This is a genomic window from Cytobacillus sp. FSL R7-0696 (assembly GCF_038006865.1).
In the GTDB taxonomy this organism is placed as follows: Bacteria; Bacillota; Bacilli; order Bacillales; family Cytobacillaceae; genus Cytobacillus; species Cytobacillus kochii.
In genome coordinates, this window is record NZ_JBBOWA010000001.1 from 230,687 (window position 1) to 346,029 (window position 115,343).

At 36.5% G+C, this 115,343-nt stretch carries 125 protein-coding genes, 18 tRNA genes, 3 rRNA genes and 1 pseudogene (2 of these 147 running past the window's edge); 24 read left to right on the plus strand and 123 right to left on the minus strand.

The features are described 5' to 3' along the window. Both MKX29_RS01120 and MKX29_RS01125 read right to left on the minus strand, forming a co-directional pair. Positions 1-335, minus strand: partial view of an MBL fold metallo-hydrolase gene (locus MKX29_RS01120; protein ID WP_341054949.1) — the 5' end (the start) only. Its footprint begins 616 nt before the window's first position; the window shows 335 of its 951 coding nt (coding positions 1-335); it begins with the start codon at positions 333-335; its stop codon lies off the left edge, out of view. A gap of 266 nt (positions 336-601) precedes the next feature. Continuing rightward, positions 602-760, minus strand: a pseudogene (locus MKX29_RS01125) (sporulation protein YhbH); the annotation flags it as partial. Positions 761-950: 190 nt separating this feature from the next. On the opposite strand from MKX29_RS01125, the gene MKX29_RS01130 reads away from it, so the two are divergent. Then, entirely contained in the window at positions 951-1,757 is an 807-nt protein-coding gene (locus MKX29_RS01130) for a helix-turn-helix domain-containing protein (protein ID WP_341103489.1), read from the plus strand. On the opposite strand, the gene MKX29_RS01135 is transcribed toward MKX29_RS01130, so the two are convergent. The 3 genes from MKX29_RS01135 to MKX29_RS01145 all read right to left on the minus strand — a co-directional run bounded on the left by MKX29_RS01135 (position 1,744) and on the right by MKX29_RS01145 (position 3,556). Beyond that, the gene (locus MKX29_RS01135) at positions 1,744-2,373 is read right to left on the minus strand and encodes a replication-relaxation family protein (protein WP_341065821.1); all 630 of its coding nucleotides are present in this window, start codon (positions 2,371-2,373) and stop codon (positions 1,744-1,746) included. The genes MKX29_RS01130 and MKX29_RS01135 overlap by 14 nt on opposite strands. Continuing rightward, entirely contained in the window at positions 2,333-3,199 is an 867-nt protein-coding gene (locus MKX29_RS01140; RefSeq protein WP_341103491.1) for an FtsK/SpoIIIE domain-containing protein, read from the minus strand. The genes MKX29_RS01135 and MKX29_RS01140 overlap by 41 nt, the downstream gene beginning before the upstream one ends. Positions 3,200-3,373: 174 nt before the next feature. Beyond that, positions 3,374-3,556, minus strand: a complete 183-nt coding sequence (locus MKX29_RS01145) for a hypothetical protein (RefSeq protein WP_341065815.1) — start codon at positions 3,554-3,556, stop codon at positions 3,374-3,376. 151 nt (positions 3,557-3,707) lie between these two features. Between MKX29_RS01145 and MKX29_RS01150 the strand changes: the two genes are divergently transcribed. Further along, the gene (locus MKX29_RS01150; protein WP_341103493.1) at positions 3,708-3,914 is read left to right on the plus strand and encodes a helix-turn-helix transcriptional regulator; all 207 of its coding nucleotides are present in this window, start codon (positions 3,708-3,710) and stop codon (positions 3,912-3,914) included. Continuing rightward, positions 3,911-4,309 (plus strand): hypothetical protein, encoded by a 399-nt coding sequence (locus MKX29_RS01155; RefSeq protein WP_341103495.1) that lies wholly within the window; start codon positions 3,911-3,913, stop codon positions 4,307-4,309. Before MKX29_RS01150 ends, MKX29_RS01155 begins: the two co-directional genes overlap by 4 nt. A 33-nt stretch (positions 4,310-4,342) precedes the next feature. Here the strand turns inward: MKX29_RS01155 and MKX29_RS01160 are convergent, their stop codons facing one another. Together MKX29_RS01160 and MKX29_RS01165 are read right to left on the minus strand one after the other, a co-directional pair. Next, positions 4,343-4,564, minus strand: a complete 222-nt coding sequence (locus MKX29_RS01160; RefSeq protein WP_341103497.1) for a LexA family protein — start codon at positions 4,562-4,564, stop codon at positions 4,343-4,345. Beyond that, complete coding sequence (locus MKX29_RS01165) at positions 4,557-4,781, minus strand: hypothetical protein (RefSeq protein ID WP_341103499.1); 225 nt, start codon at positions 4,779-4,781, stop codon at positions 4,557-4,559. Before MKX29_RS01165 ends, MKX29_RS01160 begins: the two co-directional genes overlap by 8 nt. A gap of 143 nt (positions 4,782-4,924) precedes the next feature. Between MKX29_RS01165 and MKX29_RS01170 the strand changes: the two genes are divergently transcribed. Further along, positions 4,925-5,206, plus strand: coding sequence for a DUF1827 family protein (locus MKX29_RS01170; RefSeq protein WP_341103501.1), 282 nt, complete (start codon positions 4,925-4,927; stop codon positions 5,204-5,206). A gap of 17 nt (positions 5,207-5,223) precedes the next feature. On the opposite strand, the gene MKX29_RS01175 is transcribed toward MKX29_RS01170, so the two are convergent. The 6 genes from MKX29_RS01175 to MKX29_RS01200 are packed head-to-tail and all read right to left on the minus strand — an operon-like array spanning position 5,224 to position 11,902. Continuing rightward, entirely contained in the window at positions 5,224-6,105 is an 882-nt protein-coding gene (locus tag MKX29_RS01175; protein WP_341103503.1) for a M15 family metallopeptidase, read from the minus strand. Positions 6,106-6,158: 53 nt separating this feature from the next. Continuing rightward, positions 6,159-6,398 (minus strand): phage holin, encoded by a 240-nt coding sequence (locus MKX29_RS01180; RefSeq protein ID WP_341103505.1) that lies wholly within the window; start codon positions 6,396-6,398, stop codon positions 6,159-6,161. Beyond that, a complete protein-coding gene (locus MKX29_RS01185; RefSeq protein ID WP_289434102.1) occupies positions 6,391-6,663 on the minus strand; it encodes a hypothetical protein in 273 nt (90 codons plus the stop codon). The genes MKX29_RS01180 and MKX29_RS01185 overlap by 8 nt, the downstream gene beginning before the upstream one ends. Positions 6,664-6,694: 31 nt before the next feature. Beyond that, a complete protein-coding gene (locus MKX29_RS01190) occupies positions 6,695-6,916 on the minus strand; it encodes a hypothetical protein (protein ID WP_095371142.1) in 222 nt (73 codons plus the stop codon). Continuing rightward, entirely contained in the window at positions 6,916-7,347 is a 432-nt protein-coding gene (locus tag MKX29_RS01195; protein WP_341103507.1) for a hypothetical protein, read from the minus strand. The genes MKX29_RS01190 and MKX29_RS01195 overlap by 1 nt, the downstream gene beginning before the upstream one ends. A gap of 13 nt (positions 7,348-7,360) precedes the next feature. Next, a complete protein-coding gene (locus tag MKX29_RS01200; protein ID WP_341103509.1) occupies positions 7,361-11,902 on the minus strand; it encodes a phage tail spike protein in 4,542 nt (1,513 codons plus the stop codon). A 70-nt stretch (positions 11,903-11,972) separates the two neighbouring features. Here MKX29_RS01200 and MKX29_RS01205 point away from each other — a divergent pair, with 70 nt between their 5' ends. Then, on the plus strand, positions 11,973-12,224 hold the full coding sequence (locus MKX29_RS01205; protein ID WP_341052001.1) for a hypothetical protein: 252 nt from the start codon (positions 11,973-11,975) through the stop codon (positions 12,222-12,224). On the opposite strand, the gene MKX29_RS01210 is transcribed toward MKX29_RS01205, so the two are convergent. From MKX29_RS01210 to MKX29_RS01325, 24 genes are all read right to left on the minus strand, one after another. After that, positions 12,205-12,447, minus strand: a complete 243-nt coding sequence (locus MKX29_RS01210) for a hypothetical protein (RefSeq protein WP_341052004.1) — start codon at positions 12,445-12,447, stop codon at positions 12,205-12,207. The two genes, MKX29_RS01205 and MKX29_RS01210, sit on opposite strands and share 20 nt — an antisense overlap. A gap of 11 nt (positions 12,448-12,458) precedes the next feature. Then, the gene (locus MKX29_RS01215; protein ID WP_341103511.1) at positions 12,459-13,175 is read right to left on the minus strand and encodes a distal tail protein Dit; all 717 of its coding nucleotides are present in this window, start codon (positions 13,173-13,175) and stop codon (positions 12,459-12,461) included. Further along, the gene (locus tag MKX29_RS01220) at positions 13,168-16,581 is read right to left on the minus strand and encodes a phage tail tape measure protein (protein ID WP_341103513.1); all 3,414 of its coding nucleotides are present in this window, start codon (positions 16,579-16,581) and stop codon (positions 13,168-13,170) included. The genes MKX29_RS01215 and MKX29_RS01220 overlap by 8 nt, the downstream gene beginning before the upstream one ends. Before the next feature lie 11 nt (positions 16,582-16,592). Further along, positions 16,593-16,739, minus strand: a complete 147-nt coding sequence (locus MKX29_RS01225) for a hypothetical protein (protein WP_341065777.1) — start codon at positions 16,737-16,739, stop codon at positions 16,593-16,595. 47 nt (positions 16,740-16,786) lie between these two features. Then, a complete protein-coding gene (gene gpG, locus MKX29_RS01230; RefSeq protein ID WP_341103515.1) occupies positions 16,787-17,122 on the minus strand; it encodes a phage tail assembly chaperone G in 336 nt (111 codons plus the stop codon). A gap of 3 nt (positions 17,123-17,125) precedes the next feature. Then, entirely contained in the window at positions 17,126-17,695 is a 570-nt protein-coding gene (locus tag MKX29_RS01235; RefSeq protein ID WP_341065773.1) for a major tail protein, read from the minus strand. After that, complete coding sequence (locus MKX29_RS01240; protein ID WP_341065770.1) at positions 17,696-18,034, minus strand: hypothetical protein; 339 nt, start codon at positions 18,032-18,034, stop codon at positions 17,696-17,698. It abuts the gene before it with no gap. A gap of 6 nt (positions 18,035-18,040) precedes the next feature. Next, positions 18,041-18,397, minus strand: coding sequence for an HK97-gp10 family putative phage morphogenesis protein (locus MKX29_RS01245; RefSeq protein WP_341065767.1), 357 nt, complete (start codon positions 18,395-18,397; stop codon positions 18,041-18,043). After that, complete coding sequence (locus MKX29_RS01250; protein WP_341065765.1) at positions 18,397-18,726, minus strand: phage head closure protein; 330 nt, start codon at positions 18,724-18,726, stop codon at positions 18,397-18,399. Before MKX29_RS01250 ends, MKX29_RS01245 begins: the two co-directional genes overlap by 1 nt. After that, on the minus strand, positions 18,723-19,025 hold the full coding sequence (locus MKX29_RS01255) for a head-tail connector protein (protein WP_341065763.1): 303 nt from the start codon (positions 19,023-19,025) through the stop codon (positions 18,723-18,725). The genes MKX29_RS01250 and MKX29_RS01255 overlap by 4 nt, the downstream gene beginning before the upstream one ends. A gap of 26 nt (positions 19,026-19,051) precedes the next feature. After that, positions 19,052-19,399 carry a hypothetical protein gene (locus tag MKX29_RS01260; protein ID WP_341065761.1) on the minus strand — a complete coding sequence of 116 codons (348 nt, stop codon included), beginning with the start codon at positions 19,397-19,399 and terminating at the stop codon, positions 19,052-19,054. A gap of 10 nt (positions 19,400-19,409) precedes the next feature. Then, a complete protein-coding gene (locus MKX29_RS01265; RefSeq protein ID WP_341108166.1) occupies positions 19,410-20,603 on the minus strand; it encodes a phage major capsid protein in 1,194 nt (397 codons plus the stop codon). Between the two features lie 109 nt (positions 20,604-20,712). Continuing rightward, positions 20,713-21,426, minus strand: a complete 714-nt coding sequence (locus MKX29_RS01270) for a head maturation protease, ClpP-related (RefSeq protein ID WP_341103517.1) — start codon at positions 21,424-21,426, stop codon at positions 20,713-20,715. After that, positions 21,416-22,663 carry a phage portal protein gene (locus tag MKX29_RS01275; RefSeq protein ID WP_341065756.1) on the minus strand — a complete coding sequence of 416 codons (1,248 nt, stop codon included), beginning with the start codon at positions 22,661-22,663 and terminating at the stop codon, positions 21,416-21,418. The genes MKX29_RS01270 and MKX29_RS01275 overlap by 11 nt, the downstream gene beginning before the upstream one ends. A gap of 15 nt (positions 22,664-22,678) precedes the next feature. Then, positions 22,679-22,885, minus strand: a complete 207-nt coding sequence (locus tag MKX29_RS01280; protein ID WP_341065754.1) for a hypothetical protein — start codon at positions 22,883-22,885, stop codon at positions 22,679-22,681. Beyond that, on the minus strand, positions 22,886-24,580 hold the full coding sequence (locus MKX29_RS01285) for a terminase large subunit (RefSeq protein WP_341103520.1): 1,695 nt from the start codon (positions 24,578-24,580) through the stop codon (positions 22,886-22,888). Next, entirely contained in the window at positions 24,577-25,083 is a 507-nt protein-coding gene (locus MKX29_RS01290) for a phage terminase small subunit P27 family (RefSeq protein ID WP_341065748.1), read from the minus strand. The genes MKX29_RS01285 and MKX29_RS01290 overlap by 4 nt, the downstream gene beginning before the upstream one ends. 91 nt (positions 25,084-25,174) lie before the next feature. After that, a complete protein-coding gene (locus MKX29_RS01295; protein ID WP_341065744.1) occupies positions 25,175-25,555 on the minus strand; it encodes an HNH endonuclease signature motif containing protein in 381 nt (126 codons plus the stop codon). Then, the gene (locus MKX29_RS01300) at positions 25,548-25,856 is read right to left on the minus strand and encodes a hypothetical protein (RefSeq protein WP_341103523.1); all 309 of its coding nucleotides are present in this window, start codon (positions 25,854-25,856) and stop codon (positions 25,548-25,550) included. Before MKX29_RS01300 ends, MKX29_RS01295 begins: the two co-directional genes overlap by 8 nt. 249 nt (positions 25,857-26,105) lie before the next feature. Continuing rightward, positions 26,106-26,633, minus strand: a complete 528-nt coding sequence (locus MKX29_RS01305; protein ID WP_341065742.1) for a hypothetical protein — start codon at positions 26,631-26,633, stop codon at positions 26,106-26,108. A 13-nt stretch (positions 26,634-26,646) separates the two neighbouring features. Then, positions 26,647-26,874, minus strand: a complete 228-nt coding sequence (locus MKX29_RS01310) for a hypothetical protein (RefSeq protein WP_341065740.1) — start codon at positions 26,872-26,874, stop codon at positions 26,647-26,649. Continuing rightward, entirely contained in the window at positions 26,874-27,272 is a 399-nt protein-coding gene (locus tag MKX29_RS01315; RefSeq protein WP_341065738.1) for a RusA family crossover junction endodeoxyribonuclease, read from the minus strand. Before MKX29_RS01315 ends, MKX29_RS01310 begins: the two co-directional genes overlap by 1 nt. After that, entirely contained in the window at positions 27,260-27,541 is a 282-nt protein-coding gene (locus MKX29_RS01320) for a hypothetical protein (protein WP_341065736.1), read from the minus strand. Before MKX29_RS01320 ends, MKX29_RS01315 begins: the two co-directional genes overlap by 13 nt. A gap of 1,195 nt (positions 27,542-28,736) precedes the next feature. Next, on the minus strand, positions 28,737-28,994 hold the full coding sequence (locus tag MKX29_RS01325; RefSeq protein ID WP_341065733.1) for a hypothetical protein: 258 nt from the start codon (positions 28,992-28,994) through the stop codon (positions 28,737-28,739). Positions 28,995-29,221: 227 nt separating this feature from the next. On the opposite strand from MKX29_RS01325, the gene MKX29_RS01330 reads away from it, so the two are divergent. Next, positions 29,222-29,371 (plus strand): hypothetical protein, encoded by a 150-nt coding sequence (locus tag MKX29_RS01330; RefSeq protein ID WP_322910556.1) that lies wholly within the window; start codon positions 29,222-29,224, stop codon positions 29,369-29,371. A 435-nt stretch (positions 29,372-29,806) separates the two neighbouring features. On the opposite strand, the gene MKX29_RS01335 is transcribed toward MKX29_RS01330, so the two are convergent. The 15 genes from MKX29_RS01335 to MKX29_RS01405 form a co-directional block, all read right to left on the minus strand. Further along, positions 29,807-29,992 (minus strand): hypothetical protein, encoded by a 186-nt coding sequence (locus tag MKX29_RS01335; protein WP_341103525.1) that lies wholly within the window; start codon positions 29,990-29,992, stop codon positions 29,807-29,809. A 1,046-nt stretch (positions 29,993-31,038) separates the two neighbouring features. Further along, on the minus strand, positions 31,039-33,261 hold the full coding sequence (locus tag MKX29_RS01340; protein WP_341103526.1) for an AAA family ATPase: 2,223 nt from the start codon (positions 33,259-33,261) through the stop codon (positions 31,039-31,041). A 12-nt stretch (positions 33,262-33,273) separates the two neighbouring features. After that, complete coding sequence (locus MKX29_RS01345) at positions 33,274-33,462, minus strand: hypothetical protein (RefSeq protein WP_341069695.1); 189 nt, start codon at positions 33,460-33,462, stop codon at positions 33,274-33,276. A gap of 34 nt (positions 33,463-33,496) precedes the next feature. Then, positions 33,497-35,080 carry a DEAD/DEAH box helicase gene (locus MKX29_RS01350; RefSeq protein WP_341065716.1) on the minus strand — a complete coding sequence of 528 codons (1,584 nt, stop codon included), beginning with the start codon at positions 35,078-35,080 and terminating at the stop codon, positions 33,497-33,499. Positions 35,081-35,090: 10 nt separating this feature from the next. Then, positions 35,091-35,681, minus strand: a complete 591-nt coding sequence (locus tag MKX29_RS01355; protein WP_341065713.1) for a hypothetical protein — start codon at positions 35,679-35,681, stop codon at positions 35,091-35,093. A gap of 20 nt (positions 35,682-35,701) precedes the next feature. Then, positions 35,702-36,790 (minus strand): ATP-binding protein, encoded by a 1,089-nt coding sequence (locus MKX29_RS01360; RefSeq protein WP_341065711.1) that lies wholly within the window; start codon positions 36,788-36,790, stop codon positions 35,702-35,704. Continuing rightward, complete coding sequence (locus MKX29_RS01365) at positions 36,790-38,088, minus strand: AAA family ATPase (RefSeq protein ID WP_341103529.1); 1,299 nt, start codon at positions 38,086-38,088, stop codon at positions 36,790-36,792. The genes MKX29_RS01360 and MKX29_RS01365 overlap by 1 nt, the downstream gene beginning before the upstream one ends. Before the next feature lie 14 nt (positions 38,089-38,102). After that, entirely contained in the window at positions 38,103-38,855 is a 753-nt protein-coding gene (locus MKX29_RS01370; RefSeq protein WP_341065707.1) for a hypothetical protein, read from the minus strand. 7 nt (positions 38,856-38,862) lie between these two features. Further along, complete coding sequence (locus MKX29_RS01375) at positions 38,863-39,285, minus strand: replication terminator protein (protein WP_341065706.1); 423 nt, start codon at positions 39,283-39,285, stop codon at positions 38,863-38,865. 42 nt (positions 39,286-39,327) lie between these two features. Beyond that, a complete protein-coding gene (locus MKX29_RS01380) occupies positions 39,328-39,618 on the minus strand; it encodes a hypothetical protein (protein ID WP_341065704.1) in 291 nt (96 codons plus the stop codon). A 9-nt stretch (positions 39,619-39,627) separates the two neighbouring features. Next, positions 39,628-39,798, minus strand: a complete 171-nt coding sequence (locus tag MKX29_RS01385) for a YqaI family protein (protein ID WP_341065702.1) — start codon at positions 39,796-39,798, stop codon at positions 39,628-39,630. Then, positions 39,773-40,390, minus strand: coding sequence for a sigma-70 family RNA polymerase sigma factor (locus MKX29_RS01390; RefSeq protein WP_341103531.1), 618 nt, complete (start codon positions 40,388-40,390; stop codon positions 39,773-39,775). Before MKX29_RS01390 ends, MKX29_RS01385 begins: the two co-directional genes overlap by 26 nt. A gap of 2 nt (positions 40,391-40,392) precedes the next feature. Then, positions 40,393-40,533 carry a hypothetical protein gene (locus MKX29_RS01395; RefSeq protein ID WP_341065700.1) on the minus strand — a complete coding sequence of 47 codons (141 nt, stop codon included), beginning with the start codon at positions 40,531-40,533 and terminating at the stop codon, positions 40,393-40,395. Positions 40,534-40,704: 171 nt separating this feature from the next. Then, positions 40,705-40,875, minus strand: coding sequence for a hypothetical protein (locus tag MKX29_RS01400; RefSeq protein ID WP_341065698.1), 171 nt, complete (start codon positions 40,873-40,875; stop codon positions 40,705-40,707). 71 nt (positions 40,876-40,946) lie between these two features. Continuing rightward, a complete protein-coding gene (locus MKX29_RS01405) occupies positions 40,947-41,174 on the minus strand; it encodes a helix-turn-helix transcriptional regulator (protein WP_341065697.1) in 228 nt (75 codons plus the stop codon). A gap of 167 nt (positions 41,175-41,341) precedes the next feature. Between MKX29_RS01405 and MKX29_RS01410 the strand changes: the two genes are divergently transcribed. The 3 genes from MKX29_RS01410 to MKX29_RS01420 are packed head-to-tail and all read left to right on the plus strand — an operon-like array spanning position 41,342 to position 43,749. Next, positions 41,342-41,722, plus strand: a complete 381-nt coding sequence (locus MKX29_RS01410) for a helix-turn-helix domain-containing protein (RefSeq protein ID WP_341065695.1) — start codon at positions 41,342-41,344, stop codon at positions 41,720-41,722. A gap of 22 nt (positions 41,723-41,744) precedes the next feature. Next, positions 41,745-42,212 (plus strand): ImmA/IrrE family metallo-endopeptidase, encoded by a 468-nt coding sequence (locus tag MKX29_RS01415; protein ID WP_341103532.1) that lies wholly within the window; start codon positions 41,745-41,747, stop codon positions 42,210-42,212. Then, positions 42,205-43,749 carry a recombinase family protein gene (locus tag MKX29_RS01420; protein ID WP_341065690.1) on the plus strand — a complete coding sequence of 515 codons (1,545 nt, stop codon included), beginning with the start codon at positions 42,205-42,207 and terminating at the stop codon, positions 43,747-43,749. The genes MKX29_RS01415 and MKX29_RS01420 overlap by 8 nt, the downstream gene beginning before the upstream one ends. A 6-nt stretch (positions 43,750-43,755) precedes the next feature. Here MKX29_RS01420 and yhbH read toward each other — a convergent pair whose 3' ends face one another. The 7 genes from yhbH to queG form a co-directional block, all read right to left on the minus strand. Beyond that, positions 43,756-44,934 (minus strand): sporulation protein YhbH, encoded by a 1,179-nt coding sequence (gene yhbH / locus MKX29_RS01425; RefSeq protein WP_341103534.1) that lies wholly within the window; start codon positions 44,932-44,934, stop codon positions 43,756-43,758. 306 nt (positions 44,935-45,240) lie between these two features. Continuing rightward, entirely contained in the window at positions 45,241-45,405 is a 165-nt protein-coding gene (locus MKX29_RS01430) for a hypothetical protein (RefSeq protein ID WP_341103535.1), read from the minus strand. A 63-nt stretch (positions 45,406-45,468) separates the two neighbouring features. Continuing rightward, positions 45,469-47,364 carry a PrkA family serine protein kinase gene (locus tag MKX29_RS01435; RefSeq protein ID WP_251161254.1) on the minus strand — a complete coding sequence of 632 codons (1,896 nt, stop codon included), beginning with the start codon at positions 47,362-47,364 and terminating at the stop codon, positions 45,469-45,471. Between the two features lie 457 nt (positions 47,365-47,821). Further along, entirely contained in the window at positions 47,822-48,571 is a 750-nt protein-coding gene (nfsA, locus tag MKX29_RS01440; protein ID WP_224939052.1) for an oxygen-insensitive NADPH nitroreductase, read from the minus strand. Positions 48,572-48,652: 81 nt separating this feature from the next. After that, positions 48,653-49,126: a tRNA (uridine(34)/cytosine(34)/5-carboxymethylaminomethyluridine(34)-2'-O)-methyltransferase TrmL gene (gene trmL / locus MKX29_RS01445; protein ID WP_095369981.1), complete on the minus strand. Its 474-nt coding sequence runs from the start codon at positions 49,124-49,126 to the stop codon at positions 48,653-48,655. A gap of 71 nt (positions 49,127-49,197) precedes the next feature. Beyond that, positions 49,198-50,073: an amidase domain-containing protein gene (locus MKX29_RS01450; protein ID WP_341103539.1), complete on the minus strand. Its 876-nt coding sequence runs from the start codon at positions 50,071-50,073 to the stop codon at positions 49,198-49,200. An 89-nt stretch (positions 50,074-50,162) separates the two neighbouring features. Beyond that, entirely contained in the window at positions 50,163-51,302 is a 1,140-nt protein-coding gene (gene queG, locus MKX29_RS01455; RefSeq protein WP_341103542.1) for a tRNA epoxyqueuosine(34) reductase QueG, read from the minus strand. A gap of 87 nt (positions 51,303-51,389) precedes the next feature. On the opposite strand from queG, the gene MKX29_RS01460 reads away from it, so the two are divergent. Continuing rightward, on the plus strand, positions 51,390-52,055 hold the full coding sequence (locus MKX29_RS01460; protein ID WP_341103544.1) for a B3/B4 domain-containing protein: 666 nt from the start codon (positions 51,390-51,392) through the stop codon (positions 52,053-52,055). A gap of 127 nt (positions 52,056-52,182) precedes the next feature. On the opposite strand, the gene MKX29_RS01465 is transcribed toward MKX29_RS01460, so the two are convergent. The 6 genes from MKX29_RS01465 to MKX29_RS01490 all read right to left on the minus strand — a co-directional run bounded on the left by MKX29_RS01465 (position 52,183) and on the right by MKX29_RS01490 (position 57,025). Then, on the minus strand, positions 52,183-53,190 hold the full coding sequence (locus MKX29_RS01465; protein ID WP_341103546.1) for a FecCD family ABC transporter permease: 1,008 nt from the start codon (positions 53,188-53,190) through the stop codon (positions 52,183-52,185). Beyond that, entirely contained in the window at positions 53,187-54,227 is a 1,041-nt protein-coding gene (locus tag MKX29_RS01470) for a FecCD family ABC transporter permease (RefSeq protein ID WP_224939047.1), read from the minus strand. The genes MKX29_RS01465 and MKX29_RS01470 overlap by 4 nt, the downstream gene beginning before the upstream one ends. A gap of 4 nt (positions 54,228-54,231) precedes the next feature. Next, positions 54,232-55,152: an iron-hydroxamate ABC transporter substrate-binding protein gene (locus MKX29_RS01475; protein WP_224939046.1), complete on the minus strand. Its 921-nt coding sequence runs from the start codon at positions 55,150-55,152 to the stop codon at positions 54,232-54,234. Between the two features lie 63 nt (positions 55,153-55,215). Next, positions 55,216-56,031 carry an ABC transporter ATP-binding protein gene (locus tag MKX29_RS01480; RefSeq protein ID WP_095369988.1) on the minus strand — a complete coding sequence of 272 codons (816 nt, stop codon included), beginning with the start codon at positions 56,029-56,031 and terminating at the stop codon, positions 55,216-55,218. Positions 56,032-56,375: 344 nt separating this feature from the next. Next, positions 56,376-56,446, minus strand: a tRNA-Gly gene (locus tag MKX29_RS01485). 312 nt (positions 56,447-56,758) lie between these two features. Continuing rightward, on the minus strand, positions 56,759-57,025 hold the full coding sequence (locus MKX29_RS01490) for a hypothetical protein (protein WP_341103550.1): 267 nt from the start codon (positions 57,023-57,025) through the stop codon (positions 56,759-56,761). 77 nt (positions 57,026-57,102) lie between these two features. On the opposite strand from MKX29_RS01490, the gene MKX29_RS01495 reads away from it, so the two are divergent. Continuing rightward, positions 57,103-57,324 (plus strand): hypothetical protein, encoded by a 222-nt coding sequence (locus MKX29_RS01495; RefSeq protein ID WP_341103552.1) that lies wholly within the window; start codon positions 57,103-57,105, stop codon positions 57,322-57,324. Positions 57,325-57,389: 65 nt separating this feature from the next. On the opposite strand, the gene MKX29_RS01500 is transcribed toward MKX29_RS01495, so the two are convergent. From MKX29_RS01500 to MKX29_RS01530, 7 genes are all read right to left on the minus strand, one after another. Further along, entirely contained in the window at positions 57,390-58,796 is a 1,407-nt protein-coding gene (locus MKX29_RS01500) for a metal-binding protein (protein ID WP_341103554.1), read from the minus strand. 171 nt (positions 58,797-58,967) lie between these two features. Further along, a complete protein-coding gene (locus MKX29_RS01505) occupies positions 58,968-60,923 on the minus strand; it encodes a hypothetical protein (protein ID WP_341103556.1) in 1,956 nt (651 codons plus the stop codon). Beyond that, positions 60,920-61,411: a hypothetical protein gene (locus tag MKX29_RS01510; protein WP_341103558.1), complete on the minus strand. Its 492-nt coding sequence runs from the start codon at positions 61,409-61,411 to the stop codon at positions 60,920-60,922. Before MKX29_RS01510 ends, MKX29_RS01505 begins: the two co-directional genes overlap by 4 nt. After that, complete coding sequence (locus MKX29_RS01515) at positions 61,408-62,700, minus strand: SIR2 family NAD-dependent protein deacylase (RefSeq protein WP_341103561.1); 1,293 nt, start codon at positions 62,698-62,700, stop codon at positions 61,408-61,410. Before MKX29_RS01515 ends, MKX29_RS01510 begins: the two co-directional genes overlap by 4 nt. Positions 62,701-62,943: 243 nt before the next feature. Next, positions 62,944-63,303, minus strand: coding sequence for a P27 family phage terminase small subunit (locus MKX29_RS01520; RefSeq protein WP_315636121.1), 360 nt, complete (start codon positions 63,301-63,303; stop codon positions 62,944-62,946). Positions 63,304-63,482: 179 nt separating this feature from the next. Further along, complete coding sequence (locus MKX29_RS01525; RefSeq protein ID WP_341103567.1) at positions 63,483-63,689, minus strand: hypothetical protein; 207 nt, start codon at positions 63,687-63,689, stop codon at positions 63,483-63,485. Between the two features lie 256 nt (positions 63,690-63,945). Continuing rightward, a complete protein-coding gene (locus MKX29_RS01530; RefSeq protein ID WP_341103569.1) occupies positions 63,946-64,086 on the minus strand; it encodes a hypothetical protein in 141 nt (46 codons plus the stop codon). Between the two features lie 28 nt (positions 64,087-64,114). Here MKX29_RS01530 and MKX29_RS01535 point away from each other — a divergent pair, with 28 nt between their 5' ends. After that, positions 64,115-64,426 (plus strand): hypothetical protein, encoded by a 312-nt coding sequence (locus MKX29_RS01535; protein WP_341103572.1) that lies wholly within the window; start codon positions 64,115-64,117, stop codon positions 64,424-64,426. Positions 64,427-64,459: 33 nt separating this feature from the next. Here the strand turns inward: MKX29_RS01535 and MKX29_RS01540 are convergent, their stop codons facing one another. The 22 genes from MKX29_RS01540 to MKX29_RS01645 form a co-directional block, all read right to left on the minus strand. Then, positions 64,460-65,269, minus strand: a complete 810-nt coding sequence (locus MKX29_RS01540) for a tyrosine-type recombinase/integrase (RefSeq protein ID WP_341103573.1) — start codon at positions 65,267-65,269, stop codon at positions 64,460-64,462. Positions 65,270-65,385: 116 nt separating this feature from the next. Continuing rightward, positions 65,386-65,459, minus strand: a tRNA-Gly gene (locus MKX29_RS01545). A gap of 3 nt (positions 65,460-65,462) precedes the next feature. Then, positions 65,463-65,545, minus strand: a tRNA-Leu gene (locus tag MKX29_RS01550). 21 nt (positions 65,546-65,566) lie between these two features. Then, a tRNA-Leu gene (locus MKX29_RS01555) sits at positions 65,567-65,655 on the minus strand. Positions 65,656-65,686: 31 nt separating this feature from the next. After that, positions 65,687-65,760: transfer RNA gene (locus tag MKX29_RS01560), tRNA-Cys, on the minus strand. Positions 65,761-65,779: 19 nt separating this feature from the next. After that, positions 65,780-65,854, minus strand: a tRNA-Gly gene (locus tag MKX29_RS01565). Positions 65,855-65,859: 5 nt separating this feature from the next. After that, a tRNA-Gln gene (locus MKX29_RS01570) sits at positions 65,860-65,934 on the minus strand. A gap of 46 nt (positions 65,935-65,980) precedes the next feature. Further along, positions 65,981-66,056 (minus strand) — tRNA-His (locus MKX29_RS01575). 6 nt (positions 66,057-66,062) lie between these two features. After that, positions 66,063-66,136, minus strand: a tRNA-Trp gene (locus MKX29_RS01580). Between the two features lie 3 nt (positions 66,137-66,139). Further along, a tRNA-Tyr gene (locus MKX29_RS01585) sits at positions 66,140-66,223 on the minus strand. Between the two features lie 11 nt (positions 66,224-66,234). Then, positions 66,235-66,307: transfer RNA gene (locus MKX29_RS01590), tRNA-Thr, on the minus strand. A 3-nt stretch (positions 66,308-66,310) separates the two neighbouring features. Then, a tRNA-Phe gene (locus MKX29_RS01595) sits at positions 66,311-66,386 on the minus strand. Positions 66,387-66,439: 53 nt separating this feature from the next. After that, a tRNA-Asp gene (locus MKX29_RS01600) sits at positions 66,440-66,516 on the minus strand. A 3-nt stretch (positions 66,517-66,519) separates the two neighbouring features. Continuing rightward, a tRNA-Met gene (locus tag MKX29_RS01605) sits at positions 66,520-66,593 on the minus strand. A 10-nt stretch (positions 66,594-66,603) separates the two neighbouring features. Next, positions 66,604-66,679: transfer RNA gene (locus MKX29_RS01610), tRNA-Val, on the minus strand. A gap of 4 nt (positions 66,680-66,683) precedes the next feature. Then, positions 66,684-66,758: transfer RNA gene (locus tag MKX29_RS01615), tRNA-Glu, on the minus strand. Between the two features lie 15 nt (positions 66,759-66,773). Then, a tRNA-Ser gene (locus MKX29_RS01620) sits at positions 66,774-66,867 on the minus strand. Positions 66,868-66,869: 2 nt separating this feature from the next. After that, positions 66,870-66,944 (minus strand) — tRNA-Asn (locus tag MKX29_RS01625). A gap of 19 nt (positions 66,945-66,963) precedes the next feature. After that, positions 66,964-67,081, minus strand: a 5S ribosomal RNA gene (rrf, locus tag MKX29_RS01630). 313 nt (positions 67,082-67,394) lie between these two features. Further along, a 23S ribosomal RNA gene (locus MKX29_RS01635) occupies positions 67,395-70,327 on the minus strand. Positions 70,328-70,719: 392 nt separating this feature from the next. After that, positions 70,720-72,268 (minus strand): 16S ribosomal RNA (locus tag MKX29_RS01640). The 16S, 23S and 5S rRNA genes sit together here with 17 tRNA genes alongside, the layout of an rRNA operon. 285 nt (positions 72,269-72,553) lie before the next feature. Then, entirely contained in the window at positions 72,554-73,414 is an 861-nt protein-coding gene (locus MKX29_RS01645) for a nucleotidyltransferase-like protein (RefSeq protein ID WP_251163047.1), read from the minus strand. Positions 73,415-73,556: 142 nt separating this feature from the next. Here MKX29_RS01645 and MKX29_RS01650 point away from each other — a divergent pair, with 142 nt between their 5' ends. Beyond that, complete coding sequence (locus tag MKX29_RS01650; RefSeq protein WP_224935706.1) at positions 73,557-73,919, plus strand: YgzB family protein; 363 nt, start codon at positions 73,557-73,559, stop codon at positions 73,917-73,919. Positions 73,920-74,042: 123 nt separating this feature from the next. Here the strand turns inward: MKX29_RS01650 and perR are convergent, their stop codons facing one another. The 3 genes from perR to MKX29_RS01665 form a co-directional block, all read right to left on the minus strand. Then, on the minus strand, positions 74,043-74,483 hold the full coding sequence (perR, locus tag MKX29_RS01655) for a peroxide-responsive transcriptional repressor PerR (RefSeq protein WP_180317040.1): 441 nt from the start codon (positions 74,481-74,483) through the stop codon (positions 74,043-74,045). 369 nt (positions 74,484-74,852) lie between these two features. Beyond that, positions 74,853-75,323 carry a thioredoxin-dependent thiol peroxidase gene (gene bcp / locus MKX29_RS01660; protein WP_341103578.1) on the minus strand — a complete coding sequence of 157 codons (471 nt, stop codon included), beginning with the start codon at positions 75,321-75,323 and terminating at the stop codon, positions 74,853-74,855. 76 nt (positions 75,324-75,399) lie between these two features. After that, positions 75,400-75,816, minus strand: coding sequence for an ion channel (locus tag MKX29_RS01665; protein ID WP_341103580.1), 417 nt, complete (start codon positions 75,814-75,816; stop codon positions 75,400-75,402). A gap of 169 nt (positions 75,817-75,985) precedes the next feature. Between MKX29_RS01665 and MKX29_RS01670 the strand changes: the two genes are divergently transcribed. From MKX29_RS01670 to MKX29_RS01680, 3 genes are all read left to right on the plus strand, one after another. After that, positions 75,986-77,281, plus strand: a complete 1,296-nt coding sequence (locus tag MKX29_RS01670; protein WP_263624108.1) for a glutamate-1-semialdehyde 2,1-aminomutase — start codon at positions 75,986-75,988, stop codon at positions 77,279-77,281. Between the two features lie 351 nt (positions 77,282-77,632). Then, the gene (locus MKX29_RS01675; RefSeq protein WP_341103584.1) at positions 77,633-82,105 is read left to right on the plus strand and encodes a glutamate synthase-related protein; all 4,473 of its coding nucleotides are present in this window, start codon (positions 77,633-77,635) and stop codon (positions 82,103-82,105) included. A gap of 506 nt (positions 82,106-82,611) precedes the next feature. Further along, positions 82,612-83,697 (plus strand): FUSC family protein, encoded by a 1,086-nt coding sequence (locus MKX29_RS01680; RefSeq protein ID WP_224935702.1) that lies wholly within the window; start codon positions 82,612-82,614, stop codon positions 83,695-83,697. A 57-nt stretch (positions 83,698-83,754) separates the two neighbouring features. Here the strand turns inward: MKX29_RS01680 and nikC are convergent, their stop codons facing one another. The 11 genes from nikC to mutY all read right to left on the minus strand — a co-directional run bounded on the left by nikC (position 83,755) and on the right by mutY (position 95,028). Continuing rightward, positions 83,755-84,624 carry a nickel transporter permease gene (gene nikC / locus MKX29_RS01685; protein ID WP_224935733.1) on the minus strand — a complete coding sequence of 290 codons (870 nt, stop codon included), beginning with the start codon at positions 84,622-84,624 and terminating at the stop codon, positions 83,755-83,757. Positions 84,625-84,667: 43 nt separating this feature from the next. Further along, positions 84,668-85,672 (minus strand): ABC transporter permease, encoded by a 1,005-nt coding sequence (locus MKX29_RS01690; protein ID WP_224935701.1) that lies wholly within the window; start codon positions 85,670-85,672, stop codon positions 84,668-84,670. A gap of 79 nt (positions 85,673-85,751) precedes the next feature. Continuing rightward, positions 85,752-87,350, minus strand: coding sequence for an ABC transporter substrate-binding protein (locus tag MKX29_RS01695; protein WP_251163050.1), 1,599 nt, complete (start codon positions 87,348-87,350; stop codon positions 85,752-85,754). A 17-nt stretch (positions 87,351-87,367) separates the two neighbouring features. Beyond that, entirely contained in the window at positions 87,368-88,351 is a 984-nt protein-coding gene (locus tag MKX29_RS01700) for an ABC transporter ATP-binding protein (RefSeq protein ID WP_224935699.1), read from the minus strand. Further along, entirely contained in the window at positions 88,348-89,340 is a 993-nt protein-coding gene (locus MKX29_RS01705; RefSeq protein WP_224935698.1) for an ABC transporter ATP-binding protein, read from the minus strand. The genes MKX29_RS01700 and MKX29_RS01705 overlap by 4 nt, the downstream gene beginning before the upstream one ends. 371 nt (positions 89,341-89,711) lie before the next feature. After that, positions 89,712-91,460: an ABC transporter ATP-binding protein gene (locus MKX29_RS01710; protein WP_341103589.1), complete on the minus strand. Its 1,749-nt coding sequence runs from the start codon at positions 91,458-91,460 to the stop codon at positions 89,712-89,714. Positions 91,461-91,631: 171 nt separating this feature from the next. After that, complete coding sequence (gene ntdP, locus MKX29_RS01715; protein ID WP_095370002.1) at positions 91,632-92,162, minus strand: nucleoside tri-diphosphate phosphatase; 531 nt, start codon at positions 92,160-92,162, stop codon at positions 91,632-91,634. Between the two features lie 261 nt (positions 92,163-92,423). Beyond that, complete coding sequence (locus MKX29_RS01720; RefSeq protein WP_224935697.1) at positions 92,424-92,690, minus strand: YgaB family protein; 267 nt, start codon at positions 92,688-92,690, stop codon at positions 92,424-92,426. 162 nt (positions 92,691-92,852) lie between these two features. Beyond that, on the minus strand, positions 92,853-93,008 hold the full coding sequence (locus MKX29_RS01725) for a gamma-type small acid-soluble spore protein (protein ID WP_224935696.1): 156 nt from the start codon (positions 93,006-93,008) through the stop codon (positions 92,853-92,855). A gap of 85 nt (positions 93,009-93,093) precedes the next feature. Then, entirely contained in the window at positions 93,094-93,846 is a 753-nt protein-coding gene (fabL, locus tag MKX29_RS01730) for an enoyl-[acyl-carrier-protein] reductase FabL (protein WP_224935695.1), read from the minus strand. A gap of 75 nt (positions 93,847-93,921) precedes the next feature. Beyond that, a complete protein-coding gene (gene mutY / locus MKX29_RS01735) occupies positions 93,922-95,028 on the minus strand; it encodes an A/G-specific adenine glycosylase (RefSeq protein WP_341103591.1) in 1,107 nt (368 codons plus the stop codon). An 87-nt stretch (positions 95,029-95,115) separates the two neighbouring features. On the opposite strand from mutY, the gene MKX29_RS01740 reads away from it, so the two are divergent. After that, positions 95,116-96,096 (plus strand): metal-dependent hydrolase, encoded by a 981-nt coding sequence (locus MKX29_RS01740; RefSeq protein WP_224935693.1) that lies wholly within the window; start codon positions 95,116-95,118, stop codon positions 96,094-96,096. Positions 96,097-96,173: 77 nt separating this feature from the next. Here the strand turns inward: MKX29_RS01740 and MKX29_RS01745 are convergent, their stop codons facing one another. Beyond that, on the minus strand, positions 96,174-96,443 hold the full coding sequence (locus tag MKX29_RS01745; protein ID WP_095370007.1) for a YfhJ family protein: 270 nt from the start codon (positions 96,441-96,443) through the stop codon (positions 96,174-96,176). A gap of 119 nt (positions 96,444-96,562) precedes the next feature. On the opposite strand from MKX29_RS01745, the gene MKX29_RS01750 reads away from it, so the two are divergent. Beyond that, a complete protein-coding gene (locus tag MKX29_RS01750; protein WP_224935692.1) occupies positions 96,563-96,733 on the plus strand; it encodes a small, acid-soluble spore protein K in 171 nt (56 codons plus the stop codon). A gap of 19 nt (positions 96,734-96,752) precedes the next feature. Next, positions 96,753-96,911 (plus strand): YpzG family protein, encoded by a 159-nt coding sequence (locus tag MKX29_RS01755; protein ID WP_095370009.1) that lies wholly within the window; start codon positions 96,753-96,755, stop codon positions 96,909-96,911. Between the two features lie 33 nt (positions 96,912-96,944). Here MKX29_RS01755 and MKX29_RS01760 read toward each other — a convergent pair whose 3' ends face one another. Continuing rightward, on the minus strand, positions 96,945-97,271 hold the full coding sequence (locus MKX29_RS01760) for a YfhH family protein (protein ID WP_224935691.1): 327 nt from the start codon (positions 97,269-97,271) through the stop codon (positions 96,945-96,947). Between the two features lie 15 nt (positions 97,272-97,286). Then, positions 97,287-98,096, minus strand: a complete 810-nt coding sequence (gene recX, locus MKX29_RS01765) for a recombination regulator RecX (protein WP_341103594.1) — start codon at positions 98,094-98,096, stop codon at positions 97,287-97,289. 102 nt (positions 98,097-98,198) lie between these two features. On the opposite strand from recX, the gene MKX29_RS01770 reads away from it, so the two are divergent. Then, positions 98,199-99,110 (plus strand): TIGR01777 family oxidoreductase, encoded by a 912-nt coding sequence (locus MKX29_RS01770; protein WP_341103596.1) that lies wholly within the window; start codon positions 98,199-98,201, stop codon positions 99,108-99,110. A gap of 565 nt (positions 99,111-99,675) precedes the next feature. On the opposite strand, the gene MKX29_RS01775 is transcribed toward MKX29_RS01770, so the two are convergent. Continuing rightward, positions 99,676-100,314, minus strand: coding sequence for a hypothetical protein (locus tag MKX29_RS01775; protein WP_341103598.1), 639 nt, complete (start codon positions 100,312-100,314; stop codon positions 99,676-99,678). A 280-nt stretch (positions 100,315-100,594) separates the two neighbouring features. On the opposite strand from MKX29_RS01775, the gene MKX29_RS01780 reads away from it, so the two are divergent. Continuing rightward, entirely contained in the window at positions 100,595-100,723 is a 129-nt protein-coding gene (locus MKX29_RS01780; protein WP_095370014.1) for a YfhE family protein, read from the plus strand. Between the two features lie 66 nt (positions 100,724-100,789). On the opposite strand, the gene MKX29_RS01785 is transcribed toward MKX29_RS01780, so the two are convergent. Together MKX29_RS01785 and MKX29_RS01790 are read right to left on the minus strand one after the other, a co-directional pair. After that, entirely contained in the window at positions 100,790-102,607 is a 1,818-nt protein-coding gene (locus MKX29_RS01785; protein ID WP_445662686.1) for an ABC transporter ATP-binding protein, read from the minus strand. Further along, positions 102,597-104,327: an ABC transporter ATP-binding protein gene (locus tag MKX29_RS01790; RefSeq protein WP_251163056.1), complete on the minus strand. Its 1,731-nt coding sequence runs from the start codon at positions 104,325-104,327 to the stop codon at positions 102,597-102,599. Before MKX29_RS01790 ends, MKX29_RS01785 begins: the two co-directional genes overlap by 11 nt. A gap of 375 nt (positions 104,328-104,702) precedes the next feature. Here MKX29_RS01790 and MKX29_RS01795 point away from each other — a divergent pair, with 375 nt between their 5' ends. Beyond that, the gene (locus tag MKX29_RS01795; protein ID WP_341103601.1) at positions 104,703-105,539 is read left to right on the plus strand and encodes a phytoene/squalene synthase family protein; all 837 of its coding nucleotides are present in this window, start codon (positions 104,703-104,705) and stop codon (positions 105,537-105,539) included. 44 nt (positions 105,540-105,583) lie between these two features. Here MKX29_RS01795 and MKX29_RS01800 read toward each other — a convergent pair whose 3' ends face one another. The 8 genes from MKX29_RS01800 to MKX29_RS01835 form a co-directional block, all read right to left on the minus strand. Continuing rightward, on the minus strand, positions 105,584-105,895 hold the full coding sequence (locus MKX29_RS01800; RefSeq protein ID WP_251163058.1) for a DMT family transporter: 312 nt from the start codon (positions 105,893-105,895) through the stop codon (positions 105,584-105,586). Next, on the minus strand, positions 105,895-106,239 hold the full coding sequence (locus MKX29_RS01805; protein ID WP_224935682.1) for a DMT family transporter: 345 nt from the start codon (positions 106,237-106,239) through the stop codon (positions 105,895-105,897). The genes MKX29_RS01800 and MKX29_RS01805 overlap by 1 nt, the downstream gene beginning before the upstream one ends. A 23-nt stretch (positions 106,240-106,262) precedes the next feature. Then, entirely contained in the window at positions 106,263-106,835 is a 573-nt protein-coding gene (locus MKX29_RS01810; RefSeq protein WP_281202772.1) for a TetR/AcrR family transcriptional regulator, read from the minus strand. Positions 106,836-107,196: 361 nt separating this feature from the next. Beyond that, positions 107,197-107,907 carry an ABC transporter ATP-binding protein gene (locus MKX29_RS01815; protein WP_341103605.1) on the minus strand — a complete coding sequence of 237 codons (711 nt, stop codon included), beginning with the start codon at positions 107,905-107,907 and terminating at the stop codon, positions 107,197-107,199. Then, entirely contained in the window at positions 107,900-108,673 is a 774-nt protein-coding gene (locus MKX29_RS01820; RefSeq protein WP_251163060.1) for an ABC transporter ATP-binding protein, read from the minus strand. Before MKX29_RS01820 ends, MKX29_RS01815 begins: the two co-directional genes overlap by 8 nt. After that, complete coding sequence (locus MKX29_RS01825; protein WP_224935679.1) at positions 108,645-109,622, minus strand: branched-chain amino acid ABC transporter permease; 978 nt, start codon at positions 109,620-109,622, stop codon at positions 108,645-108,647. The genes MKX29_RS01820 and MKX29_RS01825 overlap by 29 nt, the downstream gene beginning before the upstream one ends. Before the next feature lie 15 nt (positions 109,623-109,637). After that, positions 109,638-110,513, minus strand: a complete 876-nt coding sequence (locus MKX29_RS01830) for a branched-chain amino acid ABC transporter permease (RefSeq protein ID WP_095370023.1) — start codon at positions 110,511-110,513, stop codon at positions 109,638-109,640. Positions 110,514-110,543: 30 nt separating this feature from the next. Continuing rightward, positions 110,544-111,692 carry an ABC transporter substrate-binding protein gene (locus MKX29_RS01835; protein ID WP_341103608.1) on the minus strand — a complete coding sequence of 383 codons (1,149 nt, stop codon included), beginning with the start codon at positions 111,690-111,692 and terminating at the stop codon, positions 110,544-110,546. Between the two features lie 393 nt (positions 111,693-112,085). Between MKX29_RS01835 and putP the strand changes: the two genes are divergently transcribed. Beyond that, positions 112,086-113,552: a sodium/proline symporter PutP gene (gene putP, locus MKX29_RS01840; protein ID WP_251163062.1), complete on the plus strand. Its 1,467-nt coding sequence runs from the start codon at positions 112,086-112,088 to the stop codon at positions 113,550-113,552. Positions 113,553-113,690: 138 nt separating this feature from the next. Beyond that, positions 113,691-114,971, plus strand: a complete 1,281-nt coding sequence (locus tag MKX29_RS01845; RefSeq protein WP_224935675.1) for a PucR family transcriptional regulator — start codon at positions 113,691-113,693, stop codon at positions 114,969-114,971. Positions 114,972-115,054: 83 nt separating this feature from the next. Here the strand turns inward: MKX29_RS01845 and MKX29_RS01850 are convergent, their stop codons facing one another. Next, positions 115,055-115,343: the 3' end of an amidohydrolase gene (locus MKX29_RS01850; protein WP_341103611.1), read on the minus strand. The gene runs 887 nt beyond the window's last position; the window shows 289 of its 1,176 coding nt (coding positions 888-1,176); the start codon falls outside the window, past its right edge; it ends in the stop codon at positions 115,055-115,057.

Consider the following 115,343-nt stretch of genomic DNA (forward strand, 5'->3'; position numbering starts at 1 on the left):
CTAGCACCAGCAATTAATTTACTAGGGTCAGCTAAATGCCGTTTACCTCTTGGATGAACATATACTTTTGCTTCTGGACATTGTTCTAAGAACAAACCAGTTCCACCAGCATGGTCTAAATGTACATGGGTGACAATAATATGCTTGATATCTTCTAGGTTAATGTTCAATTCTTGCAACCCTTCTATAAGGTGAGGAATCGAAGGACTAGCGCTTGTTTCAATCACTGTTAATTCTTCAGCACCTAATATATACGCCCCCGTACGCTCAGGTGTTTGTAAATCCATTAAATCAATCAGTTGAATATCATTACCTAAATCTTGAATTTTGTGCAAAGGAAACCCCTCCATATTACTCTTTATGAAAATTATGACATAAGTAGATGAAGAGAGCTACTTAAAAGAATTACAGATAAAAGTGCTCAAATCTACCTAGTGCTTAGTCAGTTGAGCAAAAAAAAACACAGCATCAATCGCTGTGATATAACTAAAAAGCTCGATTGCTTTGTTCTCATCATTTTTCAAAACCTGCCTCCGAAACGCTCGTAAGTAAGCTATTACACTTCAGAACTTAGTTGCGAACCTTTCAAAACAGGCTCTCATTACGCTAACTTTTCCTTCTGTTCTTGTTCTTTAAAAAAGCCTTTCATCGCATGGAATACATCAGCCTTCTGCTTTAAAATATAATAACGGAACAAATCATTTTTTATATTTTTGTATGCTGACATTAAAGTAGAATGGCGGTTATATTGGTTTAACTGTATACCCTATATCCAAAATAAAAAGCACAGCGTATGTAAGTAGTGTCCCCACACTCTTACATCGTCCGCCTACTCACGATAGGCAAACATTTGCTGTACCTTTAGATGTATTTTATTACATTCCAGGTCCCATAGCAACGGTTTGTCTGATGATGGCCGTTGCTTTTTTGTATTCAAAGGAGCCAGGGAAATGAAAAACCGTATTGATGTAATTGCACAAGAAGAATCATATAGTAACCTTGCGTCATTTAATGATATAGAACTAATGAACAAGGCAGTACGTAAATATAGAGACGTCATAACTGTGTCTGTTAAGCGAGCTGACGTACAGAAGAGACTAATTGCTTTATTAGAGATTTTAAAACGTCATAGCTGCAAGCAAATTGGCGTGAGCTATATGTCTAAAAATACGATTGCCAAAAAGTTAGAATTATCCTATAAGACTGTACAAAGATTAATGAAAAAGTTAGTTGACTTGGGCATGATCCGCCAGGTAGAAATGAAGCGTAAAAAGAACATGTTACAAACTGCTAATGCAGTTATTATTTTGCCTATAAAAGAAGAAGTGACCAACAAGCAACCTGCTAAAAAGTCCAAGAAGTGTCCTACCATTAAAACAACTTCTAGTTCTTTAAAACAACTTATTAATAATACTAAACGTAATAACAGCGTTAAGTTGTCATCTGCAAATTTTATTGCTCATTGGGTACCAAAAAGCTTCGCTGAGTTAACAAGGTACTTTTATTCTGAAGCTAAAGCTATTGAAGAATTTTGGAAAGTAGTTAAACAATGTAATAGAGTAGTAGACCATATGAACGGTTTAAGAGCCTTTACTGAAGATCAAGAGCTTGAAATTGGTGTACAAGCATTTAAGGAATTTGTAATGAAAATAAAGTCTGGTGCAAAAATGATTAAAGGGGAATTTGCTTATTTTAACGGCATTGTTAATAATCTTATGGATAAGCTTTATTTTGATGACGCATTTATGTCTCGTTAAAGGTTAGTATCTCTACTGGCATCTTAGTACATAATTTCTCAAACTCGTGTTTCCGTTGATCACTTAAAGTAAAAATGCTTAATTTAGGCATCAGCCCAAAATGCTTGCCGATTTCTTGCCACATCTCTCGATACTTATTTATCTTTTTACGGTTGTCTTGCATAGACCTGGTGTTATCTATCTCGATTAAATAAACATACCCATTACGGCTAAATACAGCGTCAGGGATAAGTGTTTGCTTGTTAACCACAGTTAATCCTTTTATCTGAATTCCAAAACTATATTCTGGCTCTTGTGATGTCTCAATAATATATTCCCTTTTCCAATCCAGAGGGCAATTAAAATGGACATAAGCCTGGTTGCACAAAAGCATGTGGTCAAACAAGACAGACTTTTTAACTTCCTTATCAGAGCCAATTAAATTACGGCCATCTTTATTGAGATACACTATTTTTTGATTAGAGCGTACAACATGAAGATACTCTTCTAACTGATTAATTAACCTACAGGTATGACGATATGATCCAGGTTGTAATATATCATGAAGTTGCTTAACTGTTACTGCACCTAATTTATCAATTGTCATCAGAATCTTTTCTTGCTTGTTGAAGTTCATGCAGAAAACCTCCTATTTGTATGTCATTGATATAAGGGCATTGAATCTCATGTGATTGGGCTAATTTATAAATGGCCCTGCCTGGTATCGGTTCTAATTCTTCAGCGCCTTTTTCATCAAGGATTACACGACTACCTACCATATCTGGCATCCGAAACGCAACACGTGCCATCATGTTCATTTTTATGCTCATGCTGACTGATTCCTTTGAAGGGTATTGAGTGGCCAAGATTAATCGAAAGCCTAATCCCCCACCAATACGTGCAATTTCACTGAGATATATTTGTGCGAGTTCGGCATGCTTTTTAAATTCTTTAGGTACTAATTTGGGTGAAAGTTCTGCTGATTCATCCACAATAATAAATGTACGTTCTTTAATTGGTGTCTCAGCGACATTAGTCCAGTTATTCTTTAAATAGCGTTCTTCCTCTAATTTGATAAGTTTATAAACATGATTCAGCACCTTACATGAGTCAATTAAACTAGTTGCCACAGTCTTAACTTGTGGAAGGTTGCGGTATTTGTAAAACTCTAATCCTCCTTTTAAATCCAATATAATTATTTTCACTCTGTCAGGATTCCCAAGTATTAATGACGAAAAAATGCTTTTCAAAAATATTGTTTTTCCCATCCTAGTTGCCCCACCTACTAGCAAATGCGGATAATGGTCAAAATGGTGATAGATCACTTTTCGTTTTTTTCCTATTGGCACGAGCCATGAGTTTTCATATAAATCCTTTTTATCATATGTCCAGTTGGATAGAGTTTTGTATGGGATTAGTGCTGCTGCAGTCACAAGGACTGGCGGAATAAACCACTCTAACATTAGGTCACTCTCCTATTCAGTGTCATTGTCACTCACTTTGTCATCGGGTCTCCTGGTCAGTGACATGTCATTTTTTTATTTATCAATGTTTCATAGTTAATTTTTCTTGTCATTTGTAGAGCAACTAAGAATACTTATCGTATTCTTCCTCTTCCTCGTTTCTCTCGTTGAGGCTCAAATAAAAATTGCCCACAAGTGCTTCAATAGATAGAGCATTCCCCCGTATTTAGTCACCTCTAATGCCAAGTTAATTGCTGTTTGATTAATCTTAATACCGTAACCCTCCATAATTGTTACCCCTACCAAGCTACCTCCAGCTACTCCAATCGCTACTAACCCAAATGTCACCGGGTCCATTTGTCATCACCCTTTCGTCAGTGTCTAGTACAGTGTATGGGCGAATGACACAAATAGTACCTCTTTTTCACAAAAATATTTGGATTTTCACAATATAATTGTGAAAGGATTAATGTTTTAAATACCGAATGAATATAATGGGTGATATAATATGGTTATTTGTCTAATAGGAGCTTATATAAAGCAATCTACTTACACACGAAAACAGATTTGTGAAATGTTTGGGATTTCTCAAAATACCTTATCTAATTGGTCTACAGGGAAAACTTATCCATCAATCCCTCAGGTTATGAAACTTGCTGTATTATTAAACGTAAAGGTAGATGACCTATATAAATTTAAGGAGGAAGAGGATTGAATAAATACATTAAAATCTCAATTGCTATTGGGGTTATTCTTTTTATTGCAATTGCAACTTTTATGGATTATTATTTTGGATACGATTCAACTGTTCATGAAAAATCTTTGAATGCATTCAATATTGTGGATGAAGCATATAAAGAGGACAGAGAATTAACAGATTACGAAATAATGGAGTTAAAAGAATTCGAGGAATATGCAAATAAGTGGGTTGAGAATGCTGATAAAAAGGAAAAATTATCAGAGAGAGATTCTAATAGTGCTGGTCTTATTTTGACAGTTAACAGTTTAGTAATGATGTATCCAATGATATCTGACAAAGAATTTGCAGATGAAGATTCTCTTGATCTTTTCCATGAAAACTACAAAAATGCACAGTTATTGTTAGACTAAGTTTGTTTTAGCACAAATTAAACCGTCTCAAAATCATGAGGCGGTTTTTGTTATTCTTAGCGTTCTTGGTTGACCCTCATTCCAACTAACATATTCGTAATCCCTTAAACTGTGCAATATCCTGCTTATTGTGGAAGAAGAAGGTATTCCTGTTAATTCGCTTAATTCCCTATATGAAGGTGGATAATTTTTTTCATCTACATATTTCTCTAATGTATCTAACACTTCTCTCTGTCTAGTTGTTAGTTTACGCATAATTGACCCCTCTTTGTCTTTTTGGTTTTGCTACTGATAAGATACCATCAATGCTAAATGTCCTCATCTGTTGCTTATGCAAGTCATAAACCATCACATTATCTAATTTAATTCTCCGTATAATGACCAACCTATAAGAGATTTCTCCAGAAGTATTTAAATAAATCAGTTCAATTGGTTTACGCTCGTTTAATGAGTATTTAAACAAGTGGTTCATTCTTACCAGCTCCTTTAAACATAATTTTACAGGAACATTCGTTCTATTTCAACTTGTTTTCGAACAAACGTTTGTGTAAAATTAGTTCATAAGGAGTTAAGAATTACTTGATCATTATTTTTAATAAATGGAGTAATAAGATTATGAGGTTTAAAGATGTTAGTTTAGAAAATTCCCATTTGACAACTATGCTAGAGAGAGATTTCAATAATAAATTTGTAAAAATTTATGAACGAGGGGATACAAGTATTATATTTAGTGAACATGATAATATTTCACATGCCAGTTTATCTAATCCAAAAAGAGATATAAAAGATAGTGAGATTAGATATGCAATAATTAGAGTTATGAAAACTAAAATTAATGATGTTGAAGTATTTAAACTCCCAAACGGAAACATCCATATTAAGAAGCCCCTCGATTAAGAAGGGCTTTTGCTTTTTTACTTCTTAAAAATCTTTGCACTTGTATCTGGACCAACATAAATCTTCCGTTTACCTCTTGATGTTTTAATCGTCACGACATTTGCTTGAGGTTTATCAAGAATCTCGTACGTTAATCCTCCAAATTCGGCAGGAGTAAGTGACCAGTCAGAGTTCTTTTTAACAGGTGCTACATTAAGTTTGTATGTTCTCCATGTCTTTGCTGATGCTGGTAATGTTACATATTCTTTTTTCGGTTTTGGCTTATTTTCCTTTGGTTTACTTGGTTCTACAGGCTTAGCGCCACTTTGTAATTTTTCTAATAAAAGTATATTTTGTTCTGGTGTTCCTTCATAATCATTGATTCCATATTGTTTAGCCAACTTCTTTCGATTAGAGAATGAAGAATCAATCTTCTTTGATTTAAGGTAATCCACAATACTTGTAGCAATATTAGATGGTTTAGTACCTTCATTTTTAGATGGGGCGCTACCCTTTGAACCGTTAAACGTATCTGTTCCATAACCTTTATAATTATATTGGAGGTGTGGCTTATCAATAAAACTTTTCCAATCTCCACCCCATTCAAAACCAAGGCGCTTGGCTTCTTTAATAGCTTTTTTTACATCGGCTGCACTATATCCGTTCCAAAGAGTCTCACCTTTTGAGTTAACCGGAACAAAATCCAAAGCCTGTCCTACCAAATGATAAGAACGCATAGTTTGAGAAGCTCCACTATTTACATATTCACGCTGTTTTGCTTCGGTACGTATAGTTTCGTAAATAAGAATATTATTATCATTTTTCACTAAATACTCATGCCACTTTAGAGCTAGAGCCTTTGTATTGTCCGCAAGCTTTGCAATGTTATTTAAGTTTCTTTCTTGATAATATAATGTCACTTAAAACACTCCCTTATTTATTGTATTAGAAAAGACTGCCCGATTGGACAGCCTTATAATTTATCTTCTTTCTCTAGCCAAGCCTTTTGTTGTTTAGCTTTTTTGGTAAACCCAAAATGATTCTTATAAATTGTGTATAAAGTGATTCCTAGAGCAATACCAGCCGTCAGAACAATACCAAATGCGTCAATACTCGCAGCTGTAAGCCACTCAAACTTAACATTAAGAGTGCCTAGAAACATCATGATGGCTGATAAAAAACCAACTACTTGAGCAACAACATCTTTATTCATGCCTATCACCTCCCTTCAATTGAATTTCAAGACCATGCACCCTTTTATCTAATCTGTTAATTCTCATGTGGATGGCTTTGCGATCATCATCACTTTCTTTCATTTGCTCACGAAACTCATCTATAGATTTTTGTAGGTTGGCAATGGCATCACTTAACGGCTTAATAATAATCGTCTTAAAAATAAAAGAGATACCCCCAAAGAGAGTACCTACGACAGCTAATGTTGCTGCCCATTCTTGTATGGTCAATCCGATAAAAGTCAAAATCTCTCCCCCTTATGCAAAATAAAAAGCCTTACTCGGCTTCTGGTGTTAGTCGTTCAATCAATTTAGTTCTTACTACATTTTTCAATGCTGGAATGGATTCATTACCTTGATAATCCTCTGCGGATATTGGAATATATCCATTTAATGTGACCGTTGACTCTGAATCATTAGCTCTGAATTGAACATGTACTACCGAAATACCACCATCTGCATAACGAATATTTGTACCTGTAATTTGAATATCAAACATTATTCTTCATCTCCTTTTTCTTCTTCATTTTCAAATGCTTCACATAAAATAAAATGAGCCTCCGCAGATTTCCCCGAAAGCTCTTTATCATATTCATTTACTAATTTTTCTACTGTCTTTAATGCAGATTCAAGATTCTTATCATCCACAACAAAAAACTCATCATATAAAGCTTCTTGCTGTTTTTTGAACTCTTTGGCATCCTCCATTTGAATCCCACCTTGTTCGTTTAAAACTAGTTCATTATCATCATCGGTTTTGCCGTATTCTTTCAGAAGGGCTAATTCTTCTTCACCTACTAATTTATTTTTTGTTGCAAGTGCGTTAACAATACGCATGCGATGAATATTTTTCTTTCCTTTGGCACCGATTTGATTTTGTAAAAAGTCAGCTACGTTACTTAAGTGTTTGTGTTGAATTTTGAGCTTCATTTTTGTTTGCCTCCTAAGCTACATTTAGTAATCCTTCTAAATGTGCGATTCTTTTTTCTTGATTTACAACTGTTTGTTTTAAATATTGATTTTCTATTTTAAGCCAATTTATTTCATCTGCATGTAAATCAGTTATTGAAATTACATCTTTTATTCCTTTGAGAGAATACCCAATCATAGAATAAAAATCCACCGTATCACCTGTACCAGCTACTATATCGCTAGTTACCTCATCCAACATTACGCCAATATGCCTTTTATGCTCTTCTTCTTCAAATTTGTAGTTGAATTTATAGATAGATAGTTCTCTGATTTCATCCAGAACATTTCTTTCTAGTTTCTCAATATTTTTCTTTGTATCTCGCTTGGATGATGGTGGTCTAAACTCTGACGCTCTGATAGGTTGATAAGTCTCAGTGGAATTGGACCTAGTGACGCGTGCCTCACCAGTAGAACCCATTCTCAAATATAGATGTGTAGCATCAGTCAATTCATTAATTTGAACGAAGTTAGCTAATAGACCATTACCACGGAAATTTCTCCATATGATGTTATCGTTACCGTTTGAGTTGAATCCCACACTAGTTGCTCTTGCTTCACCATCTGCACCAAGATATAAATGATACCCACCATACAAAGTATTTGAGGCGATGCCATTAAAATAAGCTCTACTGCCACGTATAGAAGTATATCCATCAGTAGTACCTAGATCAGTAAACCGAACTTCTGCATATCTTGTTGGTCTGATATAGAGGTTGACTCCAGCTGTTGCAGTATTTGAATCAAACCAGTCACCATACACACCATTCACTCTTAAAGGTCTATAACTATCAATCGTACCATTCCTTGTAACCCTAACCTCACCTTCCGAGAATGGTCTTAGGTAAAGGTGGATGCCATTTATACCGCCATTAACATTAACGAAATTTGCATAGACACCACTAGCTCTTAATGCTAGATATCGATAGCTATCAACCGCACCATCGCTTGGAACATCACGATAATCAACTACCCTTGCTTCTCCATCTTGCATAGCTGCAAGGTATACATTTTGGTTTGAAGTACCAAACGCAGATGATGTTACTAAGGTTTTATCTGCTTGGAAACGGATATCACCGCCAGCGTTATATCCAAATAACCCATCAGGACTTATAAGAACATAGCGACCATTATTTTGCCTTAAACGGACATTACCGCCAGTAATATCTAATTGTGTAAGACCATCGTTAGAACGAAATTGTGCTCCATATATATCAATACCACGGATTGCACCAGAATTAATTTTATCAGCATTGATACTTGAAATTTTTGCTGCTGTAACAGCTAAATCATCTATTTGAGCAGTACCGATAATAGCATCTTGTAATTTTGCACGCGTAATAGACGCATTTGCTAATGCGCCGTTTTGTGCGGTAATACTATTTGCTGCCATTAAGTTTGCTGTGATTGAGCCATCTACAATCAATGCTGCGTTATTTTTTCTTCTAACGACAAGGTTATCAACATATAGGCGGTTAGAAGTTTCTCCATTGTTTTCAAATGTAACGCGAATTCTAATATATCCAACTCCAGCTGGCACTTTATATGAACCATTCATTTTAGTCCAATTTACAGTCTTGGTTGTTGTAGTGAAAGCTGTTCCCCAACTATGATGTTCTTTAGAAGGAGAGTAATTACGTACACCAAAAGTTTGTCTTCCAGTCCCTGCAGTATTGTGATTTCGATATTCCCATTCAAAGTAAAGCTCATCGCCCTCACTTACTTGGATATATCTTTCTTGCATGACATCAACATTGCGAACAGAATTTGCCCATAAAACCATGGTCTTTGTTGAGCCGTTTTGTAAGCCCCATGTTGTTTGATCATATACCATAAAAACTGAGTTACTTGGGTTTTCGTTTATCCATCCATTTACTTTGTTTGTAACGTTGGTGGCATCATCCTCGAATGTTCCATTATCTACGAGATTTGTAAAATCACCTACATCAAGTAATCTGGTGTGGATTTTCACATCCCCAGGCTGTACATTAATCGCACCAATAATCCCATCTCGGTCTACTTTCAATTCAATATCATCAGATAATAACTTAATGGATGATTCTGCAGATGTCATTCTACCGGTTAAGGAATTGACTTCTTGAGTGGATGCTTTAAATGTTAAATCGTAAGCTGTTTGGTCAATGCGTGTTTCGGCTGATGAAACACGGCTTTCTATATCCTCAGGTGCTGGTGTCCAATCAGTTGCTTTATTACCTTTTTCGAGTTTGTACTTGGATACTGTTATGCTATTTCCTGTAGTCATACCCGACCGGCCATTATAGACCAATAAATTGTAATCATACCTATCGTCAGTCGTGAAGGTAGCAACTATCTTACCGTCAACGACTGGTGCATGTATCACGGTCATATTCTGACCACTAGCTAAATACGGATAGACCGACACTTCGGTTACATTGCCCTCATGAACTTCTATCTCTGCGCTAAATGTATAAGTCGTATTGCGTTCCAAACCCCTATAGAATATCCTGTTTACGAAAGTAGTAGTTGCTATGGGGAATGTATATGGTACATCACTTCCTTTTATTAAGTTCCTTCCACCAATCTCCAAATTATTAAAATCAGACCTAAGCTCATTTACACTAGTAGAAATCTTATTAGCCTTAATATCAACTGCAGCAATTTGACTAATAGCATTACCAACTTCACCGGTTAATTCATTAACATTAGCTTCCACATTTTGCGCTCGTAAAGACAACCCATCTAGGCTGTTATCAATTTGAAGAATTTTATTCTGGTAAACTCCATTATCAACCTTATTAATCAATTCCTCATTAACCAGATATATCTTTCCATCCACATAGTCAAAGCCTGCTTTATTTGCAAGTTCAGACATCAAGCTAACCTCTGTTGCTGTTATCTCAGCATCAGTATATTGCTTTGAATCAGCTTGGATTTGATCATATACATCTTGGCGAATCATATCCTTTCTAATTACGCTATCTCCAAGAGTATCATGCATTTCTGATAGTTCTCTTAACTTCTCTGCCCCATCTGGTCCAAAAAGAGTTTCATCATCTATAATTCTTCGGGTTGGAGCATTAACTTGTACTGACCAATCACTCGGAGTTCCATGTTGATTAACAGCTCTTACTCTGAAATACCATATTTGATTTGTTTCTGCTTTATGAAGGTAGCCACTAGTATTACCCCTCCACAATAAATGTTGGGTATCAGGAATAAAATCTTTAATTTGAGAACCATACACTTCATAATGCTTAACATAAATTGAACTATCATAATCCCAATACAATTGAATAGATTCATATCCACTTATTGCTTCAACATTTAGTGGAGTAGTGGGTTTGATGTCTGGGAAACTACCCTCTGTGACTTGTTGTGGACGATCACGGATTTTTTCAACTTCTTCTTTTAACTCTTCAAGCCGATCATCTTCTAAATCAAGAAATTGCCCCATCTCAACAACCATGGTGCCGTCGATGTCTAAAAGGTCATATTCCATGGCGATGATGCGAGATTGTATTTCTATTGGTCTTGCAAACTTGCGATCTATTGCTATGGCTGTATCACCCAAACTTACTTTATCGTCAAATAAATCAACGAATAAGCGATAATTAACTACCGGCTTATTATTATTTTGGAGATTATCCCATGTTGCCCACAATAGTTCCTCAGGGTCCTCATAGTCTTGGTTGCTAAACTGACCAAAACGATGTAAAGCTACACCATCACGAATGCGTCGATAACTTGCAAACGCCTCTGGATCACCAACCCATTTTTGTCCCTTTGGTTTATCAACTGGATCACCCTTGGCAACAGACCACTCAACATCGCCAAAATCAATGTAACGTGTGTTGCCACCGCCTTCTGTCTCGAGCGACGCACCCCAACCATACATGGCTGTTACAGGGTAACTTAAGACTTGTCTACCAATCTCGGTTGTATTGTGGTCTATTTCAAAGCGTTGACCTGTATCCTTGCCCAGCCGTTGGATGATTTTAATCTTACGCGCGATAATGTTATTTTTCTCGTCAAACTCAACAACATCTTTAAATTCGCCGCCCCACACTTTGATAATCTCCCAAATAGCATCAACCGACCGCATACGATAAAAGTTTGTGGAGGCAAGTCCTAAGTCAACTTCAACTTCTCCTATCCAACCAGTACCTTCAACAGCTGCATCCAAAGCAACTTGTTCGGTCTTTTCGGTAAATCGTTTATCTAAGATAATATGTTCTGCAAGTTCTAAAAACTCTGGTTCACAGGTAGCTGTAGTTAATGGTCCATCCATTCCGTCAGAGTCATCAAGCTCTTTAATAACAAATATCCTTAAATCACCTTCATGATCTCGAAAAACAACTTTATTTTCTTCAAGTACATACTTAGCGTTTTTGCTGTCAGCTTCTACAGTAAAAGAAAAAGGTGTTTCTGGTATCTTATTAATTTCAATACGGTAAGGAGCACTAATAAGACCACTATCTTCAGAGATAATGGTCAATGGTTGATTGTCTTGGTTAAAAATGAATAACTCTGTCAAAATTTCACATCCTTTCTACAGGGGAACTGTCACCTCCTGTCGAAATAGGTCTATCGAAGGGGGTGAAACTATGGCGAAAAAAATATCAAAACAGCGATTTGAACAAATAATTAAAGAAGTACAAGAAGTGACTAGGAAAGAATTCGCTAAAGGTCTTGAAGAAGCTTATGGGCAAGAAAGAATTGTCCCATTACAAGAGTTTACAGATGAGATACTTCCAAAATTACTTAGTAAAACTTTTGTTAATGCAAACACTCATGCAGAGTATATGATTCATGATATTTTATCTGAATTAGATTTACTTACAGATGACGACGATTAAGTTTATTTTTCTCAAAGTCGGATTTGATTATTTCAGCGATTGCTTTACCATTAACCTTTACAGGAGTGGGCAGCTCCTGACCTTCTAAAAGTTCAAGGATTCTGTCCATTTTCTTTTCAATTCTCTCTAGTTGAGATACAGTAGTCATTCTTGCTTCACCATTAGGTTTTTCTACACCTAAAAACCCTTTTGCCCTAACTGGCTCATACTTCGCTCCACTCATCATTATCCCTCCTAATAATATCTCTCGTCATAAACCAAATCACAATTATGACTTGCTTTTAATGTAATTTCACCTGGTTGTAGCAACACATAGTTCGATGACATGCTGACCCCTGACCTTAAATCGTTACCGTTTAAAAACACCTTGCGACCAACATAATCAATCTGCAATCTATCTCCTGCGACAAATGTATAGTTGAGTAGGAGGTGAAGACCGTTGCTTCCTACTAACTCGAATTTATTGGTTGCAATAGTAAAAGTGACATTCACTGTCCAAGGTGTAAAAGTTTGTCCGGTAATAATAAAGGACCTTTCAGGAACTTTAACATCTAATTTTTTTGTATCTCCATGTGCATATGGATCAGGACATATAAATTGGAGAGTGCCTTGTCTTAGATATGCAAAGCAACTAAAATCATCAATACTATTTTCAATCAACGCATAATAGGTACGACCAGGTTCATCATCAAATTGTAAAGGTGCTGGTTCATCAGTTATTAACCAATTTGTTAATTCATCTCTTAGTTCAAGCGCGTTATAATCATCATCTACAACAAAGCCTATAGGTTGGGAAATAGGTAAAGGTTCGGTAGTTGTTTTTATTAGTCGATATCCATAATCTTGTTTTCTAAACTCATGTTTACGTTGAGCGAAGGGAGGTTTACTTCTACCTTCTAATAAGATAATTTTTGAAATTCTTATACCGTTGAAAGTTAAACCTTTAGCCATATCTCTTTTTCCTCCCTTGCTTCAGTAATTGTCTTTGAGTGACATGAGGTTCTACAATAGTACCAAGAGCTTTCCCATCCACAACTAGTGTTTTCCCTTCTTTTACAGCTACTATTAATTGACCTAATAAGTCCTCCACAACTCTTGAAGAAAATGATGTATCTTGATTGTTCATTCTTTGGATTGTTCTTTCAGCAGTACCTAAAGAAGTTGCACCGTTAGCGTATGCGGGTAATTTACTCATAGATGAAAGTATTCTTTTTGATTCATTGTGGGTAAAAACTTCATATCCTGCTGGACGAGAGTGCAACCCATAATCAAGAACCTCCCATCTGTTACCTAACCTTCCTAACTCGAATCCTTCTTCCCCTGCAATGAAAGGACCACCCTTGTGGTAGTCAGTACCTTTTGCGAATCCAGGAATTAGAGTTCTTAAAGCAACGCTTAAACCTGATTGCACACCAGACCAGACAGCATTCAAAGTAACACGTTTAGAGACGGATTTTTTAGCATCTCTATCAATTCGGGCTACTGTTCCACCATCGGTAGCTTTAACAGACTTATTAACTTTTTTCTTGGCTTCATTTGTTACTTTTTTAGCAGTCCCATGATCATCGACATCAACGTCTTTATTTACGTCTTTACCAAGCTCACGGTTCAAATCTTTGGCTTTACCGGTACCTTCATTGATTTTATTATTTACTCCTTGTTGCTTTACTTGTAAATTCTCTATTTCTCCTTTTGTTTCTCTGTAAAGCCCAAGTGCTTCAAGTAAGTTATCTAATTCTTCTTGTTGTTTTTGATTTAGACCCCCCTGCTCATTCTTTAATTTATTTAGTTCAGATATTCTTTTTTGTGTCTTTTCGATAGATTCATTTAATTTTTTTAGCCCTTTATCTCCCTCTTCATTTATCCCTACTTGAGCAAGGCGAAGGTTAATCATTTTATTGTATAGCTCTTGGGACTTCTGTATTTCCTCATCAGCTAATTGTATTGCCTCTTGTTTCTTTTGATGTTGTTCAGAGAGCTTTTCAATCTTAGAGTTTTGTTGCATTAATTCAAATTCTGTTTTTCCGATTTCATCAATTGTTAATTGATACGCAAGTTCTTTTCCTTCATTTAATTCTTTTTGTGCCCTAATCCTTAATTCATTTGCCTTCTTCTCTAGTTCATCCCTTGTTCTAACTGCTTCATCTCTTTCTGCTTCCACTTTATTCAAATCTTCAATTGCTTGTATATAATTTCGAATATGTGTATCTAATTTAGCTTCATTTTTTATCCTTTGATTTTCTAATTCCAAATTGATATTTTCACTTAATTTTGCATTTGCATCAGATAACGCCCCAGTGTTGTCTATGATTGCTTTTCCATGGTTAGATAAGGCTAGATCAACATCAGGAACTTTCTTAATCAAATCATCATTAAGAGAAAGATACTTATCCATTTCTTCATTAGTTAAACCGGATTTTTTTAGAAGTTTTTCCTGTTCATCAGTTAAAGCCTTCATTTGCTCTGCCGATTCAGCAAATTTCATCTCAGATTGAATATCACGATATCTCAACATTTCATCAGTTGTGAGCTTATTCTTTTCTCTTAACTTTTCAAACTCATTAGTTAGGTTCTGTAAATCCGTCTGCTGTTTTACCAACGATTCTGCATGATCTAAATTAACTTCTTTAGATTCTTTCATTTTTTTGCTAACAACAGCAACACCAATCGCTAGAGCTGCAACACCAGCAACCGCTAAACCAACTGGACCGCCAGCTACTCCCATCATTCCTATTCTTCCTAATAATCCAGTACCACCTGCTCTACCAAGTAATCCTGTTAATGTCCCACCAACTTTGACTAATCCTCCAATTGCGGTAGTAAGATTACCAGCAACAAGAGCAGCAGGACCAATAGCAGCAGCAAATAAACCCATTTTGATGATATTTTTTTGGGTACTCTCATCCAACTCACCAAATTTGCGTACCATTTCAGTACCCTTATTGATAAGATCTGTTGTGACTGGAAGGAGGTGTTCAGATAAGGCGATTCCTACACCTTCAAGAGCAGACTTAAATTCCACAATTGCGCCTTTGGTATTATCATTCATTGTTTCAGCCATTTTATTGGCTGCACCTTCAGATTCCTCAAGCATTTTTGTATTAGAACCAAGAGTCTTTGATCCAGCTTCTAAAACTACAGCCCAGTTTTTATATGCCTCTGCTCCAAAGAGTGTGGATAAAGCAGCCGCTTTTTGTTCTGATGTCATCCCATTAGTTGCTTTTTCTAATTCACCTATTAATGTTGGCATAGGTTTAATGGTACCTTCTGCATCAAAAAACTTGATGTTGAGATCATCCATAACCCTAGACATTTCGGCTGTAGGATTCGCCAAACGTTGGAGTGATGTAGCAAATGCTGCACCTGCTTTTTCACCCTGTATTCCTGCATCTGACATCGCCATAATTGCCGCAGCTGTTTCTTCAATATTCCACCCGAGTGTATTTGCAACTGGAGCTACATAAGTCATGGCTTGCCCTAACTGTTCAACATTGGTATTAGAGTTTGTTGCGGCCATTGCAAGAACATCTGCTACATGTCCAGCTTTTGAGGCTTCAATACTAAAAGCAGACATAATATTTGATGTGATATCTGCCGCTCTACCTAACTCCATATTTTCCGCTGCTGCTAAACTTAACAAACCAGGCATACCAGCTAAAATTTCATTTGTCTTCCATCCTGCCATACCGAGAAAGGCCATACCTTCAGCTGCCTGAGTAGCACTAAACTTAGTTGTTGCACCTAATTCTTTCGCTTGATCTTCTAACAATTTCATATCGGATTTACTAGCTTGTGTTAGTGCTTCAACCTTGGACATACCAGCTTCGAAATCCATGCCTGCCTTAAGTGCCGCACCTCCAACACCAAGGATTGGGAGTGTGACTGACATAGTCATAGTACGACCAGTACTAGCCATAGTGCGACCAACTTCTTGCATTCGAGATACGACAGTATTCATATTGCGACTTAATACATTCCAAGGATTTGTTTGTCTCTCAATCTCTTGTGTCACACCTCGCAGTGCATTTTCAGTGCTTCGCATTTCTGCAACTGCTCGTTGGTATGCTATTTGAGCGTTTTGAGTTTCCCTAGAATTTTCTGATGTAGATCGCCTAGCTTCTTCATACCGCCTAGCGAGTTCTCTTACTTTCGCCTGTTGCACATCAAAGGTTCTCTGTAATATCTCCGATTTAGCGCGTAATTCAGTAATACCACGAGCAAAGCCAGTTCCAGATGAGGTGGCAGCTCTTTGTTCGTATTGTAGTGATCGCAATTGACGATTTATCCCTGCCATTCCTTGCTCGAACTGAGCAGAATCCAGGGATATTCTCGTTCTTAAAGTACCGACATCAGCCATGCTACCACCTCCTAGAATAATTTGATTTCATCGATAAACGTTTCTTCTTGATTAGTACCTTCTAAAGAAAAGTAAAAATGGATGTCCATCTCATCAATTTGATTGAGTGTCCATCCATTTTTTAATAAATTTCTATACATTTGCTTGATCATATTCATCTGTTTTCTTGCGTGTCTAACCTGAGAAAGATAGGCTTCCTCAGGAGTTATATCTTTCCCTCGTTATTCTCCAATGATTTGATTTCTTCTGGAGTTTTACCAGTACGAACAAAGGAAAATACGTCTACAATTGTTTCTATGAGTTTGTGGGAAGGTACCCCTTCATAGAAATCATCAACAGTAAACTGATTTCGGAATACATCACAAACAAAACCAACAACTTTGTCGTATTCCTCCACACTCATTTCTGAGTAATTGATAACCTCGTCAAATTTGACTAATTGCCTGTAATGTTGGGCAGTTGCGTGAGGAATAGTATAAACATTCTCAGAAACTCTAAGACTTCCATTTTCTTCAGTATTTCTTTGCAAAACTAGCTCCATGTTTTATCCCTCCGGTGTTTCTTCATACACTGACTTAAACCAATTATCGATAATAGCTGCAGATACACCTTCTCCATCTTCATCTACCTGTCCACCAATTTGATTATCAGATTGTCTGCGTAAGAAACGACCATTAACAGTTGGTGTTTGGAATGTCGGTGTTTCTTGTTTTGTTTCATAATTTGTTTCTGGAGGTGTGAATTTCCCTTTATATAAAACTGTATATCGATACGCTCCATTTGCTTTTTCCGACCTAAACATTAATGCTCCATAAGGTGGTCTATCATCCTCACTATCCATTAAAACTCCATCACTATTAATTTTTTTCCCAAGCAATTTTGATTGGACAGTAGGTGATAAATCGTCAGTATTTAGAGCAACATTTGTTACCCCTCTAGATTCAGCTGTCTCAGCAACCCCATCATCAGCTCTCAATTCTCCAGTGTTATATTGAGGTTGAACATTTGCAGTAATTGCTTTCCCTACTCTAAATGGTATATCATATGTTGTCGTTGCTTCTGTATCTTCAATAATAGGTGCAAAATACACATCTCTTAAACCAATAGTTGCCATTTAATCTTCCTCCGTTTCGGATATAAAATAAAAACGAAGCACCTTGTGATAGAGCTTCGTGTCATCTTCATATAATTCTGTCTCAAAATTCTTTCTAAAACCTACACTTTTTAGATTCCTTTTAACTCCTTCCACAATCTCTAGATAGTTTGAAGGGGAAAAAATATCTACTTGAATATAATGCCCTATATATAATTCTTCGTTATCAGCAGACAATTCAGCACCCTGATCATACTCAAAAAAACGAATATAGATTTTCTTGTCTCCTGTGTAATTTAAAAATGCGACAGGTACATTTAAATCACTTAGGGATTCAATTATTAATGAGTTTAAATTCATTATTTATCACCTTAAATGCTGCCTTATTTTCTCAGCCATTGCATTGTTAATACTCATTTTACTTCTGTTGAAAGCAGGACCCATGAATGGTTGAGCAGACATTTTAGATGTACCAAACTCTAACATATGGCCATAATATGCTTTTCCCTGATTATCTACATGAACAAATATTTCATCGTTGTTTATGTCTGAGACTAAGATATTTCTAGAAAGATTGCCAGTTCGTTTGACAACTGTCCTCTCAGTCTCTTCCTTAAGAGCCTTTGCACCTTCTTTTAATGCTTCATTCTTTATTTCGTCCATATTTTCTAGTGATGCTAATCGATTCATCATTTCCGATAAACCATCCATCTGAAAATCCATTATGACACCCCCTTTACTACAACAGTCATAGTCGCATTTTGTCCATCATCATTTTCAATAGAGACTATGTCATGCTGGATACCTCTCCAAACCACGATTAGATCGTGTGGGCGGAATCCATCCATTAATCTTTTTTGATATCTAATAGTAAACATACGATTATGGGCCATATTTGATTGAGCAGCAGAATAAAAAGTTTTTCCTCTTAATGTCTTCAACTCTGCCCATGCTGTTGTAATTGTGGAGGGCGAATCAGTTGGAAAGCCATCATCGTCAATCCCTGCTGATGTTTGGAACAATAATTTTTGGTCAAACTTACCTGGATTCATTCTTTAACACCGCCATAACAATACTTTAATTGTCTAACAATACTATCCAAGGAGTAGGGAATTTCATATGATTGATTACCGATACGAAATGATTCACGATTATCAAACCAGTGTTGAGTGAGCATAGCACATGACTGATTATATTGTTCAACCATATCCGCATTCTCCACATCTAGATAGACGCCTTGATTTTTAATGTATATCTTAGCACGCGAATAGAATTTCATGAGATCCTGTTCTTCTTCAGGCTCCATAGGATAATCCATCCTCAAATACCTTTTTAATTCGGCAATTTCCATTTCATCACCTCAAAAAAGGAGGACGATTACTCGCCCTCTTCAGCTGGTGTTTCTGCTAAGCCTGCAAGCTTAGATTGTTCTTCTAGGAACTTAACCAGGCTTCTACGATTCTTACCTTCTTTTTCTAATGAGATTAATTTATCAAATTCTGATGTGTTTAACGCATCTACAGAAGCTTTTACCTCCTCCACAGTACCGTTTAACTTTTGTATATATTTATCAACTTCTGATGGACTCTCTTCCACCTCTCCAAGCCATTTTTTCGCTTGGAGTTCTTCTATACGTTCTTTTGAACCTTCATAAATATTACCTGATATATAGACCTTTTTCGTATGCTTATCACGGAAACGGTTAATAATTACTTTAGCTTTCATTTATATCACCTTACCCTTCTGGGATTACTTCCGGTTGCACTGTGATATTAATTTGACCATAGACAACTGCTTCTTCATCCCACTTCGTAACGTCCTCACGCTCGATAACACGGAATTCAGTCGTGTTAGTTCTCCAAGCATTTCCACCTTCTTTTGTCATATCAAGAAGCATTTGCTGACGATCCCAATACACAATTGCTTCCTTCAAATCACCAATGATAAACGGCGCTTTTCCACTTGATGTAGCAATTGTTTTATTTGATAACACGACAATTCTACGACCGAATAAAAGCTTTTTCGTTGCATCTTGTGGATCCGGCTGAAGAAGTGGCCGTCCGTTTTTGTCATAAAGCTGGTCAAGATAATTAAAACCATCTTGATTTGTGATGATAATCGCGCCCTCCGCAAATGCAGGATCAAGTGTTACATTAAGGGTAGTTTTAATACCTTTGTAATCTACTAAATCCACTTTATTAAACCCATCTAATACTTGAAGAATTAAATGGTTACTTGTAGCGCGTGACTTTTTCGCAATCCATTTCACAAGATAAGATGAAAGAGCTTGGTCTGTATCAGCTAATACAGTATTTGCTACCGGTAAAAACCCTGCATAATCTTCAATTTCATAAGGTAGACGATCGAACTTAGGAGATGCAATTTCTTGCATTGCGTTTGGATTTCCATATTCAGATAAAGGAGCAAGTGGAGTGTGATCTGCACGGCGTTCAAGTGTACGTGCTCCTTTGTTTGTTGACACAGGCTCAACAGTTACATATTGACGAAGATCATCCGACGTTTGAACTAACTCATTGATTTGTGTGGAAATGTCTTCAGGAATAATATAACCGCCATCTTCTCCGCTATCTTTAGAAAGTCGAGCATAATATTCACCAATTACTTCCGATTCTTCAGAAGTTAAGCTTTGCCCCTTTAAGGCTTTGAAGAATAATGCTTTGTATTCTGGTTTTTCTTCATCTTTTGGCGAAGGTGGCTGTAATTTTGCCCCACTATTTTGTGGAGAAGGTACGTTCAACCCTTCGAAGTCTTTCTGTAATGCCAAGAAATTATCAAGATTTGTTTTAGCAGCCTTAGCTTCTTTCAATTTCGTTTGTGCTTCTTCATTTTTCCCTTCATCCATTAAAGCCTTTGCTTCATCCTTCAAATCAGCTACAGATTGACGCAACTCCTGCTCTCGCTTCGTCATGCCACCATTCATTTGCACAGAATAAATGTTTTTGTTAAGCATTAATGCTAATAACGCGTTTGTAAATAATGTTTTCATAGTTTCCTCCTATTGAGCATAAAAAAAGACTCTACAATTCTAGTAGGGTCAGCTCATTTTGAAATTTTATTTTGTCGAGAGTTTCATTTTCTTCTTGCTCTTCTTGTTTAACCAGTGATTTAGGTGTCTTTTCATACCTGTTTAAGAAATCTACCGCAGAAGCAGCATAGTTTTTGGCTTCTGTAACGGTCACATTAAAATACTTTGCTACCTCATTCCCATTAAGCCAAGTTTCATTTTGGAGCATATCACGAATAGTTTCCGCTTCTATGCCTTCCACAAGATTCTCTGTGTAGACATTCATCAATCCTTCTTCTAATACATCAAGATCATCAGCTGCCTTCCTCAATTCAGTAGCATTTCCATACGTGACAACTAGTGGCTTATGAATCATCATAAAGGCATTTGATGGAATATGAATTTCATCACCAGCTAATGCAATAATTGAAGCGATTGAAGCAGCTACGCCATCCACATGTACAATTTTCCTTGCCTTGTTACGGATTAGCATGTTGTAAATAGCTAAACCTGCAAAGACTGATCCACCCGGACTATTAACGTAAATATTCAATTCACTTAGATTATTTACTTGATTAAGCGTATTAAGCACGTCATCCGGCATTACCTCGGATTCATCCCATTTCCAATCTGTGTTATTTACAATTTCTCCATAAATGTATAGATCAGCAGATGTAGGGGTGAGGTTCTTCACCGTAAGAAATGACTGTTTCTTCTTATTCTTCATTCTCCTCACCTCCTTTCAAACCAGCTTTTGCAAGCTGATATTCATCAGCGATATCTAGGGAAACATGATTAAGGTCCACACGATGTTTTTCCCCGCCCTCGATTGCATCCATATCTTCTAGCTCCAATACCTTATTTATATTAAACACACCTTTATCCAGCATAATTCCATAAAACTCAGCTTGAGTCTTCTTATCAGCTCGAAGTAGTGCTTCTAGATTTACCTTAATGTAAAGTTTAGCTTGTTCTTTAAATGAAAAAGACTTATAAGTAAACTCTTCTTGATACTGAGTGTAGATGGGACTCAAAGTGTTTCGAATATAGTCAATTGCTTGTTGTTCTATATTTGAATGTGTGGACCTATCTAACTCATTTACCATGTGCATTGGAATATTATAAAACGTAGCAATTTCAGTCTTATCAAACTTCATACTTTCTACAAATTGCGCGTCTTTTAAGGGCATTGATATACTTTGATACTCAAGACCAGCATCTAATATAGCTATTCTTTGAGCATTATCAATACCAGTGTTAGCTTTTTCCCATTCACTTCTAACAACTTCTTTTGCATCAGCGTTAAGCATACCAGGAATCTTTAAAAATCCATTTGTAGAAACACCATTCTTAAAGAATTTACCTTTAAACTTTTGAGATGCCTGAGAACTACCTATGGTCTCACGAATTACTTGAATAGGTGATTTACCTTTAATACCGTCAGTAGATAAAGAAGTTAAATGAATAATATCTTCATGCCATATCCTAACGTTAGCGCCATTAGGCAAAACTGTATGATACCAAAGTTCATTTGTTGTATTATCAATTATTGGCTCTGTTTTTGATGGGTCTAACAACCAATAACCTTTTGGCCTTCCATCTAACCCCCACTCAATGTTGATGTAAGCATTCCCCCACAAATTACGATGCGTTTCAATTAAATGCTTAAATTTAAAAGGGCTTTGATAGGGGTTTGGTCTCTTCTCTAAAAGCATAGCAACAATATGATTTTTTTCTTTTGATCTCCCAGTCGAAGTTTTTCTAAATACTTGAAAAGGTAAGGTTGCAATACTATTAGCCAAAATGTTAATACAAGCATAAACTGCTGGCACGCCTAATGCTGAATTAACAGTAACAGTCTCACCGCTTGATGCTTGGTGCCCAAAAGCTTTCAAGAACCATGGGGCGGGGTTTTTCAAATCAGTTGTTTCAGCCCTAGGAGATAGTGCATTTTTGAAGATCACTTTATCACCTCCTTTCTATTGCTTGGCCAACACTACACCTAGAATGATTAAAATTAAACCCAATAAGTAATTACCAGCAATTATGTTTACTTCCACAGTTGTTATCAAATAAGTATTTATTACAATCACCGCAACACCAACAAAAATAAAAAAATCCTCCAACCATTTGGTGAAGAATGCTGTAAAAAACGATATGATGAAATTTTTGATTGTTTTAGCCATTTACATCCTCCAATTATTCAAAAAGTGACTGCTTAAATCTTGTGATTGACCAACTATCGCCCTAGCAAATCCATTAATAGTTGCTGCAGCTGGATCAATTCGTTCAGTGGATTTCTCTTTATCCAACATAATATTCTCGTTTGCATCCAATCGAGTAACAGCATTACTCATAGCCCAGTAAAGTAATGGATCTCCAAAATGTTCTACTGTTTTTCTATATATTCCGCTTCGTAACTCTTTTGTAGGAAAAGATAAATGCCTTAATAATTGAGGCATTTCGACCATTTTAAAACCATGATTCTCTAAGATTTGGACCAAATGGGTAGCATTCCACTTATCATAAGCTATTTCAACTATGTTATATCCTGCATCTCTCAAATCAAGAATGTAACGTTCGACATAACTATAATCAACTACACTTCCAGGTGTTGTTGTCACATAACCCTGTCTTTCCCATAAATCAAAAGGGACATTATCTGTATTCATCCTCTCCTGGAGCTTATCTTCAGGCATAAACGAATGTTGTCTCAGTGCGTATTTCTCTGATAGTTTAAACACTTCACCCACACTTGTTAAATCCGTTGTACTAGATAAATCTAAACCTAAATATAAAGGATATTGTATTAACTCATATGGTTTTACAATGCTTGCTTTCCACTTATCCATTTTCATGTAACCTTGTGGTTTAGAGTCTAACCATACATCCATGTTTTTGGTCATAAAGCTTCGCATTTTTTCCGGTTGCTCCAAGGCTACTTTTAAATCCGAACGAATTGCTTCTATACCCTCATCATAAGTTGCTAAGATAGGATTAGCTTTTACCCAATTTGATTCATCTTTGATATCATCGATAAGATTTCCTTCGTCGTCCTTTTCTAGCTCACATATAATCGCGAAGTACTCATCGTTTTCTTGAGGCATGTCTGGGTTTAAAATCTTGCTGACATATTCGTACTCTTTAAAACAAGGGGAAGAGAGGTTAAAGCCTGCTGTTGTAATTACAAACATCAAAGGCTCTTTTCGAGCAACCATTCCAGATGCGATAACATCGTAAATTTCACTTGTATCATGTCTATGATATTCATCAACTATTCCTACAGATGGGTTTTTTCCATCTCCACTTTTACGTGCTTCTTTTGATAAAGGTATAATTACTGATCGATTTCGTTTAATTTCAATTTTGTGATAAGCTTCTTTCCACTTCCCTTCTAACAACTCGCTTGATTCGATTCCAGTACGAACTGCTTCATAAACCTCTTCTGATTGTTCTTTTAACCACCCAGCTATAAAAACACGTTGCTTTTCATCTCCGAAGAATGTAATGAATCCTGAAATAATAGCGAGGAATTGAGACTTTGCATTTTTACGAGCAAGTTGAATGTAAATTTTTCTAATTTTACGTGCACCGTTACGTTTCTTTTTGAAGCACAAAATGTTTACTGCTAAATAAAGTTGAAAATCGGTTAATTCAATTGGTTCTCCTGCTAAAATACCCTCAACGTGCCTAAACTCTTTCGCAAACCAATAAAAATCTTCAAGAACATCTTCTTCAAAATAATAAGGACTGTCTTCTTTATGACATTCTTCATAATCGCTTAAGAATCGTTGAACTGACCATTTATGTTTCTGACACGCTTTTATTTCACCTTCAATAATATCTTCACAATACTTAAAGACTCTTTCTAATAAACTCATAGCCTACCACCGAACCGTTTTTCAGCTTCAGTTTTTGGTTTTCTGTCATCTTCTGCTTTTGGTATCACAAGTTTAAGGCGTGATGTAATGGACAAGCCAAGCTCGCTTGCTGCTGCTTTACATTCGTTAAAAAGTAAATTCTTTGTTTTTTGAAGTTTTGTATATCCTTCATCCAACAATTTCATACCATCTACGATTACAATTGGTTTCATGGACCTCAATAACTTTACTATTTTGATGTACTCATCCCTACTGTCGATGTAGCGAGCAAGTCCATCCACATCAAGGTTGCTAAATATTTTCAATTTAACTAATTCGCTTGATATTTTATAAAACTCATCTTTTTGTTTTTTAGTTAAATAAGATGGCGCTTCAATATTATCTGTACTTCCTCGAATAGCATTTTCTTGTTCTTCACGAGTCTTCATTTCAGCCTTTGTAAGGTGATTAGAACGCCCTTTACCTTTTATAACCTCTAATGGTTGTCTTGGTCTCCCTGCCATGTCCATTCACCTCCTTTAAAAAATATGAATAAACGGATTTTTGTGCACGCGAGAGGGCGGGTCGCTTCTGGGTAGAAAGAAAAATAAATTATCAGCCCCGGGGGGTACCCTTGTGCTCTCGGTTGTGGCAGACGTGGCAGACAGACTCGAGATTGTCTATGTCTAATCGCCTGTTCCAGTCCTCCTTTACCTCCACAATATGATGGACAATGTGAGCTTGTTGGATAACTTCTTGCTTTAAGCAACGTTGACATAAGCCATTGTCTCGGTTATAAGCCAATGATCTGAGTTGCTTCCATGCTGATGATTGATAGAATCTATTGATCTCAGGATCGCGACCATATCGATTGTACTTGCGTGTGAAATCTCTACGGTTTTCCTCACCTATTTTCTCATGCGTTTTACAGTAGGCTTTCTCTGTGAGATTACCACAGGATATTTCAGCACATGGTCTGAGTGGTTTCTTAGGCATTGTCTTGGAGGATATCCTTATAGGTATTCATGTACTCTATGTTCATGGATGAGATTGATTGAGTAAGTCGCATGAGTTTGTTCTTTTGTTTAGTTGTTAATTGTTGCTTGTTTTTTATACGCCTGATTTCCTCCTGGATTTCTCTCATTGAATCATCAAGGAAATAGGATGTGTATTGCTCACCACATGATGGGCAAGTGATATAGTGGCGCGTTACGTTATTGGATAATAGTTGTTTGTCCTCAGTATCGATAGAGGATATTGGGAACTCTTTATTGCATTTGTCACATTGGATATTCATATGGTTCTCCTTTCTAACACATATACTTCCAATCTCTTGTTCTTATTGGGTCATTCTCTATTCCTGGTTGTGTGTTGAATAAAGCTATGATGAACGACAGGAATATAATGTTAATGTATTTCATTTAGCATCACCCTTTATACATAATAAAAAGCACCCAACTGATTTGGATGCTTTGCACGTTCACAATTATTTTATGCTATCATAATACCACATTTAAAGTGCACGTGAACTGCCCGATTTATGCCTTCACTTAAACTCAACCCCATCAACGCCAAACATCAATACTGCCAAGGTTTTGCATGCACTATCAATGTCTTTATAAATCGTTCGATGATGTACAGAGTGCCTTGCGGCTATGTCTTTTGCTAATATCTTTTCTTTTGAAATGTATAAATCGTATACTACCTTATATCTCCTTATGTCCTCTGGATCATCTGATTCATCACACATAGTCTTATAAACCTTTAACGATTTATTGATGTATTCAACCATTGTGAGTGTGCGTTTCTTGCTTCTCAATACAGATTGTATTTTAAATCCATCCGTATCAAGGTAATCTATTTCAAATTTTTCTTTAAGCTCTGTTATATCCGTTTTTACGTCTTCACAATGCTTAACAAATTTACGGTAATTTCTTAGAAGTAGCTTTATATTTCGTAATCGTCTATCATGTTTTTCTTGCACTTGTTTTTCCGAATACTCAAGATAGGCTTTAATAGCATTCTGAGAAGCTACATCGGTAATTATTTTCAACTGTTGCTCTGTAAGCTGCATCTGTTAGCCCCCTTTAATTACTTCTCTTTACACTCTCTGCATAAAATCCCTCAAGCCAATGAAATAACATAACCATCTGATTTAACACCAATTGATTATTACCGTACTTTTCACAAATAGCAGCAGTAGAATCCATAACCCACTTCCAGAATGGCTCACTCTCCATTCCAAAATTAAGAGCCATATGATTTGCTTGTATAATCCAATCAGCTACTTCTGCAAAGAAAGCTTTATAATCCATCAGATCTCCTCAATTCTAATATAGATGCCTGGATTACTTGCCCAAAACTTCTCAACAATCTCTGAAGCTACTAAAGCGTCATCTTTCCAATACCCACAGTCGGTCATGCAATCTTTAAGTAACTTTTGAAGATTGTCAGTATCAGGCTTTGTATACTTATATTCACCATGTTGATGCTTACCTGTAATGGGGAAACACCATTTAGTCATTAATCGGATAGTCTTTTTATATTTAACTTCTGGTATGTGCCTGCTCAGATGTGCAGTAAGTTTAGATCGTGCAGCCTTTAATTCCTCTGGTTCATAAAAGACAGGTTTGCCGTTTCGTACAGTTACTTGTTTTTGTTGGTGTGTTGTAGTGGGTGGAATCATTGGCATATAAAATTCTAATGTCTGCATACTGGACAACCCTCCCATTCATTCTCGTGAGGGCATATATCTTCTTCTTCAAAGTTAGCACCCTGCCATTTACCTGTTACAGGGTTATAAATAATATCTTTAGTTCCTGAAACATCTGCAAAAATCTGTTCAAGCAATGCAGGTCGTTCAGCTAACCATTTCAAAACTTCGCTTTTTTTATAGTGATAAGATTCTCCTGGTAACGTGTGGTAAAGAGGTGGCATATTTGCAGCAACCCTTAATTTTGGTTTATTTTTCTTTTTTGGCATTTACTACACCTTCCATAATTTTACTTTTTAATTCTTGAAATTTTGCATTGTCATAGTAAGAGAAAGGTGTGTGGCGGGCGTAGCAGAGCCCACCACTTTTTTCTCTATGACCGACAGGGAGGGAAACGGAAATGTTATATTTATATATGAGTTTTCCTTCCCTCGGAAATTCTCGAAAATCCTCGAGTTTTTCCCTCTGAGGGAAACTAGGGAAATTGTTCGAGATTTTCCCTAGTGAAGGAAGGGAAAGTTTTCGAGTTTTTCCCTCTGAGGGAAAGTTTTTCCCTTCGAGAATTTCCCTTTATAATTTTTAAAGTGTTTTATTGTTTTTGTCATTTAAATTACATTTCATCATCATACTGTATTTGTAGATGTGTAAGAGATTTTTCATTTACCAACAATTTGCATATATTTTATTAATTATGGATAAATTACTATTAGGTAAGGAATTACATATTCTTCCGTATCACCTACTTAGATGTATTTCCTTACCAAAACCCATAATATTGCAACTCGATTAGATTAGAGCCTGAATGGGCTCTTTTCTAATTTCAATAAATGTTTTCTTATCAGACGAATGACTCTCAAGGAATTTTAACTTCCTAGCTTTTTTATGAATAGGCCAAAGAGCTATAGGTTAGATTATTATTATCCTTTATAGGAGGTATAGTCTATATGCTAACTCATATTCTTTTATGGTCCATGTTAATTTTACCTTGGTTTATTCTCCTTTTGTTAGATACTAAAAGAGTGAAGTCCTTCATTCCAGGTGGATTAGTGAGTGCCTTGCTTCTGACAATATTATTTCAGTTATATCAAAGATATAATCTGGTTGAAGTTGTTGAAACAATTTTCCCTTTAACTAATACAACTCCTTTCGTCTATGGAATATACATAGTCTTACCTACAATATTTTTATACTTTACATTCGGGAACTTTTGGCTTTATTTCACCTTTAACACTATAAGCGATGCAATCTTTTCTTTTGGAATAATGAACCTTTATGAATATTTCGGGATTTATAAAATGAATGATCACTTTCATATTGTAATTTTTATTAATTGTATTATCTGCGCTTCGTTAATTTACTTATTTCAAAAGTGGCAGTATATCGATCCGTATAAATGAGAAGGTGTATAGAATTCTTCAGAGCCAACCGGCTCTTTTTTATTTAATCTATCTTGTGTTTCGTAAGTCACTTTTCCATCAATTCATCATAGCGCCCTATCTTATAGCCATGATGATATGAGCTGGTATTTTCTCTCTTCAACTCTTCAATTTCCTGCTGCTGTTGCACAACTAGCTTCCCATTGATAATTGCTGTTTCAGAAATTGCCTCAAAATATTCGTTAGCACTTTCTAAAACCTCTAAAATTTCTACTACATCCCCATCATACATTCGAGTGGACATTTCTCCTCTAAGCCTTAAAATTAAGTTATCTATTTCCTCCAAATTAACTCCTCCTACCTTTTGTTTCTTAATCATCATCTTCAACTAGAATTTTTGCTGCTTCCCATTCTGCGCCACATGATGAACAAACCCTATCGCCTTCCACTGTAGTTGGAAAATAACAATATCGACATTCCCAATGCATCCTCTTTCCCTCCTAATCAACTAATTATCCTTCGTATAAATTCTTCTTATTTAGAAAAGATAAATTTAGAAGGAGGTGTAATTTTATGTTAAAAAATGATTCTGTATTAGGACTTGGTGTATTAGCTGTCCTTCTAACAACAATATATACTGCAATATTAGCTTCCCAATTAACGGCTACAAAAAACAAAGTTGATTACCTGTACTATAAAGGCAAATTAAATAATACCGAATAAACACTTATTAGTTGTTCTAAAAGCCTTCTTTATACAAAAGTAGGCTTTCTATATTGTCCTACTCCTTTCAATTGCTAAACTGATCTATCATTTTGTTTAACAATTATTGATTTATTCAACTGGCTTCATTTTGTCTATTCATTGTGTTGTTTGTTAAAACCGAATATTAGTGCTATTGTTAACATGCACAGTGTTTCACCTGTGCTAGAGGAGCTTTCGATGGTAAGTGATCTTACACAACACTTTATTAGGGAACTAGGTCATTTGCTGAATGAATTAGAATCCTGTACAGACTTTCATGTTAAGACCGTCATCTGCGAACATATCCTCTTGATTTGTGCAGCATTAGTCAGCATTTCTGATTAATGCTTTTTTAGATGATGTTTATATGTCGCAATATATGTCTGGGCGAAACAGTTTGCTTAAAACATTGCGTTACATTGGTCGCCAATCTGCATTGTCTAGATTGACAGTTTCCTTGCCATACACTTTTCGGCTTCGTCCTTCTGGAGCCTTTGTAATTTCATACCATTTGCCTGTATCATCATCTTTTACAACGCCTTTGCTCGGTTTATAAGAGAAAGAAAAAACTCTTTTTCCCTTCACATAAAACGGATACATAATTCCACCTTCCTTTGCACGGCAACATTTTTACTCTTATGTTTACTGATGTATAATTACAAAAAAATTACGTAACCTAAAAGAAAAATCGAGGTGAATATCTTGCCCGCCAATTTTTTTAGAATATTTAATGCAATTGTTTTATGGGCAATTGTTTTTATCTTTCTGCCTAAACAATCTTTAAAAATGTTTTTACCAGTGACATTTTTTTGCTCATTTCTTCTACTAATTATTGAAATGTTAAGTCCAATTTTTAATTGGTGGAAAGTAAAGGGTGGTTACAAATTTATGTTATTTGACGCATTAGCTTTTATCTTAGGACCATTTTTTACAATAAATTTATTTGTATTTCATTTTACATATGGAAAATTTTACCTATATGTGATTTCTAATCTAATATGGATTTTATCTTCGCATATCTTCTAAGTCCGCTTTTTCAAAAGATAGGACACTTTAAATTTAAGAATTTCACATCAACTAAAATGTTTATCCTTTACTATTCACTAGCTATATTGAATTATGGATTCCAAAAATACATTGAAACCCCCGCAGAAAACATACAAGATAATTGATTATATCTGCAGCCCTAGAGGTAGAGCCTTAAAGGGCTTTTTTTACAAAATAATTTTTTTGTTGCATAACCTCTATTTATTTAGAAATACTATAAACACTGATTTTTTTGAAGGAGATGATTATCCTACTTTACTTAAATGAATCTATTATATTATTGTTGGTTTTTGCATTATTTTTTGCTCCGATTTCATTGGCCTTTTTTAAAAAATTCATTATGGCGTAGTTATAGCAACCATGTACGTAAATATTATTTTTATAATGTTTATTTTTGGATTTCTTATAAACCTCTAACTGTTTTTTCTTAATTAATTCAAAAGGTGATTAAAACACCCAATCATTAAACCGAAATTCACATAGTATATAATGGATACGATGGATTTCTCTTTTTTTATCATTTCTTCGAAGAGCCACTGCCTGGGCTCTTCATTTTTTGTTGTTTTCCTTGATTAATTAATCCAAAATTCAACTAACTCTTATTTCCTCCCTATTTCACCATCAGCAACCCAATAACCGCCATGCTCTTTCACACGATTTCGTACTGTTTTTTCTGATATGCCCATGTATTCAGCAATCGCTGCTACTGTAACTTTTTCATCAATGCCGCATGCATCAAAAGCGGTATCTAATGCTTCTGCTCTCTTTTTCTTCGATTCTTCAGGAGACTTTTTCTTATCAAAATTCTTTTTCCACGCTGGACCATCACCTTCAGGTTGAATATCCTTTAATACGCCAACATCATCTATTTTGTGTACTGGATATTGGAACCACATATTAACCGGTTTGAACTTTGGATATTCTCGAAGTGTTCCTTCTACTCGCCATGCTGATCTAATGCGAATGCCTTTGATTACCCTACTAATCTCTCTTTCTATTTGAGCTTGATGTTCTGGGCTTAATACACGCTTCGCATGATTACTCATCTGAGCAATACTCTGTTGATCATCAAGCCCTATATGTTCATCGAAAAAGTCGAAATTTACTTGTTTGATAGCATCACAATAAATTTTTGATGCCGCAGCGGCTTCCTGTTGTTTAATCAAGGTATCCGTGATATCTAATTCAACTAAATCAATAAGTGCATCAGGATCCCTAGCAAATACCCCTGAACCACTCGCGCGGTCCATTGACTTCTTACCGCCCTGTGTTCCCTTTGAATGGTGATGGCAGTAGATAACGCTAGAACCCAATTCAGTTGCAATTTTGTCAAATTGATTTGTAAAGTGAGCCATCTGATCTGCGCTATTTTCATCACCAGTAAGTACTTTATAAATAGGGTCAATGATAACTGCAATATAACCTTTCTTTTGAGCACGTCTAATTAATTTAGGTGCTAGTTTGTCCATTGGTACAGACTTACCACGCAAGTTCCAAATATCTATGTTATTAATGTTCTTTGGCTCTATTCCAAGAGCCTGATAAACATCTTTGAATCTGTGTAAAGCACTAGGTCTATCTAACTCTAAATTGACATATAAAACCTGTCCTCTTGCACACTGCCAACCTAGCCACTTTGTACCTTCAGCTAATGCTATAGTTAATTCTATTAAGGCAAACGATTTACCAGCTTTTGAGGGTCCAGCCATCAACATTTTATGCCCTTGTCTCAGTACACCCTCAATTAATGGTGGTGCAAGAGTCGGCATGTTATCCCAATAGTCGGTTAAGCTTTCAGGATCCGGCAAATCATCATTTACATCTTCAATCCAGTTTTCCCATTCTTCCCAGCTGCTTTTTCCAATGTTTACGTCAATTAGAAACTGTTTTTTTCCGTTCCGTTCTACTCCCGGCAACCTCGATAATCTGGATGGATTCCTATTTTGATTATCTACAGTTAGACCATTCTTTTTACAAACGGTATATAGGTAATCTACACGTTTTCGGTATTCTTCATAATTGGCGGCATCTACTTTAACGATTGCATGAATAGATTTTTTACCACTGTATACAAGAGCAGCGATAGGTAAATCAAGCTCACGCATGATGGCATTTTGTTTTTCTAAATCCATTGTGTCAGATTCAACTAAGGCATATTTATATTCTGTGACATTCTCATTCTTTACACCCTTACCATCAAGAGGGTTAAAACGTATCCAAGCGCCAGCTTCAGGATTATAATCACCAAGGATTGAACCAATATCACCATTCGATTCATTCAACAACTGGATTAGTTCTCCGGCTGTTCTATCCCAATTCCCCTTAGTTGGCAAATGTTTCCCTTCATCATTTTGCCAAGTGGAAACAACATAGCCGACATTTTCAGATGCTTCAAATAAAGTTTCTAAATAAGTGGTTATTTCTCTCACAGGATTCCAATTAGATGGTTCTTTTATCTCCATTCCTTCAATCCAGTTTTTATCAATAACAACGTAATCATCATTACCAGAAATCTCATCTTCCCATCCTAGCTCGTGATGATCTGTATTGCCTCCTTTTGGCATCCATCCGTTTTCTTTTGCCATTTGTGTGATAGTAGCACCAGTAATACCACTACCTTCAAATGTGGTCCATTTCTTAAAACATTCACCTGGATGATATCGTTGACCATCACCTTTACTCCAATCATCCCAATCACTTGCCGTATATCCTTCTTGTCTTAATGCCATTCCTACATTTAACCACTCTTGATAATCTAGTGATGACGGATCAATATAATCTAGTAAGAAAATTAAATCTATTTTTCTCTCCAAATATCTCACCTACTTTGAACTTCAATCCTTCTCCAATAACCAACCATTCATTCTTGCGTATTTTAATTTCCTTGAATATCGACGTTTCCATTCATCCCAATCCTTTCGAGTCTGACCACTACATAAGGAACCACTATACTGGTTTTGTCGTCTTAACTTATCTAACTCTAGTATTTCTGCAACCCATTTAGGAACAATAGGCTTGTAAATATCATTGTAATCAGCCAATTATGTTTCCTCCTTTTTATGAATCTGGCTTATATTCTTTAGGGTTAACACCTGTTGGGATTTTCCATCCATTTGCAGCAATTCGATCAATCATTTTTTTACCAACTTCAAAAGACCAAGTTCCAACATGCTTGAATCCTTTACTTTCAAGGAAACGGATTTGTTTTGGAGTCGTTAGCCCCTGTTCTCGTCTTCTGTCTAATCGTTCTAAAAGTTTGGTAGCTTTACCAGCATTGTCTATTTCATCAGGAAGAATCCCAAGTTTCTCAAGATGATTTATCTGTTTTTCACTTAGCGGTCCCATTTCCCAACCAAACGAAGGAACATAACTTGATAAATCCTCAGCCTGTATGCTCATTTCAAACTGAAGTGGATCTACTAGCTTTCTTTTGCGCTTTTTCATTTCAGCTAGTTGTTTAGCTAAGGCTTCTTCTCTTTCAGCAATGACATCTTCAGCTGCTTGCTTTTCCACTACTTCTAAATCCATAGCGATTCCTGATTCTTCAATTTGTTTGGTCATCGCTTTGGCAACTTCTTCATTTTCAGCAATTAAATGAGCAGGATGACACAACTCATGCCTTTCTGTATGCCAGAGGAAATCAAGTAATAATAATTCAGTTTTTCCGGGATGCAGTCGGGTACCACGCCCAACCATCTGACTATATAAACTTCTTACCTTTGTAGGTCTTAAAACGACTACACAATCTACACTAGGGCAATCCCAACCTTCAGTTAATAACATGGAATTACACAAAACATTGTATTTGTCCTTATCGAAATCTTCCAACACTTCTGCACGGTCGTTTGACTCTCCGTTTACTTCTGCTGCTTTAAAACCTTTTTTATTAAGTATCTCAGTAAACTTCTGACTGGTTTTTACTAATGGAAGGAATACAACTATTTTTCTATCCTTCGCGTTCTTCCACATTTCCTCAGCTATTGACTCAAGATAGGGGTCCAATGCAGAACCTAAATCACTTGCCTTAAAATCCCCTGCCTGTTGACTAACAGTCGATAAGTCTAATTCTAATGGGATTGTTAAAGCTTTAATTGGACTTAAATAACCAGATTTAATTGCTTTAGGTAGAGTATATTCAAATGATAAACTTTCAAAATATGAACCTAAATTTTTCATATCTCCGCGATCTGGGGTAGCTGTAACACCAAGGACATTTGCTGATTCAAAATAATTAAGTACCTTTTGATAACTGTCTGAAATACAATGGTGGGCTTCGTCAATAATGATGGTGTCAAAGAAATCCTTATCAAATTTCTCTAGCCGTTTTTCTCGCATCATCGTTTGAACGCTTCCAACTACAACACGGTACCAGCTACCTATTGAAGTTTGTTCAGCTTTTTCCGTAGCGCATTTAAGTCCTGTAGACTTTTCTAACTTATCAGCTGCTTGTTCCAACAGTTCACCCCTGTGGGCAAGGACGAGAACTCTCTCGCCCTTTTTTACACGATCTTCAATTACTTTTGAAAATACGATGGTTTTACCACAGCCTGTAGGAAGTACTAACAAAGTCTTTTTTACACCACTTTTCCACTCACCTTGGATTGCATCTCTTGCTTCCTGTTGGTAATCCCTTAATTTCATAAGCTACCTCCTAAAACTGTCCGGGTGTAAAATTACCCTGTTGTTGATTATTCATAGGAAATGGTGTCTGTTGCTGTTGTGTACTCTGTTGTTGATAATTTTGTTGTTGCTGATATCCTTGGTTTTGCTGCTGTTGCTGGTATCCTTGTTGTTGCAGATTATTTTGCTGCGGTTGCCCCGTCACTTCTTCATATGGATAGAACTTTTTCACTTGGTTATTTATTCTTTCCTCACCTTTGACCATATATTTGTTATGTTCAATAAAGCACTGCCCCTTTGCACCAATAACAGCGTTCCAGTTCATACGCAATCTTTCACCTTTTTTCTTTTGACCAATGCCGGCAAAGAAATTTGAAAGTAAACCTTCTGTCTTGGTATGAAGAAATAAATTATGAAATATAGTTACGTCTCCATGCTCTGGCGAGTGTATTGTTAATTCTAACTTTGCTTGATTACATGCAGGCATTTTTTCACTACCTTGGAACCTAGCACGTTCAAATTTCTTAACTGTAAAATCGTAATCACCTTCAGGTAGTAAAATAAAATCACTACCATCCTTTTCTATTTCATCATCCCAACCTAATTCTCTCTCGTTATTCATGTTTGTAACCTCCTAGTAAATTACGAAAATGGAATACTATTTCTAAAATTTTGCACCATGCCATGCACTTGCTCCCACGCACCTACAAGAACACCATTAACAAAGCCCGGGTCATAATTAGCGATAGGGGTACCCATCGGATAATATCCTTTTTGGCTAACTACAATCTGAATTTCTTCTTCAGATACTCCATGCATTGTCATTAAATCTCTTAAACTTTGCGGTATAGCTTGATCTATAGTAGTTCCAGAAGTATCAACAACAGGCGGCATTGCTGCGCTTAATGGATCTGGAATTTGTGACGCCTGTTCCTGTTGCGGTTGCGACTGTTGCTGAGATTGGCTTGTAGGTGCAGTTTGTTGTTGAACTTGCGGCTGTTGCATAGAGTTAAAAATATGAGCAATATTGGCATAATCCAACGACATTTCTTCAGGTAGATCATGTCTGTTTTTTGCATCCCATGCAGGATGATGAGTGGTAAATATTGTTCTAACTCCACCCTGCGCCTTATGTTTTTTGCCTTTATCGTCAGTCGCAACACTATAAGTTTTGTAGTTAATGAATAAAACCATATCAGCCCATTCCTTTACTAATGGAGCTGTTTGCGAGCTTGTCTTTTTACCAAGTTTCAACTGATACCGATCATACGAACCCATTTCATCAGGCTGCTCAAATTTCACAATCTGTGAATGAGCTGTTAAAACAACGTTAATACCCATATCAATTACATCACTCAATTTATTTAGGAATCTACCAAATTCTTCTTTTACATAAACATAACCGTTACCATAACCAAAATCCTCAATCCCCTTTTTGTTATGGGTAGAGCATACGGATTCAATACACAGCATTTCTGCCCAATCGACTGTATCGATGATTAACGTTTCAAATCGCCCTACTTGTTGCTTCACCCAATCTACTTGCTGATTGAGCATTGTCCAACTATTTGGCTTAGGCAACCGGTCAACAGTGAGTTCAGTTGTTGAACCTTCTGTATCTATAAAGATTGGTTTAGGGAATTGGGAAGCCAATGACGACTTACCTATTCCTTCTGGTCCATATAGAACAACCTTTTTCTTTTTCTCAATCTTTCCACTAATGACTTCCATTAAAATTCACCTGCTTTCCAAGTTTTCGGTGTTTCAACTGGAGGTGAAGCGATCCTCTCTTGACCTGCTACATAGCCATCTTCAATGATGATACTGCATTCTTCACCCGTTGAAACTCTTGTAGCAATAGCGTGTAATCCTTCTTGCTCAAGCCATTGACCAAACTCATTCAACGTCACCATATCCATTTGTTCTAACTTATCTAAAAGGATGAATCCACACGAAGGCTTTAACTTACGAACAATTGCAGTAGATACACGCAACTGATCAGCACCACTCATGTTGTCCCATTTCTGACCATTGTAGATAAGCTCACCTTCTGCAACTGATAAGCCTTCTAATGGTAAATTAGATTTTTGCAGTAAATCAGATTTTTGCTTCCTTACCTCATTAATCTCATTAGTTAACTTTTCATACTGCATACGGTAATCACTTGCATCTGATTCAGCTTTATCTTTATCAAGATTCGCTCTTACCTTGCGATTGATTTCATCAATATGTTGAATATTTGCTTCAAGTTCTTCAGTAGATTCATCATGTAAATCTAAAGCAGATTTTTTAGCAATCTCTAGATCATTTGCTGTTTTAGAAAGTTCCATTTCAGCATTTGCCAGTTGCTTCTTCATACGCTCGATTTCAGCTGCTTGTTGAGTGTATCTATATTCGAGGCTTGTTAGCTGTTCACGTTTACGTTGATTTTCACCATTCCTTGCCAGTATTTCCTGTTGTTGGCGAATCATATCTGAAGCAGATATAAGTTCTTTTGGTGCATCAGGAAAGTAAGGTTGTTCTTTGGCATATTTCTTTTTTTGATCTGCAATCTGCCCAATAGTATGACGACGGTTGTAAATTTCCTGTTCGTTCTTTTCTAACTCATGTAATTTGTCACCCACACCAATAATTTGAAGCAATATTTTTGCTTTTTCAGTGCTTGTAGAGTTCATAAATTTAGGTAAATCAATAGCAAGCTCTTCGACAAAACTATTCAATAATTGCTGCCCGCCCTTTTCACCATTCGGATCAATGACCTTTAAATCGCTATTCTTTCCCTTCCTTTCAACAACTAGTCCATTGGATAAAACAATGTGTAGATATGGAGGAACAGCACTTCCTTCCCGTTCTGCTTGGCTAGGGCGGTGTTTATTACCACCCAATGCCCAAGCAATCGAATCTAGTACACTTGTTTTTCCCTGTCCATTATTACCGCCTATAACAGTAAGTCCGTTGGCAGTCGGCTCAATCTTTACTGCCTTGACACGCTTTACATTTTCTATTTCGAGTTTATTAATTTTTATCATCATCATATCCCCAATCACGCAATTATTGTGATTCTTCCACTGTCGATTTCGGTTGCTAATTCCTCTGCTAAAAACTCGCAAATATTATGGATGGCAGCATTTCTCCACGCTCCTCCATCAGCTTCAAAGATTGCACCTCTTGGTCCATCTTTCATGCGGAATATAAAACTACTTGTTGGTTGTTCTACTTCTAAGAACGTTCGATATGGAGCTAACCCAACAGGGTTTGGCACGATTACATCATTTGCAGAAGCAACACCGGTTTTAATAGTGACTGCTTGTGCAATACCAGTGTCACCAGTAGTACGAACATTTTCTTCTTTTACATTACCTATTACTTTCAGTAAAATATCTCTGTCATCTGTTTGTGTAAATTTAGACTGAAATGCAATAATGAGTTCTTCAGCGTCATGGAATGAACCATAAGAAAATTTTGGAACAATTGCACTTACATGTACTAATGTCTCTCTCTCACCTTCGCTATCCAGTACTCCTTTTAGAAAGACATTTTTCTCATCAAAAACTTGTAAATAAAATTTAGAAGTGCTTCTTTCAAGATTCGCTTTGATATAACCAATTAAACCCGTCAGTGTATTAATCTCCAATGCTTCATCTGTACGGGAAATTACTGGCTTAACTTCCCTAGATATACCCTCACTATCAATAACAAACTTACGATCATTACCGTTGGAATCAACAATGTTTACCACACGAGAACTTGGTTTAATGGACAAATTCACTAAAAATTGAAGTGCTTCTTTAATCATGATTTACTTACCCCCTGTTATTTTGTAGGTTAATGATTTTTCTATTTTCTTCGCGCTCAATAACATCAACGGGAACGCCCACATCTGTTTTCTGAGTTAAATCATCATCAAAGTACATTTGACCAGGTGTACCTGATTTAAGCTCTCTGGCTTCTATTTTTCCATTCGAGATGTCTACACCAGTAAGAACAGTAGTCGAAACATCTTTAACATTTGCAAGCTTCAAAGAAATATTTGAACTTACTTTCACTGTTTGACGGTTTTCATCAGGAACAAACTCTATTTTTATCGTGATAGTGCGCTTGTCCTCTGCTTTCGTATTCAGGTCATGAATATTTTTAAATACTTTTTCTAATTCATGATCTAACTTTTCTTGAATAGCACCGTTAGCTAATTCAGATAATGGAAAATCAATGTTTTTGTTTGGCATTCCCTTAACCCCCAAAACATGTTATAGTAAAATGTGAATCTATTATTTTTTCTTCTCACTGTTGGTAGCAGTGAGTTTTTTTATGACTTCTACTTTTATACCTTTTCTCTTCAGGTCCTCAGATAAAATTTTCATTTTGTTATAGTGCTTTCTTTTGTCTATTAATTTATCCAAGTCCCTTTTACAGCGATGATATTCAGTTACCCAGCGTTCAGCATCAACGATGTTATCTCTAGATAGTTCTAAGCGTGCTCTGCTTAAACAACTCAAGCAGCATTCATTTAGAGCTGAAGCTTGTTCAAAATCCTTGGGCATAACTAATTCTCGATTCATAAAAACCTCCTATTCCATTGCACGGAAGCACTCCATATTGTGTTCTTCAATTAAGTAAGTTTTAAGATTCAAATCACTGACGATTGTCTTTCCAAAGAGCCAATATACATCACCTTCTTGAATTTCCAACCCATAAGCATCTTCAAGTGGATAATCAGTAACTTTTTTCACAGTAGGCATTTTTATGTCTCCTTTCTTTTAATTTTGCTATGGAAGCACGCTTCTTCTTATTGACCCAAGTCGTACTTCTCCCAATCTTTTCGCCAATTTCACGTTCCGAATATCCTTCTGCTATGTGGATAAAAATGAACTTTTCTAAATCGCTTAGATATATTAGTAAATCTTTTATGGCAAGTCTGTTCATCACTTCATATTCAACGTCAGTAGCATAATCATTAGCGAAGTAATCGTTTATTACTTTTGATTCCTTTTTCACGTAGAGATCAATAGAATGAAACTGTAGCTTATTTCTATCTTCTACTGAAACTCTTAGATTAGTTTTAATAGGAAGTCCTCTAATACGAAGTTCATTGAAGATCATCCAACGAATGGATTTATAGGCATAACCTTTAAATTTTTCCTTCATCGTTTCATCTTCTTTTAGGCACAACTTCCATAAGGTCTCTTGTCCGACTTGAATAAGATCATCTAATTCCATATTGTTAATACCAGCAATTCTATGAGCCTTTCCAAAATCCTTAAAATTCACTCTAATAGCTGTAAAGATAAGCTCTTGATTTTCCTCGAACAACTGAACAGCTACTGCACTCATTTTTATTCCTCCTCAATACAATTTTCTAGCATGTAACCAACTGTGACGATTTCACGAATATTAGTGGAATACTCGATTCCATCTTGGGTAGTATGAAAATCCCCATCTACAACCGAACCTATTAATGCTTTGTGAATGCTCAATGCTTTCAGCTCCTTTTAGCTTTAATCCAGATGGCAATGTAACGATCAGCTGGCGACATTGATAACCAGTGCTTAGGCTGAATTTTCACTATGCTCACCTCCTTTAAGTTAGAACTCATTTCGTTCATCAAATTTCGCATAATGGGTAAAAAGAGAAAGCCTATCTGGCTTTTATGGAGCTACACTTTGCAATGTATCCATTATTTGATTTACTAGTGAACCCTTTCTTTCTAGTTCATTCTGAAACCAATTTTTTCTCTCTTTATCACTCATTTCAACAAGTGGCGAATGGATAATCACTGTGCAATTATTAACCTTATGCTCTTTCTTAGGTGTATCCATTAATTCAACCTCCTTGTTAAATGTATATGCTTTCTAGTGCAGGTAAAGTATAACTATCTCATTGCGAGATATTAGTCTATAAAAAAAAGATACTCTATTGGCAAGCCTAATTCGGTTGAAATTATCTTTATTTCATAATCAGTAAAAGGAACTTCCCCTAACTCCTTTGCTCTATACTGATTTCGATTTACGCCGATTAATAAGGCCATAGAAGTAACAGAATAATCTTTTGCGAGACGTTCCTTTTTAAGAATTTTTTTAGGTTTAAGATGAATTTTTTTAAGTTCCGTTTTTGTCATGTTCTATCACCTCCGTTGGTTTGTATGACATGATAATATCACGCTGTGAGATATTAAACAAGCAATTAACCACAAAAATATCTCACTGTGCAATAAAAAGATTGCAGTATGAGATATTTTATTATACAATAAGCCCATGATACCAATGTTTAGGAGGATATAAAAAAATGAACCATAACATTCTTGGTCCAGCAATTAAATACATTAGAAAATATAGGCGCTTAACCCAAACTGAATTGAGTAAAAAAACAGGATTAAAACAAAATTCTATTTCTGGTCATGAAAATCAAATTAGATCATTAGATGAAATTGACATAAATAATTATGCTAACGCATTAAATGTAACCCCTCAAACATTGTTTACTGTAGCTCAAAAAATTGAGTCTGGAGATATTATTAAGGATGAGGATATAGAGAGTAATAAAAATGAAAACGATTTAAAAGCACGTACTATAGCAGCTCACTTAGAAAAACAAGGAGAAATTTCTGACAAAAAAATGGATGAAATATTAAAATACATTGACGATGTATTTAAAAAAGAATTTTAATTTGTTTATAGGAGGTTAATAAATGTCACCTTACGAAATTCTTCTTAGTGAGTATGAACAAAGTATTCATATAAAGGAAACAAACCTTGATTACGATTTAAAAGGACTATATCACGATGGGAAGATTTTAATTGATAAAAGTATTACTGAAGTAAACAAATACTGTATTCTAGCTGAAAAAATTGGTCATCATTTTAAAACAGTTGGGGTTATTGTAAAGCAAAATACATTAAATGATATCAAGCAAGAGAACAGAGGAAGAGAATGGGGATACAATAAAATTTTCTCTTTAGAACAACTTATAGAAGCAAAAGAAGCAGGGTGTTTAACCAAATATGAAGTAATTGACTTTCTTAATATCACTGAAGAATTCTATGAAGAAACCATTCAATTTTATTTTAATAAATATGGTAAATATGTTCATACTGATAATCATACTATTTATTTTGAACCATTAAATATTGTAAGAAATCGTGATATAAATGGGTAGACCGTTTGGGCTTGATGTTGATATTTATTTAAGAAAGAGCCGAAAAGATATTGAAGAAGAAAGAAATAATCCAGGTTCAAATGATACGTTATCAAAGCATAGAAACCAATTACTTGCTCTATGTAAAAATGAACAACATAAAATACAAGAAATTCACGAGGAAATTGTCACAGGTGAAAATATATCTGAAAGACCTAAAATACAAAATTTATTAAGGCGTATTGAAAATGGAATGATAGAAGCTGTGGTTGTTATTGATATGGATCGTTTAGGTCGTGGTGATATGCTGGATCAAGGATTGTTAGATAGGGCCTTTAGATACTCGGGTACAAAATTAATTACTTTAAATGACTACTATGATCCAGATGATGAATCATGGGAACTCGTTTTTAGTATCAAGTCACTAGTTGCTAGACAAGAATTAAAAGCCATTACACGCAGACTACAAAATGGAAGAGTTAACTCAACAAAAGAAGGTAAATCCATTACCAAAAAACCACCTTACGGATATTTGAGAGATGATAAATTAAGATTATACCCAGATCCAGAAACTGAATGGGTAGTGAAAAAAATCTTCCATATGATGTGCAATGGACATGGTAGAAACTTTATCGCTGAGGAACTAGATAAAATTGGTGTATCTCCACCCAATAAAGATCGTAATTTTTGGTCTCCATCTACTATAACCGCAATAGTTAAAAATGAGGTATATCTTGGCCATATAATTTGGGGGAAAGTAAAGTACAAGAAAAAAAACGGCAAGTATCAAAAAAAGAAATTACCCAGAGAAGAATGGAATATAACCTACAATGCTCACGAGCCATTAATAACACAAGAGGTTTTTGAAAAAGCCAATATAGCCCACACTGGAAGGTACAGGCCATCAACAGTATCTTCAAGGAAATTATCCAATCCTTTAGCAGGAATTTTAAAGTGCGGTGTTTGTGGTAAAACTATGTGGAATCAACCGCGTAAAAACAGACCAAGTTCTTCCTTGCGGTGCGCATCTCCATCATGTAAAGGTGTGCAAAAAGGGGCAAGCTTTAACTTAGTTGAAAAAAACTTGCTAGAAATTCTAAAACAATATTTAAAGGACTTCAATGTGCTCGAAGATAAAAAAGAGGACATTTTATCATTAGAGTTAATTAAAGAATATGAAAAAGCCTTGACTAGTAAATCAAAAGAACATGATAATCTTATACAACAAAAAAACAATCAACATGATCTTCTTGAAAAAGGAATTTACTCGATTGATACTTTTATAGAAAGACAAAATCATTTAAGTAAAAAAATTAAAACAATAGAAACAGAAAAACAGGTAATTTGTTCTGAAATACAAGTATTGAAACAACAACACGATAAAAAAGAAAAAGTTATTCCTAAATTAATCAATCTGATTGATACGTATTATGAATTAGATAACGCAGAAAAAAAGAACCAACTCTTAAAGTCAGTTCTTGAAAAGGTGACATATATTAGAACACTTGAAATGACAAAGAAAGACGAGTTTATTTTAAATGTATATTTAAAAATATGACCACCATCAGACTGCTGCATGGTTGGTCTCACGTTCTTTTTTAAAGAAATATTGTAGAGATTTAAAGACATCAATTTTTTCTTTTAGTATATAGTGTTTGAATAGTGGATTTCTTATACTAGAAAATCCACGATTAAGTGTAGAGGGTGAACGGTTATATTGATTCACTTCCCCGTAGCCAAACATACTTGATACTTTCATTAACTCCTCAACAAGTTTTACACATCTTGCATTATCTGAAGTTAAATTATCCCCATCTGAGAAATGGAATGGATATATATTATATCTGACTGGGTTATACTTTTGATCAATTAACTCCAATGCTTTACGATAAGCAGACGAACAAATTGTGCCGCCACTTTCACCTTTAGAAAAGAAATCTTCTTCTGATACTACCTTTGCTTCAGTATGATGCGCAATAAATTCAATTTCTACCGTTTCGTATTTCGTTCGTAAAAACCGAGTCATCCAAAAGAAGAAACTTCTCGCCATATATTTCTCCCAGATACCCATCGATCCACTTGTATCCATCATCGCTAGCACAACTGCTTTCGATTCAGGCTTCACGACTTCATTCCAAGTCTTGAACTTTAAGTCTTCTTGATAAATGGGGTGAAAAGCTGATTTCCCGTGCATCGCATTTCGCTTAAATGCTGACATCATTGTTCTCTTTTTATCTATATTCCCCATAAGACCAGTTTTGCGAATATCATTAAACTCAATATTCTCAACGACAATTTGATCTTGTTCCTTTTTCTTTAAGTTCGGTAGCTCCAATTGTTTAAATAACGCTTCCTCAATTTCCATTAAAGAGACTTCCGCTTCAAAGTAATCTTCACCCGCTTGATCGCCTGCACCTTGGCCTTTACCTTGCCCTTTCTGACCTGACCCATCTCTCGCTACTACATCACCAACTTGACTATCGCCATCGCCTTGACCGACATGCTTATTCTTATCATAATTGTAGCGAATTTTATATTCATCTAAGGAACGAATCGGTATTTTAACGACATCACGGCCATTAGACATGACAATGTTTTCTTCTGTAATCAGGTCAGGTAAATTGTTTCTGATGGCATCCTGTACTTTTTCTTGATGGCGTTGTTGATCATCATGCCCTTTACGATGGAGGGACCAATCTTCCTGTGACACGACAAACTGATGGTTTTGATTTTTTTCGGTCATTCTCATTTGCCCTCCTTTTTTGTTTATAAAAACTTTAAGGATTTTACGGAATTCATTCACATATCTCACCAAAAAACATACAATATGACGAGTGTCCATTGCTAACCTGAAAATGTTTACTTATAGCTAGGATCAAAAAATGTTGATTACTCTATCCTATGCTTTAAAACAGAATTATTTACATATTATTTAGACAATTATTAAAGTTGGGCGATTACTATCTATCATCCATCGTTTAACTCATACAAAATTGAATATAATGAAAAAAGCAATGGGGTCCATTGCTTTTTTCATTGTTTGTACCTTTTATAATTTTCGCTTACCAACTTCCTGTTTAGGATCAGGTGTTTTTTGCATTTCATTCAATTCTTCTTTCGATTTCATTTGTTCCATTTCTTTTCCAAGAGTTTCTATTTCTTCTTCATTGCTTGCCATTGAGCTATTTTCCGGTACTTTTTCTTCTTTTGACATATTCGTCACCTCTATTGTTTAAATACCCTATTTCTGTCTTTTTTAAACAATAGACTGGGCGGTTTACCTATTTAATAGACTACCCACATAACGAAGTAAATCATTCGCAGATGTGGAATTATAGCCATGTTCATCAATAAGACGTGCGACTACTTCATTAATCTTCTTCAATTGTTGTTCATCCGGTGTTTTTGAAGAAGTTGTAATTTTGACTACATCCTTTAAGTCAGCAAATAATTTCTTTTGAATAGCTTCACGTAGGCGATCATGCGAATTATAATCAAAACGTTTACCTTTTCTAGCATAAGCACTAATACGAATGAGAATTTCTTCACGAAACGCTTTTTTAGCATTTTCTGAGATCCCGATTTGCTCTTCAATCGAGCGCATTAGTTTTTCATCTGGATTAATTTCTTCTCCAGTAAGTGGGTCTCTTAGTTTAGCCTTATTGCAATAAGCCTCAACATTATCAAGGTAATTCTCCATTAATGTTTTCGCTGATTCTTCATAAGAGTAAACAAATGCCTTTTGCACTTCTTTCTTCGCTATTTCATCATATTCTTTTCGAGCAAGTGAAATAAAGTTCAAATAACGTTCTTTCAGTTCAGCAGTAATTGATGGATGTTGATCTAATCCCTCTTTTAATGACCTTAATACATCTAAGGCATTAATCGACGCCATCTCTTTACGAATGATGGTAGAGGAAATACGATTGATTACATAACGTGGGTCGATGCCACTCATTCCCTCATCTGCATGTTCTTTTTTCATTTCTTCAACGTCTGCACGATTAAACCCTTCTACACTTTCACCATCGTATAAACGCATCTTCTTAACTAAGTCAATATCGCCTTTTTTTGGATCCTTCATTCTCGTTAATATGGTAAACATAGCAGCAACTTTTAATGTATGGGGAGCAATATGAACATCTGACACATCACTTTCAAAAATCATTTTCTCATAAATTTTCTCTTCCTCAGTTACCTTCAAATTATATGGAATTGGCATCACAATAATCCGTGAATGCAATGCCTCATTTTTCTTATTACTAATAAACGAACGATATTCCGTTTCATTTGTATGAGCAACAATTAATTCATCCGCTGATATTAAGGCAAACCGACCTGCTTTGAAGTTTCCTTCTTGCGTTAATGATAAGAGATGCCATAGGAATTTTTCGTCGCATTTGAGCATTTCTTGAAATTCCATCATACCGCGATTGGCCTTATTCAGTTCCCCATCAAATCGATAAGCTCTCGGATCAGATTCGGAACCATATTCGGCAATTGTGGAAAAGTCTATACTTCCTGTTAAATCAGCAATGTCTTGCGATTTAGGGTCAGAGGGGCTAAATGTACCAATCCCTACCCGCTTATCTTCAGAAAACATCACTCTTTCGACTATTACCTCTTCAATTTTTCCATTATATTCTTGTTCAAGCCTCATCATATTGAGTGGTGATAAATTTCCTTCAATTCTAATTCCATATTCATCTAAAAAGTCTTTGCGCAAATGATGTGGGATAAGATGAAGTGGGTCCTCGTGCATTGGACAGCCTTTAATGGCATATACCGCTCCTCTATCTGTTAATGAATAGGCTTCTAACCCTCTCTTTAACATCGTCACAAGGGTTGACTTCCCGCCGCTTACCGGCCCCATTAATAATAATATCCGCTTTCTCACATCTAATCTTTTCGCCGACGGATGAAAATATTCTTCGACAAGTCGTTCTAATGACTCTTCTAGGCCAAATAATTGATTGCTAAAGAATTCATATGTTTTCTGCCCTTTCACATCATTAACACCAGCGTCTTTAATCATATTATAAACCCGTGAATGTGCGGACTGGGCAACCCATGGCTTTTCTTTTATGATTTCTAAGTACTCTCCAAAAGTCCCTTCCCATTTCAACTTTTCCTCTTCTCGTCTATACAACTCCACTTTTTTTAGAATATCCATATGGACCTCCCCCTGTCACATTATCAGAGACGATTATTACAATCTATGCTTGAAGAAAAACAAACATGCTTACCGAAAACAAATGACAAAAAATTTAGTCGATTAAAGGGCTTTACAAATAAAAACAACATTAGATTATCCATCCCCCAAGATCTGTGTAAAGTGGGTCTTGAATAACGCTAATATCTAATACACATTCCTATGCAGAACTGTCCAATAATATCCATGATTTGCATTCACTATTTAAATTTATTAGGATATAATAAAGTTATATGTTGTGTTTCTATTTTTAGGAAAAAGGAGGCCATACATAATGGGTACAGTCCTAATTTTAGGTGTGATGGTGGCATTTTTAGTTTCAATTTTCACAGCGGGCTATGATGATAAGCCTGGTAAGCACATTAAATAATATGTACTAACACAAAAAAACTGCGAGAGTCTAACTCCCGCAGTTTTTTTATCGTTTATCTAAACCTTTTTCTTGAACAAATTGCTTCATGTACATTCTCTTTTTACGCTCAAACATACCGGCAATCTGACTTGTCCAAGTGTCATCACGCTTACCTGCTGTTCGTTCTTTATAATAAGCAGAGATCACCTCATTGTATGCTTGTAATTCTTGAATATATAGGTCCTTGTCCTGTTCATATTCATTTTCATGATAAATATGATCCATTGGTAAACGCGGCTTTTGCGCATTCCTTTTCGCTGGGTACCCAACTGCTAGTCCGAAAAGTGGTATCACATGATCAGGTGTTTTTAATACTTCGCTTACTTCTTGAAGTTGATTCCGTAAGCCACCAACATAACAAATGCCAAGACCCATGGATTCAGCTGCTAAGCTTGCGTTTTCTGCTGCTAAGGCTGCATCGATCAAAGCTACCATAAATTTTTCCGTACTTTCAATGGACTCAGTTAAATCTATCCCTTCTAGTTCTGCAATGACTTCATGACGATGAAGATCTGCGCAAAACACAAAGAAATGGCCACTGTCTGCAACAAACCCTTGGTTTCCTGCCAATTCGGCCAACTTTTCCTTCTTCTGTTGGTCGGAAACACCTATAATAGAATACGCTTGTACAAAACTTGAAGTAGAAGCAGACTGAGCGGCTGTCACAATCTCCTTAATTTGCTCTTTCGTTAAACGTTTATCCTCAAAATGGCGTACTGAACGATGGTCTTTCATCAATTGAATCATTTCATTCATAATCTCATCTCCCCTATGTAAAAACATTAGTATATAAAAAGAAGATCTTGCCATATGTAAGAGCAGACCTTCTTATTCACGCTAGCTCATTCGTGGATACCCTTGCTGACGAAGGGCTTCATAAATCAAAATAGCTGCTGTGTTTGATAAATTTAATGAGCGCATATGCTCATTCATAGGAATTCTTAAAGCTCGATCTAGATTCGCTTGAATAAATTCCTTTGGTAAGCCAGTTGTTTCCCTTCCAAAGATAAAGAAGTAATTTTTTGATTGATCACTATAATCAAAAGTAGTATGCGGTTGTTTCCCATGTTTTGTTAACAAGAAAAATTCGCCGTCTTTATTTTTCTCTAAAAATTCTTCTAACGAATCATAATAAACAATATCTACATACGTCCAATAATCTAAACCCGCTCTTTTTAACATCTTATCATCCGTTGAAAACCCTAATGGTCGAATTAAATGAAGCGTTGTATAAGTAGCTGCACAAGTACGAGCGATATTACCTGTATTGCTTGGAATTTCTGGTTGATATAAAACAACATTCACTGACACTAACTGTTCACCTCTATTATAATATCTCGCTCTTATTATACACTTCTTCAGCTCATTACGAAAGGTAAGTGCTAGGCATCATAAATCGTAAAGAATTTATATTTAATATTTTCTGTATAAGCGGTAGAATCTTCATAATCCCAATAACGTTTGCGACTATTAGTCGTATGGGCATTTACAAGCGGCATCTTCTGTTCATCTTTAGCCGTCACAATCGTCGTATGGTCAAAACGACCATCTCCTTGAAAATCATAACAAATGACATCTCCTAGCAATAATTCCTCAGGACGCTCCACTTCTTTCGCTCGTAATCCAATTGTGGAGTTAGCCAAATGCATACGCATAGAATGAGCTACACTCCAACTATAGCTCCAATTTTTACTGCGCATCCACCAACCCGTTCCCCTTGCTGGAAATCCGCGCATCGGGGCTCCTCCTGCATGTAGACATTGAGAGATATAATTCGTACAATCGACTTCAAATGCATGAAACTGTGGATTATGGCTATTCCACCATTTTTCTGCATATTGTACCGCTTTTCTGCGGTCATAATGAAATGGATAAGAAGAACGCGAATCTTCCTCTAAGATATCAACCGTATCAACCGTGTCTTGATCATAAAGAACCAACTTTTCTTTATCCTCAACGAGCGTTTCTTTATAAAACTCAGCCACTCGTTCTTCTACCTCTTCTTCAATATAAAAAGTCTTTCCTTGCTTAATTAAATATTGAAAATGAGCCATATACGAAATATATTTACTATCTTCTTGTATGTGCGGCTCTCCTTTAATTTTTCCAATTGCCTTTGCCTTTACGATACTTGCTCCCCTTTTTTCTAAACTTCTTTTTTTATTTTTTATCTTCATACAAGTATGAATAGATTCTCTCTCATTGCTGACACATTGCCTGACCCTTTTTTCTAATAGTTCTTGCAATTGTTCTTTCATCTTATCACTCCCTCCATTAACATGCATATGTTCATAAAAGGGGTTTAACGATAAAAAAAGAGAAAGTAATCGCATTACTTTCTCACATACTACATAATAGGATTAAACATCTTTAAACCTTTTTCGATTTCTTCTTGGACTTCGGGATCCTCTTCTGTAGCTTGCATTGCTTGTAAGGCTTTTTCTGCCTCTTCTCCTCCAATTTTCCCTAATGCCCATGCTGCTGTTCCTCTAATTACTGGCCGTGGGTCTTTTTTCATTAACATGATTAAATCTCCCACAGCTGATTCATCCTTAAAATGAGCTAGAGCGATAATACTATTTCTCTGAATAGGTTTCCTCCCTCTCCACGAACCAGAAAGACGACCAAACTTCTCCTTAAACTCTCTATTGCTCATATAAAGTATTGGTTTTAATAAAGGTTTGACTATTTCTGAATCTGGCTCCATTTCTTCATGAAAATGAAAATCCTTGCCTTTATTTTCTGGACAAATCGTTTGACAAGTATCACAGCCATAAATTCGATTCCCTAATTCTTCGCGAAACTCATCGGGCATAAATCCTTTTGTTTGCGTAATAAAGGAAATACAACGTTGCGCATTTAGTTGCCCGCCTTGAACGAGTGCACCTGTAGGACAAGCATCAATACATTTCGTACAAGTCCCACACTTTGACTCTAGTGGCTCGTCCGGTTCAAAAGGAATATTTGTGATGGTTTCACCTAAATAGACGTAAGAGCCGAATTCAGGTGTAAAAATAGAACAATTCTTTCCACTCCACCCTACACCGGCTCGCTCAGCTACAGCACGGTCAGATAAAGCACCTGTATCGACCATTGATGTAAATCGGACATCAGGAACAAGCTCTTCCAAGTAGGCTTCTAACTTACTTAGCCGATCCTTCAACACTAAATGATAGTCATCTCCCCAAGAAGCACGGCAAAAAATACCTCTTCTCTCACCCGGTTTACTCACTACGCGATCTCTCATCTTTGTTGGATAAGCTAGGGCAATACTAATAATCGACATCGGTTGATCCATCAATAGTGCAGGGTTGACTCTCTTTTCTATATCAGGCTCTTCAAAACCCGATTGGTATCCTAGCTCTTGTTGTTTCATTAATCTATTCCGCAAACCATCAAAGGTTGATGCAGTTGTAAATCCAATCTTATCTATTCCAATCGTCTTACTATAACGAATGATTTCTTCTTTTAGTTCAGCTATATTCAAGAATTATTCACTCCTCCTTGGTTTTCCATGTGATTCATCTTCCCTCTCATGATAAACTTGTTATTATAAAATCAGGAGGTGTAAACATTGGCAATCAACATTTCAAAAGATTTAAAGACCTTATTCCCTCAATTCAAAATAGGCATCATTACATACAATCATATCACTATATCAGGTTCTCCCCAAATGGTAAAGGGGCGCTTACAGCTCTTTCAAGAGTCATTATTTTTTGATCTTGAAGAAAAGAATATAACTGAATTTGCAGGGATAAAAGAATGGCGAAGTATTTTCAAACAAACGGGTAAAGACCCCAACAAATATCGTCATTCTGCTGAAGCGATGTATCGAAGAATTAAAAAACAGAACTACTTACAAAGCATCAACAGTGCCGCTGATATTAATAATTTTTTCTCATTAAAGTACGAAGTCCCGATTGGCATATACGATTTAGACTGTCTCAACGGAAATATTGATGTGAGGATCGGACATGATGGAGAAGTTTACAAAGGATTAAACGGGCGTGATAATTCACTAAAAAACTTAATTATTTTAAGTGATTCAGTTGGGCCGTTTGGTAGTCCATTTGTAGATTCTACTAGAACAAATGTTAATGAACAGACAACTAATGCATTACAAGTCGTCTTTTTAAGACACTCCATAGAAACAGATGAGGCACAAGCACTGCTCAACTCACTAAAAGAAATGTTTATCCAAGTACATGGAGGTAATGGTCAAGTTGAGGTAATAGTTTAAAAAAATAATATCCTATTTTTCTTCAGCATTAAATTTGGCCATAGAAAAAATGCACCTCCACTTGTTAGATTATGTCTAACAAGTGGGGTGCTGTTCACTCTTATTTTGTTCAGGTTTTTTAAGTCTACTATTTTTTAGCCATTAAATATAGAAAATACGGCGCCCCAATAAATGATACAATTACTCCCGCTGGTATGCCAATCGTATCAAGTAAAACTCTGCCAACCGTATCTGCTGAAAGTAAAAGTAAGCCTCCAAACATTGCCGCAACAGGCAAAAACAACTGATGTCTAGGACCGACTAAGCTTCTTGCAATATGGGGTGCTAACAAACCGATAAATGCTATACCACCACTAACGGATACTGAAGCAGCTGCTAAGGCCACGGAGACCAATAACAGTGTATACCTTTCCTTATTCGTTTTAACTCCAAGACCTACAGAAAGCTCTTCATTTAAAGCCATAGTATTAAGCGTATTTGATTTAAAGTAAATGAACGGAATTAATATTGCAAGCCAAGGAAGTAGAGCAAAGACAAATAACCAATCATCTCCCCATATTCTCCCTGCAGCCCAGTTGGCGAAGAAATCATACTCTTCTCTAGCCATTTTAGAAGCAAAAGTTAACAATGCACCATTTATAGCAGCAGCTAATCCTACACCAACTAAAAGCATTCTACCAGGTTGAATACCCTCCCCTCTCTTGTAAGAGAGAAGGTAGATAAATATAGCGGTAATTAATCCTCCAATTAAAGCGAATAGTGGCAACAAATATAAATGATTGCCTGTACTATTTCCAAATAACAAAACAAAGAAAACGACAAACAAACCGGCACCTGAATTAATCCCTAGTATTCCCGGATCTGCTAACGGGTTCCTCGTAATGCTCTGTAAGATTGCCCCTGACAAAGCTAAACCCATACCTGCGAGCACCGCAATCAGTATCCTCGGCAATCTAAAGGTAAATAAAATCAGGTTTTCCTTTGCCGTTCCATCCCCAAGTAATGTTGGCAAAAGACGATCCGGACTTAAAGAGGCAAATCCCGTAGCTACACTAATTGTAAAGATAAGCAATAGTAACACAAACGTCGAGATAATGATAATAATTGAACGTTTAAAGTGGCGGGCACTAATCATATTAATGATCTCCCCTTTCTTGCAAGGTACAAGAAGAAAGGTAGGCCAAGTATTGCTACAATTGCCCCCATTGGTGTTTCAAAGGGAGGATTAACCATTCTTGCTGCCGTATCGGCTAAAACTAAAAACACACTACCTATTACAGCTGAACACGGAATAATCCATCTATAATCCGTACCGACTAAAAATCTCACGATATGGGGAATTAATAAACCAACAAAAGCAATCGCCCCAACAAGAGAAACCGCGGCACCTGCTAATATAAGCACAACCGTCATAAGCACAGCCTTAACAATAAAAGTTCTTTGCCCTAAGCCTTTAGCCACATCTTCTCCAAAGCTTAATACAGTCAAACTTCTTGAGAGCATAATGGCAATTATAATACCGAAAAGTACTGTAGGTGTAACAATTTGCAACTGCGCCCACGTTGTTCCTGAAACGCCACCAGCAGTCCAAAAGGCAATACTTTGTGATAGTTTGTTTATAAGTGCTATCCCTTCTCCAATCGATGAAAGAAATGCAGTAACTGCTGCACCAGCTAACGTTATTTTTAGTGGAGTCATCCCACCTCTTTTCATTGCGCTAAATCCAAATACTAAGCAAGCAGCAATCCCTGCTCCAATAAATGAGAATAACATGATAATCATATAATTTGTATTGCCTACATATGAGAAGGCAATCGCTAGTCCTAAACTTGCACCTGCATTTAAACCTAGTAAACCTGGATCTGCTAAAGGGTTTTTTGTCATTCCTTGCATAATGGCACCGCTAACAGCGAAAGCCGCGCCGACAACAGCAGCTCCTAGCTCACGAGGTAATCGTATACTTCTTATAATTTGGTGGTCTTCGTTCCCTTGTTGATAAGCAAATACAGCTTGCCAAACATCTGCAAATGAAATACTCGCTGCTCCAACTGAAATAGCCAAAACTAAGCTACCTACTAAAAGTAGGCAGCTTAGTGCTAGAATAATAGAAGCAATTGCAGGACGTGCATATATTTTCTTTTCCTTTGCTTCATTAAAAGTATTATTTTTCATTATATTACTTAGCCCCAAGTAAATTTTCAACGATAAATGCTAATTCTTCTTCCAATGAAATGGGATCATTAAAATAGAAAGAAGAAGAATCAAATGTAAACACGCGGTCATTTTCCACTGCTGGGATACCTTTCCAAACATCAGTTTCAGTAAATGAATTATCGGCTCCTTGTCCATCTCCTAGGAAAATATAATCTCCAGCATATTTTGGTATGACTTCTGAAGATATAGCTAAGTAGCCTGGTCCAAATACTTCTTCTTCTACCGCTTTAGGTGCTTTTAAACCAAGTGCTTGATAGATGATTTCTGTTCCTCGTCCCCAGTTCTCTCCATACACATACATGTCTTTACCAAATGTCTCAAATACCATAACAGTCGCATCATCACCAATTACCTCTTTTACTTTCTCACCTTCAGCAGCTGTCTTTTCTTTCCACTCTTCCACCCACGCTTGTGCTTCCTGCTCTTTTCCTAACACCTTACCTATTTCAAGGTGTTGATCTAAATAGCCATATTTTTCATAAGTTAATGTGACGGTTGGCGCGATTTCTTTGTATTTATCTAAATTTTCGTCAGTTGAATATGCAATAATTAAATCTGGTTCTAATTCTAATAATTTCTCTACATTATCTGCTGTAATAACTTCAGAATTTTTCAGTTTATCACCGTAAAATTTGTTCGCTTTAGACCACTCATCTATTGCTACTGGCGTAATCCCTAATGATAGAACATTACCAGTATAAGCCATTGATGCTACTCTTTTAGGATTAGCTGGTAACTCCATTTCTCCATTTTCTGATTCATATGTAAATGTTTCTTTTTCCGTTTCCTTACTGCCTTCACCTGACGATTCATTCCCATCATTTCCGCAAGCTGTTAAAACTAATAATAGAATAAAAAATAAAAATACCAATTGCTTTTTCAAGTTTTCCATCCACCTTTATAATAATAATCATTCTCAATTATAGTCAAAAAAAGAAGCAAATCATTAAACGACTTGCTCTTGAACTACCATCCTACTATCAATTAAGTCATACGTTAAGCAGATTGGTTTTTGTGTACGTGGGTCAATACCAATTTCTGCATCAATATTAAATACTTCTCTTAAAATCTGCTTATTCATAACTTCCTTCGCAGCACCATTTTTAATAATTTTGCCTGCTCTCATAGCAATCAAATAATCAGCAAACCTTGCTGCATGGTTTAAATCATGAATAACCATAACAATTGTTCTATTTTCTAACTGATTAAGCTCTTTTAACAGTTCTAATACTTCCAATTGATGACACATATCTAAATATGTAGTCGGCTCATCTAATAAAATTATATCAGTTTCTTGAGCCAAAGCCATCGCAATCCATACTCTTTGCCGCTGTCCACCAGACAATGCATCTACTTCTCTATCTTTAAATTCTGCAATTCCTGTTACTTGGAGTGCCCAATCTATCACCTGGCGATCTTTTGCTGTTAATCTCCCCATACCCTTTTGATATGGAAATCTTCCATAAGATACTAGCTCTGAAACTGTTAAGCCTTCAGGAGCATCAGGAGATTGAGGAAGAATGGCCATTTTTTGTGCAATCGCTTTTGTCGATTCCTTACTGATTTGCTTACCATCAAGATATACAGACCCAGCTTTGGCTTGGATAATTCTTGCAATCGTCTTTAAGACAGTCGATTTACCGCAACCATTCGGCCCAATAATAGCCGTAATCTCACCGTCTGGTATCATCATGTTTAAGTTCTTCACAATCTCTCTATCACCGTATGCAATTCTTAAGTCTTCAGTAAATAATCTAGACAAGGTCATTCACTCCATCCGAACATTTTAGATCATCATCACGTCATTGATAATGATTATCAACTTCAAAGAAAATTTTATCTAATAAAAGCTATCCTGTCAACCATCAATCCGAAAAGTTCATTTCCAGCATATTTCTTGTTAACCAACCTGTATTCTACATATATTTTTTTAAGGAGAATGCATTTCACGTTACTGAAGCCTTTCATCCATTTCTTCACTTTAAGTCATTATACACTTCTTTAAGTTTAGTAAAAAATACCATAACTAGTCATTTCTACTAAAAAAAAGACTGTAGGCAATCTACTAATAAATAGAGATTGTCTACAGTCCTTAACTTCCATATAAGCGGGTGAAGGGAATCGAACCCTCATCATCAGCTTGGAAGGCTGAGGTTTTACCACTAAACTACACCCGCAAATACCGGTGGTCGGGGTCGAACCGACACTCCGTGATGGAACACGATTTTGAGTCCCAATGATATATATATTACTTATAACTATAAGAGCAACAACTATTGTCGCATTTACCTTTTTAGTAGTTTATACGATTTCTTTTAATTATGCCTTGGGTCTACACAACCGTCAAATAACAAATCTAGATTTTTGTTGCTTATTAAATTTTGCCTGTCCATTTTGCTTATACTTTTTTATTAATTTATATTCCAATTAAATTGCTTCCTCCATTTTCTCAAACTCTCCTACGAACTTATAATCAATTTTACCTTTCCTTATAAGTTCCTTATGTCCATGTTTCTTCTATTAGTATACCTTCTTGCCCTGTACCAAAGACCACATCCTACATATACGACTTCTTCATTGTGCCAATGCTCATACACAACGTACTCATTTGTCTTTCTAAGCTTACCTGGTTCAAGTTCATATTCCATACCAAGTTGGATTACCTTTTGAAATGAAATGCCATATTTCTTAGCAACATCTTGGTTTGTCATTTTATTAGCAAAATGCAGCTTAAGTTCATCTTTTGTTGGGAACACTGATATCACCTCAACACACTTATATCTAGAAAGTTGAGTTTGTAAATTAACGAACAGAAAACACAGAGGTGAATTAATTGAAGACAGCTAACGAGATTATTGATGAAGTTAGGAACATGGAAAGTGCAGAACGTTGGAAGCTTGTAAGAGATGTAAATAATTTCACGAAAAACCCTAATAAAGAAACAGCAACTATGATAATTGAATTGTTGGACGAGATATCAAAATTAAAACAGGATATAGAATACTTATCTGGAAAAGTTGGGCTACATGAAATATACTTCAATCGAAATAAATAAAAATAACAAGAGAAAATCAATATGTTATGTAAAAAAAGAAGGGACCATAAATGTTCCCTGTTTCCTTACCTTTTTCTATTTTTTTGACGAGATTTTTTTGATATTTTCTTTTTGTTTTTAATTTTACTAAAACGTTTGTTGTTCTTAGTTTGAACATTAGAGGCATATTCTTCTGCAGATGATGGAAAGTAATCTTGCTTACCTCTAGGTATAATACCTTGATTGAGATACATAAACTTACGGGTTTGATAAACAATTTCAGAAAGTCCAATACACGACCTCATTAATTGAAAACATTCAAGCACAAACTCTGATAAGAATAAACTTTCAGAGGTTCCCTTTTTTGGATCGCCAGAAGGATAGTAAATTAACTCTTGCGTAATAACATTATAAGTATAACTTCTATGACCTATTACATTTCGTAATCTATTATCAATTTTGGAAACAAAAATTTTATCAAAGCTTTCATCACCATTAATAAATTCTAATTTTTTTCCTTTACTACGCATTTTTATAAAATCTTCTATGGTTTGAATTTCTTTAATAACATCTTCTTTCATTTTTTGATAATCTGCTCGATGTTTTAAATTATTATAGGCAACGACTAAATATAAAATATCACCTATATCCTCAAAAGTATCAATGTAAAAATCCTTAATATCTTCAAAATCCACAGTTGTTAACCCTAAAGTCTCTATTGATGTTTCTTTTTCATTTTTTTCTGTATAATAATCTAATCCATAAATAGGAATAAACATGTGGAATTTTTCAATGAATTTGTTGATAATACCGAATAGTTTATGTTCATAATTATCTAAATGATTTTCAAAGTGTCGAGCCAATAGTAATAGTTGATTTTTTTCGGTTATACTCTTAAACTCTTTAAAAATATGGTTAGTGATTTCATAAAAATAATTGTCCGCAAAAGTATTAGTGAATTTTATATTTAAAAAATGAACCGCTCGCAATAATTCAAGCTTGTTATCTGCAGGGAAATGTGTTTTATCCAATAATTTATGTATTTCTTTGGGTAAGTAAGCATGATTGCCATCATACCATAGTTCATTTATTCTTTTTACAATTGGCCAATCATTTTCAATTTTATGTAAAAAGTGAATTGTGCGTTGTTTGAATTCTCCGATATTATCTCCCATAGAAAATATACCATTCTTAAAAAAAGGAGAGAGATATGTTTCGTCATTCTCATTATATGGGCGAATTTTTTCAGTCAAAAGTTCTCCGGATACTTCAATTAAAAAATCGGGTTTTCCATTGTGTATTAAATGAGTTACATTTTTTAATTTTATAGAATATCCTGCATTTTCTTGATCTAAATAAACGTTGCCGAAAATTGAAATATTACAATTTCCACATTTAATCCTAACAGAATATTTTTCTAACCAACCAAGTTGAACCTTTATACGAGTGATGCTCTTACAAACATTACATTGATAATCTCCTGTAACTACCATTATACTCATCCTTCTAAAACCAGAAAATTACGGTTTTACAATAATAATACACTAAACATAATTCTCTATCTTTACTTTATGAATAAAATTCTCTTTTTATTTTTAAAAAATCTACACCTAATTAATAAGTGTAGATGATCAATTGCTATTTTAAGTGATCTTAAAAAAATGTTAATTATATACTCTATCACTATCTTTTATTTCGTTATTTTCCTCGTCAACAAGCCCTTTTTCACCTGTGTAAAGAGTGTACTTTGTATACATTGAATCATATTTATGAGGTGGAGTATTTTCTACTAGAATTATTTGATGATCCTTACTTAATTCTATTAGAATTTTATAGAATTCATCATATACTTCAGGATCATTTATTTTTCCTTCAGAAGTAACAGATGATTCTTCATCTTTATCTTCCTTTTCCAAAGTCCCAACATATTTACTTAATGAGTCTAATAATAGTAGACCAGGATGACCGTTGGCATAACCCTGAGTCTTACTTTTTAATATTGCTCCTAGAAAAGAAAGCTGCATGCACTCTAAAAGTCCCCCACTTTCATGAGCATATACACTCGCCCCATTGTAAAAAGGAATCATTTTCTCTTTATGAATTGAAGTTTCATTCGATGTATCATACTTTAATCTTTTCATAAATTCCTTATACTTCTTATCTAAGAAATTAAATATTGTTTCTTTTTCTTTACTGCTTACTTGTAGTGCTTCAATATCTTTGATTAGTCGAGCTTCTTCCGCTTTTAAATCAACTATAAGATTCTCTTTTTCCTCAATTTTATGGTGTATTCTTAGGCCTTCTTTTAAGGTTTCTTGTTTTTTAGTTAACCTGTTAATAATTGCATTAATACTATCGATATGTGATAAATAAGGCACCTGGGTTTTTTTAGAATATTCAATCAACGCTTCATTAAAGATTGATTGTTTTTCTGAATATAAGTTAATCTCTTTATCTAAATCTTCAATTTGTTCGTTTTCCTTTTCTATTAAGTCACGAACTAAATTAATTTTATTCTTAATTTGCTTTTTAATTTTTTTCAGCGTCGCTTCTGCATTTTCGCTATTGTGTACTTTATTATGTAAATGACTCAATACTTTGGAGCTACATAGGGGACACTCCACACTTTGATTAGGAATTATTAAGTTATAATTGATATCCAAGGTCTCTTCTACTTCTTTTAAATCATTTTCATATTCCTTAATTAATAATTCCTTAGAGTTTATAGAGAGCTGGGAATGTCTTTTACTCCTTTGATACTCCAATTTTTTATTTGTAACCTTATTTAAATCATCCTTTAATTTAATATACATTTTATTCTCTTCACTATTATTACTTCCATTAACACTATTCTCTAATACATCTGCTTTTAATTGTTTTTGTTTTTCAATATCTGATTGAAGTTTATCTGACTTTAATTGCATATTTATTCTGTCTACTGCATCTAGGTCTCTTAAATATGAATTTAATCCAAATAATTCTCTTCGTGTTTCATCAATCTCATTTTGTACTTCTACCAATTGTTCATTTAAGGTTTCTTTATCTGCATCTACTAAATTAAACATCATTTTAAAAGCATGAGGATTTTTATTTGCCTTAAAAGTACTCTTCTTTCCCAAAAAGTCCCCAGTCCCTAGTTCATGTTGATGAATATATACATATCTAAAAATATCTCTAAATGAAACGGTGTCAATTTCTTTTTTATTGCTATGTTTTTGATGACGAACTAACTTATATTCATTTATATTAAGTTTATTCATCAATATTTTCATAGCATCTTGTATTTCAAGCGTCTTAGGCGTATATTCATCTAAATCATCAAATGAACAAAAATAAATACTAATTTTAGTATGTTTTTCTTTTAATAGTCTGTTTAATGTTAGTACTTCCTCCCCAATTCTCAACTCAAGAAAAACCTGATCACATTTAGAATCTAGCTCCCGTTGAACATTTAAATCAATTTTACTCGATTTCCCAAAACAATAATCTATCAAGCTCAGTATAAGTGATTTTCCTGATGTTTTTTCTCCACTAATAATAGTGAAATCCTCGTTAAAGTTAATTGTTCTTTTGTATGTAACCCCCATTATAATTAATTTGTGCAAAATAAGACGGCTCAATTTGTACCCTCCTTTACTTTTTTTACATTTTCTGTTGTATAAGCAATTGTTTTATATAATTTTACGTACTCTTCAAAGAGAGAATTTAAATAATCACTAGAATTATCTTCATAAAATTTTTTTCCCTGTATTAATAATTTCACTTTTAAATTTTCTTGTTTATCAGACAGCTTACCTCTTATTTCAATAAACTGAAAATGAGACATTAGTATCAGTATTTCATTAATTTTTGTTTGGAACCGGAAATATTGATTTGGTGAGGGAGGAAACTTATCATTGTTCTCAGGGACACTGTTAAATAAATCTATTAAATCAAAATTGACGAGGCTATAATAAAATAATAGCTCTTCCACTTTTCTTTGCTTGTTATTTTGTGTAGAAAGTGCATTCAGTAAGCATAGTATCTTCATTATTTCTAGTTTTTGATTATTAAATAGTATTTGTATAGAAGCGGGTACTGAAAAGTTCAAGTCCTTCTCTCTCTTCATTTAAATCGTTCCCTCCCCCACCAAACGTCTTCTTCATTATCAGCTAAGATATGAACAAAGCCTCTATTTTCTGATTTATTTGATTTATTTTTTCTTAATATTTCATCGTATCTCCCAAAATCAATATCTTCTAAACTCTTATGAACAACTTTTAAAAATTCTTCGCTATCACCATGTTCTTCAAAGGTGTTTGCATATTTATCCATATATTCAATAAATACTTGACCTAAAATCAAATCAATAACATCTATGGGCATTCCCAGTTTATTCATATCTTTAATATACTCATCTGCGGCAACATAAAAAACTGAACTTAATCTTATTAACGAAGGATTGATATTTTCTAATTTTAATTTTCTATAAAAAAGGTTACCTTCTAAATCTTTTTTGAGAGATTTTAAACCGGCTCCTATTACAAGTGATGTATTTGTTGAACCCCTATTGTCATCTAATTTTTCTTTATTTTTTTTTTTTAGAGGCTGAGAAATATGATGAAGAATCTTCCTTATTTCATTCGAATGAGTAGAACCTTCTGTATTATATGGAATAGTACGGAGCCCAAATTTTGACCGAAGCTCTCTAGTTGTAGGTTCATCTGGATTATCTAATAGGATATAATGTACTCCTTTAAAAGAATCTTTATGTTGCTCAATCAAAGTTCTAATAAACTGATCATCAAATGAAAAGCCCAAAAAAATTAGCTTTTTGTTTCCAGTCACTAATTTTAATAAATCATCATATTTTTTATCATTATATAACTCTTCATAACTTTCTTTGCTGATTACAATTGATCCAGAGTTTGAAATAGTTCCATGTAGTTGGCATACTCTCTTTTGACTGAACAAGTTTTGTGTATTAAAGTTTATATCTCTTAGAAGAATAGGTTGTAAATCAAAAGCTAGATACTTCTGTAATATATTTTCATAGTTAGTAGTTAAAAATAAATTAAAATCCATTTCGCTAAGATCCCTGTAGTTATGTTCTGAGTCATCTTCCACATCTACTTGTTTTTCGAGTATTAATTCTACTATTTTTTCCTGAATATCTTCCTCTTCGAGAAGATACTTTTTTAACATATCAATAGCTCCCCAATAATCATGGTTATTTAGATCAGTTTCTATAGCCTTTTTCACCCATTCAAAATCACCTATGGCATATCTTTCAGTTAAACTTTCAATTAATTTACCCCAAGAAGGTACTTCAAAAGGAATAGAAAGACCTGCTCCAATAAAGGGAATCAAATTACCTTCTTGATAATCTTTTTGCAAATCTTCTAAATATCTACTCATATATAACTCCTCTTTCTTCACTCTAGTTAACAGTAAAATAACAAGATATAATATGCATTTTATCTACATTTTACCTTATCAGGTAAACAATATCCATAATAAGTCTTACTCTCTAATTAATTGCTCAAGTTTAAATATAAATATTTCAAAATTGTAGCTGTAAACATTGTTAATAGTCTTGGTAAGGGTTAAGAAAAAGTTGTGGTCAGTCATTAAATAAGAATGTATTAAATTAAAGCTCCTTTATACTTTACCAAGTATTCTTAGAAGTGGATCATTACTTAAATCTTCGGGTTTTGCTTGTTCTTCTCTAAACTTATGTGAGGCATCAAGACCTAGTAGCTTGTAACTTTCGATAATTTTTGCTTGGGCTTTCATTGCTGTACTTACAGAAGGATGTTCTTTTTTTCCATGTGGCCCTAAAATTGTATAACCGTCTTGGAAAAGCTCTCTCTCGCATGCTTCAATTGTCGCTAAATTAAACGCAAGTCTTTCAATGATTATTTGATTTGTAGAATCTAGTTTATTTATTTTGTCGAGCTCTTCGACGATATAATTAAAGTATTGTGCTGCAGAGTCATTAAAATGAACTGGTATCTTCATTGTTCAACTCCATTTACAATTTTTTATATAAATTATTTTTAATAAAATTACACATTGTGTGAGTGACACAGCCCTCGTTATTAATTGTTATTAAGCGTTTTTTTATTAATATATGGGGATACCATCTTTCATCTTTAAAATTACCAACCAAATATCCATCCTATATTCAAAATTTTATTTCAACTCAAAGAACTATGCTTAACGACAAAGTCATAACTAATTTCTCTCATCCCATGTACAATTAAGTATTTGTTGACTTTCTTGTGTAGTTCTCTTTTATTTCTAATTGAAGATTCATACGCTTTGCATAGTATCCGAGCTGTTATGTTTCTATACTCTTCATCACCGCAGTAGTCTTTTGCTGCCTCTATATGCCTTAGTTCCATCATCTTTATCACCGTCCAGAAAGTTGTGCTTACCATAGCTGATAAATCAAGCATCAACTACAATAGCTATATCAATTTATCAATATCTTATTACGTAAGGATAATAGCAGTAGCATCTGCTGTTACTACTGCCATATTACTGTTCTTATACTGCTCTGCTGATGTAATTGTTAATGCACCACTGCCCTTTTAGCTGCTACTGTAAATAACTAAATCATCATATTGTACATAAAGAGAGTGTTCAATAATATTAGCCTTACGAAACAATACCTTTACTCACTGCTTGATAATTCGTTACATGGCCATCTACGTATGCTTCAGCAAGAATTCGTACTTTTCCGCTTAAAGCGCTAACAGTATCGATATCTACTTCTTTATCTTTATTTTCACTCCACACCGCAACAGTATAAGAACTTGAGAAACGAATGAACAAAGAAATTAAGTATGAAGGTATGAAGAAAGAGCCAGGTCAAAGTACAGATAATGTGTTGCTGCATATTCTCATAACGAAAAATAACAACCACAAGCTTCCAAAAACTCAAAGAATTTCTGATGAAGATTTGGAGCGTCAAGATGAACTTGGTCGGATACTAAGAGACTATCAATCTTTCATAGATCAGATTAAAAATGATCTTTACAAGAAAGATGACAAGCGATGGATTAGAAATAATCAAATTTATGAAGTACGTTATGTTTTCTCTCTATATCCTGTCCCCACAGATTCACGTATCTTTTAGTCACGGTTATATCTGTGTTTCCTAAAAGATGCATTAATGAAAAGCATCCACTCCTGAAACGATCATTCTTTTTGCCATTGTATGTCTGAAGGTATGTGGACTTACACGTTTGATTACTTTCGCTTCCTTCCCATATTTAGTAAATCTTGTTTGGATACTGTGATAATTCAGTGCTTTATTATCCTGGCTAATAAACAGCTTCTTAGTTGGAAGATCCCCTCTGATTTTTATATATTTCTCTAGCTGCTCTTGAGTAATTTCAGATAAATAGACAACTCTTTCAAACAAATTCTTTGTCTTTCTAATGATTATTTTGTTCCCCAATACATCTTCTACATTTATCCCAACCAGCTCAGACAATCTTATTCCTGTATCAAGAAATACAAGTAAAATAACCTCATCCCTAAAATTCACAAAAGTTTTACCTTTTCTAATTGTTTTTATTAAGTCCTCTATCTCTTTATTATCTAATGTTTCAATTGCCTTCTGTCTATCTCGTAACAGTTTTATTTTAGCCATAATGTTTTTGTCGATGAGCTTTCTCTTATACAAGAAGTTATAAAATGACCTTAGAGCACGTAAGCGAGTATTGATTGTAGTCACTTTCATTAATTCTTTGCTTTTCAAAATTAAATCTTCAATATCTTTTTGATCCCATCCTACTAATTGTTTATTAATAATCTTCTTTGCCCCGTGAAATTCATTTTTATAATAAGCAATAGTAGCTGGCCTTAGATTTCTTAAATTACAGTCCTTAAAAAATACTTCCAATGCTTCTTCTTCAGAAATTCTTTTGTCAAGTATTTTTAATTCTTCATTTGTTAGTTCTTTACGTCTTCTCACATTAAACTCCTATGCAGACGATTCGCCGGATACGATTTTGGAATTTTTCAGTCGTATAGAAAAAAAAAAGACTCCAACAATTAAGTTGAAGTCTTTGAATAATTAATAGTTATGTATGGAGCGGGTGAAGGGAATCGAACCCTCATCATCAGCTTGGAAGGCTGAGGTTTTACCACTAAACTACACCCGCAAATACCGGTGGTCGGGGTCGAACCGACACTCCGTGATGGAACACGATTTTGAGTCGTGCGCGTCTGCCAATTCCGCCACACCGGCAAATATTCTTTTATTTAATTATGGTGCCGAGGACCGGAATCGAACCGGTACGGTAGTCACCTACCGCAGGATTTTAAGTCCTGTGCGTCTGCCAGTTCCGCCACCCCGGCATGAGGTGTATAAAAACTAATGAATATGTATTGGAGGCGGCAACCGGATTTGAACCGGTGGTGAAGGTTTTGCAGACCTCTGCCTTACCACTTGGCTATGCCGCCATCAATATAAATGAATATTTGGAGCGGAAGACGGGATTCGAACCCGCGACCCTCACCTTGGCAAGGTGATGTTCTACCACTGAACTACTTCCGCAGATCTGGCTGGGCTAGCAGGGTTCGAACCTGCGAATGACGGAATCAAAATCCGTTGCCTTACCACTTGGCTATAGCCCATTTGTATATTCTATGCATGAAAGCAAAAAAAGTGAATTTAAAATAATGGGGCGGCTGATGGGAATCGAACCCACGAATGTCGGAACCACAATCCGATGCGTTAACCACTTCGCCACAACCGCCATAATTGGCAGGGGTAGTAGGAATCGAACCCACATCAAAGGTTTTGGAGACCTTCGTTTTACCATTAAACTATACCCCTAGATGGTGGAGGGGGGCAGATTCGAACTGCCGAACCCGAAGGAGCGGATTTACAGTCCGCCGCGTTTAGCCACTTCGCTACCCCTCCATGAAAAACAATGCCGGCCAGAGGACTTGAACCCCCAACCTACTGATTACAAGTCAGTTGCTCTACCAATTGAGCTAGGCCGGCAAATGGTGGCTCAGGACGGAATCGAACCGCCGACACAAGGATTTTCAGTCCTTTGCTCTACCGACTGAGCTACTGAGCCAAAACTTATACGTTTTACAATATGTTTTAATACATTTGTGTGAATTTATGTAGTGGCGGTCCGGACGGGACTCGAACCCGCGACCTCCTGCGTGACAGGCAGGCATTCTAACCAACTGAACTACCGGACCAAATTGCGGGGGCAGGATTTGAACCTGCGACCTTCGGGTTATGAGCCCGACGAGCTACCGGACTGCTCCACCCCGCGATAATATGAATGGTGGAGGATGACGGGATCGAACCGCCGACCCTCTGCTTGTAAGGCAGATGCTCTCCCAGCTGAGCTAATCCTCCAAAATGGTGACCCCTACGGGATTCGAACCCGTGTTACCGCCGTGAAAGGGCGGTGTCTTAACCGCTTGACCAAGGGGCCAGTTTATATGTTTAATGGCGGAGAGCAAGGGATTTGAACCCTTGAGACGGCTATAAACCGCCTACACGATTTCCAATCGTGCTCCTTCGGCCAGCTCGGACAGCTCTCCATTGGCTCCGCAGGTAGGATTCGAACCTACGACCGTTCGGTTAACAGCCGAATGCTCTACCACTGAGCTACTGCGGAATAATATAATAGTATGTATGCCCGGCAACGTCCTACTCTCACAAGGGGACAGCCCCTAACTACCATCGGCGCTTTAGAAGCTTAACTTCCGTGTTCGGTATGGGAACGGGTGTGACCTTCTCGCTATCGTCACCGGACTTTTTAAAGACATTTATTATTATAACGTCTTTTATGAAAATTTCAAGAGAAATTTTAAATCATTCTCTGAAAACTAGGTAATGTTGAAGAAGATTGTTTTGAGTAATCGCCTGAATGCGTGCTGTAGGCTACTACTTACGTAGTGCTGTCTAGCTGCGGCGGCTAGGAGCCGCCCGCATTTCGTATTGTCCAGCTACAGCGCCTAGGTGCTCGAGGTCATAAGTCAAATTTGTCATGAGGTTAAAGAACAACCTCCTGTCAAATCTGTCTTATGCTTGTCGCACCTGTGCAAGGCGCTTTCGCTTTTCGTTTTTGGTTAAGTCCTCGATCGATTAGTATTAGTCAGCTACATGTGTCGCCACACTTCCACCTCTAACCTATCAACCTGATCATCTTTCAGGGATCTTACTAGCTTGCGCTATGGGAAATCTCATCTCGAGGGGGGCTTCATGCTTAGATGCTTTCAGCACTTATCCCTTCCGCACATAGCTACCCAGCGATGCCTTTGGCAAGACAACTGGTACACCAGCGGTGCGTCCATCCCGGTCCTCTCGTACTAAGGACAGCTCCTCTCAAATTTCCTGCGCCCACGACGGATAGGGACCGAACTGTCTCACGACGTTCTGAACCCAGCTCGCGTACCGCTTTAATGGGCGAACAGCCCAACCCTTGGGACCGACTACAGCCCCAGGATGCGATGAGCCGACATCGAGGTGCCAAACCTCCCCGTCGATGTGGACTCTTGGGGGAGATAAGCCTGTTATCCCCGGGGTAGCTTTTATCCGTTGAGCGATGGCCCTTCCATGCGGAACCACCGGATCACTAAGCCCGACTTTCGTCCCTGCTCGACTTGTAGGTCTCGCAGTCAAGCTCCCTTGTGCCTTTACACTCTACGAATGATTTCCAACCATTCTGAGGGAACCTTTGGGCGCCTCCGTTACTCTTTAGGAGGCGACCGCCCCAGTCAAACTGCCCACCTGACACTGTCTCCCATCCCGATAAGGGATGTGGGTTAGAATTTCAATACAGCCAGGGTAGTATCCCACCGACGCCTCCACCGAAGCTAGCGCTCCGGCTTCTAAGGCTCCTACCTATCCTGTACAAGCTGTACCAAAATTCAATATCAGGCTACAGTAAAGCTCCACGGGGTCTTTCCGTCCTGTCGCGGGTAACCTGCATCTTCACAGGTACTATAATTTCACCGAGTCTCTCGTTGAGACAGTGCCCAGATCGTTACGCCTTTCGTGCGGGTCGGAACTTACCCGACAAGGAATTTCGCTACCTTAGGACCGTTATAGTTACGGCCGCCGTTTACTGGGGCTTCGATTCAAAGCTTCGCGTGAGCTAACCTCTCCTCTTAACCTTCCAGCACCGGGCAGGCGTCAGCCCCTATACTTCGCCTTGCGGCTTCGCAGAGACCTGTGTTTTTGCTAAACAGTCGCCTGGGCCTATTCACTGCGGCTCATCAAGGCTTTAACACCCTAATGAGCACCCCTTCTCCCGAAGTTACGGGGTCATTTTGCCGAGTTCCTTAACGAGAGTTCTCTCGCTCACCTTAGGATTCTCTCCTCGCCTACCTGTGTCGGTTTGCGGTACGGGCACCTTATTCCTCGCTAGAGGCTTTTCTTGGCAGTGTGGAATCAAGAACTTCGGTACTAAATTTCCCTCGCTATCACAGCTCAAGGTATATGACCATGGGATTTGCCTCATGGTCCCTCTAACTGCTTAGACGCACATCCAATCGTGCGCTTACCCTATCCTCCTGCGTCCCCCCATCACTCAAACAGAATACGGTGGTACAGGAATATCAACCTGTTGTCCATCGCCTACGCTTTTCAGCCTCGGCTTAGGTCCCGACTAACCCTGAGCGGACGAGCCTTCCTCAGGAAACCTTAGGCATTCGGTGGATGGGATTCTCACCCATCTTTCGCTACTCATACCGGCATTCTCACTTCTAAGCGCTCCACCAGTCCTTACGGTCTAGCTTCAACGCCCTTAGAACGCTCTCCTACCACTGAACATCAACGATGTTCAATCCACAGCTTCGGTGATACGTTTAGCCCCGGTACATTTTCGGCGCGGAGTCACTCGACCAGTGAGCTATTACGCACTCTTTAAATGGTGGCTGCTTCTAAGCCAACATCCTGGTTGTCTAAGCAACTCCACATCCTTTTCCACTTAACGTATACTTTGGGACCTTAGCTGGTGGTCTGGGCTGTTTCCCTCTTGACTACGGATCTTATCACTCGCAGTCTGACTCCCATGGATAAATCTTTGGCATTCGGAGTTTGTCTGAATTCGGTAACCCGATGAGGGCCCCTAGTCCAAACAGTGCTCTACCTCCAAGATTCTTACGCATGAGGCTAGCCCTAAAGCTATTTCGGAGAGAACCAGCTATCTCCAAGTTCGATTGGAATTTCTCCGCTACCCACACCTCATCCCCGCACTTTTCAACGTACGTGGGTTCGGGCCTCCATCCAGTGTTACCTGGACTTCACCCTGGACATGGGTAGATCACCTGGTTTCGGGTCTACGACCACATACTCATTCGCCCTATTCAGACTCGCTTTCGCTACGGCTCCGTCTGTCCAACTTAACCTCGCATGTAATCGTAACTCGCCGGTTCATTCTACAAAAGGCACGCTATCACCCATTAACGGGCTCTAACTACTTGTAGGCACACGGTTTCAGGATCTCTTTCACTCCCCTTCCGGGGTGCTTTTCACCTTTCCCTCACGGTACTGGTTCACTATCGGTCACTAGGGAGTATTTAGCCTTGGGAGATGGTCCTCCCTGCTTCCGACGGGATTTCTCGTGTCCCGCCGTACTCAGGATCCACTCTGGAGGGAACGAAGTTTCAACTACAGGGCTTTTACCTCCTATGGCGGGCCTTTCCAGACCTCTTCGTCTATCTCGTTCCTTTGTAACTCCGTATAGAATGTCCTACAACCCCAAGAGGCAAGCCTCTTGGTTTGGGCTAATCCCGTTTCGCTCGCCGCTACTCAGGGAATCGCGTTTGCTTTCTCTTCCTCCGGGTACTTAGATGTTTCAGTTCCCCGGGTCTGCCTTCCATACCCTATGTATTCAGGTATGGATCCTATCCCATAACGGATAGGGGGTTTCCCCATTCGGAAATCTCCGGATCAAAGCTTACTTACAGCTCCCCGAAGCATATCGGTGTTAGTCCCGTCCTTCATCGGCTCCTAGTGCCAAGGCATTCACCGTGCGCCCTTATTAACTTAACCATTGTTCGGCTTGCGATAAGCTACGCATTTCGGCGTCAGCTCACTCGTCAACATCCTCATGTGCACAAGACGCACACTCCGGTGTTTCCTCGCTCGCTTCCTTGAACTGCTTGCTTCTCACAACCCTCACGGTTGTGTGTTTTAAAAAAAGTTTAGTATCTTTACTCTATTACTATTAAATAGAGAGAAAATAACTAAGGTGGCGATTACTCGGTAATCTTCTTCATTACATTATCTAGTTTTCAAAGAACGATTGATGAATAGTAAGCTTTGGTATTCTCGTCAGCTTACGCTTCCTTGAATCCTTCGCTATTTTCACCTTATTTTGAGAGATTATACTCTCAAAACTGAACGAACAGTCTAACATCAAGTAAATTCCGTATATTCCTTAGAAAGGAGGTGATCCAGCCGCACCTTCCGATACGGCTACCTTGTTACGACTTCACCCCAATCATCTGTCCCACCTTAGGCGGCTGGCTCCAAAAGGTTACCCCACCGACTTCGGGTGTTACAAACTCTCGTGGTGTGACGGGCGGTGTGTACAAGGCCCGGGAACGTATTCACCGCGGCATGCTGATCCGCGATTACTAGCGATTCCGGCTTCATGTAGGCGAGTTGCAGCCTACAATCCGAACTGAGAATGGTTTTATGGGATTGGCTAAACCTCGCGGTCTTGCAGCCCTTTGTACCATCCATTGTAGCACGTGTGTAGCCCAGGTCATAAGGGGCATGATGATTTGACGTCATCCCCACCTTCCTCCGGTTTGTCACCGGCAGTCACCTTAGAGTGCCCAACTGAATGCTGGCAACTAAGATCAAGGGTTGCGCTCGTTGCGGGACTTAACCCAACATCTCACGACACGAGCTGACGACAACCATGCACCACCTGTCACTCTGTCCCCCGAAGGGGAAAGTCCTATCTCTAGGATTGTCAGAGGATGTCAAGACCTGGTAAGGTTCTTCGCGTTGCTTCGAATTAAACCACATGCTCCACCGCTTGTGCGGGCCCCCGTCAATTCCTTTGAGTTTCAACCTTGCGGTCGTACTCCCCAGGCGGAGTGCTTAATGCGTTTGCTGCAGCACTAAAGGGCGGAAACCCTCTAACACTTAGCACTCATCGTTTACGGCGTGGACTACCAGGGTATCTAATCCTGTTTGCTCCCCACGCTTTCGCGCCTCAGCGTCAGTTACAGACCAGAAAGTCGCCTTCGCCACTGGTGTTCCTCCAAATCTCTACGCATTTCACCGCTACACTTGGAATTCCACTTTCCTCTTCTGCACTCAAGTTCCCCAGTTTCCAATGACCCTCCACGGTTGAGCCGTGGGCTTTCACATCAGACTTAAGGAACCGCCTGCGCGCGCTTTACGCCCAATAATTCCGGACAACGCTTGCCACCTACGTATTACCGCGGCTGCTGGCACGTAGTTAGCCGTGGCTTTCTGGTTAGGTACCGTCAAGGTACCGGCAGTTACTCCGGTACTTGTTCTTCCCTAACAACAGAGTTTTACGATCCGAAAACCTTCATCACTCACGCGGCGTTGCTCCGTCAGACTTTCGTCCATTGCGGAAGATTCCCTACTGCTGCCTCCCGTAGGAGTCTGGGCCGTGTCTCAGTCCCAGTGTGGCCGATCACCCTCTCAGGTCGGCTACGCATCGTCGCCTTGGTGAGCCGTTACCTCACCAACTAGCTAATGCGCCGCGGGCCCATCTGTAAGTGATAGCAGAACCATCTTTCAATCTAATTATATGTATAAATAGATATTATCCGGTATTAGCCCCGGTTTCCCGGAGTTATCCCAGTCTTACAGGCAGGTTGCCCACGTGTTACTCACCCGTCCGCCGCTAATCTTTGGGAGCAAGCTCCCTCAGATTCGCTCGACTTGCATGTATTAGGCACGCCGCCAGCGTTCGTCCTGAGCCAGGATCAAACTCTCCAATAAAGTGTTTGATTAGCTCATTTGCACCTATGGTGCTTTGTTGCTGATAAATCAGCTTTTTTAGAATTACGCTTGACGTTTTATGTTCGTTCAGTTTTCAAAGAACAATCTCGTTCGCTTTAGAAGCGACTTTTCAATAATAACATATCTATTATTATGGAGTCAAGATATTTTTTTAAGATCATTCCGTCGCGTTAGCTGTTTTTCATACAGTTATTAGCGACGGTTATTAATATATCATCATTTTTTTCCTTGGTCAACCACTTTTTGCTTTTTTAATATAATTTATTACAAACTGTAATATCGGTGTTTAATCCCTTTTCCTTTTGTTTCTTCACTAATTACTTTAATAAACCCTTTGTCAATTAAGTATTCTAGTAGAATTACCAAATCCACTGAGTAGTGTCTCAGTTCTTTATGCTGGATGATTTCTTGAATTGTCCAAACTGATTGTTCTGCTAAAACTTCAAGTAAATGGCCAACTCCAGCCTTTGTTCGTGAATGTATTAAAAATTCACTAGCTAAAAATAATAGCTCTAACCTTTTCTCAAGCGGCTCATGACTTTGTACTAACTCTTCATAAAGTTTCATTATTTCTGGTTCCATATGGCGAATTTGATTCCACAGTGTTACTTCTGGATGGAAACCATTTTCTATAATTGAGAGCCTTGCTAAATGATGCAAAGAATGAACAACATTATTATAAGCATCAAAATAATTCTGATTTTCAAACAAAGTTTTCCCATCTGTATATCTTCTTATCAGCTTAGCAAACTCTAGTCCCATTTTGAGCTTTCTGTCCTTGAATGGGAATTCGTTTAATTTATCACGCAAGTTTCCTATATATTCATTGCGATCAAATAAAACCTTCCCACTATAAAGCCAGTCAAAAATCTTTCTATTACTCCCCATAAGTATCCATTGATCTAATTGTTGCTTCGTTATTATTTGCATTGAGGCTTTCTTATCTTCAAATGTGTAATGTTTCACAAAAATAGGCGTATCCGCATTTTCTACGATAATTAATAGTATTGCATCAAACGTATCTCTATTTGAAATTGTCTTTTCATTTCCCTCTACAATTAACACACCTAGTGTATTTAGTTGACTAGCTCTTTCTTGATAAATAGGACGGAGTATATCTTCCATCATAACGCCCCCATAATTTCGTATTAATATATTAGTTCGACAATTCATCTAAATTCCCTTTGATAAACACCAACAAATAGTGACAATTTTTTTATTTTTTCTTACAATGATATGATATAGTTAGTGTTTAGGAGGGAACAAAATGGCAAAAAAATATTCGAGTAAAATAAATAAAATAAGAACCTTTGCTTTAAGCTTAATATTTGTTGGATTTATTGTCATGTACATAGGTATTTTCTTCAGAACTTCACCATTAATTATGTCTCTATGTATGCTTCTTGGTGTATTATTCATTATTGCTAGTACGGTTATTTACTTGTGGATTGGCATCCTTTCAACTAAAGCAATACAAGTTGTTTGCCCAAATTGTAACAAGCCAACCAAAATATTAGGACGGGTTGATATGTGCATGCATTGTCGCGAACCACTAACGCTCGATCGCACACTTGAAGGAAAAGAATTTGACGAAAAATATAATCGAAAAGATACTTCATTAAAACAGTAGATTTTCTCACGCCAAAAAAGAAGTAAATCTTAAAACAGACAATTTATTTACTCATATGTATAGAAAACTAAGTAAAAATACAGAGAAAAAGCTGGCAGCAGTACGCTGACAGCTTTAGACATTTTAATGCATTTCTTTTTTCTTTGAACACTCTGGACATTCCCCATAAACTTCCATTCTGTGGTGACTTACTTTAAAGCCAGTCACATGTGCTGCTAATTGTTCAACTTCATCCAAACCAGGATAATGAAAATCAACAATTTTACCACAACCTTCACAAATGACGTGATAATGTTGTGTTGTTACAAAATCAAATCTGCTGGATGAATCTCCATAGGTTAGTTCTTTTACTAACCCAACCTCACGAAATACTCTTAAATTATTGTAAACTGTAGCCACACTCATATTTGGGAACGTTCCCTCTAATGCTTTGTATATGTCATCAGCTGTTGGGTGCGTCATTGAGTTTATTAAATATTCAAGTATCGCATGACGCTGTGGAGTAATGCGAACCCCTGTATCTTTTAACGTATCCAATGCTTCTTTAAGATGTGTTTGCGCCACCGTCATGCACCTCTCTTCTATTCATTCTTATATTATAATCTTTATAAATAGTTTACTAATAATTATTGAAAGTTGTCAATAACCGCGTTTCAAGAAGTATGTTTTTCTTATTTTATCATATAGACTAAACCCAGCTAATATTCCATCTTTAATAAACTTAACTTTGTTAATACCTTTGTATTTCTCATTCCACAAATCGACAGATCTAACCCGTCATCAAGAAAAAATTCCGGACTCATTTTAAAAGTCCGGAAAATATATTTGAGGAGGTATGCCCTAGTTTAATCATATTCAAACTAGCTTTACTTGCGTGGACAAAAGCCTTAAATTCTTTAAAATAGGCAAGTTATTATCATGTTATTTTAAAGCCTAACCTTTTCTATTTTGTAAGAAATGCAACGCATCTTCTACATGTCCTTTTACTTTCACTTTTCGCCACTCTTTTATTAATCTGCCTTCCTCGTCAATCACAAACGTAGAGCGTTCAATCCCCATATATTCTTTACCAAAATTCTTTTTCAACTTCCAAACTCCGTAGCTTTCTGCAACTTCATGATTTTCATCTGCAAGCAAAAGAAATGGTAACCCATGTTTCTCAATAAATTTCTCATGACGTTTGATCGGGTCAGGACTAACACCAATAATGACCGTATTCACATCAGAAAAATCATTATGCCTATCGCGGAAATCACATGCCTCAGTCGTACAACCAGGTGTCATATCCTTAGGATAAAAATATAATACGACATTCCTCCCGCGAAAATCTTCTAGATTAACAACTTCTCCATTACTTGCTTCTAATGTAAATGCGGGTGCTTTTTCTCCAAGTTCTATACTCATAAATCGCTCACTCCTTAACCACGTTTTTCTTAGACTATTAAAAACAAGAGTGAAATACAAGTAAACACCCTTCTTCTCATTGATCATTTTTATTATCAATATTAAAAACAACTCTTGCGACAAATGCAGTTGGAATGACATAGCCTATCAATGCTTCAACCACCGCAACCATACGGCCTAAACCCACGGGGATAACATCTCCATAACCCAATGAAAAAAGAGTAACAGCACTAAAATAAAAACCTGATGCAAGACGATCTAAGAAATTAATCCCTCCATAGCTTGTTTCATCTATTAGCACCACATGCCCATTTAAATCGAGAATAATATATATTAACCCAAAAGCAATCAAAATCGTAGCATATAGACAAATTAAATAAAAAAAGTTATCTAATGACACCCATCTTCCCTTCGTTCTTTTAGGTGTTAAGAGGCTTTGCATACTCATAAAAATACATAATGTAACAGTAAAAATAACGAAAAAAAATAGCACGACTAACCTCACCTCTCTCGTGACGGTATTACCATTATACGTTCAACTTTTTGAGAGTATGACAAGTTGTCTTACTGACGATAGATATGAAAATATTTTGCTTTTAACATATCATTAGCTTACATGTTAAAATATAAAGGGAGATTATATTACTTAAGGAGGAATATTGATGCATTTTATCAATTCCGAACGACTACATAAAGAAGCTGTTGAACACATTGTCGGGGGTGTAAACAGCCCTTCTCGATCTTATAAAGCGGTTGGTGGAGGATCACCTGTGGCAATGGAGAGAGGCCAAGGTGCTTACTTCTTTGATGTAGATGGGAATCAATATATTGATTATTTAGCAGCATACGGACCTATTATTACAGGACATGCTCACCCTCATATAACGAAGGCCATTAAAGAAGCTGCCGAAAGAGGAGTACTATTTGGCACACCTACTCCGTATGAAGTAGACTTCGCTAAACTGCTGAAAGAGGCGATGCCTAATTTAGAAAAAGTAAGATTTGTGAATTCCGGTACGGAAGCTGTGATGACAACCATAAGAGTTGCAAGGGCGTATACAGGAAAAGATAAAATAATTAAATTTGCCGGCTGTTATCACGGACATTCTGATTTAGTACTAGTTGCAGCTGGTTCTGGTCCGTCAACTCTTGGTACACCTGATTCTGCCGGGGTACCTCAATCGATTGCAAAAGAAGTAATCACCGTTCCTTTTAATGACATTGATTCATTTAGACAAGCAATGGATAAATGGGGACATGAGATTGCAGGAGTTTTAGTAGAACCGATTGTAGGTAACTTCGGTATTGTCGAGCCCTTACCAGGGTTCTTGGAAGAGGTAAATGAGATAAGTCATGCACATGGTTCACTCGTTATATATGATGAAGTTATTACTGCTTTTCGTTTTCACTATGGAGGTGCACAGGATTTATTAGGTGTGCAACCAGACCTCACAGCATTAGGAAAAATTATTGGCGGCGGTTTACCCATTGGTGCCTACGGTGGCAAAAAAGAGATTATGGAGAGTGTTGCTCCACTAGGTCCCGCCTATCAGGCAGGAACAATGGCAGGAAACCCTGCATCAATCTTAGCTGGAATTGCTTGCTTAGAAGTATTAAAACAACCTGGGGTTTATGAATACTTAGATAGATTAGGCGAAAAGCTTGAAGATGGCATCATGAATGCGGCCAAGCAGTTCAATATTTCCATATCAATTAATCGATTAAAAGGGGCATTAACTGTTTATTTTACTGATGAAAAAGTAATCAACTATGAACAAGCAGAAAATACGGACGGTGAGACGTTTGCTAAGTTCTTCAAGCTTATGTTAAATAGAGGCATCAACCTAGCACCTTCCAAATATGAAGCATGGTTCCTTACAATTGCTCATACAGAGGAAGATATTGACGCTACCATTCAAGCAGTCCATGATACTTTCGAAGAATTAGCCAACCAATAAATAAAATATTCATTTTTTATACACTAAAAGAGAGCCATCCAGCTCTCTTTTTCTCTTGATACATACTATGAAAACGTTTACAAATATAGATTCCGCTATACATTTTTATACATTCTCAACCTTTTTCATATCCATAAAAATGTATAAATAATTGATTTCTGAAAATTCATGTGATATGATAATGAAAATATTCTGTATAATTCCTTCGTTACCGAAACACTTTAATGCGTTACCCAGTTAAATAACATTTCAATTAACTTCGCTAGAAATCTTAACAATCTAGCAACCTCAAAAACATTACTAAACTAGGAGGTGAACGGCTTAAGGCATTGCCTCAAAAAGCCGAATACTATGACTCAACAATGGACCCCTTCCCAATTCAAAAATTTTAATAATCAAGAACACGATGCATGTGGGATTGTTTCTTCATTAGAAAAAGAAAAGATTCCAACACGTGAAAATATTTTCAGTTGTATAGATGCATTAGTAACAATGAACCACCGTGCAGGATTTATTAATGGAGAAGGAGATGGCGTCGGGATTCATATCGATATCCCCCGTACACTCTGGAAAGAAAAACTTAAAAATGCACAAATCGATTCAGCAGTTGTTGACACACCCAATTTTGTCGTCGGTCATCTCTTTTTCACTCGTAATGAACAAAGTGAAACCTTCAAAACAGAAGTACGTCAACTTCTTGATGATAAAGGATTTTCTTTAATTTTCGAATCAGATGAAGTGACAGACTCTTCTGCACTTGGCCCAATAGCGATTCAAGAGAACCCTGTTTTTTGGCAAATTGCATGTATGGTTGATAAAAATGAAACAGATCTGAATCAAGCGATATTAGAAGTCATTGTAGAAGCAGAAAAAAATGAATTTATTCACGTAGCATCCCTTAGTCAGTTTCATGCTGTATATAAAGTAATGGGAGCTGGCGATATTTTACCTAAATACTACCACGACCTAGCAAACCCATTGGTAGCTTCGACTATGACACTTGGCCATAATCGTTATTCGACTAATACACTCTCAAGCTTTTTTCGTGTGCAACCATTTGCCGTCTTAGGGCATAATGGTGAAATTAATACGATTGCAAAATTACGCGACGAAGCTAGAATGATTAATGTACCACTCGTTAGAGGGGGTAGTGATTCCCAAGATTTAAGCAGAACAATTGAAACACTCATTTGTAGAGATGGCTATTCATTATTTGAAGCGATGGACGTACTCTTCCCTCCAATCATTAATGAAATCAAGTCATACCCTCCACATTTGCAAGATTTATATACTTATATAAGGGAAGCATGGGGTCATTTCGCTCAAGGGCCTGCTGGAATTATCTCAAGATTCGGAAACGAAGCGGTATATAGTGTAGACTCCCTTGGATTAAGACCCCTTTGGATGTTAGAGACTGAAAGTTCTTATTTATTCTCATCTGAACCAGGGATTATTTCATCGAGTGAATATGTAAGTGAACCGAAGCCCTTATCTCCTGGTGAAAAAGTTGGCTTCAAATGGAACGGTAATAAACTAGAAAAATATGAACATGAAAACTATCAGGAAGAAACATTTAATCGCTTCTCTTCTCGTGTAAATGTTAAAGATTATAAAAATCGTTTACGTGCGCCAGTTTTGAATAAAGTAACTACAATGGCTTTCCCTACAAAGATTCATAATGGTCAATATAAAGCGTTTGGTTGGGAAAGAGACCATGTGAACTTAGTAGAACAAATGGCAGAAAAAGGCGCGGAACCTATCCGTTCACTTGGCCATGATGCTCCATTAGCTGCTTTAAATGGTGAGAGAACAAATATCGCTGATTTTATTAAAGAAAGTGTTGCAGTTGTTACTAACCCTGCCATTGATAGAGATAGAGAAACAGAACATTTCTCTACTAGAACAATTATCGGTAAAAGACCGTCACTCTTTAATAATGAAGAATCCATAGATGTACTTGAATTACAAACACCTTTATTAATAGAAGGAAAATTAGGATACGAGTGTGTAAAGGAAATCAATCAGCCTAGCTATGATCAAGTAACTGAATATTATCAAGCACAAAAGAAAATTGCCTATCTTTCTATCACTTTTTCAAAAGATGAAACGATTAAAGAGGCCATTTCACGCTTATCAAAAGAAGCGATTGAATCAGTTAAAGCTGGTAAAACACTTATTGTCTTGAATGATGCCAGTGCTCATCAAGAAGATTCCTACTGGATGGATCCACACTTAGTCGTATCTGCCATTGATCAAGCATTAGTAAAAGAAACAATAAGAAGAAGAGACTGTTCTTTACTTTTACGTTCCGCTTCTATCAGGTCATTACATGATATTATTACAGCTTACGGTTTAGGTGCAGATTTAATTAGCCCATATTATATGTTTGTAACTGTTGCTAACGAAGAAATAACTCCTCTTGTTAACTTATATTCAGCTTTAACAAAAGGGTTGGAAAAGGTAATCTCTACAATCGGGATTCATGAACTAAGAGGATATGGTCGCTTATTCTCAACTATTGGCTTAAACGAAGAAATCGCTGAATATTTAAATATCATCAATTTCTTTGGTTCAGGTGAGCTTAAATACAATTTTGGTCATATGAAAGAAGATGCTTTGTTAAGAGCGGAAGACTTTATAAACGATAAAAACAGAATCGGGAAAACCTTCCATCTATTCCCGAGAATTTGGAAAGCAATTGGTGAAGTTGCGTCTACAGGTGAATATGATGCTTACCGTGAAAAGATAAGCGAACAAGAAGCTCAGAACCCAACAACCATCCGTCACCTAACTGATTTTAAACAATCAGAAACCAAAATTTCACCAGAGGATGTTAATATTTCTGTTGGAGATCATAACTTACCATTCGTTATTTCTTCTATGTCATTTGGTTCTCAAAATGAAATTGCTTTTAGAGCCTATGCAGAAGGTGCAGAAAGACTAAATATGATTAGTTTAAATGGTGAAGGCGGAGAAATAAAAGATATGCTCGGAAAATATCCTCGTACAAGAGGTCAACAAGTTGCCTCAGGACGATTTGGAGTAAACGCTGAGCTTCTTAACTCTTCTAACCTTCTTGAGATTAAAATCGGTCAAGGAGCAAAACCAGGTGAAGGCGGACATCTACCAGGCTCTAAAGTAACAGCTAAAATAGCTGAAGCTAGAAATGCAACAATTGGATCTGATTTAATTTCACCTTCAAATAATCATGATATTTATTCTATTGAAGATTTAGCACAAATGATTCATGAATTAAAAACAGCGAACGATAAAGCGAAAGTGTCAGTTAAAGTACCTGTTGTGCCTAATATTGGAACAATTGCTGTAGGAATCGCTAAAGCTGGTGCGGACATTATCACTTTAAGTGGGTTTGATGGTGGTACAGGTGCAGCTAGAATCCACGCGCTTCAACATGTTGGATTACCAGTTGAAATTGGTGTTAAAGCGGCCCATAATGCCTTACTAGAGGCTGGATTAAGAGATTATGTTGAGCTATGGGCAGATGGCGGCTTAAAAAGTGTTAGTGATGTTTTAAAAGTGATGTTACTTGGTGCAAATAGAGTCGGGTTTGGAACATTATCAATGTTAGCCATTGGTTGTACAACTTGCCGTGGGTGTCATCTAGATACTTGTCATGTTGGAATTGCTACGCAAATTGATTCAGAGGCACAAGCAAAAGAACATGGGTTAAGAAGATTCGTTCCTCGTCAATTTGAATCTGCTGTCCAAGGATTAGTTAACTTATTTTCTGCTTTCGGTAAAGAACTGCAAGCACTTGCAGGTAGCATCGGTATTCGCAATCTACAAGATGCCATTGGACGTACAGATTTACTTGAACAAATAAAAGGAAAAGAACAATTGAATTTAGACTACTTACTTCGTACATTAGACATTTCACAGCTCACTAATAATGAGCAGCCTAAAGAAGTGAGTGAGGCTCAATTACAATTAGCTGTTGGTGCTGAATATCTAGACAAGAGTGTAGAAGAATTACACCAATCGCGTACCTTCTCTAATGTTACTTCAGAGCAAAGGGTGCTTGGTAGTCGTGTTTCTTGTCACCGTGTAAGAGGACGCTTAGATGGATCATATAAAACTCTTCCTCCAGTTGACCTCAAATATAATGATGGGTCTATCCCTGGCAACGGATTAGGAGCCTATAACAGTTTCGGCATAAACATCGAAGTAGCAGGTGGTGCACAAGATGGTATTGGTAAAACTTCCTTCGGTGGGCAAATCTTAATTTTTAAATCGAAAGGTAAGAATGGACAGTATTATAATGGATCTGTTGGAAAAGGTTTTGGCTATGGTGCACAAGTGGGACTTCTCGTTGCCCAAGGAAACGCTGATGCAAGAGCTGGTATTCGTCTATCTGGAGCTGATATGATTATCGGTGGACAACTAACAAGTGCAATTCCCGAGAAGGAATTTGGGAAAATCGGTACAAATGCGAATATTAAGGGATTTGCGTTTGAATATATGACAAACGGTCGCGGCCTTGTATTAGGTGATCCGGGCCCATGGATCTGTGCAGGGATGACAGGTGGCGTCGTCTACTTAAGACATCAACCTGAAATGGGATTAACAAAAGCAGCAATTGAAAGAAGAATAGCCAAAGGTGCAAAAGTAAACGTAACCGAGCTTGACCAAAATGGACTAGATGATGTAAAAGAACTATTAGAAAAATATATCGATCTATTGATGGATCAAAACCAAGAAGATGAAGCAATTGGTTTAAAAGCTCTTTTATCAGATTTAAGTAGTCACTTTTTGCAAGTTGTTCCAGTTAAAGAACAAGCCGACCCTTCTGTTTCAACTGAGTGATATAACATACTTTTCTTCTGCTATAAGAAATACTCATTTGATTTTGTTTTTCTGCTAAACTTGAGACACGAGGAATTCTAATGATGAATTTCTCGTGTTTCTTTATGAATTTATGTGTATGTGACTCATTTCACTTGGAGTGCGGAAAAAGATTCGGGCTTCAGCATTATCGGTCATCCGTTTGTCACAATCTGAAGTTAGTCGATATTTCGCCTCATTTCTAGTAAGTTCTTCTCTCTTGCTGGTTTTTTGATGCGATTCTCTGCTAATCCAAACAAATTTCTCCCTCTTGCTTCCCTTTTGATGTGTTTCTATTTTTTCATTTAAAATTAATCCACTTTAATTTTTTATTAATTTTAACGACTTTTCATATTTGTCTATTGAACTTATACTAATATCCATGTATAGTACATAATTGTTTAATAAAGAAAAAAAACGTATAAAGTAAGAGTGGGTGTTTATCATGACAGCCATACTAATGATTGAGCAGAAAGGATTATTTAAATATGAAGCTTGGCGCCCGCATTCTGAAAACGGGGATCGCAATCATACTATCTTTATTTTTAGCAGAACTTTTTCAACTCCCATCTCCTGTTTTTGCAGGGATTGCAGCTATTTTTGCACTGCAACCAACGATTTATCGTTCTTATTTATCTGTACTTGAACAAATTCAAGGAAATATAATCGGAGCAGTAATCGCGGTATTATTTGTACTATTATTTGGTCATGAAATTCTCATTATCGGTTTAGCAGCAATAGTAGTTATTACGATAAATTTAAAATTAAAGCTTGATAACACGATTGGTTTATCACTCGTTACAATGGTAGCGATTATGGTCACACCAGGAGATACCTTTACCGAGTTTGCCATTCTTAGATTCTCGACAGTTATCCTCGGGATATTTTCTGCATTTATTGTTAATCTGGTGTTTATTCCACCGAAATATGAGAAGAAGTTATATGTGAAGATTTCTAATCTAACCGAAGAAATTACAAAGTGGATTCGCTTAAATATAAGGCATGCTTCTGAACATCATTTATTGAAAAATGATATACGAACCATGCAAGAAGGATTAACAAAGATCGATACACTTTTTTCTTTATATAAAGAAGAACGTAATTACTTTAAAAAGAAGAACCATTCCAAACCGAGAAAATTAGTTATTTATCGGCAAATGAATGCCGCTAATAAAAAAGCTTTAGAAACTTTAACAAAGATGCATCGCTTTGAGAATGATTTAGCAGAAATGCCGGAAGATTTTCAACACCTTATCCAGCAACAATTGGATATTATTACTCATTATCATGAACATGCGGTATTAAAATTTATTGGGAAAGTTCGACCAGAAGTCGTTTTTGAAGAAGGCGATATTACTTTAAGCAGAAAGGAACTTTTCACGCTCTTTTTAGAACAACAACATCTCATTTCAGATGATGGGCAGGTAGAATTAGCTCATACTATGCATATTGTATCTGCAATGATGGATTATAATGAACAAGTGGACCGATTGAATTGTCTTATTAGTAGCTTTCAAAAGTTCCATAAAGAAGACTCTTCTTTAACATTAGATGAAGCCGTTGACGAACAATAATTAATAAGAGGCTATCGGATATAAATGCTCCGATAGCCTCTTTTCTTATAAATCTCTCTAATTCTTCATCCTCGGGTCTAAGGCATCTCTTAATCCATCCCCCATTAAGTTAAAGCCGAGAACTGTTAACATGATGGCTATGCCAGGGAATATCATTGTCCACGGTGCTTGGATAAGTAATACTCTTGCATCTGAAAGCATTTTACCCCATTCCGGATTCGGTGCCTCTGCACCTAAACCTAAGAACCCTAGAGCTGCTGCTTCAATAATAGCCGTACCAATTGCCAGAGTTCCTTGCACGATAATAGGTGCCATACTATTGGGAAGTACATGCCTAAATAGAATTCGATTATTTTTCATCCCAACTGCCTTCGCGGCTACAATATACTCCTCTTGTTTAACACTTAATACTTTTGAACGAATTAACCTCCCAAAGTTAGGAATATTAATAACAGCTATCGCAATTAATGCATTCTGCAGTGATGGTCCTAAAACGGCCACAATAGCAATTGCCAAAAGAATACTTGGGAAAGCAAGCATGATATCAAAAATCCTTGAGATAATCGTATCAATCCACCTTCCGTAATACCCCGCAATAATCCCTAATAAAGAACCTACAACAGCCGAACCCATTACCGCTAAAAAACCAACCCATAACGATATTCTCGCCCCAAAAATTACTCTCGAAAAAATATCTCTCCCAAAATCATCGGTTCCAAACCAATGTTCCGCCGAAGGCGCTTGAAGCCTATTTGCCATATTCTGCTCATTAATGCCCTGTGGCGCAATGAATGGCGCAAAAATGGCTAGCAGTATAAAAAATACAACAATCCCTGTACCGACTAAGGCAATTTTGTTTTTCATGAAGCTTTGTAACGCCTCCACCCAAGGCGATTGTACTTTATCTTCATTATTTTTTGGCTGAATAGGTGGTTTATTATTTACTGATACTTCCACGTCTATTCCTCCCTTAACGATAATTAATTCGCGGATCGATTGCAGCGTACAATAAGTCTATGAATAAATTAATCATGACAAATATAAATGCAATCACTAATATTCCAGATTGAATGACAGGATAATCTCTCGCACTAATCGCATCGTAAATATATCTGCCCATACCCGGCCAACTAAATATCGTTTCGGTAAGAATCGCACCACCTAACAATAAGCCTGTTTGCAAACCTATCACAGTAAGAACAGGAATCACTGCGTTTTTTAATGAATGCTTGTACACAACCCAAAACATTCTTATTCCTTTAGCTCTTGCTGTTCTAATATAGTCAGATTTCATTACCTCTAACATTGAAGATCTTGTTATTCTAGCAATGATGGCCATTGGAATTGTAGCTAAAGCAAACGCTGGCAATATTAAATGACGTAACACATCAACAAATTGATCAAACCTACCTTGAATCAATGTATCTATTAAATATATATTTGTTATAGATGTAACAGGGTTCCTTACCTCTTCCCTTCCAGATGTCGGTAACCAATCCAGTTGAATAGAGAAGAACCATTGTTCCATCAAACCTAACCAAAAAATAGGTATAGAAACACCGATTAGTGCTAAAATCATCGCTATGTAATCAAACCAAGAATGCTGAAACCATGCACTTATGATACCAGCATTAACCCCTATAAAAATGGCAATTAACATTGCGCAAAAGGATAACTCTAAAGTTGCTGCTAAGTATGGCCAAATTTCTTGATTTATCGCTGTATTGGTTTTGATTGATTCTCCCAAATCACCAGTCAATAAATCCCCCAAATATGTAAAGTACTGAATATACCACGGTTGATCTAACCCGAGCTGTTTCGTTAAGGCCTCTATCGCCTCTTCCGTAGCTAATTGCCCTAATATGATTTGAGCTGGATCACCAGGAATTGCACGAATCATTAGAAAAACAATCAGTGATAAACCTAATAGGACGGGTATTAATGCAATTAACCGCCTAACTGTGTAAGTTAACATCTTCTCACCTCTATTACTACATTATTATCAGATGAATAGAAAAGGGAGTGTGCCACTCCCTTTTTCTATCTCTATTGATTTATTGACTGACCTCCACATGTGAAAGCAAATCAGACCCTGTCGGATGTGGTAGGAAATTCTTAATATTAGATTTCCCAGCTAAAATAGGACGTGAATGTACGAGCGGAATCCATGGTGCATCTTCTTTTATAATTACTTGTGCTTGTTTGTATAACTCATCTCTTTTCGCTTGATCGGTAGTTGCTTGTGCTTCTAATAATAAATCATGTACTTCACTGTTCTTATAGTAAGTGTAGTTATTTGATCCGATGGCATCTTCATCTAATAATACGTATAAGAAGTTATCTGCATCACCATTATCACCTGTCCATCCAAGTAAGAATGAATCAGCTTCTCCATTATTGGCTTTTTCTAAATATGTTCCCCATTCATATGAAACAATCTTAGCTTTAACGCCAATTTCAGCAAAATCAGCTTGTAGGGCTTCAGCTATTTTTTGGCCGTCCGGCATATATGGTCTTGGAACTGGCATTGCCCATAATTCCATCTCAAATCCGTCTTCATATCCAGCTTCCTTAAGTAATTCTTTTGCTTTTTCTGGATCGTATGGATAATCTTCAATTTCGTCATTATAACCAGAGATTACTGGTGGCATTGGGTTTACAGCTGGGTCCGCTGCGCCTGCATAGAATGCATCGATGATTTCTTCTTTATTCACCGCATGGTTAAGAGCTTGACGGACTAACTTTTCCTGTAAAGGACCTCTCGTATTCGTTAATCCAACATAAGCAACGTTCATTGTCGGTCTCTCAAATGTTTGTAGGTCTGGATTATCCTCAATTTGTTGGACATCGCTGAAATTCACACCATCAATTAAATCAACTTCTCCTGAAGCTAAAGCGTTTAGTCTTGCAGAGTTCTCAGGAATAGATCTGAAAATGACTGAGTCTAATTTTGGTAAACCTTCATCCCAATACTCTTCATTCTTTACGATTGTGATTCTGTCATTTCTTTTCCATTCTTGAAACTTAAATGGACCCGTTCCAACTGGGTTTTCAAGGAATTTATCACCATGCTCCTCAATGGCTGTTGGACTTGCGATACCAAATGGAGACATCGCCAAGTTTTTATAGAATGGTGCAATTGCTGTATTTAACTTGACTTCAACCGTATAATCATCAACTGCTGTTACACTATCAACCTTATCTCCAAATTGAGAATTGTAATAATAGAACTGTTCTTTATTCCCTGCCATCCAACGTTCGAAGTTGAATACGACAGCTTCTGCATTAAAATCTGTTCCATCATGGAACTTAACTCCTTCACGTAGTTTAAGTGTTTGAGTTAAACCATCCTCGCTTGTTTCCCACTCTGTAGCAAGACCAGGATGAAGCTCCGTATCTTGCTCACCAAATTCAACAAGGGTTTCAAAAATATTTTTCGTTACTTTAAAAGCTTCACCTTCAGTTGTAATTGCTGGGTCAAGAGAAGTTGAATCTCCTCCTCGACCAAAGACAAGTGTTCCTCCAGTGCTTCCTTCATCTGCTTCTCCGCCTTCATCTCCATTATCACCTGAAGTAGAACTATTACACCCAGCAAAGATAAGCGTACTAACCATTAATACAATAAGTAGCCAAAAACTTTTCTTTTTCTTCATTCTTCATTCTCTCCCTTCTAATTTGCAATCTCTTTCTCATATAAATGGCAAGCCACCATATGTCCATCTTCTATTTCCTGCAAAAGAGGTCGTTCTTGCTTACAAATCTCCATACATTTTGAACATCTCGTATGGAAAGCACAACCGTTTGGTGGATCAGCAGGGTTAGGGATATCTCCAGATAGCACTCCCTGAGCAACAGCTATTTCTGGATCAGGGACCGGAACGGAACTTAGAAGTGCTTCTGTATATGGATGAAGTGGCTTATCATACAATTGTTTAGCGGTTGTTAACTCAACCATTCTACCTAAATACATAACCCCTACACGGTCGCTAATATGTTTGATCACCCCTAGGTCATGAGCGATAAATATATAGGTCAGACCGAATTCTTTTTGTAAGTCTTCTAATAAATTCAATACTTGTGCCTGTATGGATACATCTAGAGCAGACACAGGTTCATCAGCAATAATTAATTTGGGTCTGGTCATTAATGCGCGCGCAATTCCAATCCGTTGTCGTTGACCCCCACTAAATTGATGGGGATAGCGCTTAGCATGGTAACCGCTTAATCCAACAACTTCAAGCATCTCTCTTACCTGCTTCTTCCGTGTAGCTTTATCTCCAATCCCATGAACAATTAAAGGTTCTTCTAATATTTGTTCGACTGAGTGACGTGGATTGAGTGAAGCAAACGGATCTTGAAAGACCATTTGCATGTCTTTTCTCAATTTTCTCATTTCATAATCTGATAATTTTGTAATTTCTTTACCGTTGAATGAAATTTTCCCTTCGGTTGGCTCAATTAATCTCATTAACATCCTTCCAGTTGTTGACTTCCCACAACCCGATTCACCAACGATTCCTAATGTTTCTCCTTCATTAACAAAAAAGCTAATATCATCTACTGCTTTTACATCCGCAACTTTGCGATTAAATACCCCAGCAGTAATCGGAAAATATTTTTTTAAATTTTCTACTTCTAATATTGCTTTACTCATGAGACTTCCCTCCTCTTCTCATGTAGAAAGCATCTTACGGTATGCTCTTCACCATCTTCCATAAACAATACAGGGTCTTCCATGACGCAGCGTTCATGAGCAAATTCACATCTTTCAGCAAAACGGCAACCTTTTGTAATTGAACCCGGCTTCGGTACATTGCCCGGAATAGAATATAATCTCGAATGCTCTCCCCTAATATCTGGAACCGACTTTAACAACCCCTGTGTATAAGGATGCTTTGGGTTCTTAAATAAATCTCCAACCTTTGCTTCTTCTACCACTTGTCCTGCGTACATTACAATGACACGCTCACACATTTGTGCCACTACGCCAAGGTCATGCGTAATCATCATAATAGAAGTTTGCAACGTTTTATTTAGCTCTTTCATTAGACCAAGAATTTGCGATTGAATGGTTACATCCAAAGCAGTTGTTGGTTCATCAGCTATTAGTACTTCGGGATTACAGGACAGTGCCATGGCTATCATTACCCGCTGTCTCATTCCCCCAGACAACTGATGCGGATACTCTTTCATTATCGCCTCTGCCCTTGGTAAGCCTACTAGCTTTAGCATTTTAAGTGCGATTTCATTTGCTTCTTTTTTTGACTTTTTCATATGTATTTTGATGCCTTCTGTCATTTGTTCCCCTATTTTAAAAAGCGGATTGAGGCTAGTCATCGGCTCTTGGAAAATCATAGCGATTTCATTACCACGAATTTCTCTCATTCTTTTTTCATTTGCCCCTACTATATTCTCACCGTTAAGTAGTATATCCCCGCCAACTATTTTCCCAGGTGGTTGCGGCACAAGCTTCATAATAGACAATGATGTTACGCTTTTACCACAACCTGATTCACCAACAATACCTATTACCTCTCCTTTATGAATAGTAAAACTTACCTGATCGACGGCGGTTACTTCTCCGTCTTTAGTTACAAACGAAGTTTCTAGGTTTCTTACCTCTAATACCGGAGATTGCGTCACTATGTCACCCCTTTAACAGTTTCTTCTACATTCTCCCTCCGTTTTTTAATATTTTATAAAATATGTAAGAATAAGTCTATCGTTTTTTCAGAAATATTTAAATATAATTATAATTCTCAAAAATTACGCTAGTTTATTAATGTTTTAAAGTATTATTCAGAATTTTACAATTATTAATATAATAAAATAGCAATTAGATATTTTATAGAGAAGGGAGGCACCAGTCTGATCTGTATTCACAATCTAGTTTTATCTTAGGCACTACCTGTTATCGGATACTACTCAAGCCGACGAAACTAAAAAATCACATACATGTCTAAATTCTAAGAAGAATTTTACATGAATGTGATTTCATTCGTATTACCTTATAATTAAGATTCAAGTTGTTGTACTTGAAAAAGCTTATAATAGTGACCTTGTCTCTCCATTAATTCCTCATGTGTGCCCGTTTCCACAATTTCACCATATTCAACGACAACAATGCGATCGGCATGTGTGATTGTAGATAATCTATGAGCAACGATAAACGTCGTTCGATCCGTTGCCAAATCATTTAATGCTTCTTGAATAAGATGTTCGCTTTCTAAGTCTAATGCTGAGGTCGCCTCATCTAATATAAGAATTGGAGGGTTTTTCAAGAAAATACGTGCAATGGCAATTCGTTGTTTTTGCCCACCGGAAAGCTTTACTCCTCGTTCTCCCACTTTCGTTTCATACCCTTCAGCCAAATCCATTATAAATCCATGGGCATTAGCTGCCTTAGCTGCTCTAATGACCTCTTCATCACTAGCATCAGGCTTTCCGAGTAATATATTTGCTTTTACTGATTCACTAAACAAAATATTATCTTGTAGTACCATACCAATATGATCTCGTAAACTTCTTACTTGGAAAGAACGAATATCTTCACCATCAAGTAATATTCGCCCACCTGAAACATCATAAAAGCGTGGAATTAAACTAACTAGTGAAGATTTCCCTCCACCACTCATTCCAACGAGAGCAATGGTTTCCCCTTGTTTCACATCTAAATTAATATTACGAAGAACAGCACCATCTTCATTATTATATTTAAAATGAACATCTTTGAACTCGATATGGCCAGCTACATTTCTACAAGGGATAGCATTTTCTTTATCATCAATATCATATTTTTCATCAACTAATTCAAACACACGGTCCATTGAAGCAATAGCTTGTGTCAATGTTGTCGAGGAATTGACTAGCCTTCTAAGTGGATTATATAAACGGTCAATATAAGCTACAAATGCCATCATAACACCTAGAGTAATTTGACCTTGTATTACTTGATATCCAGCAAAGGCAATTACTAGTAGTGGCGCAATATCAGTAATTGTATTCACGACTGCAAATGCTTTTGCATTCCACTTTGTATGATCAATAGCTTTTGATAAAAAGTTACTGTTATGCTTCGTGAAATTTCTTTGTTCATAATCTTCTGTGGCAAAACTTTTAATAACGGCCATTCCTTGAACTCTCTCGTGTAAATAACCTTGAACCTCAGCTAAAGCTTGTGATCGATCTCTTGTTAACCTTCGTAAATTTCCAAAGAAATACTTTACACTTAATGCATAGAACGGCATTAAAATAAGCGATACAATCGTCAATTTAACATTCATCGTAAACATAATTGCAACAGCTATAATAATAGTGGCCATATCCAGCCATAAATTCATCAGACCTGTAACAACAAAATTCTTTGTTTGCTCTACATCATTTATGATTCTAGATATCACTTCGCCCGATCGATTATTCGCATAAAATTTAAAGCTTAATTTCTGAATATGAGTAAAAAGTTTATCTCTAATATCAAATAAAATCTTGCTCGCTACCCATTGTGCGAAATATTGTCGATAATATTCTACTGGTGGTCTTACAATTACAAAAACAATCAACATTATACCCATGATCGTTAAAAGTTGTGTCATTTTTTCAGGTTGTGTAAGCGCATCATTTCCGACTATATCATCGATTACATATTTAATTAACAGCGGGATTAATAATGGTATTGCAAATTTCACAATACCAATTAGTATTGTTAAGAAAATCTGTAGGCGATACGGCTTAACAAAATGCATATATCTATTAATTATGTTCAATTTTAGCCTGTCACCCTTTTTGATCTTTTATCTTTTAATCTATCCAGATTATTATGATTCATTTCTTCTTCAAGCCTTCTAGATATTCATTATGTAAAGATAATACCATTTATTTTTCATGCCAAATAAAAACCTGTTGTTTATCATATCAACAGGCGCAAATAAAACATTTTATCTTCGGTAAGTCAAGTATCTTTCATACCAACCATCCACAAAATCCGGTGCAAAAGGACCTTTTCGTTGTCTAATTAAGAATATCAACTTGTCCACATTTGCCCACAAGATTTTATCAATCGGCGTGGGATAACGCATTTCTTGCCGATGACGCTCATATTCATCTTCATCCAATAAATTAAACGTCATATCCGGAAAAACTTTAATATCTAAATCGTAATCAATATACTTAACCGCCTCTCCATCGTAAATAAAAGGAGAGCTTAAATTACAATAATAGTACACGCCATCTTCTCTCAGCATTCCGATAATATTAAACCAATATTGTGAGTGAAAATAACAGATTGCCGGTTCTCTCGTAATCCATGTTCGACCATCTGATTCAGTAACCATCGTACGATCATTTGCTCCAATAATTAAGTTTTGCGTACCTTTAAGGATTGTTGACTCTTCCCAGACGCGATGGATGTGCCCATTATGTTTATAACTATGAATTTGTACCGGTTCACCTTCTATGGGTACCGCCATTCTTTTCCCCTACTTTCCTTTCTGGAAGCTTTGGAACCTTTTATTAAAAAGGACATCCTCTCAAACTTATTACCTTCTATAATGCTTCCGATAAGTTGATTGATGATTAAAGGTAACAAAGTGCAGATCCTATTTTCTATTTATTATAACGTTAAAAAATGAATTTTAAAACAAAGACAGCTTAATTGTCGGCAGATTAAGCAGTAATTAAGTATGTAATGCTCATCCTATTGTATCATTCTTGCCTTTAACATATGTTTACTAAACGATAATCTTCGTATTTTTCATATTTTGTTTGCGAAACAATTTCACCACTTCATTCGTTTGCTGTTCAAATACAGCCACAATTTCATCTAATTCATCTTTCATTTTTTGGATTTCACTGTGAATATCGCTTACAGCTGTTCTAGAGCGTAAACGAGAAAGTTCATTTTGAAGTTCATGACATCGCTCCACTTCACTTTGCAAATAAAGTAAATGATCCATTGTTTTCATTTGATCTTCAACCAATGCTTGAAATTCATTCATAAAAATACACCAGCCTTTAAAGTCTTTTCTAAACTATTCTATCTTTTTTGTATCGATTCCTTTGCAGATTATTGTTGATGAGATAGAACTTTTGTCGAAATAAGAGAAGACTAAATATAAAAAAGCACCCCTTTGAAAAAAGGAGCGCCTTTTAATGAAAAACTATTGTTGATTTTGGTTGTTTTGGTTTTTCGCTTTTTGCTTATTAGCTTCAGCTTGTTGATTTTGTTGTCTTACTTCTTGAGCATTTGTTTCACTCGCAAATTCTTGATTATATTGTTGTTGGTTTTGTTGTTGTTGATTTTGCTTTTTAGCCATCCTAATCACCTCCACGCTCATTAATTTAACCAGAGCGAGAGGAATTATCCATTTTTTTCGAAGTAATTATATTCTGAATATTACATCAAACCAATAATGAGATGCCACCATCCACTATTATCGTTTGTCCGCGAATCATGCTGGCATCATCAGATACTAAAAACATGACCGAGTTGACCATATCATCAATAGAGACCATTCTACCTGCTGGCGTTTTTTCACTTGCTTCAGCTAACAACTCTTCTCTATTTGGAAAATGTTTTAATGCCTCTGTATCCACTGCTCCACCTGAGACGGCATTTACACATATATTTTTCGGTGCTAATTCAACAGCTAAATATCTTGTTAAAGCCTCTACAGCAGCTTTAGAAACACCGACTACAGTATAATTTTCCAAGTAGCGAATAGAACCTAGTGAGCTAATGCTGACAATCTTTCCACCGCCATTTTTCTCCATTAACTTAGCTGCTTCTTTCGCACAAAATAACAACGCTTTACTATTAATATTCATTGTCCAATTCCAATGAGTTTCCTCTAATTCCATAATTGGTCTTTGTACGCCGGATGCAGCATTACTAATGAAAACATCTAGACGGCCAAAGGTTTCATCTATTTGCGCAAACATTGATTTTATTTTTTCATTATCGCCGACATTTGCTTTAATTGTTACTACTTTTCTTCCTAATGATTCGATCTCCCGAGCGACTTCTTCCGCTTGTGAACGACTACGAGCATAGTTTAAAACAATATCATAACCTTCTTGTGCAAGTCTCAATGCAGTAGCTCTGCCAATGCCTCTGCTACTTCCTGTAATTAGTGCAACTTTTCTTTCATTCATCTAAAAACTTGCTCCTTTCAATGTTCAATTCTTCCATCGTACCCATTTTATCTTGTTGTGTTATGATTGACAATCTCATTCATCCATTATCCCCTTATACTGCATGTACTGCTTCAACATTTTTTGATGGGAGACGGGAAATGGATATTTTTTTATTTCTTCTAAGGATACTAATTTTACATTCTCTGTTTCAGTTACTGAATGAATTTCCCCTTCATACAAATTGATATGCCAAGTAAGGTGCGTGAACACATGATCAATTTGACCAATACGCTGATTAATTTTCAAATGCGTATCGTATGACTTAGATAATTGATTTTGGAGTTGCTGTTTATCTGAATCGATTTGAAGATGAATTTCTTCATTCGGAAACTCCCATAAATTAGCTAACAATCCTTTATTTGGTCTTTTACGGATTAATATCTTCCCCTTACGATTAGTGAGGATAGCAGAAGCAATCTGAACATGCTTATTTTTCACCTTTTTTGTTTTTACAGGTAATTCCGCTTGCTTACCTTCATAAAAAGCATGACAATGATCTCTCACGGGGCATAATAAGCAAGATGGGGAAGTTGGCGTGCATATAAGCGCACCTAACTCCATTAAAGCTTGATTAAAATACGATGGGTTATCATGAGAAATTAACTCTCTTACCGCTGCTTCAAATATTTTTCTCGCTGAAGCTTTAGCGATATCAGCTTCGATCATGAGAATACGTGAAAGAACACGCATCACGTTACCATCAACTGCAGGTTCTGGCTCACCATAAGCAATACTTAATATCGCACCAGCAGTGTAAGGGCCAACACCTTTTAATGCAGAAATATCCTTAATATTGTTAGGTACTACTCCGTCATACTGTTCCTGTACTTCTCTGACTGCAGATTGTAAATTTCTTGCCCTAGAATAATAACCAAGACCTTCCCAAAGTTTCAGCACCTTTTCTTCTTCCGCTTCTGCAAGATCTTTCACTGTAGGAAAAGCCTCCATAAAACGTAAAAAGTACGGGATAACGGTGTCGACTCTTGTTTGTTGGAGCATGATTTCAGACACCCATACTTTATATGGATCTTTATCCTTTCTCCATGGTAGGTCTCTCTGCTCTTTTTCAAACCAAGATAATAAATCCTGTTGAAATGCATAAATATCTATAGGATTATCTTTTAGTTGAGAATTGTTCATTTTTTTTTAACCTCCATGATTTGAAACTATGTTAATTAGGGAATATACTATATAAAATGTTAAAAACAAAAAGGAGGAATTCCTCTTTTGGATACCGGAACTCACGTAGTCATGGGACTGGCGCTAGGAGGACTTGCAACACTTGATCCCGTTGTTGCCAATAGTTCAATAACAGCAGCAAGTGTAATGGTCGGTACAATAATTGGATCACAAATACCAGATATCGATACCATATTAAAATTAAAAAATAATGCTTCATATATTAGAAATCATCGGGGTGTTACTCATAGCATTCCAGCCGTGATACTATGGCCATTACTTATAACAGGTGTTATTTATTTATTTTTTCCGGAAACAAACCTTTTTCACCTTTGGTTATGGACCTTTATAGCTGTATTTTTACATGTATTTGTCGATATTTTTAATGCCTATGGCACACAAGCTTTAAGGCCATTTTCATCAAGATGGGTAGCATTAGGTATGATCAATACATTTGATCCGTTTATTTTTGCCATGCACATCTTCGGCTTGTTTCTGTGGATATTCGGAATGGACCCAGGATATACATTCCTAGTGATTTATTGTATTTTATTTATTTATTATGTTTTACGTTATTTTGCAAAGAAATCCGTTGAAGCGAAAGTTCAAAAGCTCATCCCTGACGCAACAGAAATCATTATATCACCAACTATGAAATACAACCAATGGAGAATTGCTATAAAAAATAAAGATAGCTTTTTTGTTGGACGCGCCCTTAGAGGTCAAGTTCGTATTGTTGATCAGTTTAAGCGTGTACCTATACCAAAAACACCGATTTTTAACGCAGCAACGAAAGATAAGAATATTTCTGCCTTTCTTTCCTTTTCTCCAGTGTATAGATGGGAAATTGAGACAATCGAAAACATTGTAGAAATAAGATTTATCGATTTAAGATATCGTAGCAATGAATATTATCCATTTGTTGCTGTTGCCCATTTAGACAAGGATTTAACGATCATCAACTCATATACCGGGTGGATATTTAGTGAGGAGAAATTGAAGAAGAAATTAGATATTATTACAAACTAAAAAGTAAATGTGCAAACACCATAAAGAAGCTCCCCTATCAGCTCCTATTAACCAATGGGGGAGCTCTCTTTTATGGCTTAATTCATTTTATTTTTATCTTCCTCAAGTAAATGTTTATATTTTGGATTTTTTGCGATAAACTCATGTAATTTAGCCCCATGATTTTCAATCCATTGGCTGACTACTTTAGCAGTCATCTCTTCACCCTGATATTTTTTTCCTGCCTTCGCATAGGTCGCTTCAAAATCCTCCCAAAGCAATTCAATCCATGTTCTGGCAATGTGAACAGACAATTGATCATTTATCTCCAATAAACGATTAAGAAGTTTATTTTGAAATTCATTCATTTTTTACCCTACTTCCAATTTATTTTTTCCGTGTGTGAGATACGTATTTGCTTATACTAATGAATAGGCGAAGTTGAATAAATGACTTCGCAAATAATTTTAGAAATGAGGCAAAAACGATGCGTAATAAAGCCGCTCATTTCCCTAATCAAAACCACAATAAGTTTGACGGTGAACCACGTGCCAAAGCTGAGTTTGCTTCAAAAAGAGCAGATGGAACGATACAAACACAGCCACAGGAACGGATGAAGGCATCATCAAATCGCAATAGCAATACAACTGATTATTAAACTTAGGGGGTTAATTTACATGGTAAACAAAAAAGAAATCTTTGGTGAAAACGAATTTAACAGTCCGTTTGCATCCGGACATTTCAATCCGAAAAAGGCACATTACCAAGTAAATGGAGAAACACAACAAACGCAAAATCTTATTAAGCTCAAGCGAACTTTACAAAAAACCCCTTAACACTAAAAGAGGATGATAAATGTCATCCTCTTTTTAAAGATTTTTCAACTTGCCGAGCATGGCAATCGGTAATGCTTCTTGCTCTTTTTCTCCAGCTAAGCGATAACCCCAAGCAAAAACACCATTCATATAATCAATTTTAAAGTAAGAGCCTGGATCTCCCTCTATTTCATATATTTCATTTTTAAGAAAGTCATCGGGATTAAGCAAATATGACTTAGCCATCACTGTTTTTCTCTCTAGAACAGCAAATTCATTAACCATGCCTAATTGCTCAGCTTTTCTAGATTTTTCTCTTAATTGAGCAATTTCTTGTTTTAGCTCATATTCGCTCAATTGGCTATATCTTTTTTCTTGCATAGTAAAAAGACCTCCTCATACATCTTTATTTTCTTTTAAATAGGCATCAATTAAATGCAAAGGAAACCCTTTTCGAAATAACGCTTGCTTTAACTTTTGCTCATAGATGAATGGTTCTTCATGATTATATTTTCTACTTATTTTTTCCGCTTGACGTTTCAGAGCTCCCATCTCCTCATCATCGTCTTTCTCTAATTGTATTTCTTCAAGTGCCAACTGAATCATATCATAACTGAAGCCTTTTCTCGTTAACATTTGCTCTATTTTTTGTTGCATCATTCTTGAGGAATCTTTTTTATATTTAAGCGTATATTTCTGACAAAGAGAAATGGCTGTTTCAACTTGCTCTTCCTTTGGGTATAGTTCTATAACATCCTGTATGATATTTTCAGCTATACCTTTATCTTTCAATTCATGTTTAATTATATTTGGACCTTTATCTGTTGTATTCTTTTGTGTTCTCACAAATGCAATAGCGAATTCTTCATCATTCAAGAATTGGTATTGATATAATTTATGGATCACTTCATCTATCAACTCAACAGCATATTCTTTCTTGATTAAATGTGTACGAACTTCAGATTCAGAACGCATTCTACTAGAAAGATAATGGATGGCCGTATTGTACGCCTTTCTAATCTCATCTTGGAATTGAATTTCTCCGATGAGTAAGGAATCAATCTCCTTCCCTTTTTTCATATTATATTTAATTAACACATCTTCATCCACACTGAAGGCATACGTCTCTCCATGCTCACTGTCGGTATAGATATTGTAGCGATCTTTATTTTTCTTTTGAATCGTAATTTTAGTAATTGCAGGCATATCCTCACCTCACTTTAACTTTACCACAAAAAAAACAGGTTTTAATCCACTTTTCATTGAATTCAATTAGAAATAGAAGAGAATTTTTGCGGAGGGGTCAACATGAAAATTGCTTTAACAGGCGGAACGGGCTTTATTGGACAAAAACTAACTGACCAATTATTACAAAAAAATCACCAAGTTTATATCCTTACGAGAAATAAAGAAAAGAAGCAAGAAAAACAAGGTCTCCACTTTGTTCAATGGTTAAATGAAGGGGATGAACCAGAAGAAATGCTAGAAGGAATAGATGTCCTCATTAATTTAGCTGGGGAATCAATCAACAGTGGTCGTTGGACTGAAGAAAGAAAAAGAAGAATATACCATAGTCGAATGCATGCTACAAATGAGGTAATACGCCTAATCAATTATCTAAACGAAAAGCCATACACCCTTATTAATGCAAGTGCTGTTGGCTATTATGGCACATCAGAAAAGCGTACATTTGACGAGGCAAGTCCTTATTCTGGTGAGGATTTTTTAAGTACTGTCGTTAAGAACTGGGAGGATATAGCAAAAACTGCCGAAAAAGATTGGAATATACGCACGGTATGTTGTCGTTTTGGCATCATTCTCGATAAAAATGCAGGGGCGTTACCTAAGATGGCGCTTCCTTATAAACTCTATGCTGGAGGTAGAATTGGTAGTGGTAATCAATGGCTTTCTTGGATTCATATTAATGACGTTATCTCCGCAATCGTTTATATGATTGAACATGAATCAATAGAAGGTCCCGTCAATTTTACTGCTCCAAACCCAGTAAACATGAATGAGTTTGGCCATATTTTAAGCTCTGTGCTCCATAAACCACATTGGCTACCTGTCCCTTCATTTGCAGTAAAAGCTATCCTTGGTGAAATGAGTATGCTCGTAACTGAAGGGCAAAAAGTTACACCAAAAAAGCTTCTGATTCATGATTACCCTTTTCATTTTACTCATTTAAAAGAAGCATTAGAAGATATTTATCAAAAGTAGCTTTTATATTTTGATGTTACAAATACACTCTGTTGATTAAATAAAGAAGATACGTGATTCTTTAAAGTGATCACGCATCTTTTGTTTACGTAAATAGACCATTTATTTCCCCTTTTTTGCTCTGATTTTTTCTTTTAACCACTTTTCTACTAAGAGTGGTGGTTTATCCATTCGCCGTGCTTCTCCGTTAAGTTTATTGAACTTTTTCGGAGAAGAAATCCTTCCCTACGACGAGCTGGGGCATGATCCTTTTCTGAGGACGGTGATTTCTCCTATTTCCTCACTCTCGTAAATTTCTGTATAATTTCATGCTAGCAAAGTACTTTTTGATTGTTTGTACTCCTATGGAAATTAATACACAACTTCTTTTTTGTGATTTTTTGGATTTAAAACCGATTTACGCGCAGTTCTCTACCTCTTTCTTACTGCCTTTTGCGCGTATCTTCGTTTTGCGCGCAGTTCTTTTCCTTTTCTTACTGTCTTTTGCGCGTATCTTCGTTTTGCGCGCAGTTTTCTACCTTTTCTTACTGCCTTTTGCGCGTATCTTCGTTTTACACGCAGTTTTCTACCTTTTCTTACTGCCTTTTGCGCGTATCTTCGTTTTGCGCGCAGTTCTTTTCCTTTTCTTTACTGTCTTTTGCGCGTATCTTCGTTTTGCGCGCAGTTTTCTACCTTTTCTTACTGCCTTTTGCGCGTATCTTCGTTTTACGCGCAGTTTTCTACCTTTTCTTACTGCCTTTTGCGCGTATCTTCGTTTTACGCGCAGTTTTCTACCTTTTCTTACTGCCTTTTGCGCGTATCTTGGTTTTACGCGCAATTCCCTCCATTTTCTTGCTACTTTTTGCGCGTATCTTCGTTTTACGCGCAATTCCCTCCATTTTCTTACTGTCTTTTGCGCGTATCTTCGTTTTACGCGCAGTTCTCTCCCTTTTCTTACTGTCTTTTGCGCGTATCTTCGTTTTACGCGCAGTTTTCTACCTTTTCTTACTGCCTTTTGCGCGTATCTTCGTTTTACGCGCAGTTTTCTACCTTTTCTTACTGTCTTTTGCGCGTATCTACGTTTTGCGCGCAATTCCATCCATTTTCTTGCTACTTTTTGCGCGTATCTACGTTTTACGCGCAGTTCTCTCCCTTTTCTTACTGTCTTTTGCGCGTATCTACGATTTACGCACAGTTCTCTCCCTTTTCTTACTGTCTTTTGCAACACGTATTACGTTTTACGCAGTTCTCTCCCTTTTCTTGCTGTATTTACACATATACACAACTTGTCTGCAGTTCTCTTTTTACTCTTCTGAGGACGACAGGAAGGCTATTCTTCCTTTTGCGACACTCCCAGTTTCTTTCCCTTCTGAAAGTCAAGCCCTTCGCGGTTCTCTCCCCTTCTCGAACATTTTATTCTCCTCATTCCTTACTTCCCTCGTATGGTACTCATTAAAATAGGGCAATCTAGTAAAGTTTACTACTAATAAGAAAGGGTGAATGTTATGGCAAATGATAAAAAGAGGAAAGAACGGAGCTTTAGTGGTCTTTCAAGCATGCAAGAAGTTACATATGCAAAAGAATTTAAACGTGCTGATCGTGCAGCCAAAAACCCCCTTCAGCAAAGACATTAAATTTATTTTCTCAACAAAAAAGATGCCAGTACATCAAACAAAAGGTTGATGTACTGGCATCTTTAATTAACCACTTCTTTCTTTACTATTTTGCAACTGATGATAGAAACCTTTTTCTTTCATCAATGATTGATGTGTACCCTCTTCTATTATTTTTCCATCTTTTAATACGTAGATTCTATCCGCATTTTGAATAGTATTTAACCGGTGGGCAATGACAAAACATGTTCGATTAATCATTAACTTTTGTAATGCTTGTTGAATCTTCACTTCTGTTACCGTATCAATATTACTTGTAGCTTCGTCTAAAATTAAAATTTTTGGTTGTGCCAAAAAAGCACGGGCGATACTAATTAATTGTTTCTGTCCTTGACTAATCCCGCTGCCATTAAAACTCAAAGTCGTATCATACTGTTGTGGTAATTTCATAATAAATGAATGAGCATTTGCCTTCATTGCAGCTTGAATAACATCCTCATCCGTTGCCTCAAGATGACTATAGCGGATATTATCCTTAACGGTCCCTTGAAAAAGAAAGGAATCTTGCAGAACAAAGCCCATATGGGATCGTAAGCTCTCTTTATGTATTGTGGAGATATCACGATCATCTAATAATATTCTCCCTTTACTCACTTCATAGAAACGACTAATAAGTTGAATTATGGTTGTTTTACCTGCGCCTGTTGGACCTACTAAAGCAACAGTCTCACCAGGACGAGCTTCAAGATATATATGGGAAAGTATTTCTCTGTCTTCCCCGTAAGTAAACGACACGTTATCAAAAATAACCTCACCATTTACCTTTTCAAGCATCTGCTTATCTTTTTCACTTGTTAATTCATCTTTTTCATCAATCAGCTCAAAAACTCTTTCAGCTCCAGCAATGGCAGATAATAACGTATTAAATTGATTGGCTAAATCATTGAGTGGTCTTGTAAATTGTCGAGAATACTCGGTAAAAACAACAATTGTGCCAATGCTCACTCCACCGTTTAATGCGAGTATCCCGCCAATCGCAGCAATGACGGCAAAGCTGAAATTATTCAATAAATGCATCAACTTAGGAATAAACCCTGAGAATGTTTGTGCCCAAAATCCAGAAATTCTTAGGTTTTCTGCTTTATGCAAAAAATCATCCATCACTTTCTCTTCTTGTGAAAACATTTTGATTAATTTCTGCCCAGAAATAGATTCCTCAATATAGCCATTCATTTCTCCTAAGTTTTTTTGCTGCTCTTTAAACAACATACTTGTTCGCTTCGTAATCCATTTCATTCCATAGAACATCATCGGTATGATTAAAAGAGTCAGAATTGTTAGCAACGGACTCAACCATAACATGACTGCAATCGTACCAACGAGTGTGAAAACACTAGATATGATTTGGATAATTGAACTATTTAAAGTCGCACTAACATTTTCAATATCATTTGTAATCCTACTCATCAATTCCCCAAGTTGTCTTTTGTCAAAAAAAGCTACAGGTAAGCGGTGTATTTGTCGGAATAAATCTGCGCGCATATTAAATACAGTATCTTGAGACACACCGATCATCCAATAGTTTTGTAGCCATAGTGACAATGATTGAACGATATAAGTTACAAGTAAACCTAGTAATAACCAAACGAAAACAACCGCTTCATTTTCTTCTATAAAAGTATCTATTGTTATTCCTACTAAAAATGGACCAAGTAAAGACATCGCTGAACTAATGACAATCATAAAAAAGAGTAATAATAGCCGTGTTTTATAGATGGCAAGGTAAGACCAAATTCTTTTAATGACCGCACCGAAGTCATTCGGCTTACATTGCTTTTTCTTCCTATCGTTTATTTGATTATGTATCTTTGGTTGTTTAAATGGGGCCATTATTTTAGTAAACACTATTCATAGCCCCCTGTTCTGACTGAGAATAAGCTATTTCTCGATAAAGAGTAGATGTATTCATCAATTGATCATGTGTTCCCTCTTCAATGATTTTTCCATCATCTATAAGCATAATTTTATCCGCTCTCTTGGCTGTACTTAATTTTTGTGTGACAATGAATAAAGTACATTTATATTTATCAATCGCATCCAATACTTTGGACTCTGTTTGTAAATCCAAAGCACTCGTACTATCATCCAATATGAGAATATTAGGCTTTCTTATTAAAGCACGAGCAACCGATAATCTTTGCTTTTGACCTCCTGATAGATTAATTCCTTTTTGTCCTAATTTTGTTTCATAGCCATCTTTAAGATCAGTAATGGTTTCATGTATTTGCGCGTCTTGTGCTGCCGCTTTCATTTCAGATAAAGTCGCGTCTGATTTACCCCATGCTAAGTTTTCTTCTACTGTACCACTAAATAAGATGGACTCTTGTGGGGTAAAACCAATTCTCTTTCGTAAATCATCCATTTTAATATCTTTCAGATTCATGCCATCCACATAAACTGCACCTTCAGTAGGATCATATAATCTAGGAATAAGTTGTAGAATAGAACTTTTACCAGCACCTGTACTACCCAATATAGCGACAGTTTCTCCTGGACGAATATGAAAACTAATATCTTTTAAGACATATGTAGACATCCCTGGGTACCTAAATGAGACATGCTCAAATGTAACCGCTCCTTTTAACTGCTCAAGGCTTTTGCCATCTTCTTCATCTTCTAAATCAATCTTCGCTTCAAGTACTTCAACAATTCGCTCAGATGAAGCACGCGCTCTCGAAAAAGCCATAATGATGAATGAAAACATTGAAAAGGCAGTAGTCATTCTCGTAGCATAATTAATAATTGAAACGACTTCCCCGACTTCTATATTTGTCGCTTGCAATTGTTCTCTACCGATCCATAAAATAAAGATAATACAAACATTCATTATGAATAGTAATGCAGGCATAGCTGCTTCCATCAATCTTAGAGCGCTTGCTGTTTGTTCCCTTAAGTTATTACTTACATTCATAAACTTTTTTACTTCATGAGTTCTGCGGTTATACGCTTTAATTAACCTTAATCCTATTAAACTCTCCTGCATGACATTATTAACTGTATCCAGTTTTTGTTGAACAGACCTAAACATCTTACCGCCTTTAGTCATCACAATAACAAGGAAGACCACTACAACCGGTATGGTAATTAGAAAAATAAGCGCTAACTGCCAATTCACGAGGACAGCTAATATAAGACTACCTATAATGAGTAAAGGAGCCCTTAACATAATTCTTAAGCCCATAAACACGATATTTTGCACTTGTGTCACATCATTAGTCATTCTTGTAATCAAGGATGCGTGAGGAAAAGTATTAAAGTTGGTGAATGAAAAAGATTGCACCTTTTTCATTAGTTTCTTTCGAATACTAAATCCTAAATTTTGTCCAACGTATGCTGCATAATATGAGTTTGTAATCCCTGAGAAGAAGGCAATTAATGAGAGTAGGAGCATCATACCTCCCCAATAAAGGACCACACTCATATCATTATTTAGAATACCCTCATCAATAATTTTGCCGATTAATAATGGTTGAAGCAATTCAACTGATAACTCAATAAGCATAAGTATTAATGCAATATATGCCGCGACTCGATAAGGTTTAATAAATTTGAGTATCTTTGTCATAGCTTTCCCCCAAACTAATACTTCGTTTAACTAAATAGATATGAACTATCATATACCTTTTTACATAATTTTTAAATAATTCATTCTGATTTTTATTTCTTTAATGTTATGTTAAAATTTTTAGAGGAGAGAACATTGATTTTTTCAAAAGGTGTTCTTCGTTCTTAACACAATTTAGCATACTAATCTTGACCATTTTTCAATGCTTACTAAGCATTTAACCTATTATTCAATCATAAGGGATTTTTTAACTATACGACTAAATTTTCTTTGTAATCCATATACTAACATGCATCATGTCATGAGTATTGTATTCTCAAAATGGTTAAAAAAGTAACTTACTTATAATTATAAAACTAAAGGATGCGATAAAAGGTGAAAAATACGAATCACGACCAACAATTACATAATGATGTTATTGAAACATTAAGAGAGACAAGCCGTACTTTTTTCATTCCAATTAGCTTATTAGTAACAGAGTTACGAGAAACTGTTGCATCTGCTTACCTTTGTATGCGCGCAATTGATGAAATTGAAGATCATCCTGATTTGGAACCAGCTTTAAAAAGCAAACTATTGCATAATATCGGTGACGTCCTTCGATCCGCTCAATACAGTAAAGAAACCTTTATTGAGATGTTCAAGCCATTTGAAAACGAATTACCGGAAGTTACTCTTCGCCTATATGATTGGATTTCTTTCTGTCCAGATGAAATTAGAGTAAAAGTAGTTGAATCAACTGCAATCATGGCATCTGGTATGGGTGATTGGGTTGATAAAGATTGGCAAATACAATCAGAAGCGGACCTTGATCAATATACGTATACAGTTGCTGGATTAGTTGGTGTGATGTTAACCGACATATGGAAATGGTATGACGGAACTGAAGCCGATAAAGAGCTTGGAATTGGTTTCGGTCGTGGACTTCAAGCTGTTAACATTTTAAGAAATTATAAAGAAGATGCAGAACGCGGTGTAAGTTTTTTCCCAGATAGTTATAGCCTAGACGATATGTTTGATTATGCGCATAAAAATCTATCTCTAGCTGACGAATACGTAGCGAGTATCGAGACAGAGACAATCGTGAATTTCTGTCAAATACCACTTTCACTTGCCCATGGAACATTAAAAGCGTTAGTCGATGGTCGTGAAAAAATGACTCGTGATGAAGTAAATGAAACTGTTATTAAAGTAATAAAGAAAACATCATAATAAAAGGCAGCGACTGTAAACTTCGCTGCCTTTTATTTTCACATCTAGGAGATTAATTTTAATCCAATTGCTGCGCCTAAGATAAGCGCAATACAAACAAGTCTTTTCCATTCTCTCGGTTCATTAAAAACGACCATTCCTACTATCGCTGCTCCAACGGTACCAATTCCTGTCCAGATAGCGTAAGCAGTACCCATAGCAATATCTGTCATAGCAAATGAAAGTAAAGAAAAACTGATTGCAAATGATAAAGCTAGGAAAATGATAGATCTCCATTGCTTTTCAGCTACTTTTTTCAAATGGTATACACCGAGAACCTCAAAGCAACCTGCAACAACTAAGGCAATCCAGTACATTATTGAGATCCTCCTTTTTCAACCGGTGCACGGTCAGATAATAGCTTCAACCCGACCACACCTGCTAGAAGCATAATAATTAATAGTACTTTCATCAATTTAAATGGCTCCCCGAAAACAGCCATTTCTACAATTACTGTACCAGCCGTACCTAAACCAGCAAATACTGCATAAACAGTTCCTACTGGTAAATGCTTCGTAGCCAGAATTAATATTATAAAACTTAACGTAATTATAATTCCAGTAGCAATCCATTCTAGTGTGTTTTGAGCATATTTTAATCCTGAAACCCAACCAACCTCTAACACGCCTGCTATAAATACAAGTAACCAATGCCTAGTCATCTATACCCCTTCTTTCTAGTTGTTTATCTTTGTACGCCTTTAAAGTATATCGGCCAGATAGCTCGAACTCTCCTGTAATAGCTGTCTTCTCCATTAAAAATAAGTTCAATAACCGCACCATCAACAATCGTAATATAAGCAAGTGCTTCCTTTAGATACTTTTTTTGCTCATTTTCTTCACTCGAGTGTTTCCTCATATATTTTGCTAACAACCGTTCCATATCTGCAAAGAATGGATTGACTATTCGCATTAACTCATTATAAAGTTTCGCTGGAGGGAAGTAAGACACTCTCAGTAAAAACTTTGCATGCTCGTTATGCTTGTTTTCCTCGACAACCCAATCAAAAAAATAAACTAAGTTCTCTTCTAATGAATGATCTTTCCTCGAAGCAAATAAGGTAATCATCTTCCGCTTTTCCTGCTGAAACACATAGTTTGCAACATGTAAAAACAAGTCATCTTTTCCTTTAAAATGAGCATATATCGAAGGTTTCTTAATACCTACATCTGTGGCTATATCCTGTAAAGATGCTCCCTCATATCCCTTATCTGCAAAATGGACTAGCGCAACATCCCGAATCAGTTCTGCACTCACCAATTATCACACTCCTTTAACTAACGAACGTTAGGTAGATTATTGCACAGGATAATATGAAAGTCAATAATGACATTTGGTTATTTCACTTTCAATTGTTGCCCTCTTTGCCCTAGTTCATTTTTCATAGAGATTGAATAAGTCTTCAAACGCCTATGAAGCCCCACCTTCTCATTATCTCCAAATTTCCCTTTTCATCTCGCTTCCAATTTATTGTCACTTGTTTTTAAAAATCGACAATAATCACTACAAATATCAAACTGAGACAAATTCACAAAATAAAAAGACCAGAGGGACCGTTTTTTAACCGGTCTCCTCTAGTCTTCGGATGTGATTATATGCTAAGTTAAACTACATTAGTTTAACTTGATTTCTTTCCAAGATACGCTTCCATAATACACGCATCACTTAATAATTCTGTTGCATTACCACTTGCAACCATTTTTCCAGTTTCCAGCACATAACCTTTATCTGAGATTTTCAGAGCTTGTCTCGCATTTTGTTCTACTAACAATACAGTCGTTCCTGATTGATTAATCTCTTTAATGATTTTAAAAATATCGGCAACAACAAGTGGAGCTAATCCCATTGAAGGCTCATCTAATAGCAACAATTTCGGCCTACTCATAATCGCACGAGCAATTGCAAGCATCTGCTGTTGACCACCAGATAATGTTCCCCCAAGCTGTTTTTCTCGTTCCTTCAAAATAGGAAAGCGCTCGAGCATTTTATTTAAATCTGAGTCTATCTCCGTATCCTTCCTATGATAAGCACCCATTTCTAAATTCTCTAGCACTGTCATGCCTGCAAGAATCTGTCTTCCCTCAGGAACGAGGGCAATACCCTTTCTTAAGAGCTGATCAGGACGTAACCCCGTTACATCTTCACCAAGAAAAGAGATCTTCCCTGCAGAAGGTTTTAATAATCCGGATACACTTTTCATTGTGGTTGATTTCCCAGCGCCATTTGCCCCTAAGATGGTTACAATCGTTCCTTCTTCCACTTCTAGCGATACATCTTTTAACACTTGAATTTTCCCATACCCTGCATGAATACCACTAACTTCAAGCATATTGATCTTCCTCCTCCTTACCGAGATAAGCTTCAATTACTTCTGGGTGGTTCTGTATCTCAATCGGAGTACCTTCTGCAATCTTTTTGCCAAAGTTTAATACAGCTATGCGATCACATAATTTCATCACAAGTGGCATATCATGTTCAATAATTAAAACCGTTATGCCCTTCTGTTGAATCTTCTTAATTAAATCAAATAGGTCACTTGTTTCAGTCTCATTCATACCAGCTGCCGGTTCATCAAGCAGGAGTACTTTTGGCTCACTGGCAAGTGCACGTGCAATCTCGAGCCGCCTTTGTTGTCCATAGGCGAGATTTTCTGAAGTAACATCAGAAAAAGTAGATAATCCGACAAAGTCTAAAAGTTCTTCTGCTATATCTTTTATTTTTGCTTCTTCTTTCTTTTGAGACGCTGTACGAAAGACGCTTTTTAACACACCTGAGCGAGTGCGGGAATGCTGCCCGACCATGACATTTTCTAGGGCCGACATTTCAGGGAATAAGCGGATATTTTGAAACGTTCGGCATATCCCTTTTTCGGTAATGTTATGTGATTTCATCGTTGTAATATCTTCATCTTTAAAAGTAATTTGTCCTGAAGTTGGTGTAAACATAGACGTAATCAAATTGAACATCGTTGTTTTACCGGCACCATTAGGCCCTATTAAACCAAATATTTCTCCCTCATTTATTGAGAAGGTAACATCAGTCAAAGCACTTAATCCACCAAAATTTTTACATACTTTTGTGATTTCCAGTACCATGCTTCTGCCCCCTTTTTCTACCCTTTTTACTTAAAGCCTTCAATAATGGCACATCGATAAGTCCTTGTGGGCGGACAGCCATCATAATAATGATAATCAGTCCATAAATCATATAACGATACTCGCTAATAAACCTTAGCACCTCAGGCATTAATGTTAAGAAGAATGCTCCGAATATTGGACCCCAAATCACTTCACTACCACCGAACACAACAAAGATTAAAATTTCAACCGCACGATGATAGGCAAAATCGGCAGGGCTAATATAAGCAAGTATATGAGCATACATTGCCCCGGCAAAACCGGCAACAAGTGCACCTTGTGCAAAGGCTAAAACCTTATAATAAGTGATATTGATTCCCATTGATTCCGCAGCTTTTTCATCTAATTTGATTGCGGCAAAAGCTCTTCCCACTCTTGATTGGTGCTGTCTTCTGAAAAACCAAATCACAAAAATGGTAATTAATAATAGAAGGATAAAAATACTTAAAAATATAAATTGATTATTTTGTAATCCAATAGAGATCGGTTGAAAGCCAAACCCTTGTAATGTTTTCAGTATTTCTCTTCCTATATGAGGGATTCCTGATATACCTACTGAACCATTCGTTACGCTTTCCCAATTGACAAAAATCACACGAATAACTTCTCCAAAACCTAAGGTTACAATGGCTAAATAAACACCCTGAAGCCTTAATGTTGGAATACCAATAAGTACTCCACATAAAGCGGCAACCAATGCACCGATGATAATACCGATAATAATAGGCAATTCAAAATGAATCGTTAATAGTGCTGATGTATAAGCGCCAATTCCCATGAAACCAGCATTCGCCAATGATAACTGTCCTGTTGATAGTGTTATATATACACTGATACCTAAAATAATATTAATTAAAATAAAGCAACCTACTTGTAAATAGTACGGATTAATTAATTCTGCTAGCATCCTGCGTTCACCTTCTTACGTTGAAATTTTCTGGCCAAACAACCCTTGAGGCCGAATGAGAAGAATAATAATAATAGCTAAGAATGCAATAGCATCTCGATAGCCCGAATCTCCGTATACAACGATGAAGGTTTCCGCTAATCCTAAAATGAGGCCACCGAACATGGCTCCTCTCACACTGCCCATTCCGCCAAGAATGATAATCGCTAAACCTTTTAAGCCCATTGATAGACCCATCTGCGGCGTTACTGAGTTAAAAGCCATACCGACCAATATACCAGCTATTCCCCCCATGGCTGAAGCAATGATTACTGTCATCAAAATGGTTTTTTTCGTATCCACACCTAAGAGACTCGCCGTTTCTAGATTTTCTGCCGTTGCTCTTAATGCTTTTCCAGCTCTTGTTTTACCTAACCAAAATGTTAATACCAGCATTAACACGATAGAAATGACGAAAATAACGATTTGTACTAAATAAACGGTAATTGATCCGATTTGAAAACTGATTTCAGCAAAGCTTGTCCTAAATGGATGATTCCCTGCACCAAAAAGATGGTGTGATAAGTTCTCTAAAAGAATGGAAACACCTATTGTACTTATTAGTGGGGCTAGATGTGATACACCTTGTTTATGCCTTAACGGTCTTAAAGCAAACCTCTCCAATAAGTAACCCATAATAGCCGTAATAATGATTGCACCTAGAAAAGCAACCCATAAAGGCGCATTTAATGTCGATGTAATCATTACTCCAATAAATGCTCCAAACATAAAGATCTCGCCATGTGCCATATTGATAATACCTAAAACGCCAAATACTAAAGTAAATCCAAGGGCAACAATTGCATAAATGCTGCCCAATGTTAGTCCATTAATTAATTGTTCTATTAACACGGTGTCTCACCTTCTAACACATTTTTCTTCTTACTTAAATTCAACGAATTTTTCTCCTTCAATAACTAACACCGTAGGGTCCATTAATACATCGCCCTCTTCGTCGAAAGAGAAATTGCCGAGAATTCCTTCAAAATCCTTTGTTTTTGCTAATGCATCTCTTACAGCATCACGATCTGAACTTCCGGCAATTTTAAGGGCATCTGCTAGAATGTATAATGCGTCATAGGCTTGAGCAGCGAATTGATCTGGAACATGACCATGTTCCTCTTCAAATTTCGTAACAAATTCCTGTACCTTTTCATCTTCTTTTTCGCTATACCATGGTGTTGCTACTATCAACCCATTTGAAGACTCACCGGCAATATTGATAACTTCCGGAGAATTGAATCCGTTACCACCAACAAACGGGACATCGATTCCCATTTTCCGTGCTTGGTCCATAATGACTGCACCTTCGTTATAAAGCGCTGAAGCAAGAATTAAATCGGGATTCAAATTTTTAATCTTCGTTAATTGGGCATTATAATCCGATTGACCTTTTTGGAACGTTTCTGTCGTTAAGACTTCAAGTCCCATTTCTTCAGCTGTTTTCTTCATCGTGTCATAACCAGACTTTGTAAACACATCATCATTCCCATAAAGAATAGCCACTTTTTTTACATCATATTTGTCTATTGCTTGTTGCATTGATGCAGGAATAGCCAACGCTTCAGGAATAGAATTACGGAAAACATAATCGCCAATCTGAGGGATTCCCTCAGCAGTTGTAGACGTTCCGATAATCGGCACACCACTTAAGTCTGCTTCTGGTCCGACGACATTCATTTCTGTACTAAGTGTCGGACCAATAATTGCTGTTACATTATCTGAGTTAATTAATTTTTGAGCAGCAGTTAAGGCTTGGTCTTGCTTACCTGCTGAATCTTCAAAGATTAGATTGATTTTCACATCACCTTTTGCATTTATTTCTTCCTGAGCTAACTTTAACCCACCTTGTATAGCTTCACCGTATGCAGCACCTGAGCCAGTTAAGAAGGAGACCACTCCAACGTCTGCTGAAACCTTTCCTCCTTCAGCACCACTTGATTCTTCATTACCACCGCCTCCACATGCGGTTAAAAAAAGCACACTTGAAAGCGCTGTAAGTCCTACCATTTTTTTCATTAAACCTCTCATTTTCCTTGCCCCCCGAGAAATTGATTCATTTTTCAAAACTATATTACTATTAAAATATAAATATATTACATTGTAAATAAAATATTTTAAAAATTCAGTACATAAATTCATTAATATACTAAATATTATCTTCTTTTGTCTATATGGGACAAAAGAATGACCATATCATTGTGTTGAAAATATATTGATATAGCTCATATAAAAATATATGATTAATAAGGTGAGCATTTGGGTAGTTACTATAATTGACTTTCTAAAAAAATTTTGAGGGAGACTCCCTATTTGAACGTCTTTTTTTTATTGTCTTTTCTATATAAATAAAATCCCTCTTTTTTTGGAATGTTAATTATTAAACTAGAAAAAATTGTATTGGAATGTGGAAGGAGAAAAAGAATGGAAACAGGAATTATAATATCTATATCAATTTATATGCTAGGTATGCTTTATATAGGTTATTACTCCTATAAAAGAACATCTAATTTAAATGATTATATGCTAGGTGGACGAGATTTAGGACCATTAACAACTGCACTTAGTGCTGGAGCCTCAGATATGAGTGGCTGGCTTGTAATGGGTCTTCCTGGTGCTATGTTTGCCACAGGATTAAGTTCGGGTTGGATTGCTGTAGGATTAACAGTGGGGGCCTTATTAAACTGGATTTATGTCGCACCACGATTACGTGTGTACACTGAAATTGCGAATGACTCTATTACTATTCCAGGTTATTTAGAAAATCGTTTTGGCGAAAAAGCCAAAATATTGCGAATGGTTTCTGGTGTTGTTATTTTAGTATTCTTTACATTTTATGTATCATCTGGGATGGTTTCTGGTGGCGTCTTATTCGAAAGTATCTTCGGCCTTAATTACCATACTGGACTCTTAATTATTGCAGGGGTAACAATTGCTTATACTTTATTTGGAGGATTCCTTGCTGTTAGTTTAACCGATATGGTACAGGGGCTCATTATGGTTACTGCTCTTGTATTTGTTCCCATTGTTGCTCTAAGCGAGATCGGTGGGATAGGGGTCGCGGTTGATACGGCTCGCGAAATTGATCCTGCACTACTGGATATTTTCCGTGGCACTTCTACGCTCGGTATTATTTCTTTACTAGCATGGGGGCTTGGTTATTTTGGTCAACCTCATATCATTGTACGTTTTATGGCTATTAAATCTGTGAAGCAAGTTAAGAAAGCAACATGGATTGGTATGATATGGATGGTATTTTCAATTATCGGTGCTATGTTTATCGGTTTTGTAGGTATTGGGTATTTTAACAATACTCAATATACGATAGATGATCCTGAAACAGTATTTATACTATTAGGTGAAATTCTATTTCATCCTCTCATTACCGGTGTAATTATTGCAGCAATTTTAGCCGCGATTATGAGTACTGTATCTTCACAATTACTAGTTACATCTAGTTCCTTAACAGAAGATATCTATAATTCATTCTTACGTAAATCTGCTACTGATAAAGAACTTGTATTCATTGGTAGATTATCCGTACTCATCATTTCTATCATTGCATTAGCTTTATCATGGGAGAAAAACTCCACCATACTCGATCTTGTCGGTTATGCATGGGCTGGATTTGGTTCTGCATTTGGACCTTTAGTATTACTTAGCTTATACTGGAAGCGTATGACAAGTTGGGGTGCACTAGCTGGTATGATTTTCGGAACTGCGACAGTCATCATTTGGTCAGCAGCCGGTTTATCTGATACCCTTTACGAAATAATTCCAGGATTCCTTATCAGCTTATTAGCTATAATTGTGGTTAGCCTTTTAACTAGCAAACCACCGAAAAAAGTGGAAGAAGACTTCGAAGAATATCAACGAGTGATTAAATCTTAATTACTAGAGAATGAAACGACCTAGGCAAGTTGCCTAGGTCGTTTTTTGCTCTTTTTATACTATTGGCTTTCATAGGTCTTTTTTAATATAATATGGGGTATGCGACTTGAATGTCCATTTCGTAAGGAGGATAAAAGTATGGATTTACAATTAGATAGAATAGAATCCTCTACCAATATAGAAGAAATAGCTGAAATGATTAGTATCCAACTAAAAAAACCTGTTGTTATTGAAGACGCACAGTTTTCATTAATTGCCTATAGTTCTTATTTTACCGAGGATTATGATGAAGTGAATAAGCAAACCATCTTTAATAAACAATGGCCCATTTCAATCTTTGAAAGATTTACAGATGAAGGGATCGTTGACCAATTAACTAGGCATAAGAAACCTTTTCGTATAAAAGCAATGAAAGATATTTCACTGAATAAACGGGTTGTTGTTTCCGCTATTTATCAAAATGACATTTACGGTTATATATGGATACAAGAAACAGCACCTAAGTTAAAAGAAAAAGAGTTAGCGTTCCTAGATGCCGCTTCTTCTCATATCGCATTCTTGCTTAATCGTGACAAACTCGCTAAAGATGGTAAGGTTGAAGAAGATCATTACTTTTATGAAAAAGTCATCGAAGACTCATTCCAAACGAAACATCAATTAAAGGTAGAGGCTGCTTCCGCAAAGGTTACATTACCTAAAGCTTTTATTGTTGCTGTATTTAAAGTGGAAGAAGGCGATGATAAAAACTTTGAAGAAATCATTAATACGGTAAGATTATCTGTCAATAATATGACTCAGTCTGCCTATATTTTCTTCTATCACTTAGAAATGATCGTTTTGCTTGCTAGTCATGATCAACAAGATGTTTCTTTGGAAGAGAATGCAGAACACCTCGTGCAGTCAATACGATTGCAATATGCGGATACATCGTTGGTCGTTGGGATTGGAAATAAGTATTCTTCTATCTATAAATTAAGGCAAAGCTATACAGAGGCTCTTGAGGTTTTACAAACCGCTATGTTTTTTAATAAGGAACAGTCTCTTCCAATCAATTATCGAAAACTAAAAACATTACGCTATTTAGCTATCATTGAACAACATAATAAACAAACCAATTATAGTAATGAAGATTTAGTTATTTTATTGACGAAGGATCAAAATAATCATACGAATTATATTGATACATTAGAAGCTTACCTTCTCAATAACTGTCGTCTCAAGCCTACAGCAGAAGAATTGTTCATTCATGAAAATACGCTAAAGTACCGATTAAAGAAAATACATCAATTAACTACGATTAATTTTGATGACTTTAATACAAGATGCCAATTATTTATAGATCTACAATTACTGAGGCGCAAACAATCAATTATAGCCAACCATCAAAACTCAGGATTTAACAATAATAATCCTTTATGAATGGAAAAGAAGAAACCAATCAATGAATGATTGGTTTCTTTATTGTCATTTAAGATTTACTTATGATTACAGAAGCTAGCTTATTAAGCTTTTAATAAGTAAGTCCAGGCAAATTGTGCATATAGCTCTGCACCCGTTACTAAAGCATCTTCATCTATATTAAACCTACCATGGTGATGTGCCCATTCGGTATCCTTATCCTTATTTCCACTTCCTACAAGCGCAAAGCTGCCTGGTGCGTAATCCAGATAAAAACTGAAATCTTCTCCGCCCATTGTTGGTTTTTCATCAAATAGGACATCAGGGCCAAAACAGTCGACTGCAACCTCTTGGACTAACGCAGCACTCTCCTCATGATTAATTACTGCTTGG

Bases quoted from the DNA above. Each gene is read 5' to 3' on its own strand.
- MKX29_RS01130 (WP_341103489.1), top strand. From the start codon at position 951: ATGAAAAACCGTATTGATGTAATTGCACAAGAAGAATCATATAGTAAC.
- MKX29_RS01135 (WP_341065821.1), bottom strand. From the start codon at position 2,373: ATGAACTTCAACAAGCAAGAAAAGATTCTGATGACAATTGATAAATTA.
- MKX29_RS01140 (WP_341103491.1), bottom strand. From the start codon at position 3,199: ATGTTAGAGTGGTTTATTCCGCCAGTCCTTGTGACTGCAGCAGCACTA.
- MKX29_RS01145 (WP_341065815.1), bottom strand. From the start codon at position 3,556: ATGGACCCGGTGACATTTGGGTTAGTAGCGATTGGAGTAGCTGGAGGT.
- MKX29_RS01150 (WP_341103493.1), top strand. From the start codon at position 3,708: ATGGTTATTTGTCTAATAGGAGCTTATATAAAGCAATCTACTTACACA.
- MKX29_RS01160 (WP_341103497.1), bottom strand. From the start codon at position 4,564: ATGCGTAAACTAACAACTAGACAGAGAGAAGTGTTAGATACATTAGAG.
- MKX29_RS01165 (WP_341103499.1), bottom strand. From the start codon at position 4,781: ATGAACCACTTGTTTAAATACTCATTAAACGAGCGTAAACCAATTGAA.
- MKX29_RS01170 (WP_341103501.1), top strand. From the start codon at position 4,925: ATGAGGTTTAAAGATGTTAGTTTAGAAAATTCCCATTTGACAACTATG.
- MKX29_RS01180 (WP_341103505.1), bottom strand. From the start codon at position 6,398: ATGAATAAAGATGTTGTTGCTCAAGTAGTTGGTTTTTTATCAGCCATC.
- MKX29_RS01190 (WP_095371142.1), bottom strand. From the start codon at position 6,916: ATGTTTGATATTCAAATTACAGGTACAAATATTCGTTATGCAGATGGT.
- MKX29_RS01195 (WP_341103507.1), bottom strand. From the start codon at position 7,347: ATGAAGCTCAAAATTCAACACAAACACTTAAGTAACGTAGCTGACTTT.
- MKX29_RS01205 (WP_341052001.1), top strand. From the start codon at position 11,973: ATGGCGAAAAAAATATCAAAACAGCGATTTGAACAAATAATTAAAGAA.
- MKX29_RS01210 (WP_341052004.1), bottom strand. From the start codon at position 12,447: ATGAGTGGAGCGAAGTATGAGCCAGTTAGGGCAAAAGGGTTTTTAGGT.
- MKX29_RS01215 (WP_341103511.1), bottom strand. From the start codon at position 13,175: ATGGCTAAAGGTTTAACTTTCAACGGTATAAGAATTTCAAAAATTATC.
- MKX29_RS01220 (WP_341103513.1), bottom strand. From the start codon at position 16,581: ATGGCTGATGTCGGTACTTTAAGAACGAGAATATCCCTGGATTCTGCT.
- MKX29_RS01225 (WP_341065777.1), bottom strand. From the start codon at position 16,739: ATGAATATGATCAAGCAAATGTATAGAAATTTATTAAAAAATGGATGG.
- gpG (WP_341103515.1), bottom strand. From the start codon at position 17,122: ATGGAGCTAGTTTTGCAAAGAAATACTGAAGAAAATGGAAGTCTTAGA.
- MKX29_RS01235 (WP_341065773.1), bottom strand. From the start codon at position 17,695: ATGGCAACTATTGGTTTAAGAGATGTGTATTTTGCACCTATTATTGAA.
- MKX29_RS01240 (WP_341065770.1), bottom strand. From the start codon at position 18,034: ATGAATTTAAACTCATTAATAATTGAATCCCTAAGTGATTTAAATGTA.
- MKX29_RS01245 (WP_341065767.1), bottom strand. From the start codon at position 18,397: ATGGATTTTCAGATGGATGGTTTATCGGAAATGATGAATCGATTAGCA.
- MKX29_RS01250 (WP_341065765.1), bottom strand. From the start codon at position 18,726: ATGAATCCAGGTAAGTTTGACCAAAAATTATTGTTCCAAACATCAGCA.
- MKX29_RS01255 (WP_341065763.1), bottom strand. From the start codon at position 19,025: ATGGAAATTGCCGAATTAAAAAGGTATTTGAGGATGGATTATCCTATG.
- MKX29_RS01260 (WP_341065761.1), bottom strand. From the start codon at position 19,399: ATGAAAGCTAAAGTAATTATTAACCGTTTCCGTGATAAGCATACGAAA.
- MKX29_RS01265 (WP_341108166.1), bottom strand. From the start codon at position 20,603: ATGACGAAGCGAGAGCAGGAGTTGCGTCAATCTGTAGCTGATTTGAAG.
- MKX29_RS01270 (WP_341103517.1), bottom strand. From the start codon at position 21,426: ATGAAGAATAAGAAGAAACAGTCATTTCTTACGGTGAAGAACCTCACC.
- MKX29_RS01280 (WP_341065754.1), bottom strand. From the start codon at position 22,885: ATGGCTAAAACAATCAAAAATTTCATCATATCGTTTTTTACAGCATTC.
- MKX29_RS01285 (WP_341103520.1), bottom strand. From the start codon at position 24,580: ATGAGTTTATTAGAAAGAGTCTTTAAGTATTGTGAAGATATTATTGAA.
- MKX29_RS01290 (WP_341065748.1), bottom strand. From the start codon at position 25,083: ATGGCAGGGAGACCAAGACAACCATTAGAGGTTATAAAAGGTAAAGGG.
- MKX29_RS01295 (WP_341065744.1), bottom strand. From the start codon at position 25,555: ATGCCTAAGAAACCACTCAGACCATGTGCTGAAATATCCTGTGGTAAT.
- MKX29_RS01300 (WP_341103523.1), bottom strand. From the start codon at position 25,856: ATGAATATCCAATGTGACAAATGCAATAAAGAGTTCCCAATATCCTCT.
- MKX29_RS01305 (WP_341065742.1), bottom strand. From the start codon at position 26,633: ATGCAGCTTACAGAGCAACAGTTGAAAATAATTACCGATGTAGCTTCT.
- MKX29_RS01310 (WP_341065740.1), bottom strand. From the start codon at position 26,874: ATGGATTATAAAGCTTTCTTTGCAGAAGTAGCTGATTGGATTATACAA.
- MKX29_RS01315 (WP_341065738.1), bottom strand. From the start codon at position 27,272: ATGCAGACATTAGAATTTTATATGCCAATGATTCCACCCACTACAACA.
- MKX29_RS01320 (WP_341065736.1), bottom strand. From the start codon at position 27,541: ATGCCAAAAAAGAAAAATAAACCAAAATTAAGGGTTGCTGCAAATATG.
- MKX29_RS01330 (WP_322910556.1), top strand. From the start codon at position 29,222: ATGTTAAAAAATGATTCTGTATTAGGACTTGGTGTATTAGCTGTCCTT.
- MKX29_RS01335 (WP_341103525.1), bottom strand. From the start codon at position 29,992: ATGTATCCGTTTTATGTGAAGGGAAAAAGAGTTTTTTCTTTCTCTTAT.
- MKX29_RS01350 (WP_341065716.1), bottom strand. From the start codon at position 35,080: ATGAAATTAAGGGATTACCAACAGGAAGCAAGAGATGCAATCCAAGGT.
- MKX29_RS01355 (WP_341065713.1), bottom strand. From the start codon at position 35,681: ATGAATAACGAGAGAGAATTAGGTTGGGATGATGAAATAGAAAAGGAT.
- MKX29_RS01360 (WP_341065711.1), bottom strand. From the start codon at position 36,790: ATGGAAGTCATTAGTGGAAAGATTGAGAAAAAGAAAAAGGTTGTTCTA.
- MKX29_RS01365 (WP_341103529.1), bottom strand. From the start codon at position 38,088: ATGATAAAAATTAATAAACTCGAAATAGAAAATGTAAAGCGTGTCAAG.
- MKX29_RS01370 (WP_341065707.1), bottom strand. From the start codon at position 38,855: ATGATTAAAGAAGCACTTCAATTTTTAGTGAATTTGTCCATTAAACCA.
- MKX29_RS01375 (WP_341065706.1), bottom strand. From the start codon at position 39,285: ATGCCAAACAAAAACATTGATTTTCCATTATCTGAATTAGCTAACGGT.
- MKX29_RS01380 (WP_341065704.1), bottom strand. From the start codon at position 39,618: ATGAATCGAGAATTAGTTATGCCCAAGGATTTTGAACAAGCTTCAGCT.
- MKX29_RS01385 (WP_341065702.1), bottom strand. From the start codon at position 39,798: ATGCCTACTGTGAAAAAAGTTACTGATTATCCACTTGAAGATGCTTAT.
- MKX29_RS01390 (WP_341103531.1), bottom strand. From the start codon at position 40,390: ATGAGTGCAGTAGCTGTTCAGTTGTTCGAGGAAAATCAAGAGCTTATC.
- MKX29_RS01400 (WP_341065698.1), bottom strand. From the start codon at position 40,875: ATGGATACACCTAAGAAAGAGCATAAGGTTAATAATTGCACAGTGATT.
- MKX29_RS01405 (WP_341065697.1), bottom strand. From the start codon at position 41,174: ATGACAAAAACGGAACTTAAAAAAATTCATCTTAAACCTAAAAAAATT.
- MKX29_RS01410 (WP_341065695.1), top strand. From the start codon at position 41,342: ATGAACCATAACATTCTTGGTCCAGCAATTAAATACATTAGAAAATAT.
- MKX29_RS01415 (WP_341103532.1), top strand. From the start codon at position 41,745: ATGTCACCTTACGAAATTCTTCTTAGTGAGTATGAACAAAGTATTCAT.
- MKX29_RS01420 (WP_341065690.1), top strand. From the start codon at position 42,205: ATGGGTAGACCGTTTGGGCTTGATGTTGATATTTATTTAAGAAAGAGC.
- yhbH (WP_341103534.1), bottom strand. From the start codon at position 44,934: ATGACCGAAAAAAATCAAAACCATCAGTTTGTCGTGTCACAGGAAGAT.
- MKX29_RS01430 (WP_341103535.1), bottom strand. From the start codon at position 45,405: ATGTCAAAAGAAGAAAAAGTACCGGAAAATAGCTCAATGGCAAGCAAT.
- MKX29_RS01435 (WP_251161254.1), bottom strand. From the start codon at position 47,364: ATGGATATTCTAAAAAAAGTGGAGTTGTATAGACGAGAAGAGGAAAAG.
- nfsA (WP_224939052.1), bottom strand. From the start codon at position 48,571: ATGAATGAAATGATTCAATTGATGAAAGACCATCGTTCAGTACGCCAT.
- MKX29_RS01450 (WP_341103539.1), bottom strand. From the start codon at position 50,073: ATGAAAGAACAATTGCAAGAACTATTAGAAAAAAGGGTCAGGCAATGT.
- MKX29_RS01465 (WP_341103546.1), bottom strand. From the start codon at position 53,190: ATGATTAGTGCCCGCCACTTTAAACGTTCAATTATTATCATTATCTCG.
- MKX29_RS01470 (WP_224939047.1), bottom strand. From the start codon at position 54,227: ATGAAAAATAATACTTTTAATGAAGCAAAGGAAAAGAAAATATATGCA.
- MKX29_RS01500 (WP_341103554.1), bottom strand. From the start codon at position 58,796: ATGGTAGTTACAGGAGATTATCAATGTAATGTTTGTAAGAGCATCACT.
- MKX29_RS01510 (WP_341103558.1), bottom strand. From the start codon at position 61,411: ATGAAGAGAGAGAAGGACTTGAACTTTTCAGTACCCGCTTCTATACAA.
- MKX29_RS01515 (WP_341103561.1), bottom strand. From the start codon at position 62,700: ATGAGTAGATATTTAGAAGATTTGCAAAAAGATTATCAAGAAGGTAAT.
- MKX29_RS01520 (WP_315636121.1), bottom strand. From the start codon at position 63,303: ATGAAGATACCAGTTCATTTTAATGACTCTGCAGCACAATACTTTAAT.
- MKX29_RS01525 (WP_341103567.1), bottom strand. From the start codon at position 63,689: ATGGAACTAAGGCATATAGAGGCAGCAAAAGACTACTGCGGTGATGAA.
- MKX29_RS01535 (WP_341103572.1), top strand. From the start codon at position 64,115: ATGAACAAAGAAATTAAGTATGAAGGTATGAAGAAAGAGCCAGGTCAA.
- MKX29_RS01645 (WP_251163047.1), bottom strand. From the start codon at position 73,414: ATGGAAGATATACTCCGTCCTATTTATCAAGAAAGAGCTAGTCAACTA.
- MKX29_RS01650 (WP_224935706.1), top strand. From the start codon at position 73,557: ATGGCAAAAAAATATTCGAGTAAAATAAATAAAATAAGAACCTTTGCT.
- bcp (WP_341103578.1), bottom strand. From the start codon at position 75,323: ATGAGTATAGAACTTGGAGAAAAAGCACCCGCATTTACATTAGAAGCA.
- MKX29_RS01670 (WP_263624108.1), top strand. From the start codon at position 75,986: ATGCATTTTATCAATTCCGAACGACTACATAAAGAAGCTGTTGAACAC.
- MKX29_RS01675 (WP_341103584.1), top strand. From the start codon at position 77,633: ATGACTCAACAATGGACCCCTTCCCAATTCAAAAATTTTAATAATCAA.
- MKX29_RS01680 (WP_224935702.1), top strand. From the start codon at position 82,612: ATGAAGCTTGGCGCCCGCATTCTGAAAACGGGGATCGCAATCATACTA.
- MKX29_RS01690 (WP_224935701.1), bottom strand. From the start codon at position 85,672: ATGTTAACTTACACAGTTAGGCGGTTAATTGCATTAATACCCGTCCTA.
- MKX29_RS01695 (WP_251163050.1), bottom strand. From the start codon at position 87,350: ATGAAGAAAAAGAAAAGTTTTTGGCTACTTATTGTATTAATGGTTAGT.
- MKX29_RS01700 (WP_224935699.1), bottom strand. From the start codon at position 88,351: ATGAGTAAAGCAATATTAGAAGTAGAAAATTTAAAAAAATATTTTCCG.
- ntdP (WP_095370002.1), bottom strand. From the start codon at position 92,162: ATGGCGGTACCCATAGAAGGTGAACCGGTACAAATTCATAGTTATAAA.
- MKX29_RS01720 (WP_224935697.1), bottom strand. From the start codon at position 92,690: ATGAATGAATTTCAAGCATTGGTTGAAGATCAAATGAAAACAATGGAT.
- MKX29_RS01725 (WP_224935696.1), bottom strand. From the start codon at position 93,008: ATGGCTAAAAAGCAAAATCAACAACAACAAAACCAACAACAATATAAT.
- fabL (WP_224935695.1), bottom strand. From the start codon at position 93,846: ATGAATGAAAGAAAAGTTGCACTAATTACAGGAAGTAGCAGAGGCATT.
- mutY (WP_341103591.1), bottom strand. From the start codon at position 95,028: ATGAACAATTCTCAACTAAAAGATAATCCTATAGATATTTATGCATTT.
- MKX29_RS01745 (WP_095370007.1), bottom strand. From the start codon at position 96,443: ATGAATGAATTTCAAAATAAACTTCTTAATCGTTTATTGGAGATAAAT.
- MKX29_RS01750 (WP_224935692.1), top strand. From the start codon at position 96,563: ATGCGTAATAAAGCCGCTCATTTCCCTAATCAAAACCACAATAAGTTT.
- MKX29_RS01755 (WP_095370009.1), top strand. From the start codon at position 96,753: ATGGTAAACAAAAAAGAAATCTTTGGTGAAAACGAATTTAACAGTCCG.
- MKX29_RS01760 (WP_224935691.1), bottom strand. From the start codon at position 97,271: ATGCAAGAAAAAAGATATAGCCAATTGAGCGAATATGAGCTAAAACAA.
- recX (WP_341103594.1), bottom strand. From the start codon at position 98,096: ATGCCTGCAATTACTAAAATTACGATTCAAAAGAAAAATAAAGATCGC.
- MKX29_RS01770 (WP_341103596.1), top strand. From the start codon at position 98,199: ATGAAAATTGCTTTAACAGGCGGAACGGGCTTTATTGGACAAAAACTA.
- MKX29_RS01780 (WP_095370014.1), top strand. From the start codon at position 100,595: ATGGCAAATGATAAAAAGAGGAAAGAACGGAGCTTTAGTGGTCTTTCA.
- MKX29_RS01790 (WP_251163056.1), bottom strand. From the start codon at position 104,327: ATGACAAAGATACTCAAATTTATTAAACCTTATCGAGTCGCGGCATAT.
- MKX29_RS01800 (WP_251163058.1), bottom strand. From the start codon at position 105,895: ATGTACTGGATTGCCTTAGTTGTTGCAGGTTGCTTTGAGGTTCTCGGT.
- MKX29_RS01805 (WP_224935682.1), bottom strand. From the start codon at position 106,239: ATGACTAGGCATTGGTTACTTGTATTTATAGCAGGCGTGTTAGAGGTT.
- MKX29_RS01815 (WP_341103605.1), bottom strand. From the start codon at position 107,907: ATGCTTGAAGTTAGTGGTATTCATGCAGGGTATGGGAAAATTCAAGTG.
- MKX29_RS01820 (WP_251163060.1), bottom strand. From the start codon at position 108,673: ATGGTACTGGAAATCACAAAAGTATGTAAAAATTTTGGTGGATTAAGT.
- MKX29_RS01825 (WP_224935679.1), bottom strand. From the start codon at position 109,622: ATGCTAGCAGAATTAATTAATCCGTACTATTTACAAGTAGGTTGCTTT.
- MKX29_RS01835 (WP_341103608.1), bottom strand. From the start codon at position 111,692: ATGAGAGGTTTAATGAAAAAAATGGTAGGACTTACAGCGCTTTCAAGT.
- putP (WP_251163062.1), top strand. From the start codon at position 112,086: ATGGAAACAGGAATTATAATATCTATATCAATTTATATGCTAGGTATG.
- MKX29_RS01845 (WP_224935675.1), top strand. From the start codon at position 113,691: ATGGATTTACAATTAGATAGAATAGAATCCTCTACCAATATAGAAGAA.